This is a genomic window from Microvirga lotononidis (assembly GCF_034627025.1).
Lineage (GTDB): Bacteria > Pseudomonadota > Alphaproteobacteria > Rhizobiales > Beijerinckiaceae > Microvirga > Microvirga lotononidis.
The window spans coordinates 4126517-4225000 of record NZ_CP141048.1 but is presented as its reverse complement, the minus strand read 5'-3'; the positions used below and the strand labels follow the sequence as shown (position 1 = coordinate 4225000).

Annotated in this window: 78 protein-coding genes (2 of these 78 only partly in view); 35 read left to right on the top strand and 43 right to left on the bottom strand. The window is 61.6% G+C overall.

Annotation, left to right across the window (positions count from 1 at the left end; genetic code table 11):
* The 3 genes from U0023_RS19935 to U0023_RS19925 form a co-directional block, all read right to left on the bottom strand.
* A protein-coding gene (locus U0023_RS19935) for a carbohydrate ABC transporter permease (protein WP_009491764.1) crosses the window boundary here: on the bottom strand, positions 1-811 show its 5' portion. The gene continues 68 nt to the left of window position 1, outside the view; the window shows 811 of its 879 coding nt (coding positions 1-811); it begins with the start codon at positions 809-811; its stop codon lies beyond the left edge, outside the window.
* Positions 812-897: 86 nt separating this feature from the next.
* Entirely contained in the window at positions 898-2124 is a 1227-nt protein-coding gene (locus U0023_RS19930; protein ID WP_210161003.1) for an ABC transporter substrate-binding protein, read from the bottom strand.
* Between the two features lie 470 nt (positions 2125-2594).
* A complete protein-coding gene (locus U0023_RS19925; protein ID WP_009491758.1) occupies positions 2595-3782 on the bottom strand; it encodes a metallophosphoesterase in 1188 nt (395 codons plus the stop codon).
* Positions 3783-3880: 98 nt separating this feature from the next.
* On the opposite strand from U0023_RS19925, the gene U0023_RS19920 reads away from it, so the two are divergent.
* The gene (locus U0023_RS19920; protein ID WP_154661048.1) at positions 3881-4147 is read left to right on the top strand and encodes a hypothetical protein; all 267 of its coding nucleotides are present in this window, start codon (positions 3881-3883) and stop codon (positions 4145-4147) included.
* Between the two features lie 261 nt (positions 4148-4408).
* Here the strand turns inward: U0023_RS19920 and U0023_RS19910 are convergent, their stop codons facing one another.
* Positions 4409-5242: an ABC transporter permease gene (locus tag U0023_RS19910; RefSeq protein ID WP_009491756.1), complete on the bottom strand. Its 834-nt coding sequence runs from the start codon at positions 5240-5242 to the stop codon at positions 4409-4411.
* A gap of 188 nt (positions 5243-5430) precedes the next feature.
* Between U0023_RS19910 and U0023_RS19905 the strand changes: the two genes are divergently transcribed.
* The 3 genes from U0023_RS19905 to U0023_RS19895 all read left to right on the top strand — a co-directional run bounded on the left by U0023_RS19905 (position 5431) and on the right by U0023_RS19895 (position 7704).
* Positions 5431-5709, top strand: a complete 279-nt coding sequence (locus tag U0023_RS19905; protein WP_009491755.1) for a hypothetical protein — start codon at positions 5431-5433, stop codon at positions 5707-5709.
* A 577-nt stretch (positions 5710-6286) separates the two neighbouring features.
* Entirely contained in the window at positions 6287-7042 is a 756-nt protein-coding gene (locus U0023_RS19900; RefSeq protein WP_009491754.1) for a calcium-binding protein, read from the top strand.
* 221 nt (positions 7043-7263) lie between these two features.
* On the top strand, positions 7264-7704 hold the full coding sequence (locus tag U0023_RS19895; protein ID WP_009491753.1) for a hypothetical protein: 441 nt from the start codon (positions 7264-7266) through the stop codon (positions 7702-7704).
* Between the two features lie 110 nt (positions 7705-7814).
* Here the strand turns inward: U0023_RS19895 and U0023_RS19890 are convergent, their stop codons facing one another.
* From U0023_RS19890 to U0023_RS19870, 5 genes are all read right to left on the bottom strand, one after another.
* Complete coding sequence (locus tag U0023_RS19890; RefSeq protein WP_052600524.1) at positions 7815-8474, bottom strand: hypothetical protein; 660 nt, start codon at positions 8472-8474, stop codon at positions 7815-7817.
* Positions 8475-8912: 438 nt separating this feature from the next.
* A complete protein-coding gene (locus U0023_RS19885; protein ID WP_009491747.1) occupies positions 8913-9419 on the bottom strand; it encodes a cytochrome b in 507 nt (168 codons plus the stop codon).
* Between the two features lie 141 nt (positions 9420-9560).
* Complete coding sequence (locus U0023_RS19880) at positions 9561-10385, bottom strand: carbohydrate ABC transporter permease (protein WP_009491746.1); 825 nt, start codon at positions 10383-10385, stop codon at positions 9561-9563.
* Complete coding sequence (locus U0023_RS19875) at positions 10382-11320, bottom strand: carbohydrate ABC transporter permease (RefSeq protein WP_009491745.1); 939 nt, start codon at positions 11318-11320, stop codon at positions 10382-10384. Before U0023_RS19875 ends, U0023_RS19880 begins: the two co-directional genes overlap by 4 nt.
* Positions 11321-11360: 40 nt before the next feature.
* On the bottom strand, positions 11361-12695 hold the full coding sequence (locus U0023_RS19870) for an ABC transporter substrate-binding protein (protein ID WP_009491744.1): 1335 nt from the start codon (positions 12693-12695) through the stop codon (positions 11361-11363).
* A 140-nt stretch (positions 12696-12835) separates the two neighbouring features.
* Between U0023_RS19870 and U0023_RS19865 the strand changes: the two genes are divergently transcribed.
* Genes U0023_RS19865 through U0023_RS19855 form a run of 3 tightly spaced genes read left to right on the top strand, consistent with a single transcriptional unit; the run spans position 12836 to position 15333 of the window.
* Positions 12836-13723: a dihydrodipicolinate synthase family protein gene (locus U0023_RS19865; protein ID WP_040638446.1), complete on the top strand. Its 888-nt coding sequence runs from the start codon at positions 12836-12838 to the stop codon at positions 13721-13723.
* Entirely contained in the window at positions 13720-14394 is a 675-nt protein-coding gene (locus U0023_RS19860; RefSeq protein WP_009491742.1) for a GntR family transcriptional regulator, read from the top strand. Before U0023_RS19865 ends, U0023_RS19860 begins: the two co-directional genes overlap by 4 nt.
* A 3-nt stretch (positions 14395-14397) precedes the next feature.
* Entirely contained in the window at positions 14398-15333 is a 936-nt protein-coding gene (locus U0023_RS19855; RefSeq protein ID WP_009491741.1) for a PfkB family carbohydrate kinase, read from the top strand.
* Here the strand turns inward: U0023_RS19855 and U0023_RS19850 are convergent.
* The 5 genes from U0023_RS19850 to U0023_RS19830 form a co-directional block, all read right to left on the bottom strand.
* On the bottom strand, positions 15326-16219 hold the full coding sequence (locus U0023_RS19850) for an NAD(P)-dependent oxidoreductase (protein WP_009491740.1): 894 nt from the start codon (positions 16217-16219) through the stop codon (positions 15326-15328). The genes U0023_RS19855 and U0023_RS19850 overlap by 8 nt on opposite strands.
* Positions 16220-16277: 58 nt before the next feature.
* Positions 16278-17792: a tripartite tricarboxylate transporter permease gene (locus tag U0023_RS19845; protein WP_009491739.1), complete on the bottom strand. Its 1515-nt coding sequence runs from the start codon at positions 17790-17792 to the stop codon at positions 16278-16280.
* A 25-nt stretch (positions 17793-17817) separates the two neighbouring features.
* Positions 17818-18297, bottom strand: coding sequence for a tripartite tricarboxylate transporter TctB family protein (locus U0023_RS19840; protein ID WP_154661047.1), 480 nt, complete (start codon positions 18295-18297; stop codon positions 17818-17820).
* 80 nt (positions 18298-18377) lie between these two features.
* Entirely contained in the window at positions 18378-19373 is a 996-nt protein-coding gene (locus U0023_RS19835) for a Bug family tripartite tricarboxylate transporter substrate binding protein (protein ID WP_009491725.1), read from the bottom strand.
* Between the two features lie 147 nt (positions 19374-19520).
* A complete protein-coding gene (locus U0023_RS19830; RefSeq protein ID WP_052600523.1) occupies positions 19521-20540 on the bottom strand; it encodes a 4-hydroxythreonine-4-phosphate dehydrogenase PdxA in 1020 nt (339 codons plus the stop codon).
* Between the two features lie 217 nt (positions 20541-20757).
* On the opposite strand from U0023_RS19830, the gene U0023_RS19825 reads away from it, so the two are divergent.
* The 6 genes from U0023_RS19825 to U0023_RS19800 all read left to right on the top strand — a co-directional run bounded on the left by U0023_RS19825 (position 20758) and on the right by U0023_RS19800 (position 26871).
* A complete protein-coding gene (locus tag U0023_RS19825; RefSeq protein ID WP_009491723.1) occupies positions 20758-21447 on the top strand; it encodes a GntR family transcriptional regulator in 690 nt (229 codons plus the stop codon).
* A 54-nt stretch (positions 21448-21501) separates the two neighbouring features.
* Complete coding sequence (otnC, locus tag U0023_RS19820) at positions 21502-22221, top strand: 3-oxo-tetronate 4-phosphate decarboxylase (RefSeq protein WP_009491722.1); 720 nt, start codon at positions 21502-21504, stop codon at positions 22219-22221.
* 4 nt (positions 22222-22225) lie between these two features.
* Complete coding sequence (locus U0023_RS19815; protein WP_009491721.1) at positions 22226-23035, top strand: hydroxypyruvate isomerase family protein; 810 nt, start codon at positions 22226-22228, stop codon at positions 23033-23035.
* Positions 23032-24294 carry a 3-oxo-tetronate kinase gene (gene otnK, locus U0023_RS19810; RefSeq protein ID WP_009491719.1) on the top strand — a complete coding sequence of 421 codons (1263 nt, stop codon included), beginning with the start codon at positions 23032-23034 and terminating at the stop codon, positions 24292-24294. Before U0023_RS19815 ends, otnK begins: the two co-directional genes overlap by 4 nt.
* 174 nt (positions 24295-24468) lie before the next feature.
* On the top strand, positions 24469-25863 hold the full coding sequence (locus tag U0023_RS19805) for an NAD(P)H-dependent oxidoreductase (protein WP_009491717.1): 1395 nt from the start codon (positions 24469-24471) through the stop codon (positions 25861-25863).
* Positions 25864-25887: 24 nt separating this feature from the next.
* Positions 25888-26871: a bile acid:sodium symporter family protein gene (locus U0023_RS19800; protein WP_009491715.1), complete on the top strand. Its 984-nt coding sequence runs from the start codon at positions 25888-25890 to the stop codon at positions 26869-26871.
* 82 nt (positions 26872-26953) lie between these two features.
* Here the strand turns inward: U0023_RS19800 and U0023_RS19795 are convergent, their stop codons facing one another.
* Positions 26954-28225 carry a GNAT family N-acetyltransferase gene (locus U0023_RS19795; RefSeq protein ID WP_040638445.1) on the bottom strand — a complete coding sequence of 424 codons (1272 nt, stop codon included), beginning with the start codon at positions 28223-28225 and terminating at the stop codon, positions 26954-26956.
* Positions 28226-28652: 427 nt separating this feature from the next.
* Here U0023_RS19795 and U0023_RS19790 point away from each other — a divergent pair, with 427 nt between their 5' ends.
* Positions 28653-29495 carry a calcium-binding protein gene (locus tag U0023_RS19790; RefSeq protein ID WP_009491711.1) on the top strand — a complete coding sequence of 281 codons (843 nt, stop codon included), beginning with the start codon at positions 28653-28655 and terminating at the stop codon, positions 29493-29495.
* A 250-nt stretch (positions 29496-29745) separates the two neighbouring features.
* On the opposite strand, the gene U0023_RS19785 is transcribed toward U0023_RS19790, so the two are convergent.
* From U0023_RS19785 to U0023_RS19750, 8 genes are all read right to left on the bottom strand, one after another.
* Positions 29746-32436, bottom strand: a complete 2691-nt coding sequence (locus U0023_RS19785; RefSeq protein ID WP_009491709.1) for a PAS domain S-box protein — start codon at positions 32434-32436, stop codon at positions 29746-29748.
* A 113-nt stretch (positions 32437-32549) separates the two neighbouring features.
* Positions 32550-33194 (bottom strand): chemotaxis protein CheX, encoded by a 645-nt coding sequence (locus U0023_RS19780; RefSeq protein ID WP_009491707.1) that lies wholly within the window; start codon positions 33192-33194, stop codon positions 32550-32552.
* The gene (locus U0023_RS19775) at positions 33191-33574 is read right to left on the bottom strand and encodes a response regulator transcription factor (protein ID WP_009491706.1); all 384 of its coding nucleotides are present in this window, start codon (positions 33572-33574) and stop codon (positions 33191-33193) included. The genes U0023_RS19780 and U0023_RS19775 overlap by 4 nt, the downstream gene beginning before the upstream one ends.
* Before the next feature lie 371 nt (positions 33575-33945).
* The gene (locus U0023_RS19770; protein ID WP_009491704.1) at positions 33946-35925 is read right to left on the bottom strand and encodes a chemotaxis protein CheA; all 1980 of its coding nucleotides are present in this window, start codon (positions 35923-35925) and stop codon (positions 33946-33948) included.
* Complete coding sequence (locus U0023_RS19765) at positions 35922-36806, bottom strand: CheR family methyltransferase (protein WP_009491703.1); 885 nt, start codon at positions 36804-36806, stop codon at positions 35922-35924. The genes U0023_RS19770 and U0023_RS19765 overlap by 4 nt, the downstream gene beginning before the upstream one ends.
* On the bottom strand, positions 36803-37906 hold the full coding sequence (gene cheB / locus U0023_RS19760; RefSeq protein WP_009491702.1) for a chemotaxis-specific protein-glutamate methyltransferase CheB: 1104 nt from the start codon (positions 37904-37906) through the stop codon (positions 36803-36805). Before cheB ends, U0023_RS19765 begins: the two co-directional genes overlap by 4 nt.
* Positions 37903-39363, bottom strand: coding sequence for a chemotaxis protein CheW (locus U0023_RS19755; protein ID WP_009491696.1), 1461 nt, complete (start codon positions 39361-39363; stop codon positions 37903-37905). Before U0023_RS19755 ends, cheB begins: the two co-directional genes overlap by 4 nt.
* A gap of 4 nt (positions 39364-39367) precedes the next feature.
* Complete coding sequence (locus U0023_RS19750; protein ID WP_009491694.1) at positions 39368-41308, bottom strand: methyl-accepting chemotaxis protein; 1941 nt, start codon at positions 41306-41308, stop codon at positions 39368-39370.
* 766 nt (positions 41309-42074) lie between these two features.
* Between U0023_RS19750 and U0023_RS19745 the strand changes: the two genes are divergently transcribed.
* From U0023_RS19745 to U0023_RS19730, 4 genes are all read left to right on the top strand, one after another.
* Entirely contained in the window at positions 42075-42689 is a 615-nt protein-coding gene (locus U0023_RS19745; RefSeq protein WP_009491692.1) for a 4'-phosphopantetheinyl transferase family protein, read from the top strand.
* Positions 42690-42700: 11 nt separating this feature from the next.
* Positions 42701-43741: a thioesterase domain-containing protein gene (locus tag U0023_RS19740; RefSeq protein ID WP_009491690.1), complete on the top strand. Its 1041-nt coding sequence runs from the start codon at positions 42701-42703 to the stop codon at positions 43739-43741.
* Between the two features lie 14 nt (positions 43742-43755).
* Positions 43756-46731 carry an amino acid adenylation domain-containing protein gene (locus U0023_RS19735; RefSeq protein ID WP_009491688.1) on the top strand — a complete coding sequence of 992 codons (2976 nt, stop codon included), beginning with the start codon at positions 43756-43758 and terminating at the stop codon, positions 46729-46731.
* Positions 46732-46835: 104 nt separating this feature from the next.
* On the top strand, positions 46836-47987 hold the full coding sequence (locus U0023_RS19730; RefSeq protein ID WP_040638442.1) for an acyl-CoA dehydrogenase family protein: 1152 nt from the start codon (positions 46836-46838) through the stop codon (positions 47985-47987).
* Positions 47988-48488: 501 nt separating this feature from the next.
* On the opposite strand, the gene U0023_RS19725 is transcribed toward U0023_RS19730, so the two are convergent.
* The 3 genes from U0023_RS19725 to asnB form a co-directional block, all read right to left on the bottom strand.
* Positions 48489-49766 (bottom strand): O-antigen ligase family protein, encoded by a 1278-nt coding sequence (locus tag U0023_RS19725; protein ID WP_009491684.1) that lies wholly within the window; start codon positions 49764-49766, stop codon positions 48489-48491.
* 64 nt (positions 49767-49830) lie between these two features.
* Complete coding sequence (locus U0023_RS19720; protein ID WP_009491682.1) at positions 49831-50988, bottom strand: glycosyltransferase; 1158 nt, start codon at positions 50986-50988, stop codon at positions 49831-49833.
* The gene (gene asnB / locus U0023_RS19715) at positions 50978-52942 is read right to left on the bottom strand and encodes an asparagine synthase (glutamine-hydrolyzing) (RefSeq protein ID WP_009491680.1); all 1965 of its coding nucleotides are present in this window, start codon (positions 52940-52942) and stop codon (positions 50978-50980) included. Before asnB ends, U0023_RS19720 begins: the two co-directional genes overlap by 11 nt.
* Positions 52943-53392: 450 nt before the next feature.
* On the opposite strand from asnB, the gene U0023_RS19710 reads away from it, so the two are divergent.
* The 8 genes from U0023_RS19710 to U0023_RS19675 all read left to right on the top strand — a co-directional run bounded on the left by U0023_RS19710 (position 53393) and on the right by U0023_RS19675 (position 62562).
* Positions 53393-54412, top strand: coding sequence for a GNAT family N-acetyltransferase (locus tag U0023_RS19710; RefSeq protein ID WP_009491678.1), 1020 nt, complete (start codon positions 53393-53395; stop codon positions 54410-54412).
* A 475-nt stretch (positions 54413-54887) separates the two neighbouring features.
* A complete protein-coding gene (locus tag U0023_RS19705) occupies positions 54888-55604 on the top strand; it encodes a nucleotidyltransferase family protein (RefSeq protein ID WP_009491676.1) in 717 nt (238 codons plus the stop codon).
* A 48-nt stretch (positions 55605-55652) separates the two neighbouring features.
* Positions 55653-56840 (top strand): DegT/DnrJ/EryC1/StrS family aminotransferase, encoded by a 1188-nt coding sequence (locus U0023_RS19700; protein WP_009491675.1) that lies wholly within the window; start codon positions 55653-55655, stop codon positions 56838-56840.
* Between the two features lie 10 nt (positions 56841-56850).
* Positions 56851-57624, top strand: a complete 774-nt coding sequence (locus tag U0023_RS19695; RefSeq protein WP_009491674.1) for a sugar transferase — start codon at positions 56851-56853, stop codon at positions 57622-57624.
* A complete protein-coding gene (locus U0023_RS19690) occupies positions 57621-58628 on the top strand; it encodes an SDR family NAD(P)-dependent oxidoreductase (protein WP_009491673.1) in 1008 nt (335 codons plus the stop codon). Before U0023_RS19695 ends, U0023_RS19690 begins: the two co-directional genes overlap by 4 nt.
* A 217-nt stretch (positions 58629-58845) precedes the next feature.
* A complete protein-coding gene (locus U0023_RS19685) occupies positions 58846-60270 on the top strand; it encodes a lipopolysaccharide biosynthesis protein (RefSeq protein ID WP_009491672.1) in 1425 nt (474 codons plus the stop codon).
* Positions 60271-60558: 288 nt separating this feature from the next.
* On the top strand, positions 60559-61647 hold the full coding sequence (locus tag U0023_RS19680) for a glycosyltransferase family 2 protein (RefSeq protein WP_009491671.1): 1089 nt from the start codon (positions 60559-60561) through the stop codon (positions 61645-61647).
* Between the two features lie 84 nt (positions 61648-61731).
* Positions 61732-62562 (top strand): polysaccharide deacetylase family protein, encoded by an 831-nt coding sequence (locus tag U0023_RS19675; protein ID WP_052600520.1) that lies wholly within the window; start codon positions 61732-61734, stop codon positions 62560-62562.
* Positions 62563-62573: 11 nt separating this feature from the next.
* On the opposite strand, the gene U0023_RS19670 is transcribed toward U0023_RS19675, so the two are convergent.
* Together U0023_RS19670 and U0023_RS19665 are read right to left on the bottom strand one after the other, a co-directional pair.
* Positions 62574-63008 (bottom strand): VanZ family protein, encoded by a 435-nt coding sequence (locus U0023_RS19670; RefSeq protein ID WP_009491669.1) that lies wholly within the window; start codon positions 63006-63008, stop codon positions 62574-62576.
* A gap of 179 nt (positions 63009-63187) precedes the next feature.
* The gene (locus U0023_RS19665; protein ID WP_009491668.1) at positions 63188-64459 is read right to left on the bottom strand and encodes a polysaccharide biosynthesis/export family protein; all 1272 of its coding nucleotides are present in this window, start codon (positions 64457-64459) and stop codon (positions 63188-63190) included.
* 623 nt (positions 64460-65082) lie between these two features.
* Here U0023_RS19665 and U0023_RS19660 point away from each other — a divergent pair.
* Positions 65083-65877 carry a heparin lyase I family protein gene (locus U0023_RS19660; RefSeq protein WP_009491666.1) on the top strand — a complete coding sequence of 265 codons (795 nt, stop codon included), beginning with the start codon at positions 65083-65085 and terminating at the stop codon, positions 65875-65877.
* A 35-nt stretch (positions 65878-65912) separates the two neighbouring features.
* On the opposite strand, the gene U0023_RS19655 is transcribed toward U0023_RS19660, so the two are convergent.
* Both U0023_RS19655 and U0023_RS19650 read right to left on the bottom strand, forming a co-directional pair.
* Positions 65913-66908, bottom strand: a complete 996-nt coding sequence (locus U0023_RS19655; RefSeq protein WP_040638441.1) for a hypothetical protein — start codon at positions 66906-66908, stop codon at positions 65913-65915.
* 13 nt (positions 66909-66921) lie between these two features.
* On the bottom strand, positions 66922-68358 hold the full coding sequence (locus U0023_RS19650) for an MBOAT family O-acyltransferase (RefSeq protein ID WP_009491662.1): 1437 nt from the start codon (positions 68356-68358) through the stop codon (positions 66922-66924).
* A gap of 1008 nt (positions 68359-69366) precedes the next feature.
* Here U0023_RS19650 and U0023_RS19645 point away from each other — a divergent pair.
* Complete coding sequence (locus U0023_RS19645; RefSeq protein WP_009491661.1) at positions 69367-70626, top strand: glycosyltransferase; 1260 nt, start codon at positions 69367-69369, stop codon at positions 70624-70626.
* Here U0023_RS19645 and U0023_RS19640 read toward each other — a convergent pair.
* Positions 70616-71644, bottom strand: a complete 1029-nt coding sequence (locus U0023_RS19640) for an AraC family transcriptional regulator (protein ID WP_040638440.1) — start codon at positions 71642-71644, stop codon at positions 70616-70618. The genes U0023_RS19645 and U0023_RS19640 overlap by 11 nt on opposite strands.
* Positions 71645-72460: 816 nt before the next feature.
* Here U0023_RS19640 and U0023_RS19635 point away from each other — a divergent pair.
* Positions 72461-73705 (top strand): heparin lyase I family protein, encoded by a 1245-nt coding sequence (locus U0023_RS19635; RefSeq protein ID WP_322883759.1) that lies wholly within the window; start codon positions 72461-72463, stop codon positions 73703-73705.
* Positions 73706-73791: 86 nt separating this feature from the next.
* Here U0023_RS19635 and U0023_RS19630 read toward each other — a convergent pair whose 3' ends face one another.
* On the bottom strand, positions 73792-76161 hold the full coding sequence (locus U0023_RS19630; protein WP_009491654.1) for a GumC family protein: 2370 nt from the start codon (positions 76159-76161) through the stop codon (positions 73792-73794).
* A gap of 660 nt (positions 76162-76821) precedes the next feature.
* Between U0023_RS19630 and rimO the strand changes: the two genes are divergently transcribed.
* Positions 76822-78138, top strand: coding sequence for a 30S ribosomal protein S12 methylthiotransferase RimO (gene rimO / locus U0023_RS19625; protein WP_009491653.1), 1317 nt, complete (start codon positions 76822-76824; stop codon positions 78136-78138).
* Between the two features lie 102 nt (positions 78139-78240).
* Here the strand turns inward: rimO and pncA are convergent, their stop codons facing one another.
* From pncA to U0023_RS19600, 5 genes are all read right to left on the bottom strand, one after another.
* Entirely contained in the window at positions 78241-78891 is a 651-nt protein-coding gene (pncA, locus tag U0023_RS19620; RefSeq protein WP_009491652.1) for a bifunctional nicotinamidase/pyrazinamidase, read from the bottom strand.
* Between the two features lie 94 nt (positions 78892-78985).
* Positions 78986-80068, bottom strand: coding sequence for a BMP family ABC transporter substrate-binding protein (locus U0023_RS19615; RefSeq protein WP_009491651.1), 1083 nt, complete (start codon positions 80066-80068; stop codon positions 78986-78988).
* A gap of 103 nt (positions 80069-80171) precedes the next feature.
* On the bottom strand, positions 80172-81089 hold the full coding sequence (locus tag U0023_RS19610) for an ABC transporter permease (RefSeq protein ID WP_009491650.1): 918 nt from the start codon (positions 81087-81089) through the stop codon (positions 80172-80174).
* On the bottom strand, positions 81086-82162 hold the full coding sequence (locus U0023_RS19605) for an ABC transporter permease (protein WP_009491649.1): 1077 nt from the start codon (positions 82160-82162) through the stop codon (positions 81086-81088). Before U0023_RS19605 ends, U0023_RS19610 begins: the two co-directional genes overlap by 4 nt.
* Complete coding sequence (locus tag U0023_RS19600; protein WP_009491647.1) at positions 82152-83699, bottom strand: ABC transporter ATP-binding protein; 1548 nt, start codon at positions 83697-83699, stop codon at positions 82152-82154. Before U0023_RS19600 ends, U0023_RS19605 begins: the two co-directional genes overlap by 11 nt.
* A gap of 293 nt (positions 83700-83992) precedes the next feature.
* Here U0023_RS19600 and U0023_RS19595 point away from each other — a divergent pair, with 293 nt between their 5' ends.
* Positions 83993-85189, top strand: a complete 1197-nt coding sequence (locus U0023_RS19595) for a UbiH/UbiF family hydroxylase (protein WP_009491646.1) — start codon at positions 83993-83995, stop codon at positions 85187-85189.
* Positions 85190-85359: 170 nt separating this feature from the next.
* On the opposite strand, the gene U0023_RS19590 is transcribed toward U0023_RS19595, so the two are convergent.
* Positions 85360-86331: an AEC family transporter gene (locus tag U0023_RS19590; RefSeq protein ID WP_009491645.1), complete on the bottom strand. Its 972-nt coding sequence runs from the start codon at positions 86329-86331 to the stop codon at positions 85360-85362.
* A 220-nt stretch (positions 86332-86551) separates the two neighbouring features.
* On the opposite strand from U0023_RS19590, the gene hspQ reads away from it, so the two are divergent.
* On the top strand, positions 86552-86881 hold the full coding sequence (gene hspQ, locus U0023_RS19585; protein ID WP_009491644.1) for a heat shock protein HspQ: 330 nt from the start codon (positions 86552-86554) through the stop codon (positions 86879-86881).
* Positions 86882-86953: 72 nt separating this feature from the next.
* On the opposite strand, the gene U0023_RS19580 is transcribed toward hspQ, so the two are convergent.
* Positions 86954-87742 (bottom strand): invasion associated locus B family protein, encoded by a 789-nt coding sequence (locus U0023_RS19580; RefSeq protein WP_009491643.1) that lies wholly within the window; start codon positions 87740-87742, stop codon positions 86954-86956.
* A 218-nt stretch (positions 87743-87960) separates the two neighbouring features.
* Between U0023_RS19580 and U0023_RS19575 the strand changes: the two genes are divergently transcribed.
* Positions 87961-89784, top strand: a complete 1824-nt coding sequence (locus U0023_RS19575) for an ABC transporter substrate-binding protein (protein ID WP_009491642.1) — start codon at positions 87961-87963, stop codon at positions 89782-89784.
* Between the two features lie 120 nt (positions 89785-89904).
* Entirely contained in the window at positions 89905-90249 is a 345-nt protein-coding gene (locus U0023_RS19570) for a response regulator (RefSeq protein ID WP_009491633.1), read from the top strand.
* Between the two features lie 173 nt (positions 90250-90422).
* On the opposite strand, the gene mfd is transcribed toward U0023_RS19570, so the two are convergent.
* Positions 90423-93944, bottom strand: coding sequence for a transcription-repair coupling factor (gene mfd, locus U0023_RS19565; RefSeq protein ID WP_009491632.1), 3522 nt, complete (start codon positions 93942-93944; stop codon positions 90423-90425).
* 267 nt (positions 93945-94211) lie between these two features.
* A complete protein-coding gene (locus U0023_RS19560; protein ID WP_009491631.1) occupies positions 94212-94508 on the bottom strand; it encodes an FAD assembly factor SdhE in 297 nt (98 codons plus the stop codon).
* Positions 94509-94703: 195 nt separating this feature from the next.
* On the opposite strand from U0023_RS19560, the gene recG reads away from it, so the two are divergent.
* Positions 94704-96821: an ATP-dependent DNA helicase RecG gene (gene recG / locus U0023_RS19555; protein WP_009491630.1), complete on the top strand. Its 2118-nt coding sequence runs from the start codon at positions 94704-94706 to the stop codon at positions 96819-96821.
* On the opposite strand, the gene U0023_RS19550 is transcribed toward recG, so the two are convergent.
* Together U0023_RS19550 and glmS are read right to left on the bottom strand one after the other, a co-directional pair.
* Positions 96773-97342, bottom strand: a complete 570-nt coding sequence (locus tag U0023_RS19550) for a GNAT family N-acetyltransferase (protein ID WP_009491629.1) — start codon at positions 97340-97342, stop codon at positions 96773-96775. The two genes, recG and U0023_RS19550, sit on opposite strands and share 49 nt — an antisense overlap.
* On the bottom strand, positions 97339-98484 hold the 3' portion of the coding sequence (gene glmS, locus U0023_RS19545) for a glutamine--fructose-6-phosphate transaminase (isomerizing) (RefSeq protein ID WP_009491628.1). Its footprint extends 681 nt past the window's final position; only the last 1146 of its 1827 coding nucleotides appear in the window; its start codon lies beyond the right edge, outside the window; its stop codon occupies positions 97339-97341. The genes U0023_RS19550 and glmS overlap by 4 nt, the downstream gene beginning before the upstream one ends.

Genomic DNA, 98484 nt, shown 5'->3' with positions numbered 1-98484 from the left:
CCACCAGAATGACAGCAGCCTGGCCCATTCGGAAATATTCGAAGCTGTACTTGTAGCCGATGAGGTTGAGCGTCTCCGACGCGTAGCCCGGGCCACCGCCCGTCATTGCGAAAATGATGTCGAAGGTCTTGAGGGCATCGATCAGACGCAGGATGACGGCCGTGATAATGACCGGCATGACCATTGGGATCGTGATGAGCCGGATGATCTGCCACTCGTTTGCGCCGTCGATGCGTGCGGCCTCTGCCGGCTCGTCAGAAAGGGCGGCAAGGCCGGCGAGCACGATCAGCGTGATCATGGGAGTCCATTGCCACACATCGACGACCACGAGGGAGAATATGACCGTGCTGGCAGCGGAGATCCAGGAGCTGGGCGGCAGCCCGAGCGCCTCCAGAACGTAATTGGCCAATCCGATCGTCGGATCGTAGAAGAGATTGAAAACGATGCCCACCGCGACCGGTGTCGCGACCAGGGGCAGGAGAAGCAGCAGCTTGACCACGCTCCGCCCCACGAAGGCTCGATTCAGCAACAAAGCGGCCGCCACCCCGAGCACGGCCTCAACTGCCACGGCCGAGACGGTGAAAACCATCGTGCGCCACAAGGCCTGCAGGAAGCGGGGCTCGATCAAAACCTGAGCATAGTTGTCGAGACCGACGAACGATGGCGCAGCGCCCGACGTCAGCGTCCAGTTCGTCAGACTGATATAGGTGGTGTAGAGGACCGGAAAGACCATCAGCAACGCGACGAATAGGATCGCCGGCAGAGGATAGATCCATCGGATGTTGCTGTCCGCGTAACTGTTCTGGGTCATGAACTCTCGACGGGTGAAAGCGCCAGGCGCTGGGTATTTCCTATCAATGCCGTGCCGCCCGTGGGCGGCACGGCTTACCGATGAACTTACTGTCCGTACTCGCCCGTATCGCGCAGCAGCTTGTTGACCTTGGCGGCACGGTCCTTGGCCATCTCGTCGATCTGCGGCGAAGCACCCTTCGTGTTGATCGATTCAAGAACGATCTCGCCGATCAGGTCGCGGGCCTCGCCGACTGCGCTCATGAAGGGGCGATCGGTGGGATAGCCGTTCTTTGCCACGAACGCGCGCGTCTCGACCAGGCCGGGATCGACCTTGGCGACGACGGCAGGATCTTCCCAGACGGACGTGCGTGCCATCGTGATGTTGCCGACCATCGCCTTTGCCGCCAGCTCCTTGCTGGTCGCCCAATCGAGGAAGGTCTTGGCCAAGTCTTTCTTCTTCGACTGGCTCGCTACAGCAATTCCCCAGGAGGTCGCGTAGAAGGGAGAATTGGTCTTAGGTCCAGCCGGGAAGTTGGCGATGCCGATCTTGTCGGCCCCGAGCGACGTCTTCGCGGGATCGGTGATCTGACCATAGAAGACGGACGCATCCGTCCACATGGCGATCCGGCCTGCCTGGAACAACGGCAGGATGTTTTCCCACGACATGGACGTCACACCGCGGGGGCCGTAGCTTCCGACGACCTTGCCATAATAGCGAATGCCGTCGACAGCCTCCTTCGAGTCGAAGACAGCAACGCCCTTGTCGAGGTACTGGCCGCCGAAATTATAGACATAGCTCGACAGCTGGGTCACCGCCGCGGCGCCCTTGCCGCGGGATGCGAGGCCCGCCACGCCTCCGGTGTTGAGCTTCTCCGCAGCGGCTGCCAGCTCGTCGAAATTCGTCGGGACCTTGATCCCTGCGGCTTCCAGAAGGTCCTTGCGATAGAACAGGACCTGCCACTCCGTGACCAGCGGAACGATGTTCGGCTTGCCGTCGTAGGTCACGATGCTCACCGTATTCGCCGGGTAGTCGGAGAAGTCATACCCGCTGAGTGGCTCATACCACTTGTTCTTGGCGAAGAGTTTTCCGTCCTGCAGCGGGCGAGTCATGAAAACGTCGACAGACGACGAATTCGTGGCGAACTCGGTGGTCAGCTTGGTCGAGAGCTGGCTTTCCTGCAGGCTCTCGACATTCACCTTAATTCCGCTCTGCTGCTCGAACTGCGGAATTGCCGCCTTGAGGATATCGCCATAGGGATGGTTGGCCAGAAGGACGCGAATTTCCTTCGTCTGGGCCATCGCACCACCGCTCAGACCCAGTCCGAGGGCCATGGCCAAGCTAAATTTCCAAATCGTTCTCATTTTTCCTCCCATTGGAGCGATGCAATAGTCCTTCGCGCACTAACGAAACATTATACCATCCGAATGCGCGACGACGCCGAGCCCTGGCTCCAGTAGCTGCTGGTTTGCGCGCCGTTCATACAGCCGCCTATCTGGAACGGCAAGCTGCCGCACGTGCCGTGCCGCCGTCACGTTTCCGTCAGACGTTCCGCCAACGCAATCCTGTCGAGCCCATCTCTATCCAGAGCCACGGCTCCATCGCCTGCTCTCCCGCAAAGATGCATGGGACATTGATGGAGCTGCGCGCGTGCGGGCAAGTTCAGTAGGAAAATTTATAAGGGCATCTGGCAGCCGACCTTGTCGAGCATCTCGTCGAACCACGTCGGCTCGTGGGCCCCTGCCCTGATGGCGTCCATCCGCAAACGAATTGAAGCCCTCTCACCTTCCCGCATCATAAGAAACTAAGGCGATGAGACGGAAGCAAGCTCTCGCTTCGAGCTCGTCATCGGAAGTACGAGATGACGATTGTGCTGTGCCGCGCGTCGCAGGGTGATCCGCGTCAGCTCGGACGGGCGGCCGAGTCTTAGCGCGAACCCGGGCCAAAGTGCTGTACCGTTGTTCACATAGAGCGTCATGTTTCCGACTTGGTACTGGCCCGAGACGAACCCGTTGTTGGCACGCGCGACCAGTCGGTCAAGTCCAAGGATCATGCCGCCATGGGTATGGCCCGACAATTGCAGAGCAATACCGCGTTCAGCGGCCCGCGCGGCATTTCTCGGTTGGTGGTCGAGCAGGACAATCGGAGCGTCTGCCGGCGCACCCGCAAGGGCGGCAGACAAATCCGGGGCCGGGTTCCGGGTCCTGGAGGCTGACAGGTCGGTGACACCGGCCAATACGAGCTTCCCGCCATCGCGGTTCAGGACCACATGATCGTTCGTGAGCACCTGCATCCCCAGATTGGCATATTGGCGCATCCACTCCTCGTAGCCGAAGAAATACTCGTGATTTCCGGGAACGACCCAGACGCCGTCCTTCGCATGCAGATCGCGCAGGGGTTCCACGTCCCTGTCACGTGCGTCAAACGATCCGTCGATCAGATCGCCTGTCACGACGATCATGTCGACATCGAGCGCGTTGGATTGCATGACCATCGCCTGCGTCCACTCCCTGGGAAACAGGCGACTGATGTGAAGATCCGTGAGCTGGAGAAGCCTGTAGCCTTCGAACTGCGGAGACAGGCCCGGGATGGCGATCTCCACATCCTTGAGCGGCGGGACCCTTATCGCCTGAGACACGCCCAGGGCCGAGATCAGCATGGCGGCGATCCCAGCCGTGTACCGCGCGCCGTCCGGCGTCGCCCAGCCATCAGGTCGAACCATCCTCACGACGAGCGCGGCCACATCGAGCGCGATCTGCATCCCGGCCAGCAGCACGATCGCCCCGAACGCCCAGTTGAACAGGAGGACGATGGCACGCGGGAATTCGGGCGAGAAGACCGAGCCCGACGAAAGGCGGCTCCACAGATGGTATTGCGATGCCATGAGCAGGGCAACGGCGAGAGCGATCTTCACGCCCGGTGCCCAGGGAAGCGGCCACACGAATCTCACGAGGACATAGATGCTCGGCAGTGCGAAAGTCAGGTGGAACATGGACGTCCTTGTCGCGAGGGATTTGAGGCCAGACCATATGGCCATCCTTCGGCGAATATTAGGAGGCGACATGAACCCGGGTCAATTTACCGGAATCGGTGCCCGACCTGACTTCACTGCCATCCCTGCGACCTTCTGAACGCGGCCTGCTATTGTGGACCGTGCAGGCCGGCATTCAACGGGCAAAGCTGCGTCGCAAGTCCTGCGCCCTCGATCCAGCGGTGCAGGAGGAAGCCTGGCAGTTCGACCTCGTGGTTCGCTCGCCGACTTTCGAAACCGAACACCTCTTGGTAGCGGACGGGAGGCGCGACTTGGCAGATCGCGTGACCGAACCGCCCGAGCAATGCGCGATGATGGTGCCCTGAGAGAATACGCTCCACCTGACGGTGCTGCGACAGGATCCGGGAGAGCCGGTCGGCCCCATCGAAAAGAAGGCAGCTTGTTCGGGAAGAACCAGCTCTCCGCGACGGTCCAGAGCAGCATGTTCAGGAGCGGCCCGAAGATCGCGAAGGCGATAAGGCCGAGCACAATTCCTACGCAGAGACGCTGGATCCACCTTGTGCCGGTCCAACTCCGTTCATTCCAGGTCGACAGAATGGAGGATGAGGCGGCGAATGACGAGTTGCTCATGCGACTGCCCTGGATTTGTCTCTGGAAGCCTGACGCAGATACAGCCAGGCCACGCCGCTGGTGAGGATGATCGAGATCACGCCCAGCGCGTTGGCTACACCGTAATCGCCGTAAGCATTGATGCGGAACGCCATGTTGGCCGTAATCGTCGTGGGCGTCTGGGCGTTGATCATCAGGGGCACCGAGAGGACGGACATCATGGTCACGAAGCTCAAGGTCAGACCGACGGTCAGGCTCGCGCGCACTTGAGGCACGATGATCTCGATCAGGATCCGCGGACGCGAGGCGCCCAGGTTCCGGGCCGCCTCGATGGTTCCCCTGTCGAGAGAAGCCATGGCGCCCGACAGAAGCAGCGCAACGAACGGCGTCTGCTTCCAGACGAACGTAACGATGATGCCCCGCCAGTCGAGAAGACTGGCAGCGTTCAGGGGACTGAGAAGATCCAACCGGATGAGCGTGTTGTTGAGCATGCCGTTCTTGGCAAGGAACGTGCGCATCACCTGCCCGGCCACGACGAAGGGGATGAAGAGCGGCCAGCGATAGAGCCATTTGAGGATCGCTACCGTGCGTGGGTTTTCTCCCAGCACGAGATATCCGCCGATGGCGGTCGAGAACAGACCGATCATAAAGGTCGAAAACCCGATGATCATCACCGTGAAGATGATGTCGCTGCGATAGAGCTCGTAAACCTTGACGATATTGGCCCATCCCCAGCCATCCGGCGTCTGAACGGAGCTGACGAGCGAGTAGGCGAGCGGATAGACGAAGAACAGTGCCACTGTCGCCAACGCAGGAGCAACGAGGGCGGGACCAAGGACTCGTGGGTGCATGGAATTTCCTGAAACCAGCCCATGACGAAGCTCACGCCGGACATGCCGCCCTTGATGCCGTTATAGCCGAACTGCCTGGGGTTCTTCTTCACCCAATCCACCAGCTCGTCGTCGGTGGCCGGCACCGTCTTCACGAGGTCGCGATTGTAGGCGACGGCATGACGCCAGATTCCGCCGGGATACGAGGCATGCTTCACGATGCCCGCCAATTCGATCCCGGCACCATCGATTGGTCCGGCGACGATCTCGGCGGCCTCGCTGCGGAAATACGCCTGAACGAGGCCGCTATAGCCGGCAAGATGGGTCGGCAACGGCAGAAGGGTCGGGGATCCGAGCAGACCCGTCTCATTGAGAGACAGCCTCGAGGCGTCACCTTCCGCATGAAGGCGGATCAGGTTGTCGGCGCCCAGGAATGTCGCGACGAACGCGCTTGCCGGATTGTGATAGCCGGCGGCAGCGCGAGTTGAGATGACATGTTTGAATTACCCGACGACCCTCAAGCCTCAGCGTTGACTTGCTTAAAAACTCTCGAACGAGCTTGGCGACAGTTTCATGACAATGGGACGATTAGCCTAGCTATGCCGGTAGTCCTCTTATTGACATAGTTAAGAGAATTGCGTCCGACGGCTCCTTGAGACGCGAAGGCCAGAATCTCTTCCCACCACGCATAATAGCTGTATGTCGAGAATGGAGGCAGCGCTTCGAGTTGATGCTCGCCTTTCCGCTGAGAGCCCGGCTGGGTGAGGCGACAAGGAAGGCAGTACATCCGTGCCAATCCCTGTCCCTCGGGCCAAGCGGCCACGGCGCCCGTCTAACGAGGTTCGGTGACGGCTTCGTGACGATCCGATCCTGCCCTGAAATATGGACGGGTCGGCCAGGCTCTTATGGTGAGGCATCGAGCGGCTGGCTCAAAATGTCAATGAACTGTCCCGTGCGATCAAGCATATCCCGGCGGAGTGAGGAATTCTGTAAGCCACGCAAATCCGAGGTCCGATACCGCCCGGATCGATTGCGGTATCCGAGGAGGCAGATGCGGAGGCATCCATGGCGACCTTTTATGGGAACGATTGGCCGAATCTGATCCGGGGAACCTCAGGCAGCGACGTGATCTACGGCTTCGGCAGCGGTGACGACCTCTACGGCAATGGTGGAAACGACGCTATCTATGGCGGCTGGGGCTACGACATCGTCTTCGGTGGCGATGGCGACGATTACCTGAACGGTGGAGACGGCCCCGACGACCTTTATGGTCAATCGCGGAATGATACACTCGTCGGCGGCTATGGTTTCGATTTCCTCTTCGGCGGAAGCGGAAACGACCGCCTGTCCGGTGGAGCGAATGACGATAACCTGTATGGCGGTTCAGGACAGGATAGCCTCTCGGGAGGTTCCGGCGCCGACCTCCTGGAGGGTGGCACGGGACCCGACATTCTGACCGGCGGCACCGGAGGCGATGCGTTCGTATTCTCGAAGGGCTCATCGGGCATCACGACTGCAAGCGCAGACACGATCACCGACTGGAGTGCAGGCACCGACTGGATCGGAATGCCAATCGCAGGAACGTCGTCGAACTACCGGGAAGCCGGCACGACCGCGACATCCATCGCGGATGCGGCAGCCCAGGCGGAGGCGACGTTCACCAACTCCAGGATCGTGCACGTGTTCCTGTACCACCCCGGGACGGATACGGGATACCTGCTCTCGGACCTCGACAACGATCATCAGTTCGAGACTGGTGTTGTTCTGAAGGGCGCTGGCAGCGCAGCGGATATGAACTACCGCTCCATCATCTATCTCTAGAGCATCGGACGGAAAAGTGGACCCGGTTTTCGCTGACGCGGCCCTCCGGCTCATCCGATGCGCCATGCGAGAGAAGGAGCATCGGATGAATCCCATAAGTAGTGTCCACTTTTGGGTCTGAGGCTCTAACCGTGCAGCGCGTTCCCTGTGGATGCGTGACGCAAGTTGCAAGACGAGACCACGATCGACTGGGGGAGAGGAATAAGGTTCGGGAGGTTGTCATGAGGAAAATTGCGACACTTGCTGCGGCTGCCCTGATCGCGACCGGCAGTGTTCAAGCCGCCCATGCGCAATATTGGCGGGGCCCCGGGTGGGGCTACTATCGTGGTGGTTACAATTATGGATGGGGCGGCGGCGCCGTGGCCGCAGGGCTGATCGGCGGGGCTATCCTCGGAGGATTGATCACGGCGGCAGCAACGCCAGCTTACGGCTGGGGATATGCATACCCGCCCGTCGGCTACGGCTACTATGGACCTTGGCCAGGCTATGCCTATCCCCGCCCCGTCTATTACGCTCCCTACTACTACCCGCGTCCGGTGGTTTACGGACCGCGCGTCTATCCCCGGGCCGTCTATTACGGGCCTCGATACTATGGCGCGTATAGGGGTTATTACGGCCCGCGCTACCTGGGCCCGAGGGTCGCTTACCGCCGGTATTATTGAGGTCCTGTCCCGCGGTCGACGCAGTTTAGAGAGCCTCTTCACGCCGATGGAGAGGGCTCTCGACAGTTGATCTGACCGCGCCGACAGCGCGTCGGCGCGGTCAGCCCATTCTAGTAGCTGCAGACCTGCTCGCGGCGGATGAAAACGTTCCCGTTCACTCCTACGACGCGCCGGCGGATCCAATAGCAATCCTGAGCGGACGCAACCGTCGAGTAGTAGTTCGGGTAATAGCCGTAGTACGGGTAATTATAGCCGTAGTAGCCATAATCATAATAAGGGTAACTCCAAGCCCCGAGCGCTAAGCCCGTAGCCAGAGCAGCCCCGTAATATGGATAGCGACGGTAATAGCCGTAATACGGGTAACGGCCGTAGCCGTAATAGGGATACCGGCCGTAATAGCCTCGATTGTAAGGCCCATAGGCCCCCGCAACACCCCGGTAGTAAGGTGCGCGTGCGCCATAGCCGAAGCCATAACCGGGCCGCCCGAGCGCAGCCATCCCGAAATCGCTCCGACCGGGCCGTGCAACCGCAATCGATCCTGTGGTGAGGCCACCCATCCCTCCACGGAAGCCGCCTCCGCCGGGTGGAATGAACATCCTTCCTCCACCGAAGCCACCGCCGCCGAAACCACCGCCGCCGCGGAATCCACCTCCACCGCCAAATCCTCCACCGCCGAACCCGCCATGGCCGCCACGTTGTGCTACGGCTTCGCCTGGAACGAGAAGAGCGCTGATCGCCAAAGCGCCGATCGCCAAGATAACCCTGTTCATTGCCAACCTCCCTGTCGCGCTTGGGTCACCTCAAGTGCGAGGCCGAAATGTCTCGATCGTTCTACTATGATCCTCTCCCATGGGCCCGCTTGATCCTTTGAGACAAATGCTTGGCACTTTTGATGGACAGGCTCGCGCATTTCGTCACAGGCACAGGCCGACGCGGCTTATCTGACCGGCGTCACGGTCAAGCCGGGACTTCGGCGCCATGCCAGAAGTCTCGGCAGGGGCTAAGGGCGGGAATGGATCGCGGTAACCCGATTTGATCGCTTGGGCCTCGCTGCCGAGATCTTTCGGGAACGGCAGCCGAAGCCACGGCTCCGCCCTCGCCCGCCGCTCTACAGGTCAGCGGGCGCGTCGTTCCCGAGAAAATCGGATCGAATTTCGTCGACGTGGCCTGATGCTCGCCGGCGCGGGCTTCCGGCTCGACCCAATGCGCTAGATTGGGTTCATCCGCTGCATCGTTCCGTCTCGGAGCACGAAGTGGTGCCAAAAGGCGATGATGGAATGAAGGCCGGCAAGAAAGAGGACGATCGTGCCGCCGGTCTGGTGGATTTCCGCAATCGGACCGGCAGGTCCCTGCACGGGCGCTGTGAGCGCCGGCAGGGATAGGCCGAAGAACGAGACCGACACGCCCATGCGCGAGGCGGCATACCAGCCGGTAAGCGGCAGGCCGATCATGAACAGGTACAGCACCGCATGACCGATCTTAGCCGCAAGATTAAGCCACGGTCCCTGAGGATCCTCGATGCGGAGCTTGCTGCCCCACCAGCGGGCGATCAGTCTCGGTACGACGAGCAGGAGCACGGACAGCCCGAGCGAAAAATGCAGCATCGGTGGGTTGAGGCGAACCTGCCGGCCGCCTTCGGAGGTCAGCCAGGCAGCCAGGATCAACAGGGCCATAGCCCAATGGAGAATGATGAGGGTTCTCGAATAGCGCGGCATTCATGCCATCCTTCGATACGACCTCCGGCTTCTGCCGAAGTAGTCCCATATTAGCATCCGGCTTCCGCGCAACGATGAGCTGGATCAAAACTGCCGTCCCTTCGCACGGTGCGATCATTTGGACCCCGGCGGAGAACCCCGTCAGCCGCCTTTCACGGCCCCGGCCGTCAAACCGGCCACGATTTGCCGCTGCGCCACGATTGTCAGGATGAGGACCGGGAGTGTTACGATCAGGGCGGCCGCGGCCAGGGGGCCCCAGCTAAGCTGCTCGAAGGACAGCATGTTGTAGACCGCGACCGGCAGGGTTCGGGTCTCTCGCCCCGCCAGCACGACGCCGAAGACGAAGTTGTTCCACGAGAAAATGACTGCAAGGATGAAGGCAACCGTAATACCGGGCTTTGCGATCGGCAGGGCGACGTAGCGAAAGACATCCCATCGGTTGGCACCGTCGATGACCGCCGCCTCCTCGAGCTCGAGCGGGGTCGTCTCGAAATAGCCGATCATGATCCAGATGACGATCGGCACCGTGATCACGAGGTGGGCGATGATCTGCGGCAGCAGCGTGCCCATAAGGCCAAGCCATTGGAACAGCAGGAAGAGCGGGATCAGGTATGACAGGCCGGGCGTCATTCGGGCGATGAGCACGACGACGGCGGCCTTGGTGGCCTTCATGCGGGCGATGCCGTAGCCGGCGGGCACGCCGATCAGAAGGGCGAGCCCGGTCGCAGCTCCCGTCACGATCAGGCTGTTGAGGAAGAAGAGGCCGAAGCGGTTCGACTCGAAGACGCCGGTATAGTTCTTCCAGGCGAAACGTTCGGGGATCAGGATCGGCGGATAGGCGGCGTTGTCGACCTCGAATTTCAGCGAGAGCGAAATCATCCAGAGGAAGAACAGGATGGCCGGAGAGACCAGCACGAGGCCGACGAAGAACAGACCGATCGTGTCGGCGGCTTTGCGGATGTTCATGCGCCCCCCTGAAGGTCCATCCACTTCGTGCGCTGGCGAAGATGGAGCATGAGAAGGGACAGGGCGATGACGATGGCGAAGAACACGACCGCGATGGCCGATCCGTAGCCGACGTCGTAATAGGCGAAGGCGACGCTGTAGAGGTAGAGATTGATCGTTTCGGACGCAGTACCCGGACCGCCCTGGGTGATGGCGTAGATGATGTCGAAACTCTTCAGCGCATCGATGGTCCGGATGATCACCGCCACCATCAGGAACGGAGCGATCATCGGCAGCGTGATGTAGCGAAAGCGCTGCCAGATGCTCGCGCCGTCGATAGCGGCGCTTTCATAAGGCTCCGTCGGAATGGCCGCGAGACCGCCCAGGACGATGAGCATCACGAGCGGCGTCCATTGCCAGGTTTCGACGAGAACCAGCGACGGGATCACGGTCGAGGGATTGAAGACCCAGGCCTGCGGACCGATGCCGATCAGCGACAGTAGATAATTCAGGACGCCGAGTTGCGGGTGGAACATCATCGTCCAGACCAGGGCGATTGCGACGGGCGTGGCCATCATCGGCATTACGAAGATGCCGCGGAGAATGCCGCGCAACGGCAGGCGGGAGTTGAAGATGAGAGCCGCCAGCGTGCCGAAGATCAGCGGCAGGACGACCGCCAGGACCGTATAGACGAGCGTGTGGCCGACCGAAGTCAGGAACCGCTCGTCGGATGCGAGACGCATGTAGTTCGACAGGCCGGTGAAGCGGCGCGCTCCACCGACCGTCCATTCCTGCAGGCTCATCCAGACCGTGAAGGCCCACGGGAACACGATCACCGATCCCACCACGGCAATGGCGGGAACGACGAAGGGCCAGTACGAACGCGGCGGGCGCGCGCCCGTGGCGGGCGTCGCCTCCGCGGCCGATGCGACTTGGCGCTCAGCGATGGTGGTCATGGACATGCTCCACCATCGCGACCTGCTCCCACGGCCCGCATCAAGCCTTCTCGCTGCGCTCGAGGATGGGCTTGAACTGTTCCGTCGCCTTCTTCATCTCAGTCGCCGGATCGCCTCCTGCCAGAAGATTGGTCAGCCCGATGCCGATGATGTCGCGGAACTCCGTCACCGGCTGGATGACCGGAAGGCCGAGCTTGCTGATCTTGCCCGATCCCACCACAGCGTCGATCCATTGCGGCGGCATCTTCACGCCCTTGCGCGTCTCGGGATCGTCGAGGATCGACTGGCGGAACGGCACGCCGCCGCCCGCCTGCAGCAGGCGCGCGCCCATGAGCTTCGAGACCGCCCATTGGCAGTAGAGATAGGCCGCCTCCTTGTTCTTGCTCGCGGCGGTCACGCCGATGCCGTCACCGAAGGTGGCCGAGGCCTGGGCCTTCGGTCCCTTGGGCATGACGCCGTAGCCAACCTTGCCGACCACCCGCGATTTCTCCGGATCCTCCAGCGGAGGCGCGAAGCCGACGCCGTCGAGCCACATGCCGACCTTGCCCTGCAGGAAGGCGGATTGGCATTCCGACCAGTTGAAGCCCGCGACGCCCTGCGGGGCGGCCTTGGTCAGCAGACGCTGGTAGAGCTTCGCCGCCTCGATGGCCTCCGGCGAATCCGTCATCAGCTTGCCGTTGGCATCGACAGGATCGACGCCATAGCCGAGCAGGAAGCTCGTCCAGACGGGAACGTTGGCGTTCTTCAGGCCGCGTGCGACGAAACCGTAGGTTCCTTCCTTGGCGTCCGCCAGCGCCTCGGCGGCGACCACCATCTCCTCGAAGGTCTGCGGATAGGCGAGCCCCTTCTTGGCGAACAGATCCTTGTTCCAGTAGATCATCCAGTAATCGACCGAGAACGGCAGCGAGAGCATCTGGCCCTGCTGGTTCTTCGCGTAGAGCAGACCAGCTTGGGAGAAGTCGCTTTCGGTCAGGCTCGGATCCGTCAGCTCCGGGTTCTTCATGAAGCCGCTGATGTCGGCCAGCCAGCCGGCCTTCTCGAACTGGCGCTTCTGGACGTGGTAGCTGAGATGCACCACGTCGAAGCTCGGGCTTCCCGAGTTCAGCTCGATGACGGCCTTCTGCCGCTGTTGCTGCTCCGGTGTTTGCTCCGACGAAACCTGGATGCCCGTCAGGTCGGTGAATTCCTTCTCGTATTTCTGCAGCACCTCGCCGCGCGGACTCTTCACGAGGTTCACCCCGATCTTCGTGCCGGCGTATTTCTTCCAGTTCACCTCCGCGAAGGCAGGCCCGACGCCGCCGAGACCATACGCGGCAGCGGCCGCCGTGCTTGCGAGAAATGTACGACGGGTAACCGAACCGACCTTTGCAGCCATGGCGCATTTCCTCCGTGTTTCGATGTAACGGTCTCTTCGGACTCTTTTCAGTGCTTGCAACCGATTAAGCCCCATGTAACATGTTAGTGTCAACACGGCACTTGCTCGGCCTCGCGCCGAAGCTGTTACTGGAGGCTCCCGTGTCGCTCGGCTTCGGCATCAGTCCCGCTCTCGTCACGCCCTTTCTCGATGGACAGGTGGATGTTCACCGTCTCGTCAAGCACGCGAAGGATTGCCTCGCCCGAGGCTGCCGGACGGCGACGTTGTTCGGGACGACGGGCGAGGGCCCGTCGATCGGGGCGAGGGAGCGCGACCGCATTGCGAACGAAGTCGCCGGCCTCGGCATTCCCACGAACAAGCTGGTGGAAGGCGTGCTCGCCTGTTCGCCCGAGGAGGCCGCCTACAGCACGAGCCAGGCTCTGCAACGCGGCGCCCATGCGGTCCTGCTGGCGCCGCCCTTCTACTTCCGCCCTGCCCCGGACGATGCGGTGTTCGCATGGTTTGCGGCGGTGTTCGAGGCGGTCGGCAGCAGCGTGCGCGACATCCTCCTCTATCATATCCCGGGCGTGACCGGCGTGCCCCTGTCGCAAACGGTCATCGCGCGCTTGAAGGAGCGCTTTCCGGGCGCTATCCGGGGCGTGAAGGACAGTGCGGGCGATCCCGAGGCGACATTCGCGCTGATCGAAGCCTTTCCCGATCTCCAGATCCTGGTCGGCGACGAGAGCTATCTCGGCCGGGCTTGCGCGGCGGGAGCGGCGGGCTCGATCTGCGGCGTCGCCAACATCGTGCCGGAGGCCGTGATCGCCCTGGCGGAGAGCGGCCGGGACGATCCTCGCATCGTCGATCTGGTGCAGGAGATCGGCCGATATCCCATCGTCCCGATGGTGAAGGCGCTCACGGCCTATGTGCGTCAGGACCCGGTCTGGGCGATGGCGCGGCCGCCCCTTCCGACCTTGGACGATGCGAGCACCGCGCGGGCCGTCTCGCTGCTCGAACCGTTCGGACCTGTGGTCAAGGTCATCGCATGACCATCGCCCGCCCCGCACCTCGGTCGGAGATCAAGCTGCGCGAGCGGGCCTATGACGTGTTCACGGAGCAACTGCTGCGAAGCGAGATCAAGCCGGGTCAGTTCGTGACTCAGCGGGAGCTGGTCGCCCTGACTGGCCAGCCGCTCGGGGCGATCCGGGAGTTGATCCCGCGACTGGAGGCGGAAGGCCTGATCGTGACCGTGCCGCAGCGCGGATTGCAGATCCTGCCCCTCGACATCACGCTGATCCGCAACGCCTTCCAGTTCCGGCTGATCCTGGAGCGCGAGGCCATCGCGGCCTTCAGCCAGACGGCCAGCGATGCCGCCATCGAGCGGATCGAGGTCGCTCACCAGGCGATCGTCGCCTCTGCGCAAAAAGGGCTGACGGAACAGGTCGTCGCCGAGGCCCAGCAGGTGGACCGGGAGTTCCACGAGAGGATCATCGACGATCTCAACAATGAGATCATCTCGAAAGCCTACCGGGTCAACTGGATCAAGGTCCGCCTCATTCGGCAGAGCGAGACGAGTCTCGACGAGGAGCTCGTGCTCCCGGTGATGCGCGAACATCTCACCATCATCGCGGCCATGAAGCGTCGGGACATACCGGCCGCCGTGGAAGCCGCCGTCGCGCATATCATGAGCGCCCGCACGCGAGCGCTGCGCCTCGAGTAAGCCATGAACGTCAAGCCGGTGATCTGTCTCGGATGCGCTTTCTGGGACACCATCTTCAAGATCGACCATATTCCGGACCACGGTGCCAAGGTGCTGCCCGAGAAGGCCGTCCAGGCAGCTTCAGGCATGGCGACGGCGGCGGCGGCCACAATCGCGCGCCTCGGTGGCGATGTCGAAATCTGGGCCCGCATCGGAGATGATCCCACGGGCGACAGCTTCCTGCACGATCTCTCCAGGGAGGCGATCCGCACGGACCATATCCGCAGAATAGCGGGTGCCCGCACGGCTTTTTCGACCATCCTCGTCGACAGGTCCGGTGAACGGCTCGTGGTGCCCTACACGGATCCGTCGCTCGATGCCGATCCGAGCTGGCTGCCGCTCCATCGCGTGGCGGAAGCTGCCGCGGTTCTCGTCGACATGCGCTGGATTGAGGGCGCAAAGGTCTTGTTCGCGGAGGCACAGCGTCACGGCGTTCCCAGGATCCTCGACGCCGATGTCGCGCCGCCCGACGAACTCCGCCAGATGATCACCCTCGCAGACCATGTGCTGTTTTCCGAGGCTGCCCTGCTCTCCCTCGCCGAGAGCCGCTCACCCAGGGACGCTCTCTTGGACGTGGCGCAGCACCTCGACGCGGAGATCGTCGGAGTGACGCTCGGTGCGGCAGGGGCATTGGTCTGGCAGCGCGGAGCGCCGGAGGGCACTCTCTCCGAATTCCCAACGCTTCCTGTTCACGCGGTCGACACCCTGAATGCCGGCGACGTCTGGCACGGCACCTATGTCTATGGGCTCGTCAACGGGTGGGACTTGCCGACGAGAATCCGCATCGCGAATGTCGCGGCGGCCATGAAATGCGAGCATTTCGGCGGCCGCCTCGGCTCTCCTCGACTTCCGGAGCTGTTCGAACGAAGCCGTACACTCTTGCAGGAAACGCTTACTTGAGACCTTCGCCGTTGCGGCGCTCGAGTTCGACCAGCAGACCGCTATGGTCGAGATCGCCCGCATTCGCGATCAGACCACGGAACAGATCCGCCGTCAGCGCGGTGTAAGGAAGGGCTTGAAGATCGATGCGCTCCGCCGCGTCCAGGGCGTTGTCGAGATCCTTCAGATGGGTAACGGAACGCCCCTTGGTGACGAAGTCGCGCTCGACCATGCGCTGACCGTGGAGTTCGAGGATGCGGCTTTCGGCAAACCCACCGCGCAGAGCCTCACGGACCTTGGCCGGGTCGGCACCGCCGCGCTGCGCCAGAAGAAGCGCCTCGGCCACCGCCCCGATGGTGACGCCGACGATGATCTGGTTGGCGAGCTTCGCGAGCTGCCCTGCCCCGTGCGGCCCTACATGGATGGGCCGTCCCATGACGCTCAGGATGGGTTCGACGCGAGCGAACATCTCGGCCTCGCCGCCGGCCATGATCGCCAGCGTCCCCTGCTCCGCGCCGGTGGTTCCACCTGATACGGGCGCATCGATATGATGGACGCCTCTCTCCGTCAGGTGCCCTGCATGGTCCTGCGCTTCCGCGGGCTTGATCGAGCTCATGTCAACGAGGACGGAGCCCGGCTTCAGCGCCTCCGCCACGCCCTGCGAGAACAGGACATCGGTGACGATCCTGCCGTTCTCCAACATGAGAATGACGACGTCGGCATCGCGCACCGCATCGGCAGCCCTGTCCATCACACGAGCCCCGAGCGGGGCGAGCGCCTCCGCCTTCTCGCGCGAACGGTTCCAAAGCGTCAGCGAATAACCTGCCTCGAGTAGCCGCTTCGCCTGGCGCGATCCCATGAGACCGATGCCGAGAAACGCGATGTTGAGCGAAGTCGTAGCCGCCATTGGATTCTCCAGCAAGATGGCCCGCCCGGATTCCCGAGCGGGCCCTTTGAACATCGGCTCAAGCGACCGCCGAGGAGGTCTTGGCCTTCGTCAAGCGACCGAACAACGTGCTCAGGACCGGGCCGAGGGCCAGCGCGAGGCCGATCAGCATGAGCGTGGTGACGAGGCCATTCGACCAAAAGATCGAGAGCGAGCCGCGCGACATGATCATGGATTGCCGGAAGGCATCTTCCGCCTTGTCGCCGAGCACCATCGCCAGCACGAGTGGAGCGATCGGGTAATCGAGCTTCTTGAACAGGTAGCCCACCACGCCGAAGGCGAGAGCAAGCCACAGGTCGAACGGACGACCCGCCACCGTGTAGGCACCGATGAAGCACACGACCACGATCACCGGACCGATGATGGCGAAGGGAATGCGCAGGATCGAAGCGAAGAGCGGAATGGTCGCGAGCACCATCAGCACGGCCACGATATTGCCGAGATACATGCTGGCGATCAGACCCCAGACGAAGTCGGGCCGCTCGATGAACAACATGGGGCCTGGATTGAGACCCCAGATCATGAGACCGCCCATCATGACGGCCGCGGTCGCGGAGCCGGGCACGCCCAGCGCGAGCATCGGCAGGATGGCGCTGCTTCCGGCGGCGTGATCCGCCGTCTCGGGAGCGACGACGCCTTCCGGCTCGCCCTTGCCGAAGCCCTCCTTGCGCCGGGAAAGGCGCTTGGCAAGACCATAGCTCATGAAGGACGCAGCCGTCGGCCCGCCGGGCGTGACGCCCATCCAGCAGCCGATGGCGGCGCTACGCAGCAGCGTCACCCAATATCGCGGCAGAGTGGCGATCGTCTTGAGCACATCGCGCACCTTGACCCGCGCCCGAATGCCGTCGAAGCGAAGCCCCTCCTCCATGGTGATCATGAGTTCGCCGATGCCGAACAGGCCGATCACCGCGATGAGGAAGCTGATGCCGGACAGGAGTTCGTTGAACCCGTAGGTCAGACGCAGGCCCCCGGAGACCGTATCCATGCCCACTGCCGCGAAGGCGAAGCCGAGGCCCATGGACACGACGGTCTTGAACGGCGACGCGGCGCCCAGTCCGACGAAGCTCGCGAAGGCGAGGAAATAGACGGCGAAGTACTCGGGCGAGCTGAAGCGAAGGGCGAACTGCGCCACCCAGGTCGACAGCACCGTGATGAGGATGACGCCCACGAGCGCGCCGAAACCGGCGGACAGGAATGCGAGCGTCAGGGCCTGCGTCGCCTGTCCTTGCCGCGCCATCGGGTACCCGTCGAACGTCGTCGCGACGGATGACGGCTCGCCCGGGATGTTGAACAGGATCGATGTTGTCGATCCACCGAAAAGCGCTCCCCAGTACATGCTGGTGAGCAGGATGATCGCCGCCACTGGATCCATGGTGAAGGTCAACGGCAGAAGCAGTGAAACGCCGTTCGGCGCTCCGAGTCCCGGCAGGACGCCGACAAGAATGCCCAGCAGGACACCGACCATCATCAAGATGACGTGGTACGTTGTCAGCGCGACACCGAACCCGTGAAGGAGTGATGCGAAATTTTCCACGATCTGTTCCCGTCAGGATTGGAGGCTAGTAGATGCCGAGAGCGGCTTCGAGCGGGCCCTTCAGGAGAGGCACCTGGAAGGCGACTTCGAGAAGGACATAGAAAGTCACGGCCGCAGCGATGCCTGACGCGATGGAAACGAAGAGCCTGTACTTCCCCTGCGACCACATGACGAAGGCAAGATACAGCGCCGTTGCCACGTAAAGCCCGAGGAGGAGCGACACCACCACGAAGGCGAGCATCGGCAAGAAGAACGACGCGACACGCATAGCCTCCTCCTTATGGAGGAAGACCGATTGCAATCCCTTCCGGCCGACGGTCGCCTGGACCAGGGTGCCTATGCTCGCGAGGACGACCAGGAGCCCCATGTAGAAGGGAAAGGTCCCGGATTCCGGGCCCGCGTCGCCCCAGCCAATTCCGAACTCCAACGCGCCGATGACCGCTGCGAGGCCCAGGCCCGCGGTCAAGGTCGCAGTTCCGATCTCAGCCGTATAACGAGAAATCATGACGTTCATCCCGGTCCGATGAATACCGCATAAAATAAGGGCTGACGGGGTTTCCCCCGTCAGCCATGGGATCGCTCCGATTAACGGACGACCCAGCCTTCCTTCTCGAAAACCTTGCGGTTCTTGGCATCGTCGTCTGCGATGAAGGTCTTCAGATCGGCGCCGGCCAGGAAGCGGTCGGTCTGAGAGGTGCGCTCGATGTATTCCTTCCACTCAGGCGTCTCGCTCACCTTCTTGAGCACGTCGGCGTAGTACGCGACGGTCTCGGCGGGAACCCCGCCCGGAAGCCACACGGTGCGCGGCATCTGGAACTTGTCGATCGGAATGCCGGCTTCCTTGCAGGTCGGGATGTCGGACCAGCCCATGGTGGCCGTGACCTTCACGTTGCCCTGAAGGCGCGTCGGGCTGAACACGCAGAGCGGAGTGACAGCACCGGCCTTCCACTGACCGGCATTCTCGTTCGGGTTGTTGGTGTTCGAGTCGATGTGGCCGCCGGCCAGCTGCACGCCGGCCGCGCCACCGCCCTGGAACGGCACATAGATGAACTTGGCGCCGGTCGCATCCTGGATCAGGCTCGTCAGCGTCTGGTCCGTATCCTTGGACTGGCTGCCGCCCATCTTGAAGCTATCGGGCTTCGCCTTCACGGCATCGATATAGCTCTTGGCATCCTTGTAGGGCGAGTCCGACTTGACCCAAAGCAGGAACTCGTCGAGCGCCATGGCGGCGACCGGAGTCAACTCGTCGGGCTTGTAGGCGAGCTTCGCCACGTACGGCAGCAGATAGGCGTTGTTCGTGCCGAAGGTCAGCTTGTGGGTGTCGCCCGCCGCCATCTTCGTATAGATGAATCCTTCAGCGCCGCTGCCGCCGCCCTTGTTGGTGACGATGACGGATTGGTCCATCAGCTTGTGCTTGGCAATGACCGACTGCACGACGCGGGCGAAGTTGTCGGTACCGCCGCCGGGTGCGGACGTGACCACGAACTCGACCGGCTTCGAGGGTTTCCAGTCGGCCTGCGCGACACCGCCGAGCGTCAGCGCGGTGGCGGTGGCGAGCAACCATGAAGTCTTTTTGAGCATCTTTCTTCCTCCCTGTGATGTTTCCGAACGATGGCGTCGGGTCTCGGAACTGTTGCCGAGAGCCGTTTCCCCTCACGTGGAATCGGCCCTCTTCTTTGCTAGCCGCATTTTTTGACGGTGAACCGGATCCGCTTCACCGAAATTGCTCTAGGAATTGACCGCCGACAGTCTCGGCTGCTCGGCGTTGGACCGGCGAGCCTTCACTTCGGCACCCATGCGGATGGCCAGAGAAAGGGCCTCTCGGCTGGCGCCGAGATTGGCGATGCCCTTGCCGGCGATTTCATAGGCCGTGCCGTGAGCCGGCGTGCAGATCGGGAACTCGAAGCCGCCGATGAGCGTGATGCCACGGTCGAAGCCCATCAGCTTCATGGCGATCTGCCCCTGGTCGTGATACATGGTGAGAACGGCATCGAAATCGCCGTTCTTGGCACGCAGGAAGACCGTGTCGGACGGGAACGGACCCTCGACCGCAAAGCCCTGCTCCTGCGCCTGGCGAACCGCAGGCTCGATCACGTCGATTTCCTCGGTGCCGAAATTGCCGCCGTCACCCGCATGCGGGTTGAGGCCGGCGACCGCGATGCGCGGCGGGTTGAAGCCCGCGGCGCGCATGCACTGATCGGCCAAGGTGAGCGACCGCAGAATCGACTTCTCGGAAATGGCCGACGCAACCTGCGACAGCGGGATGTGGGACGTCACGCGGGCATTCCAGGTCCGGCCCAGAACGTTGAACTCGCTTGCCGCGACCGACGTCTTGAGAACGTCGCGTACGAAGCGGATCTCGTCGTCGTAGCCGTCATAGGCCAGACGCATGGCCTTCTTGTTGAAGGGCGTGAAGAACACCGCATCCGCGCGGCCCGACTGAGCGAGCAGAAGAGCGCGACGGAAGTTTTCTGTCGCGAACTGACCGCCTTCGAGCGTAGCGGTGGCGGGCACGACCTGATCGAGGCTCAGGTTCTTGAGGTCAACGAAAACCGGTCTGGCGGAGCGCTCCGGAACAGCCTGCTCGGAGGCAACGACCTCCACGTCGACCGAAACACCCGCAACCTTGGCGCCCTGCTCCAGAATGCGCAGATCGCCGAAGATCACGAGGTCCGCGCCGGAACGGAACTCGTCCGATGCAATCAGCTTCGCAGCCAACTCCGGGCTGATCCCAGCCGGATCGCCCATGGCGAACGCGACAGTCGGCTTTGCTGACGGGGTCGATAACGTTTGAGCGCTCACGGCAACCTCTTCTCGGGATGACCCAGGGACACTAACAGGGCTAAATTTCGTACACAAGTATGCTGCATACAGAATTTTGTTTGCGGCCATTCAGGAAATGATTGTATAGAGTGAGCAATGCCCGTCATGACTTGTGGAAAGACGGCTGAAGATGGAACGAGCCATGACATCCGAAGCAGCCGGCCTGCCGGTCGACGAGTTCGATTCGCGCGGACCGATCCTCCGCCCCACTCTCCACGACGCCATCGTGGCGCGCGTGCGCGACATGATCATCGAGGGCGAACTCGCGGCGGGGACCAGGCTTCACGAGGGGAATCTGGGCAAGCTTCTCGGAGTGTCCCGCACTCCCTTGCGCGAAGCCCTCAAGTTTCTCGTGAGCGAGGGGCTGCTTGAACTCTCCCCCGGGCGCGGCGCCGTGGTCCGCCAGTTCACTGCCAAGGACGTGCACGACAGCCTGATCGTGCTCGGCAATCTCGAAGGTCTGGCCGGGCGTCTGGCCTGCGAGCACGCCACCGACGCCGAGATCGGCGAAGTCCGGCAGCTGCACGACCGCATGATGGACATGTACGAGAAGCGCGACCGCCTGCCCTATTTCAAGCTGAACCAGAGCATCCACTCGGCGATCCTGCGCCTCTCCAAGAACGAGGCCCTCGTGTCCGTCCACAGCGTCCTGCAGGCCCGTCTGAAGCGTATCCGCTACATCGGAAACGAGGGGCCGGAAAAATGGGCCGGCGCCGTCGCCGACCACGAAGAGATGATCGCCGCTCTGGAGGCGCGCGATGCAGATCGCCTGTCGAAGATCCTCAACGCCCATATGGAAAAGACATGGGAGCGCGTCCGTCACGCCATCTGATAGCAGCCGTCATTGAGCTTCCACGTCACCCCCAAAGGATTCCAAAGGCTTCCCATGAGCGATGAGAGCCGCCTGCGCGAGACGATCTGCCAGTTTGGGCGCTCCCTGTTCGAGCGTGGTCTCACCGCAGGCTCGTCCGGAAACATCTCGATCCGCCTGAGCGACGGAGGATGGCTGACGACCCCGACCAACAGTTCCCTCGGCTTCTTGGATCCGGCCCGGTTGAGCAAGCTCGACTCCGAGGGGCGCCTCGTCTCCGGCGACGCCGCGACAAAGGAGTTGCCCCTCCACTCCGCGCTTTATGCGACTCGCAAGGACGCGGGTGCGATCGTTCATCTGCACTCCACTCACTCCGTCGCGGTCTCGATGCTGCCCGACGTCGACCCGGCCAATGCGCTGCCGCCCATGACGGCCTATTACGTCATGAAGATCGGCCGGACGGCCCTCGTTCCGTATTACCGGCCGGGAGATCCCGCCGTGGCCGATGCGATCCGGGGGCTTGCAGGAAAGTACAGCGCGGTTCTTCTGGCCAATCACGGCCCTGTCGTGGCCGGCAAGGATCTGGAGGCTGCCGTCTATGCCACTGAGGAGCTGGAAGAGACCGCGAAACTGCGCCTCCTCCTGCACGGCCTCAATCCGCGCCTGCTGACCCGCGCGCAGGTTCGGGATCTTGTGACGCATTTCAATCTGGATGAGGCGATTGCTGAAGAAGCACCTGGCGGCACGCAGGAATGCTGCTCCTCTCCCCATCACCATTCTCATACCTGCGGATGAATCGATGCCACGTTTCTCGGCCAACCTAGGCTTTCTCTTCACTGAGCTTCCCGAAATCGACCGCGTCGCCGGAGCAGCCGCTGCGGGCTTCAAAGCCGTCGAGATGCATTGGCCTTACGAGGTTCCCGCGGCCGACATGCGCAGCGCCTTGACTCGCAGCCAGGTCACCATGCTCGGACTGAACACACCGGTCGGGAATGCTGCTGCGGGGGATTTCGGGCTGGGAGCCTTGGCGGGCCGAGAAAACGAATTCCAGCAGGCCGTCGATCAGGCCGTTTCCTACGGCCATGCCATCGGCGCGACGGCCGTCCACTGCATGTCCGGAACTGTTTCCTCCGATTCGATGGCGATTGCCGAACGGACTTTCGTAGCGAACCTGACGCTGGCAGCCGACAAGGCTGCCCGAGCGGGCATGACGGTTCTGATCGAGCCGATCAATCATCGGGACAAACCAGGATACTTTCTGCACACGGTCGAGCAGGCTGCCTCGATCATCGACCAAGTCGGACGTCGGAACGTGAAGATCATGTTCGACTGCTATCACACCCAGATCATGCAAGGCGATCTGACCCGACGGCTCAAGGATCATCTCGATCTCGTCGGCCACGTACAGGTCGCCGCCGTCCCGAGCCGGGCCGAGCCGGATGAAGGCGAGATCGACTGCCGCTATATCTGTCAGTTCCTCGACCGCCTGGGATATGACGGGTGGATCGGCGCCGAGTACAAACCGCGTGGGCGCACGGAGGATGGCCTCGGGTGGCTGACAAAATGGACCCAGGATCCTTCCTCGACCGCCCATGGAGCTGTGGCATGAAGCTCGGATGCATCGCCGATGATTTGACCGGGGCAACGGACTTGGCCCTCATGCTGGCCCGCGAGGGGCTTCGGACCATCCAGACGATCGGAGTGCCGCGCCCCGAACTGGATCTGGCAGACGCAGACGCTGTCGTCGTTGCGCTGAAATCCAGGACCAATCCCGCGCAGGAGGCTATTGATCTCTCCTTGATTGCTGCAAAGGCCCTCAAACAGGCCGGCGCGCAGCACCTGTTCTTCAAGTACTGTTCGACCTTCGATTCAACGGACGAAGGAAATATCGGACCGGTCACCGAGGCGCTCCTTCCATTCACCGAAAGTGACTTTACCCTCGCGTGCCCGGCCTTTCCGGCAAACGGCCGAACCGTCTACAAGGGGCACCTCTTCGTCAATGGCGTCCTTCTTCACGAAAGCAGCATGAAGGATCATCCACTTACGCCCATGCGTGATTCCAACCTCGTGCGTGTGCTTCAGCGTCAGACGAATCTCTCGGTCGGCCTCGTGTCCTATGACGATGTCGAGGCCGGACCGGACGCCATTCGCTCGGCCTTTCACCGCGAGAGATCCGCGGGACATCGGATCGCGATCGTGGATGCGCTGAACGACGCGCATCTTCGTGACATCGGCCTCGCTGCAGCAGACTTCCCTCTCATCACGGGCGGATCGGGCGTCGCCATGGGCCTACCAGCAGCCTACAGGCAGGGCGCTCGTTCGGGTCACGCAAGCAGGACCGGGTTCGAAGCGCCGGCCGGACGGAGCGTCATCCTGGCCGGATCCTGCTCCACCGCGACGCGAGGGCAGGTCCGGGCGGCGCTCGATGCCGGAATTCCTGCGCTGCGTCTCGACGCCATGGAGCTGGCTTCGGGTGCGACCGATGCGCAGGCCGCACTCGACTGGCTGAAGGCGCAGCCTGCGAGCGGGCCTGCGCTGATCTATTCCACCGCAACTCCTGAGGAGGTTCTTGCGGTTCAAAGCAAACTCGGGCGCATGAATGCCGGAGAGATCGTCGAGAACACGCTTGCGGAGATCGCAAAAGCGCTACCGGCTCTCGGCTTTACCCGCCTCATCGTCGCTGGCGGCGAGACATCCGGCGCCGTGGTGAACGCCCTCGACGTCGATGCCCTCGCCATCGGACCCGAAATCGATCCCGGCGTCCCCTGGACGCGCTCGCTTGCAGGCAGTGATCTCGCGCTTGCGCTGAAGTCGGGGAACTTCGGAGCCCCGGACTTCTTCCTGAAGGCTTGGAGCATGCTTCGCTAGAGCATTATTTTACGGCGAGGCGGATCTAGTTCGCCGTAAAATAATCGGCTCCGCAAAGAAGGGCGATGATTCCACGTGAGTGGAAACAGCTCTAGAACGTCGGCTTCGAGACGTCAGCGTCAGACTGCACAATAAGCCGGGGGTGCCAGCCTGCCGGATGGGGAGATACGCGCGATGAATTACCATGATTACTATGCGAAGGCGGACCGTCCGGTCGAGACTTGCGTCGTCGGCACAGGTGGCTTCGGCCAGAGTTTTCTTGCACAGGCGCAACGCGTTCCCCTGATGAATGCGCGAATTGCCGTGGATCTCACGGCCGAGAGTGCGGCGGCAGGTTTGAAGGCAGCCGGCGTAGACCCACGCAGTATCCGGATCTGCGACACTGCGCGTGATGCGAAGGCGGCGTGGGATAGTAACGACTTCATCGCAGTTAAGGATCTCGCCCTCGTCTCCGACCTTCCCTTCGACGTGCTCGTGGAAGCGACGGGGCAACCACAGGCCGCGGCTCGCCATGGCTTTATCGCCCTTGAGGCGGAAAAGCACCTCGCGCTCGTCACGAAGGAACTCGACAGCGTCGTGGGCCCCGGGCTCAAGGCGCTTGCCGCCGAACGCAACCGCGTCGTCACGACAGTTGACGGAGATCAGCCGGGCCTCCTCATTGGGCTGGCGACCTGGGCGGAGGTCATGGGGTTTCACATCGTCGCGGCCGGCAAGTCGAGCGAGTACGATTTCGTCTTCGATCCCTCCTCGCGCCGCCTCGTTAGCAATGAACGGTCCGCAGAGAACGTGGATCTGGAAGGCCATTGGGCTCTCGGCCAACGGGACGTGAGCGAGATCCTCACCGCGAGGGGCCGCGCCATCGCTGAATTCCCGCAACGGGCTGTTCCAGATCTCTGCGAATTGATGGTGGTCGCAAACGCCACGGGCCTGCAGCCGGATCGCTTCGATCTTCACGCACCGCTCGCCCGCATCAATGAAGTTCCGACGATCTTCTCGCAGCGCGGCGATGGCGGAATCCTTTCGGGCGACCGGCGCCTTGATGTATTCCATTGCCTGCGCAAGCCCGATGAAATCAGCTTCGCGGGTGGTGTGTTCGTGGTCGTCCGCTGCGACGACGCGAAGAGCTGGGACATGCTGGCCCAGAAGGGCCACATCGTCAGCCGGACGGGTGCAAACGCAATGGTGTTCCTGCCGCGGCACCTACTCGGCCTTGAAGCGGCCACAAGCGTCCTCGATGCCGCGATCCATCAGACATCCGGGTACGGTTACGATTACCGGCCCCGTTATGACCTGATCGCCGTGGCGACCGAGGATCTGCCGGCCGGCACGGTTCTTTCCATGGGGGGACACCACCATACGATCTCCGGTGTCACCGCCGAATTCCGCCCGGCAAGCCCTCTCACGGCGAACGCGCCCGCGCCCTTCTATCTAGCGGCCGATTGCCGCTTGGCGACACCGATCCTCAGAGGGCAGGAAATCCGCGTCGGCGACCTCGAGCTTCAGGCGGATTCGGCGCTGATGGACCTGCGCCGGCAGCAGGATGCACGCTTCTTCAGCTCCCGGTCCTGAAGCTCACGTCGGGGCGCGTCATCCATGGCTTTTCTCTCCCTCCTGCGACCCGACCGTTTCACCGTCGCCCTTGTAACAACTGCCCTCCTTGCGACGTTCCTGCCCGCAACGGGTGCGGCGGCCCCCATCCTCAAGATGGTGATCGCCGGCTCGATCGCACTCCTGTTCTTTCTTCAAGGCGCCCGTCTTTCGCGGAAGGCTATCGTCGAGGGCGTCGTTCACTGGCGCCTCCACCTGATGGTGTTCGCCGCGACATTCATCCTGTTCCCGGTTCTCGGAGTGCTCACGAAGACATTTCTTGAATCGCATTTCGCACCTGGAATAGCCTTAGGAATCCTCTATCTCTGTCTTCTCCCCTCCACGATCCAATCTTCCATCACCTTCACATCATTGGCACACGGGAACGTCGCAGCCGCAATCTGCAGCGCATCGGCCTCCAATGTTCTCGGGGTCTTCCTGACACCCCTCCTCATGGGTCTCTTCATGCAGACTCAGGGACATGTGTCGTTCGGAGAGATCGGGGAAATCGTGCTGCAGATTCTCGTCCCCTTCGCAATCGGACACCTCGCGCGCCCGTGGGTCGGACAATGGGTCGAGAAACGCCGAACGCTGACGGGCATCGTAGATCGCGGCGCGATCCTGCTGGTCGTCTATTACGCCTTCGGGGAAGCTGCCATCAACAATCTCTGGCGGCGATTGGCCCCCCTCGACATGCTCGTCCTGGTCCTCGTGAGCTGCATGCTCCTCGCTGCGGTCCTGGCTCTCACGACGACGGCAAGCCGGCTCTTCGGCTTCTCGCGCCGAGACGAGATCGCGATCGTATTCTGTGGATCCAAGAAGAGCCTCGGAAGCGGCGTCCCGATTGCCAGCATCCTGTTCCCGGCGAGCATGATCGGCGCTGTCATCCTGCCGCTGATGCTGTTCCACCAGATCCAGCTGCTGGTCTGTGCGGTCCTGGCGAGATCCTATGCCGAGCGCGGGAATTCAGCGCGAGATTCTGCCTGTTAAACAGAATTGGACGAACCCAAATCGTCAGAATGACATCGGCCGGAAGCGTGATTCGAAACGCTCGGCCTGCAACGAGTGAGAGTCACGACATACGCTTGTGAATGATGTTTCCCTGCGGGATGAAGTGAGCCTCCGCAGCGCGCCTGGGTTTGCGTCCACCCCGGCGCCTGTATCGCCGATAGAGTTCTCTGACGGATTCTGGCACCCGCGAACGGATATGTGTCCAATAGGCCTTGCGCAACCAGATACCGGGTAGATGGATTAGCATCGGCATCGCAGACCGGCGCACAAGATGCAGGTCGATATATTCCTCCTCGGGCATGTGCCAATAGGAATGAGCCTGCGCCTTGCTCATTGGATTGATCTCGTCCAACTCCGGTCGGGCAAACCCGTCCCGAATGGTAGCCTCAGTCAGGAGTGTGCCGACGCGGCACTCGGCGAAGTCCTCGTTGAAGGTGTACTTCGGCAGCATGAGCGATCTGTTGCACCTCAACGCGATCTGGGCCCCCACGAGGGTGTCGTCGACCCAGATTCGGTGCCACATCAAGCGGCCCTGCGCAGCGAAGTTCTCGACCAAGGCTGCATGAAAGGCGAACGAGTCCGGATTGTTGAGAATCGCGCCTCCACAGCGCCCCTTCCAGCCCGCAGCTTCCAGTGCTGCGAACTGGGACAGGAAATCGGCCCGAGCATGCCGGCCGTCAACGATCTCAAAGCGGACCTTTCCACGCTTTTTGATCTTGCGATGGAATCGTCCCAGGTTGCTCGCCATCTTCTTCAGATTTCCAATGAAGGAATCGAAGCTCCCGCTCACATCAAGTATAGAGAAGCCGTGGCGTGCGCTGGTGCACGCGATGTGCCGTGCCGCTCCGTTCTGCAGAGCGGACCAGACAGGCGAATTTTTCCGCACGGCCTGCAGATCAAGTCCGACGTGACTCGGCTCCTGGCGCACCACCTCCGCCAGTAATGCGGCAAACGCTTCGGTCGCGCAGTCTGACGCTAAAGCGATATCGCCCGAAGGCGTCAGCTTTCCATAGGTGCGTAGCAGAGGTCGGCGATGGCCGAGGATCGGATGGGGCATGATCACGACGGGCATCACGCCGACCAATCGTTGTCCCGCATAGGCAAAACAACACATCCAACGCCAATGCGGCCAAAGACCATGCTGGAATGTGGCCTTTACCCAGGCCGGAAGCATGGTCGCAAGCCCCTGAGGTGCCTCCCAGGCCAAACGATCCCATGCTTCCGTATGCGGTTTCAGATCATCCAGATGACGGACAGTCACCACGCGCACAGCATCCATTGCGGCGCTCGGCAACCTGTAAGCAATCTCGATGTCCATTTGGTCCAGCGTCATGCCTCACGCTAAAGTTGGAGCCGTCTGGAGATGATCAGATCAGCATGCCTGCTGAGGACAGGAAACCTAAGTGAGATAAAGTGAAGCTGCCTAAGCGCGTTAGGGGTAACCAGTCAGAGTGACCTGGCGGCCCTTGAAACCCTAGCATCCGGATCCGGCCATTCCATGTGAGTAGATCAATTTTTCGGTATATATCAATTATAGCCAGCGGATTTGGTTTTACATAACAAATACCATTTTAGAATTAGGCGCATAATACTTCCAGTTTTAGAGATATCATCTTTAAGTGTGATACACGTTTAAGTGTCTTTAATGACGTTGCATTCACCACATATGCTTTTGCGACGTATAACAGCAATTCTCTTCTAGTTGCTCAGAGAAATCACGCGTCAGCAACGGGGCCAAGTCATCGGTTGAGGTCAGCATTATGCAATTTCTGAATTGGGACGGAACTTTCAAGTTCGACGCGTTCACCGACATGGGGACGCTTGGCGAACCTACGTCCGGCACGTCGACCCAGGTATATGGGCGTGCAAGCCTCGCAACCTGGGGCGATGCGAGCGACTCCTTTACCATCTTCGGCACGGCTGATGCAGACCTGATTTATCTCGACACATCGAACACGGACACACCGCGTTTGATCAACGTAACGCAGATCTTCAGCGGCGATGGAAACGATATCGTTGACCTGACCACGCCTCGCTACCAATACGGTGCGGTCGCCATCGACGGTGGAAACGGCGACGATTGGCTTTTGGGAAATGATGGCAATGACAGCATCTCCGGCGGGACCGGAAATGACATGATCAAGGGATACGGCGGCAACGACCGCATCGACGGTGGCAGCGGTAACGATAGGCTGTACGGCGGTCGTGGCAATGACAAGCTATCGGGCTCAACCGGAAATGATTATCTGTCCGGCGGACTTGGCAATGACACATTGAAGGGCGGAACCGGCTCCGACATATTCCTTTTCGAGAATAATCCGGTTAAATCCAACGTGGACACGATCATGGATTTCTCTGTGAAGTACGACAGCATCCACTTGGAGAAAGATGTCTTCACCAAACTTGGCCCTCTGGGGCGACTGAAGGCGAGTGCATTCTGGACGGGTAGCGCAGCGCACGACAAAAACGACCGAATCATTTACAATGATCATACTGGCGACCTGTATTACGACCCTGACGGCACGGGATCGGCTGCGAAGAAGCTGATCGCAAAGCTCTCGAAGCATCTTCCGATCACAGAGAAGGATTTCTTTATCGTCTGAGCTGGGCCGCGGTCAAATACTGTCGGCAGCAATACGCCTTCAACAGCATCAGTGTTCAAGCCGCAGCGCCTGCTGCGGCTTTACACATTTACGTGGCCTTGACGAGGATGCCGTGAACACTCCCCCGTTGCTCAGATATCTGTAGGACTGCGCATCCCCTTACGGCACGAATTTTTTGTCTATCCGCACTGCGTACCTATGTCCGTTACGAGTTTGCAGGCTTTGACGATGAGAAGTGCCTCAATATCGATCAGCCCTTTGCGAGGATTTCGCGGATCCGTGCAGCCAGATCCTCAATGGCGAAGGGTTTCGTGATCATCTCCATGCCAGGCGCCAGGAATCCGGATGCGATGGCGGCCTGCTCGGCATAGCCCGTGATGAAGAGCACCTTCAGGTGAGGTCGCACTAGACGGGCATGATCGGCGAGTTGGCGACCGTTCAGACCAGGAAGACCCACATCACTGACGAGCAGATCGACCCGCTGCTTCGACTCCAGGATCTTGAGGCCCGACGGGCCGTCCATCGCTTCCAAAGCCTGGTATCCGAGATCAGCCAAGACTTCGAGGATGAGGGAGCGGACGACCGGCTCGTCCTCGACGACCAGGACCGTCTCCCCCGCCCCGGCCCGATGAGTTTCGCTCGACGCAGGCGCCGGGACCTCACCGTCCAGTTCCCCCGCGTGGCACGGAAGGTAGATCGTCACCGTCGTGCCTTGCCCAACCTCGCTGTAGATCCGGACATGGCCTTCGGACTGCTTTGCGAAACCGTAAACCATGGACAAGCCGAGGCCCGTTCCTTCGCCGAGCGGCTTTGTCGTGAAGAACGGATCGAAAGCCTGCGCCAGCACATCGGCAGGCATGCCGGTTCCCGTGTCGGAGACGCTGATCGTGACATAACGGCCTGGGACAATACCCTGCTGTGACGCGGCACAGGTGCGATCAAGCTTTGAGATCGACGTCTCGATGGTGAGCACCCCGCCGTCCGGCATGGCATCCCGGGCGTTGATCGCAAGATTGAGAATGGCGCTTTCCAGTTGGTTAGGATCGCAAAGCGTCAGTGGAAGACCCTCGCACGCGGATATCCTGAGCTGGATCGCCTCAGACAATGTCCGTCGAAGAAGTTCCTCCATCGAAAGGATCAGCCGATTGGCTTCGACCGGCTTCGGATCGAGCGGCTGCCGCCGGGCGAAAGCCAGAAGACGATGCGTCAGCGCGGCGGCGCGGTTGGCCGAGACCGTCGCCGCGTTGATATAGCGATCAAGTCGCTCGAGCCGCCCTTGCGCCATGCGCGATTGCAGAAGATCGAGCGAGCCGACGATGCCGGTCAAAAGATTGTTGAAATCGTGGGCGATACCACCCGTCAGCTGCCCGACAGCCTCCATCTTTTGGCTTTGCCGAAGCTGGTCCTCAAGCTGCTTGCGCTGGGTCACGTCGCGGCCGACGCTATAGAAGACGTTCTCTGCGGGAGCGAAGGTCCAGTTGATCCACCGATGGGACCCGTCCTTCGCCGGAACGCGAAGATCGATGTCGGTAATCGCCTTGCCCTGTTTCAAGGTCTCAAGCAGGGTGTTGCCCAATTCCCGATCCTCTTCGTGGATCCAGGCATCGACCCGGGTTCCGACGATCTCGTCCTCCCGATATCCCAGGAGTTCCGTCCAGGCTGGATTCACGGCACTGAGATAGCCGCCGCTGTCGCAAACGCTGAACAGATCGCTCGACAAGCTCCAGAGTCGGTCGCGCTCGCGAGTGCGCTCCTCGACGCGGTTTTCGAGCTTCTCGTTCAGCTCTCGGAGCCTCGCCTCCGATTCCTTGGCTGCCGTGATGTCGTAGATGACGCCGATGAAGCGTAACCCGGCCGTTTCCGCATCGCGCACATACTCGCCCCTGCGGGCGAGCCAGCGAAGCTTCTTGTCATCCGCGCGTCTTATCCGGAACTCGACATAGGAGGCACCACCGCCAGAACTCTGCTCCACGAGGACGCGATCGCCTGGCTCGATGAGGGAATTGACCGTCCGAACCGGGAGAACGTTGCTGGCATGAAGTCCGAGGAGACGACAGAACTCCGCCGAAACGTTCACGGTGGCGTAGCCATCCACATACTCGAACGTCCCGATGCCGCCGGCACTCTGCGCAATTCGAAGACGCTCCTCGACATGCTTCTGTTCGGTGATGTCCGTAACGACGCCCGTAAACTGCACGGGCCTGTCGTCATTGCCATAGTGGCAACGTCCCCGCGCCAGCGCCCAGCGGACCGAACCGTCCGAGGCCAACAGACGATATTCTTTCGAAAAGATCTCCGCCCCGTTGAGAATGCCACCGACGGCAAGGCGAATTCTGCGGCGATCGTCCGGGTGAATCGCCTTGAAAAAGGCCTCGGTCGGCAGCCCTTTTGCCGCCTCGGAGGAATTCAGGTCATGAAGCGCGGCGAAGCGCGCATCCCCGGTCAAGCGTCCGTTCGGAATGTCCCAATCCCACGAGCCTCCTGTTCCGGCAACGGTCAGCGTAAGCCGAAGCCGCTCGTTGGTCTGGTCAAGCTCCTTCTGGCTCGCCTCGAGCGCAGCCTGCACCGTTCGTGACTCGTAGGCCTGGGTGACATCGACCTGGGTCGCCAGGAAAAACCGAGGATCGCTGCCTCCATCGGAGATAGGCGTAATGAAAAGATGGTTCCAGAATTCCGTTCCGTCCTTGCGACGATTGAGCAGTTCAGCCGAGATTGCCCTCCCAGCCGAGATCGCTTCTCGAATTCGCGTGACGGTATTATCGTCCACCCGGGGAGCCTGGAGGAAGCGGCAGTTCCTCCCGATCGCCTCCTCCGGCGAATAACCGGTGACCTTGCAGAAGGCATCGTTGACGTACACGATCGGATTGTCCGGAGCTCGGGGATCCGTCGCGATCATCGGGAGCCCGGATTTCTCGAAAGCCCCGAAAACCCGACCTGCCATGAAGCGCAGCTCTCCGGCGGCGGCTTCGATAGCCTTCCGTGCTTCACCCTGAGATAGGATTGGCGCCGTCATATGCGGTAAGAAACGTAGAGGCGAATCTTGGAGACCATCGTCTAAGCCTCGTCTCCCATGACCCGGTCGATGAAGCACGCGATCAGTTCCTTGAGCGCTGAGAGCGACGGCAAATCCATCAGCATGGCGATATAACCTCGAATATCGCGGTTCCGGACGGAGAAATTGATGTAGAGGAAAAGAACGAGTCCTTCATCGGAAGATTCATGCGCATCCGTGAAGAGCCTCATACCGTCGCCGCGAATGACCTCCGGCAGCGAGATATTGAGGGAGCGCTTCAGCATGTTCGCCATGGTCGCAAGGCAGCCATTCAGTATAATGTTGCCTGTCTCCGCCAGAGCTTCCTGCTCCATCTCGACGATCTGCTCCGGCGGCACGTCGTTCCCGATGATGGCCTTGACGAGATCGAAGCTGGTCGCCTCGGGAAAAATCAACAGCGCCCGCCCGGAGAAGGCACCTTCGAACTGCTGCTGGATAGCAACGAGGCTGTCCGTTTCGCGCTCGCCGATGAGGCGGGCTGCGTTCTGAGGAGCCATGATCTCGATGGAGGGAACCGACAGAAGGACCTCTTCGCCGACCATCTTGCGCAGGCTCGAAGCGGCACGGCTGACCCCGATATTGACGATTTCCGTCAGAGCATCGTGTTCGAGATCGGATAGGAGGACACCACCGCTCATCATGCTCATGCGCCGCCCGACCGAAGGCGCAAAGCGGCTCCCGCGATGAACCCTCTCAAGCTATCCTCCGTCAGAGGCTTGCTCACAAATGTGGCATTCACCTCTCTTGCGCGGGCAATCACTTCATCCTGAATATTGGCGGTGATGACCGCAATAGGCATCGTCGGTTGGAGGGCTCGCAACTCGGCCGCCAGTTCCAGCCCATCTTTGTCCGGCATGTTGAAGTCGATCATCGCGATGTCGATCTTCTTCTCGCGGAAGGTCGCCAGAGCATCGTGCGCATTGCCGGCCTCGATACGCTCCCATTCGGGCTGCAGAGCGCTTAAGGCCTTGCCCGCGACAATGCGCGCCAGCTTGCTGTCGTCGACGATCAGTACGGTTGTAGGCACTCAGATGCTCCGCCAGCGGGATCACAACGGCCAATATTGGCCGGTTCTGCTTGAAACAGAAAAGTAATTTTATCTTTTAGAGTACACGGACGGAATGACAACTGCTCAGGCACCGTTCTACTCCGGGCGATGAGGCTTTGCCGCCGTTAGAATAGGGCTCAGCCAGTCACGAACGAAAGCATCTTTTCCTTCTCCTCGAATCTCCGGATTCAAAGCCATCAAAACCTGAAACACTGCTCCATGAAGATGCTCCGCGGTTGTCAGGTCCACAATGCGGCTTCCGTCCGCTTGGAGCCACGCAAGGAGGGGCTCGGCGTCCTCCGCCCGGCACGGCCCCTCGAGCAGGATGACTGCACCTTCCAAACGCACGCTCATCCGATCAACCCCGGGACATCGAGAATCATGAGGACGCCGCCGTCACCGAGCAGGGTTGTGCCCATAAGTCCGGGCATTCCGGCCAGGAGGCCGGTCATGGGTCGCATCAGGACATCCATGCGCTCGGCAAATCCATCGACCGCGAGTCCGACTTTTTCACCTTCAACCCGCATGACGACGACCTTTGTACCGGTTCCGGGAACAACCTGGGAGGGGATGTCGAGGAGATCGGCGAGCCGCACCAATGGAAGCGTCCGGTCGCGCAGCACAAAGGCCTCGCTTTCCTGGATGGGTAGGATGCGAGAGGCCGGAACGAAGGTCGTCTCCAAGATATCATCCATCGGGATTCCATAGGTCTCGCCCCCGACGCGGATCAGCATGGCCTTTGTCATGACGACGGTGAGCGGCAGGGCAAAACGGATCGTCGTTCCTCGCCCGGGCACGCTGTGAACGCTGATCTGGCCGCCCAGCCTTTTGACCGCAGTGCGCACCGCGTCCATCCCTACCCCGCGACCGGACAAATCCGTAACCTTTTCCGCGGTCGAGAACCCAGGAGCGAAGATCAGATCTGTGACCTCCGCATCGCTCATCCGAGCGAGCTGATCCCCTGAAACGACGCCACGCCCCAGGGCTGTCCGCCGGATCGTCGCGGGATCGATGCCCGATCCATCGTCGCTCACTTCGACAACGACCCAATCCGCTTCGCGGCGGGCGCGGAGATCGATCCTCGCTTTAGCTGGCTTTCCTGTGGCGAGGCGCATTGCATCTGGCTCCGCACCATGGGCAACGGCATTGCGCAGCACATGGACCAGAGGTTCGGACAGGCCCTCCACGACAGATTTGTCCGCCTCGACATCGTGGCCGTCCACGAAGAAATCGACGGTCTTTCCGAGTTGCGCGGCGATCTCGCGAACAGCCCGCGGAAAGCGCCGGAAAACCTTGCGCATCGGCATCATGCGCACATCCATGACTGCCCTATGCATGTCACCGACCAACCGATCGATGGCAGCATGACTTGTCTGAATGCCCTGGACCAGAGCGGCCCGATCCAATCCGTCACCTAGGGAGACAAGATGCGCCAAGACGTTCTTGGCAACGACCATCTCTCCGACGAGATCCGCGAGACGATCGATCCGGGTGGCATCGATCCTTATGACCCGCGCACCCGATCCATCGGATGCAAGCGGATCATGGCCTGTAGGCCCCTCGGCTCCGGCTCTGTCAGGCTCACGGGTCCCATGCGCGCTCAAATCATGAATCGCCACTTGATCAGGCACGAAACGGAAAACGGCCTTCACGGCATCGAACGGAGCGGCGGATATTGCTTCGATCAGGAGGTTGCAGGCGAAAGGATCGATCTCTGCGGGAGGAGGCCATGGGTCCCTGCCGACCACGCGGAGTGCCACAAGGTCCGGAACCGATCGCAGAAGCGCCAGGGGATCGTCGCCGGCAAAGAAACAATCAACCCTCGGGCTGTACCGGACCGCTATGAGCGAAGCGTCACGCGCCTTCGCATCGATGGTCGCTTGTAAGGCATCGACCCACCCGATATCGGCAACGGGAACCATGGGAGCAGGTGCCTCGCTCTCCTGACCAAGCTGTGACCGCAGCCCTCCTGCAAGGCATTGTCCTTCTTCGACGGCCTCCGGCGGAAGCTGCCCGCTTTCTTCGATGAAGCCAACCCAGCGGTCCGTTTGGCCGATACATTGAAGGAGGATGTCGATCGCGTCGCCGTCGAGGCGTGCTTGTCGCCCTTTGAGCGCGCTTAAAAGATCCTCTGCCGCGTGGAGCGCATGCCCCATGGGAGCGAAATCGAACAGCCCCACTGAGCCCTTCAGCGTATGAATGGCTCGAAAGGCGCTATCCAGATGGACGGCACTGGCAGGATCGCGTTCGAGAGCCAGGAGATCGTCGGTGGCCTGCTGAACCAGTTCGCGCGCCTCAACGATGAAGTGCTCAAGGAGGTCGTCCGTCATCGATCCTCCTCCCGCGGTTGATAAACGATCGCATCCTCGAAACGGCAAAGCCTGAAACGGTTCGAGATCCGGCTCATCGACTCCGTATGGCCGAGACAGATGTAGCCGCCCGGATTCAAAGCATCGTAGAGATGATTGGCTGCCAGAAGACGCGATGCATCGTCGAAATAGATCAGGACATTGCGGCAGAAGACGATATCGAACCGGCCCTGGGTCGTGACGGACGCTCGATCGACAAGATTGACCGATGTAAACGTCACGGATTCCCGGATGTCCTGAATGATCCTACGCGAATTGTTATAGGGACTTTCGAAATAACGTTCGATCACATCGGGCGGCAGACGGGACAATGCGCGCTCACGATAATCACCGGCTACAGCCATCTGCAAAGCGCACGTGTCGATATCGGAGCCGACGATCTCGATATGGTAGGCGTCGACCATCAGCCAGTTCTCGAGAAGCCATATGGCGATCGAATACGGCTCCTCGCCGGTCGAGCATGGCACCGACCAGATGCGCACGAGATCGCCGGGTTTCCTATCCCGTACGATGTTCGGCAACAAGGACCGGCCCAAGCATTGGAGCTGGTTCTCCTCACGATAAAAATAGGTCTCATTGACCGTGAAGATGTTGATCAGGCTCTCGATCTCGGTCTCGCTCGCTTGAACATGCGAGAAATAGGTCGGGAAGGTGCGCATCCCCGTCGCGGACATCCGGTCTGCAACGCGCCTTTCTATGTAGTAGCGCTTGCTTTCACCGAAGATCATTCCGGTGCGGCGGTAGAGCAGCTCGCAAAGGTTGCGGATCGCATCCGGGCTGAGATGTTCTCCGGTTTCCCGACCCTCTTCAGCGGATCGAGCAGGCGGCTGACGCTTGCTCATGGGAGCCGCGCCATGGCGATGATCCGATCGGCGATCTGCTCCAGGGGAACGACGACTTCCGCGCCACCTCGCCGGACGAGTTCGCCGGGCATGCCCCAGACCACAGCGCTTTCTTCCGATTCGGCAATCGTGCGTCCGCCTTGCTCTCGAAGCCGGGTCATTGCCTGCGCACCGTCGCTTCCCATGCCGGTCATCAGCACGCCGATCAAGCCGGACGCGGAATAGTGTTGCATGGCACTGTCGACGAGCCTGTCGACGCTCGGGTGCCAACGATGCTCGGGAAGGGACGGGGCGGCCAGCACGACCGGACCATCCGGGCGCATACTGACGATCACGTCTGCGTCGCCCTTGCCGATGTAGATGGTTCCGCATTCGAGAGGCATCGGGCGCGTGACTTCCACGACGCTCAACGCGCACAACTTGTCCAGGCGGCGGGCAAGCGGCCCTGTGAACGATCCCGGCATATGCTGCGCCACTACCACAGGATATGGGAAGTCTGGCGGAAGCCGCGAAAGCAGAGCATCCAGGGCCGGAGGGCCGCCCGTTGAGGTGCCGATGAGAACAAGATTCCGAACGGGGGAATTAGCCTTGCTGCTCCTGCGTATGGCCGACAGCGGTCGAAGAGGCTTTTGCGTGACCGGCATCGGTTTCAAATCCAACCCGCTCCTCAATCGCACCCGATCCGCCAGCCTCAACGTCCCCGGCAGGCGCGCCCGGGATGCAGCGCGGACCTTCTCGACGAGGATTGGAGCAAGCGTCTCGATCTCCAGGGAGACTGCCCTCCCCGGCTTAGTGATGAAATCGACGGCTCCCAAGTCGATAGCCTTGAGCGTAGCGTCTGCTCCTTCCGTCGTGAGAGACGAGACCATCACGACGGGGCAAGGATGCTCCAGCATGATGCGGTCCAGACAGATCAAACCATCCATCTCGGGCATCTGGATATCCAGCGTGATGACATCCGGACTGAATACGGGAATCTGTTCTAAAGCCTCCAGACCGTTGCGTGCGAAAGCGATCTCGAAATCCCGCTCGGCCGCGAAGACATTGCCGAGAAGACGTCGCATCAGGGGTGAGTCGTCGACAATCAGCAACCGGATCACGAAGCAGGCCGATCCGGGTGATCGCCACCCATCGCGGCAAGGAGATCCTTCTCTGCCCGGTCTAAAAGCTCGCGTGGATCGAGCAGCAGGATCATCCGCCTCTCGGCATCGATGTTCGCGATCCGGTCGATGACCTGGCTTCCATCTGTCGCCAGATCGGGTGTTGCCCGAAGCTGGGTTTGAGGGATCTTGAGAACCTCGGAGACATGGTCGACCACGAAGCCGGCTTGCATTCGGTCGATCGTGACCACGATGACACGTTCGCGGCGTTTTTGCCCGTTGCCGGACACCTTGAAGCGGCGCCTCTGATCGATCACCGGAACGACGCGCCCACGCAGGTTCATGACCCCCTCGATGAAGGCGGGAGCTTTGGGCAGGCGAGACAAGGTTTCCGGAACGCGCACGATTTCGTCCACGGACGCGATGGGCAGCCCGTATTCCTCATCGCCCAAGCGGAACACGATGAACTGCTCGTCGTCATTCGAAGCATTATCGATGCTCAACGCTGAACTCTTCTCGATGTGCGGTGCCACGTGCTCGGCCCAGACCTGATCGCGGAACAAGCTCTCGGCTGCGAGAACCGAAACCAACCGCCGGCCACCTTCGAGCCTGCAGATTCCTTGGATTCTCGCCTCTGCCTCGCCTCGCGACAAGAGAGCTGGAACAGGATCGATCTCACCCGTGCGAATGCGGAGAATCTCCTTCATGCCATCCGCAACGAGCCCCACGAGAGCCTCGCCTATCCGAACGACCAGCGCCTTGGATTTGTCAAATCCATTCCCGCCGCTTCGCAAGCGGAGAAGCCCGCCGAGGGAGGCGAGCGGGAGCAGACGCCCTCGCAAAGCCATGACCCCGAGCATGACGCCATCCGCCTGAGGAACAGCCGCAACCCCGGCTGGAATCGTCACGATCTCTTCAACATAGCTGAGAGGTAGCGCGAAGTCCTGACCTGCGACCGAGAAGCAGACGAAAGGAATTTCATCGCCTCTCGCATCCTCTCCGGCCTCCGAATTAGAATTGTCTGAGACACGAGGGAGTTGTGCACGTTTCTCGAAGTGACCGAAATTGCGGGACAGCAGCGCGTCGAGGTCGATCTGACGTTCGGTCGTTCGCTCGCCATCTGCAAGCCTCGATGCATCTGCTCCAGCATCCTGCTCCAGGGATGCCACTCTGTCGATGACAAGGCCGATCGGCGTACTGCGATTCAGGACAACGACCCGGGTCCTCGCACTCGGATTCGTCTCGTCCCCCAGGAGACCGTGAAGGGATACAACCGGCATCACGGCGCCACGCAGGTTGGCGACGCCCAGCAGGCTCGGCGGGCTGAGCGGCACTCGGGTCAAGGCCGGCGGCCGGATCACCTCGGCGACGTCCGCGGCCGGCAGGGCGAAACGATCGCGGCCCACTTCCACTGTGAGGAACAACTCGGAGGCCGCCAGCGGAGCCTTCTCGACCATTTTGTTACGACTCCGCGATCTGGAGTTCGTCGGCCAGAGAGGCAATCTCCTCGATAGCGGCAGCCAAATCCTCAGCACCGCGTGCCTGCTGCCGCGCGGCTGTGGAAGCTTGGGCGGCAGCACTTCCGGCCTGCTCAGCCACCGTCGCGACCTGCTGCGTGCCCGATCGAACCTCCCGGACAGACATCAGGATCGTATCCGCTCCCGACAAAATGGCAGCGCTGCCCTGCTGAATCGCGGCAATCTCAGTTTCCACCGCACCCAACCGTTCGGCCATCAGGCCATTCTTCGCAACCTCGGCCTCGGCGACGGCCGCACTCTGCTCCAGATCCCGTCTCACGAGTGTAACCTGATTGCGGATCTGCCGGATGACTTCCTTGATGCGATCGGCATTATCGGAGGCGTCCCGCGCCAGTGCGCGGATATCACCGGAGACGATCGCGAAACCGCGGCCCGCCTCTCCGGTCCGGGCCGCTTCGATCGAGCCGCTGACAGCCAACATGTTCGTCTGGACCGCGACAAGGGCAATGCCGTCGACGATTTTCTCGATGCGACGGCCGGATTCGTCCAAATCGTCCATGAGGCAGATGACGGCGCGTGTCTCCTTGAGTCCGCGCTCCACGCCTGCGGTCATCTGCAGTGTCACAGAGCGGTTCTCCTGTAGGAGGGAGGCAAGCTCTTCGGTCCGCTGGACCGACAGGCCGGCGATGTCCCGAGAAGTACCCGTGGCCCGCTCGATTTGTTCCATCGCGGCATTGGCCTGCTGAGTCGCAGCGGCTTGCATCTGCGCCCCCCGACTGATCTGATCGACGGCGGTCATGATCTCGCCGGCCGCACCCGACAATTCCTGAATGGCTGCCGATAGCTCTTCCGCTGCGGATCCGACCTGTTCGGCATTGGACGATCCCGCGGTATTCGCCTGGAGCTCGTCGGCCAAAGCCGCGAGTTCATGGGCGGTCTGCTGACTCTGATCCAGCGAGACGCTTTGTTGCTGCACGGCTCGCTGGGCCTCCGCCGCAGCCGCAGCCTGCTCTTCCGCGGCACTGGCCACCTGCTCCGCCCCACGTTGCGCCTCGCGGACGGCCGCCTCGGCCTCGATGGCCGCGGCAAGAATGGACTGGCTCCCCTCCGCGAGGTGAGTCATATCGGAACGGATCTTGTCTAAAGCCGCAACGATGGCACGGCCGGTCCGGGCCTCGCCTGCCCCGGTCTCCGCCGTGTTCCTGATCTTCTCGGCGATGGAGCGGACTTCGGTGACAATTCCCTCTGCAAGGCCCTGGATATCCTGAGCGCTCTTTTCAGACGTGCCGGCGAGGGCCCGCACCTCATCGGCCACGACAGCGAACCCCCGGCCATTGTCCCCGGCGCGAGCAGCCTCGATGGCGGCGTTCAGGGCCAGAAGGTTCGTTTGATCGGAGATGTCGCCGACGGTGTGGGTAATACCGCCGATCGCGACAGCCTGCTTCTCAAGGAGGGCCACCACATCGACCATGGCATTCTGACGCGCGACATTGGTCGCAACGGCCGCAACAGACGCATCAATCTGCGCGCCCGTCTCGATCAGGAGAGTCTGAAGGCTAGCGATCTTGGCGCGAGCCGCCTCCGCATGCTGACGCGCCTCTGAGAACGAGTTGCCCAGGCTCACGATCGCGGTCAGAGATTGCTGCGAGGCACCTGCCGCCTCCTCCGCACCACTGGCGATCTGCTCCATGGCGCGGCGAAGTTCGTCCGCCGCCGAGGAAGCCTCGGTCATCCCGCTGGCCAGCTCCTCCGTGGCCGCGCCGATGCGCTCGGCCGCCTTCTGGTGCCGAGCGCGGACGCGCTCCAATGTCCGACGGTGCGAATTTCCGCCCTTCGTCGGCGCCGCCACTGCGGGATCCGCATCGCCGTTCGCGCGGCGGAGGTTGCCTTTGCCTAAAAGTTCGGATGTCTTGACCAGTGCCATCGAGGGCCTTCGGAGTTTCTTCACAATCTTGGGATTCGACCCACACGCTGGACCTCACAGCCGTCCCGCCAAGCTGGGCCGAAGCGGAGTGGCTACGTTTATAGGCTGCGGTGGAGGTCTAGCAAGCCGCACGGCCACGGAATCACGCGATGAAGACAACCTTGTTTCATGTTCATCGCGCGCAGCCACTCCGAGCGCGCCCAGGGTCTCTCGGGTCGAAGCACGCCTGAGGCGTCCGCCCTGCAAATCGCCAAGTCTCAATCTTTATCGAGCTCTGAATCATTTTCGGGCTTGCAGCTGGTCGCAAGCCGGCAGGACCGGACGGGCCCAAACCGTTCCGCAGCGGACATTAGATGCAGTTGGTCAAAGAACGAGCGGCCGCGAAGTACCGGGATCCGCGAGACAGCGGATGCCACTCGGGACCGGTATATCTCGAGGATTTCCATCACCATTTAGGAAGGCTCAAATTCCTTTTCTCGTGATGGGTCATCGGCCCGTCACGCGAGAATTCCAAGCAAAGCAACGACCTCGCCCAAGCAACCTTATATCTGCATTTATGTCTACTTTGCACCCTTTGGTGTAGGCGGCCCATACACCCAAATATCCAGTGCGCTCTACTTGCTTTGGAAAGCACTTGAATGTTTCATTAAATCACTCCGCATGAATGGAAATCCCGTTCATTGGAACGAGCTGCACTTTCGCAACACGAACCCCAAGCGATCGGATTCCACGTATGACTCTGGCTGCTGCTTTGAGGTCCGAGATCATGATGCCGGTCATGGGGTGCAATGGTTTGGACCTCCTGGCTCTGAGGCTCGATATCGGATCGGACCTCGAGCAGGAGATGAGCGCATGCCTGAGCGAGGATGAGCATCAGCGTGCAAAATGTCTCGCGCAAGTGCGCGACCGCCGCCGGTTCGTCGCAAGGCGGAGCTACCTGCGCCACATCCTCGCTTCGAGACTGGGAATCTCACCGGCCGAGGTCGAGTTGGAATATGGCCCACAAGGCAAACCTCGGCTCTCACACCGCATGCCTATGCAAGAGTTGCACTTCGGCATGACTCGATCCGAGGAACTCGCAATCGTCGCACTTTCGAACACGGGTGAAATCGGCGTCGACATCGAGGCGATACGCCCTGTTGCGGAGGCCGAAGACATCGCAGCTCTTTGCTTTTCGCCTCCCGAGTATGAGTCCTTTCGTTCCCTCGCTCCAGAGGACAGAGTGGAGGGCTTTTTCCGACATTGGACCCGGCTGGAAGCCATCTCGAAGGCGATCGGATGCGGGCTAGCTCAGCCGATCCCATCGGATGACGGAGAATGGGAGACCCATACGTTCGTGCCGGAACCCGGATACATCGGGACCGTGGTCTTTCAGAAGTGATGGGGATTTCTATGAATACGGCTGCGACGAAGATTCCAGACTTCCTGTCTGATCTCGCGGGCAGAGACATCAAGGTCTGGCTGGAGGGAAGCCAGTTGCGTTGCAGTGCGCCCGCCGGTGCGTTGACGGCGGAGTTCCGCGACCAGTTGCGGGAGCGTAAGAGCGAGATCATCGGATTCCTGAACATGGCGGCGGCAGCTGCCCGCCAACAGCCGTCGATCGTGCCGCTGCAACCCCACGGAACACGCACACCCATTTATGCCGTCCCTGGCCATGGTGGAGTCGTCTTCTCTTTCTCGGACCTCGCGAAGCGGCTGGGCGACGATCAGCCGTTCTTCGCTCTCGAACCGCCGGGCCTCGATGGCCGCACTGAGCCCATGGAGCGCGTCGAAGACATCGCCGAGTACTTCGCGCGTCAGATACTCGAATTCCAGCCCGCTGGCCCCTATATCATCGCCGGTTACTGCTCCGGTGCATCGACTGCTTTCGAGTTGGCGAAGCTTCTCGGGCAACGCGGGGCAGAGGTCGAATGCCTCGCCCTCTTCGGGCCCGTTCATCCGAGCACATATCAGGCGGCATCACGGCTGATGTTCTTCCAGGGCAAGCGCCGGATCGGCGCCGTGATCCATCACCTGCGCAAAGCCGCGGCCATGCCCTCCATGGAAGCATTCCTCCAGCATCTCGGCGACCGCGCGCGGTATCTCGGAACCCGCCTCAGAAACCGCAGCAACGGTCTGCGCCCCCTTTTAGCCTACCTCGGCGCCGAGGGCGACAAGGTCAAGCCGGATCCGGTTCTGGCGCGGCGCTCCCGGCTCGAGGCGACGGCCACAACAGCCGTGCGTCGATATACGCCGACGTCTTACCAGGGCCGCATCTGCATCTTTCTTCCGAACAAAGCCTGGGTTCGATCCGGAGCCAGGCCGCTCCGCTGGCTCGATGTCGCGCCTCAGGCCGAATTCTATTATGGCCCGAAGAGCTGTTACGGCCCCCTCATGCTCCAGGAACCAGACGCGCCGTCCATCGCCGAGCTCTACCGCCAATCGGCCAGATGAATTGAGGAAATCCTATGAATCGAATCCTTCCGCCTGCGCTGGATAGCGTCGCGCTTTCTGTTCTGGACGATCGGGATCATCACACGCTGGTCGTCGATTACAATGCCACCGAGGCGCCTTACCCATCGAGCGAAACGGTGATCGATCTCTTCCGTGCTCAAGCAGCGCGTACTCCCGACGCGGAGGCGATCCGGTACGGCACCGATGCGCTGACATATCGCCAATTGGAACAGCGCGCTAACCAGATGGCCGGACACCTCGCCTCGAGCGATGTCGGGCCAGGCCGCTGCGTGGCCGTGTTCATGGAGCACTCCATCGAGGTCGTCGTCGCGATTCTCGGAATCCTGAAGTCCGGCGCGGCCTATGTGCCCCTGGATGCCGCAACGCCAAAAGGACGGATTGCAACGATCCTGAAGGACATCGCGGAGGGAACGGACGGAACGCCCCCCTTCACGATCACGCAGTCGCATCTTCAGTCCGACCTTCCGCACGAGCTTGCCGACGTATTCATTCTCGATGCCGATTTCAGGACGATTTCCCAACAGCCGAGTACGGATCGGCCATCCTCAGCTACTCCGGACGGCACGGCTTATATCATCTTCACGTCCGGATCGACGGGTGTCCCCAAGGGGGTCATGATCAGCCATCGGAGCTTGGTCAACTACATCTGGTGGGCCGCCGGAGTGTACAGCGCGGGAGAAAGTCTGGCTTGGCCCCTCTTCTCGTCGCTGGCATTCGACCTGACCGTGACGACGCTCTTCACGCCCCTCATCTCAGGCGGCCGGATCGTGGTCTACCGCGGCGATCCTGGTGCACAGAGCATGGTCGTACTCAAAGTCGTCGACGACAACGCCGTCGACATCGTGAAGTTGACGCCTGCCCATCTCGCCATGATCCGCGACCGAGATCTGCGGGCGACACGGCTCCGCAAGTTCATCGTCGGAGGAGAAGACTTCAAGACCGAACTGGCCCGTGACATCACGAGGGCGATACCCCACCCGATCGAGATCTACAACGAATATGGCCCAACCGAAGCCACGGTCGGCTGCATGATCCATCGGTTCGATATGGATCGCGATCAGCACCCGTCGGTACCGATCGGCGTTCCTGCGGCAAACGCTGGAATTTACGTCCTCAACGAGGCGCACCAGCCGGTCCCGCCGGGTGTCATCGGGGAGATGTTCATTGCCGGAGACGGCCTTGCCAAGGGCTATTTCAATCGCCTCGAGTTGACCGGAGAACGCTTCCTGATGACCACCGATCCGCGTGATGGCACATCCAAGCTGCGACTGTATCGGACTGGTGACCTTGCCCGGTGGAGTTCCGAGGGGCGTCTGGACTTCCTGGGACGTGCGGATCACCAGGTGAAAGTCGGAGGCGCACGTGTCGAACTAGGCGAGATCGAAGCCCGCCTCATGAAGCATCCGCTTGTCCATGATTGCGCCGTCGTCGCCACCGCAGCGCCGGCAGCAAAAGCCGCCACGCAGGTGCGCTATTGCGAGCGCTGCGGCGTCTCATCGGATATGCCGGGAACGACCTACGACGCAAACGGCGTCTGCAATCTCTGCCAAGCGTTCGACACCTACGTCGAAAAGGCCCAGGCCTATTTCAAGACGCCGGACGATCTCCAGAGTCTGATAGTCGAGATGAAGGCGAACCGTAAGGGGCCCTACGATTGTATCGTTCTTCTGAGCGGCGGCAAGGATAGCAGCTTCATGCTGTGCAAGCTTGTCGCGATGGGCGTGAAACCGCTCACATTCACTCTGGACAACGGGTTCATCTCGGAAGATGCCAAGGCGAACATAAGACGGCTGGTGAGTGGGCTCGGGGTCGATCACCACTGGGGAAGCACGCCCCACATGAACGAGATCTTCGTGGACAGTCTGAAACGGTTCGCGAACGTCTGCAACGGTTGCTTCAAGACGATCTATACCCTCGCTACCAACTTCGCCCGCGAGAATGGAATTGGCTACATCGTCACCGGCCTCTCACGCGGCCAGTTCTTCGAGACACGGCTGACCGAGGAGGTTTTCAAGCGGGACGACTACGATCCGTCCCGTCTTGACGCGCTCGTGACCGAGGCCCGTAAGGAGTATCATCGCCGGGAGGATGCGGTTTCACGCTACCTGGACGTCGATGTATTCCGCAATGACTCCATCTTCGAGGAAGTCAAGTTCATCGACTTCTATCGCTATTGGAGCGTTCCGCTCGAGGATATGCTGGAGTTTCTGAAGACTCAGGCCGGATGGAGCAGGCCCTCCGATACCGGGCGTTCCACGAATTGCCTGATCAACGACGTCGGCATCTACATTCACAAGAAGCAGCGCGGGTATCACAACTACGCCCTGCCCTACAGCTGGGACGTGCGCCTAGGCCAGAAAACGCGCGACGAAGCCATCGACGAACTGAATGACGAACTCGATGTGCCTCGCATCAAGGAGATCATGGCCCAGATCGGATATGTCGAGCCGATCGCAGCGGAAGACGGGATCGCCCGCCTCGTCGCCTACTATGTCTCTCCCCAGAATGTGAGCGTCGCGGACTTACGCGCCCATCTTGCTGAAGAACTGCCGGACGCGATGATTCCGACGCATTTCGTCCGATTGGAGCGGTTGCCGCTGACAACCAACGGGAAGGTGGATCGCGCTGCCCTTCCCGAACCGACGGGCGACAACATTCAGCCGGCCGAGGAGTTCATTGCGCCGTCATCGGAAACCGAGAAGACCTTGGCCGCCCTGTGGTGCGATCTCCTCAAGGTCGACTCGATCGGGCGCAACGACAACTTCTTCAGCCTTGGAGGGCATTCCCTCCTCGTCATGCGGGCGGTGTCTCGCCTCCGGGAAACCTTCGGAGTCGATGTGCAACTCCGCAACCTATTCGAGCGGCCGACCGTGGCGGGATTGGCCGAGGTGATCGACGGGATGCTCTGGATGGCAGAGGCCCGCGCGCCATCGACAAGCGAAGGTCCTCGCGAGGAAATCGAAATTTAGGCGAGGGCGGGAGCCGGACCGCCATTGTGAGCCATCCTCATGATGGCGGCATTACCACGAGACAGACAACAGATCGGATGAGGCGTATGGACGGAACGGGGGGAATGACAAGGGGGGCCGGACTTCCGTGGGCGGGAGGAGAGTATGAACTCCTGCGCAATCAGGTACGCCGCTTCGTCGAGAAGGAGATCAAACCTCATGCGGACAGCTGGGAAGAGGACGGGTTCATTCCCCGTAGCGTCCTGCGTCGAATGGGTGAACTCGGCTTCTTAGGGATTCAGTACCCGACCGAATATGGCGGCGCCGGGATGGATGCAGTTGCATCCACGGTGTTCGCAGAGGAGCTAGGGCGCTCCACTTATGGCGGCGTCGCCATCGCCACGTTGGTGCACACCGACATGGCGTCCGTTCACGTCTTCAATGAAGGGACCAAGGCCCAGCGCGCCCGCTGGATGCCAGGTATCATCAGCGGTGAGGTCATCACGGCCGTCGCCATCACGGAGGCGGATGCGGGTTCGGACGTCAAAGCCATCCGCACGCGCGCCCGACGAGATGGGCAGGACTACGTCCTCAACGGAGAGAAGCTGTACATCACGAATGGCGTCTATGCAGACCTGTACTGTGTTGCCGCCAAAACGGATCCTGCGGCCGGAAGCCATGGCATCTCGATGTTTCTCGTCGAGAAAGGCACGCCGGGCCTGAAGATCGCCCGTGCCCTCGACAAGCATGGCTGGCGCTGTTCCGACACGGCTGAACTCGTCTTCGAAGACTGTCGTATCCCTGCGGAGAACATGCTCGGGGTCGAGGGGCAGGGCTTCTACTCGATCATGGGCAACTTTCAGAACGAGCGCCTTGTCCTTGCCGCCATGGCAATCGGAGCAGCTCAGGCGGCAATCGACATGACGCTCGCCTGGGTGCGGACCCGTCGCGCCTTCGGAGGCGTCCTATGGGACATGCAGGCGATCCGTGAACGCCTGGCCATGCTCGCCACCAAAGTCGAGGCCGGCCGCCAATTCCTCTACGCCACCGCCTGGCGAATGGCTGCGGGAGAAGATTGCATCCGCGAAGTCTCGATGGTGAAAGCCTTCTGCGGCGAACTCGCCAATGAAGTCATGTATACGTGCGTTCAGTTCCACGGGGCGATGGGTTTCATGCGTGAGAGCCCGATCGAGCGCATGGCACGGGATGCGCGTGTTCTGTCCATCGGTGGCGGCGCGACTGAAGTGATGCTGGACGTCGTCGCATCGATCTCCTGATAAACCGCCCGCTGATCGACTGGGCTCAGGCGAGTGCGGTTTCGATGGCGGCCTCCCTTATGCGCTGAGGTACTCCCTGGACAATCCAAGCCAATGCCGTCGATGGACCGGTCGGTCTCAGACCACCTTTTGCCAACCTCATCGGCCATCAAGATTTCTCAGAAATCGGGGTCAAATCTGGGAGGTCCAAGCCCTCGGCGTTCCCCTTTTTAAGCGTAAAAGCGGAAGTTCTGTCACGTGCCGCCGAGATGCATTCGGGACGAGATCTATACAGAACGGCTTCCTTACTTGGACGCCCCGCTCGAAGAGATAGATGCCTTATAAGAGCTCTAATGCCGCATCTATTAGTGATACCACCGGCTACTGCCAGTGCTTCTATTCGGCTCGCTCAGAGACGTAGAATCCAGATCGTCCAGGCAACCGGATCCTGATCCGAGAAGAATACCTTCGATCTTGCGACGGGAAAGCACGAATCCCCGCATGAGGGCCGAGCCAATCACCCTATGCAGTTTTCTCCCGAGCCGCGAACGTGGCCACAGCAAGGGTGATCGCGACGATAGCGTCGGTAAACCGCAGCAAGAGCACGTCATGAGCAGCCGACATTTGAATGACGAGTGTCAACATGAACCCGAACACGATACCAAGATACTTTGATTTCCTTGCGGCGATGACGGGCCAAACGAGGAAGCTTAGGAATGCGAGAAAAGGAATTAAGCCGCTCTCCCCCAGGATGGTCAGGAACGTGTTGTGAATGCCCAGCCATCGATTCGTTTCGAGACCATTTACGATTTTTCTGAGCCCGCCCTCCATGGCATGGAACTCACCCAGTCCCGCTCCCCATGGAAAGACCTGCTTTATCTTCTGTAGCCCGAAGTCCACGAGAACGGTGCGGCCTGTGGTCGTTCGCGCGCTGACCTCCCCGCCTACCAGGTTGAAGACATCCGCCAATCTCTCCCGTTGATCCCATGACAGGTGAAAAAGATCGTGTTCATAGATGAACCAGAGCCCGATGATGCCGGTAGCCACCGCCACCGAGAACAAAAGCATGGTTCCCAGCGATCGCCTCGTCAGCACGAAGGCTGCAGCCAGCACCAAACCGCCAAGCATAGCAGCTTTCGAGAATGTCATGACCAGAGCGATGACGGCGATCACAACCTGAAGCGCTCTCCAGGCAAATATCCTTGCGGGAAGCGCCACCACCAATACCAGGCAGTACAAGGCAGCCGTCGCTGCCTGGTTCGGATTCTCGAAAAGTCCGGATGCACGCTCCATCTCCTCGACTGGCCCGGAGGAGATCGCGTCAGCAGGGTTTATCGCCTGATACTGCTGAAGGGTGCTCGAGAAGATCGTTCCGACACATGCGATCAGCATAAGATACTTGAAGAAGATCAGCACCAATCGCAAATGATCCTCGTCCAGTGATACGATCCAGAAATACAGCGCAGACACCAGCAGGAACGTTACAAAATATAACCTGATATAATATAGATCTATCGAAATGGTCTCGAAGCGAGGGATAGAGCCCATAATCAGGTATGATAGTATTGCTGCGACAAACAGCATGTAGATAAAGGAAATATGCCGCAATCTGGTGTACTGAACGAGGAGAATCAGGGTCAGCGCGAGCGCAAGCGGCGACAGCATTTCAGCCTCGCCGATAAACATTGCAGCGACGGCGTTCAGGTTCAGCCCTGTAAACAGGAGCAGGCCCAAGCCGATCGGATTAAGAAAACGACTTGATGTGAATTGTGAATCAAGCGTTCCAATGCTGGCTACCACGTCATGACTCCAAAGTGGCTGCCCTGTGTGCCGGCAGCATTGTCCCCATTAAAGCAAGACACTGTCATCTTGGGACAGGTTCAATCGCAGCTGACGGCCTGGACGGACCTCCGATCCTCCGAGGGCCAGAAATCGATCCGGCCAGAGCTCTTTCATATTCTCCGACGATGTGCTGAACATCGAAACTACTGACTGCGTCGGGACGAACTCTGGAGCCCCCTCCCCTTGCAAGCTCGTCGATCTCGCGGGCCAGAACAGATGCACCGTAATCGGCCGCAACACGGCACTCCGGAATGCCCGTCAAAGCCGCTCTCAGGCCGGCCACGGGTGTCGCCACCACCGGGGTGCCACACGACAGTGCTTCGAGAACAACATTGGGGAAACCTTCGAATCGGGACGATAGAAGAAAACCGTCGGCCTGCGCATAGAACGGATACGGGTTGGGGGTATAACCGAGCAACCTCACCCGATCCTCCAGGTTCAGTTCCCTGATCAGACGCTCCAGTGTCTGGCGCCGCTTCCCATCTCCGAGAATTGTCAGAGTGACGTCCTTATTGCTGCAAAGACCCACGGCCTCGATGGCAGCATCGAAGCCTTTCTGGTCCTCCAGGCGCCCGGCGGCCACGAGGTTGAATCGGTCAGGGTCGAAACCTGTGTTCGCCGCCTGTCGAGATCGCTTGCGAATGAGATCGACGTCCAGCGGGTTATGGATCACCACCGAGTTCCCGCCTCTCCATCCGAGAGACTCCCGATAGTCTTCTTCCATCGCGTGCGACTGAAACACGACAAGGTCCGCACGGCACACGGACCGCCTATGGAGGAGCTTCCAGACAAACGGTCGGCTGCGCGTCTTGAGATCAGCACTGAAAAGAATGGCTGGACGAGCAACGAACGCTGTCTTCCTAGGCCAGAGCAGTCGGCTGGAACCGAGCGCGACGTTCAGATAGTCGATGGTGGAGAAGACGATGTCGGGCTTCAGCTTCCATATAAGCTTCGCGGCCCTTGTCAGGGCAAAACGTAGGCGCCCGGCATCCAGATCATAGACCTTTATGTCCGGCGGAAGCTCGTTCTCGAGAACAGCTCCTTTCTGGTTGACGACGGCCAGCGACACTTCGAACCTCTCACGCGAGAGGTTTCTCAGCAATGTCAGAACGACCCGCTCGGCGCCTCCCGCAGCCAGGCTGGGCAGGAAAAAGAGCACATGAATTCTCTTATCGGCCATAGCACGCCTGCCACGAACGCAACATCAGGACACGCCACAGATGGTCTGCATAATTCCAAGTGCCGGACTGATGATCGCCCCACATTCTTTTGATGGTCTTCTCGTTCAGAAAATCGTCCCGCACGTCACTTGAGAACAGCAAGTCCGCCGCCCAGGATTTCAGAGGGCCCCTCAGCCAGGTACCGATAGGCACGCCGAAGCCCATCTTCGGCCGATCGATAATCGAATTTGGCACGAACGAATTCAGAATCTGGCGCAACGGCCACTTCGTCTGTCCTTGCCTCACCTTGTATGAAGATGGCAGGCTGAAAGCGAACTCGACCACCCGATGATCCAGCAGGGGTAGCCGGGTCTCTAGGCTCACTGCCATGGCAGCCCTGTCGACCTTCGTGAGGATGTCCGTCGGTAGATATGTCACCGCATCCATTGCGGATACGAGCGTAAGCCTGTCTCGCGCGTCCGAGACCGGGAAGGTGGAGGCTCCAATATGATAGTTTGACGCCTGATTGAGCAGCGAACTCCAGTAATCGGGCCTGAACGAGAAAGCCATATACCGGTGAGCCGGGCTGTCGAGGGCAAACATCTCGGCCAGCGCCCCAAGACGATTGGCGGCCGCTTTGGAGGAACGGCCGACCGGCAACGCCCTCAACCGCATGATGGCGGATGGCGAGTTGAATGCGAACAGCAATGCGCCGAAAAGCGGCTTACCCGGGATGCGTTCGATCGCGGCGGCCGTATGCTGCCGCTTATATCCGCAGAAGAGCTCGTCCCCGCCGTCCCCGCTTAGGGCGACGGTCACGTTCTCCCGCGTCATCCGGGAGAGAACGGCCGTGGGAACCTGAGAACTGTCGCCGAACGGCTCGTCCCAGATCTCGGCCAAATGCGGCACGACTGCGAGCGCCTCGGACGGCGTGACCGTCAGCTCATGATGATCCGTCCCGAGACACTCCGCCACGGCCCTTGCATGGTGAGCTTCGTTGAATCCAGCCTCCTCGAATCCGATCGTGTATGACTGGACCTTCCGGCTCGATACCGATTGCATAAGCGCAACGATCGTACTCGAGTCGATTCCACCCGACAGGAATGCACCGACCGGAACATCCGCGATCATCTGCATGCGGACGGCTTCGGTGAGGATGCGCCGTAGCTCGTCTGCCGCGTCCTCGGCCGTCCCACGGAATGGTTCGCCGCTCAGTGCCGTCTGGAGAGACCAGTAGTACTCCGTCTTCACCTCGCCCAGCGGCTGCGATCCAGTCATCTCGAGCGTAAGCAGCTGCCCAGGTTCGAGCTTGAAGATCCCGTCATAGATCGAGTGCGGCGCCGGAATTGCCCTTTGATAGAAATATTGCCAAAGGGCGGTCGAGTTGATCGTCGGATTGAAGCCGGGAATGGTCTGGAACGCTTTGAGCTCAGACGCGAAAACGAACATCCCGTTGGTATGTCCGTAGTAGAGAGGCTTCTCTCCCATCCGGTCCCGCGCGAGTGTCAGAACCCGTTCCTGGCGGTCCCAGAGGCCGAAAGCGAACATTCCGACACAGCGCTCGAGTGCCTGCCGGACCCCCCATCTCTCGATGGCCGCCAGCAGGGTCTCCGTATCGGATCCTCCTCTCCACGCTCTGGAACCTGCCGAGCGATCGTCACCCCGGTGCGGGAAATAGCCGCCCTCTCCCACTTCTTCCAGAGATTTCCTAATATCCTTGTGATTGTAGATTTCGCCGTTGAAGACGAGGACATAACGTCCGCTCTGGGAAATCATAGGCTGATGGCCCGCCGGCGACAGATCGATGACGCTCAGGCGACGATGGCCCAACGCGACACCGGCCGAGCTATCTATCCACTCGCCATGGTCGTCCGGCCCCCTCGTGACCAAAGACGACGTCATTCGCTCAAGAAGCTTACCGGGTTCCATTCGGCCATGGCGAGGCAAGAAGAGAAACCCAACGATGCCACACATGATGTTCCCTTAAAGTGGTCCCGCAACGATCCGGCTCTTGCGTATTTCGCCGCCTGCGTCAGGTGACGATCTCACATTCCAGCCGCCAAGAAGCGAAGATACCATCATCACACCGTCGTTCCGGCTGAGCATTCTAGCTAGCAGAGTTCCTGAGGGGGTACCTCCGACGAACCGCAATATCTGATCGGATCGCCCCGGCAGATCGCGGCCGACTTTGCACCCCTCAAGCGGCGTAGAACAGTCGATGTTGAGAGCTTCGCACATTCGCCTGCATCAGCGACCGCATCCTCTGCTCGTCCGAACGCTCTGGCCGAACGGCGCATTCGATGTAGGTCAAGGAATTTGGTGTAGTCGCCTCCCAAGGCAACTGGACCAGGTGCCGAAGTCCACGGATGATGGCCGGTGTGCGCCATAGATTATATGGTGCTTTCTCATTTCCGGCAGCATCAGATGAAGTTTACAAGACTCCCGTATGATCTGGTTGATTGGCAGCGCCTCGACGCCTTTGAGGATCGAACCTTCTCCCAGAGGAAGGCGTGGCTGGACTTCATCTGTGAAACCCAGAGCGGTGAACCTGTCGTCGCGCAGCTAACGGACGGAAACGAAACACTCGGCTTTTTCTCGGGCGTTCGCATCAAGCGAATGGGCTTCAGCATCATGGGAAGCCCATTCCCGGGCTGGACCACGCCTTACATGGGGTTCAATCTAGCCCCGGGGGTCTCTCGAACCTCAGCCGTTTCGGCGTTGATCCCCTTCGTCTTCCGCGATCTGAAATGCCATCATCTGGAGATCGCCGATCCCTTCCTGGATCGTGAGGACATGGTCGAGCTCGGTTTCCACGTTCGGACGGGGCAGACGTTCCGTTCCGACCTGACCCTTCCGGAGGACGAGTTGTTCAACCGGATGGACAGCGCCTGCAGACGCTGCATTCGAAAGGCGGCCAAAAGCGGCGTTACGGTCGAAGAAGCCGATGCCGAAGGATTCCCTGCCGAATACTACCAGCAGCTTCTCGACGTCTTCGCCAAGCAGGACCTCAAGCCGACATACCGACAGGAGAGAGTCGAGGCTCTCATCAAGCACTACCACGGCACGGGCAATCTCCTGCTTCTTCGAGCCCGCAACGCCGATGGGCAGTCGATCGCAACCGGCATCTATCCGGGGTTCAATAAAATCTCCTTCTTTTGGGGAAATGCGAGTTTCCGGGAGCATCAACATGTGCGTCCCAACGAGACACTCCACTGGCATGCGATGCAGCACTGGAAGAAGCGCGGAATAGAATCGCATTACTGGGGGAATGGCGGCGAATACAAAAGGAAATACGGGGGCGACCAAGTCCCGTTCATGGAGTTTCGCCTGTCGCGCGGAGCGGCCACGGCGGTCGCCCGCGATACAGCCAAGGCTTTGTACTTTTACGGCCGCAACGTGAGAAAGCATGTTCTCGCACTGACACGGTCACTTCTGGCCACCTAGCTTGTCGCCGGTCTGTCATCGTATCCGGTGAAGTCGGGGTAGCCCCCGGTCCATCGGAAAGCGTGCGTCTCCTTCGCGTTAGAGGCGGCCTCGACGGCTAAGTAGAGCGGAGCCGAGTGGCGCAATCGGGCGGGGTTTAGCTCATCCTATTTTCCTTGGTTTTATCCCAAGTGCTCCCCAAGGATCTTAAGTTTTACCGTAAAGAATACATTCGTAGCACCACCGCCATCTCTAGAGTTAACTCATAATATGGCTCCACATCTGCTATGCTCACCACAGCTGCAATGCTATCTTTCAATGGCCTTATAGAGCATTTCGCAGTGAGACCGCAGTGAAGTTGGCTTCCGAAACCCCAAGGTTCAGACAGGACATGATCGTCGTCCTGAACAGCGACATTCACACGAGCGCGTGAAGCGGCTCATTCCGCCGAAATCATTATGTCAGACATGTCAGATTTGAGGAAAGGGAGGCACGGATGAAGGCCGTCATTCAGTCGGGGGGAAGAGGAACGCGCCTGAGGCCATACACATCGGTTCTACCGAAGCCATTGATGCCAATCGGAGCCAAGCCCGTCATCGAACTACTTCTGAAGTGGCTGCGGCGTAACGGCATCGAAGACATCTACATCACGACCGGATACCTGGGCCACCTGATCCGTAGCTTCTGCGGCGACGGCAAGCAATGGGGCATGAACATCACCTACACTCAGGAGACAGAGCCGCTCGGCACCATAGGCCCCCTGACGCTTCTTCGAGACAAGCTGGACTGCACGTTTCTCGTTCTGAATGGCGACGTTCTGACGGATCTCAGCCTCAACGCTTTTAGCTCCTTCCACCGCAGCCACGGTCATCCTCTTACGATTGCCACGACGACGAGAACCACGAAGATGGATTTCGGTGTGGTTGACGATGTCGACGGGGTCGTGACGCGGTTTCGCGAGAAGCCCACGCTTTCGAATTGCGTCAGCATGGGAGCATACTGCATGGAGCCGGAGGTGTTGCGTTACATTCCCTCCGGCATGCCCTTCGGTTTCGACGACCTCGTGTTCTGCATGATGGAGAGAAGCGTTCCTGTCCACATCTACAAGCATCAGGGGCTCTGGCTGGATATCGGCCGGGTCGAGGATTTTCACAAGGCACAGGAAATCGACTGGGACGATCAGGTCCCATCGCTGGCGGCGGCCGCCGTTTGAAACGCAAGCATACCATCAGCATAACGAGTTCGTTCATCGGAGATCATCATGCTCGCAGCGGCACCCGCCACGAAGGTCGATATCAACGAAGCACCTCTGACACCTGTCACCGACTTCTCCTTTATCCCAGTGGCAGATCCTGTGCTCGGGTCGGACGAGAAAGAAGCCCTGTGTGAGGTGATCGACAGCGGCTGGATAACAATGGGGGAGCGGGTCCAACGCTTCGAGGAAGATCTTGCGAAGATACACGCCGTGGATGAGACGATCGCCGTCAATTCCTGTACCGCTGGTCTGCACCTCATCCTCCATGCGCTCGGAATCGGTCCGGGCGATGAAGTCTTGGTTCCCTCTCTAACCTTTGTGGCTACGATCAATTGCGTTCTGTATGTCGGCGCCAAGCCGGTTCTCGTGGACATCGAGTCTCTCGATAACCCCTTGATGTCCTTGGAAGAGGCGGAGAGTAAGTGCACGGAGAGGACGAGGGCGATCATCCTCGTTCACTACGCGGGCTACCTGGCGGACCTCCCCGCCTGGAAGGAGTTCGCGGATCGGCGAGGTTTACTGCTCATCGAGGATGCCGCTCATGCGACCGGTCTCAAGGAAGTCGGAACCTACAGCGTTGCGGCGGCGCTAAGCTTCTATGGCAACAAGAACATGACGACCGCGGAAGGTGGCGCGATCATCGCATCCGATCCGGACCTTCGCGATCGGATGCGGAAGATGCGCGGCCATGGCCTGACGAGCGGCACGTTCCAGCGCCATAACGGATCGGGGCCCGGCTACGACATGATCATGCTGGGTTTCAACTTCCGAATGGACGAGCTGAGGGCCGCGATTGGGATCGTGCAGCTGAAGAACCTCGAAGCCTGGAACCTCAAAAGAAGGCAATTGACGAACCTATACCGGGCTCTTCTGGAAGAATATGTCCCCGAAGTCGTGGTTCCTTTCGATGAAAACACGACGTCGTCCTACCATATCATGCCTGTGATCCTACCGGGCGACGTCGATAGATCCCGCGTGATCAAGTCGCTGCGTGACGCGGGCATTCAGACGACGATTCATTATCCTCCCGCTCATCTGTTCTCGTACTATCGTGAGCGACTTCCCTCGGTAAAGCTTCCGAAGACAGAGGAATACAGCGAGCGCGAACTGACGCTTCCACTTTTCCCCCGTCTGAATGACGCCCATGTAGAACGGGTCACGCAGGCCCTTGCGAAGTCGGTTCATTGTGAGTGAGGTCAGATCAATGCTGAAATCGCAAGCCCAGGGCCGTTTATCGACTGTCCTTCGGTTGGGCTCGGAGGCGACGCGGCGTTTATTCGACATTGTCTTTTCCGCCCTTTGTCTTATCCTCCTAGCTCCCGCTCTGCTGTTGATCGTCGCGGCGATCTGGCTGGAGAGCGGGCGCCCGATCTTCTTCAAGCAGGTGCGCCTCGGTAAGCACGGTCGCCCCTTCCACATGTACAAGTTCCGCAAATTTCACAAGGATAGCGGAACGAGTGGCCCTCCGCTCACCTTGCAGAAGGACCCGAGGCTGACCTCCGTCGGAAACTTCCTGGCATCCTCGAAGTTCGACGAGCTGCCGCAGCTCTGGAACACCCTCCGGGGCGACATGTCGGTCATCGGCCCTCGTCCGGAATCCATGGCGTTCGCAGATTGCTTCACAGGCACTTTCACGGAAGTGCTGGATCACAAACCCGGCATTCTCGGGCCAAGCCAGGTCACCTTCCGAAATGAGAACGCCCTTTATCCGCGAGATTCCGATCCAACCGAGTTCTACCGTCGGGAGATCTTTCCAGCCAAGGCGCTCATTGACCTGCAATACTATTCTCAGCGGAGCTTCCTTCAGGACATCATGTGGCTCGTTTATGGCGTGCTCGCCGTCCTTCGTATCGGTCCCAGACTGCCGAGAGCGAAACTGGCAAACGTCCATGGTGAGAGTCCGCACGTGATGATCCCGCCACCGAAGTCTCCTCTGACGATCCATAATGCGGCCAAGACACGGGGTACTGAAGCGTGAGATACGAAGGCACCAGGGTTCTCATCACCGGCGCAGACGGCTTCATCGGCTCTCACCTGGCGGAAGCTCTTATCGCCCAGTCGGCCAAAGTGACGGCTTTGAGCCTGTACAATTCCTATGACAGCTACGGATGGCTCGACGACCTCCCGGACGATGCCCGGTCCCGCGCGAAGCTGATCCGTGGCGATCTGCGCGACTCCGCGTTCATACGCCGGATCGTGCGCGATCAGGACGTCGTCTTCCACCTCGGCGCTCTGATCGCGATCCCTCAATCGTACAGCACGCCTCATGCGTACGTGGAAACCAACATCGTCGGGACCCTCAACGTCCTCGAGGCGGCGCGAGAGTTCGGGGTCAGGCGTGTGGTCCATACGTCCACCAGCGAGGTTTACGGGACGGCCATCACGATGCCGATCAGCGAGTCCCATCCCCTACAGGGACAATCGCCCTATTCGGCCTCGAAGATCGGTGCCGACATGATGTCGGAAGCCTTCGCTCGGTCGTTCGATCTGCCCGTAGCCATCCTCCGACCATTCAATACCTTCGGCCCTCGTCAGAGCGAGCGTGCCATCATCCCGACCATCATACGGCAAGCCCTTGACCGAAACTGTCACGAGATCCGCGTTGGCGATACATCTCCGGTTCGTGATCTGACGTTCGTTCAGGATACGGTCGCCGCGTTCCTCACCCTCGGATCCGCACCCAATATCGAATTCGGCAAAGCGTACAATGCGGGAAGCGGTTCCGCCGTCACGGTTGCAGACCTGATCAACCTGATCCTGGAAGCGACGAACTGCGGCAAACCTGTCGTTCAGGATCCCCAGCGCCTCCGGCCGGTGAATTCCGAGGTGCGTGCCCTCCTGGCTGATAGCAGCCGGCTCCATCGGGAGGCTGGATGGCAGCCGCGGGTGCGTCTGTCCGATGGTCTAGAACGAACGATTAACTGGTGGCGGGACCGTATTGATCGCGGCCTCGTCCGGCGAGACGCAGGCTTCAGCACCTAGAGCTGTTCCTGGCCAAGAGCGCCATGCGATCGTTTCGTGCGGTCCAATGCCCACGAACGGACCGCCAGGCATTGTAGTTTCCGAACCGTACGGTTGGACATCTCGCTGAGATGAAAGCGGCAGCCGCAGGATGCTCGCGCAAGCGGCAAGGATCCTGCGGCTGCCAGCGCCCGAAACGACCGGACAGTATCGGAGAATGGGGGATCGAGCAGTTCAGATGTGGCGCGGAAACTCTCACAGCGCGGATCTCGCGCCTCCCATCCACTCTACGATGGAGGACGGTTCCCTTTCCAACGGCACTAATGCGGGGGCTTTTCGCCGTGTCGTCGACCGGGCGACCGGGCAGTTTCACACGCTGAGAAAGCACCCCTTCATCCGCAGCGCAAGTGTGGCCGTCGGAGGGGCTGCAACGGCTCAGTTCCTCACGATCGCCTTCTCTCCTCTGATTACGCGTCTCTACGGTCCTGAGGCCTTTGGCGCGGTCGGCGTCTTCACCGCGACGGTTATGATTATCGGCTCCTTTGCGGATCTCATGTACGGGACCGCGATCGTTCTGCCTCCATCCGGCACGGAGGCCCGATCGCTCCTCAAGCTTTCCGCTCTCATTTCGATCGTCATATCTGCAATCTCGCTTCTGGTTTTCGGGGTCTTCCGGCATGAGATCGCGGCTGCCATAGGATTCAGTGCTTCGCCGGACCTGCTGTTCTTCGCTCCAGTCCTGATCTTGCTCTCAGGCTTGTGCCAGCCGCTTCATCACTGGCTTTACCGACAGGGCAAGTTCAACGAAATCTCACGCATCAACATCATCGAGGCGCTGGCGAACAACGTCTCGAAGGTGTCGATCGGGTTCGTGTCGGCCACGGCCCCGGTGCTCCTGGTGCTCGGCATTCTATCAAAGCTTCTGCAAACGATCCTGCTATGGTTCCGAGCGCGTCCCTCCATCATGCGGCGGGAGGAGGCTTCGGCTCACCCATCGGATTCTCCGCCTACGGCGAACTCCCTGCGGGCCGTGGCCTACCGCTACCGTGATTTTCCCCTCTTCCGCGCGCCCCAGAAATGGTTCCGCGACCTGTCCTATACGATCCCGTCGCTGATGCTTGCCTCCCTCGTCGGCCCATCGGCCGCCGGCTTCTACCTCCTGTCGACCCGCGTCATTCAACTTCCCAATACCGTCATCGCGGAAGCGGCGGGGCCCGTATTCCTTGCCCGCATTGCCAAGGCCAGCCACGAATCGGACGCTCTGCGACCGATCCTGCTCAGGGGGACCGTCGCTCTCGCCGCGATCGGGCTGTTGCCGTTCGGGTTTGTCGCAGTGACCGGGCCGTGGCTGTTTGGATTGGTCTTCGGAGCCGAATGGGTGATCGCCGGCGAGTATGCGCGCTGGCTGGCGCTGTCTTCCTACTTTGCGTTCATAGCGGTGCCGACGCTGAGCGCAGTTCCACTGATGAACCTGCAAGGTCACCTCCTCGTGTACGAGGTCGGCACCACGGCTCTTCGGGCCGGCGCTCTGGCCTTCGGCGCGCTGTATCTCCAAAGCGATCTCGCCGCGATCGCTCTGTTTGCACTTGCGGGATCAGGCGCGACCCTCGCGCAGATCCTCGTGTGCCTCGTCCTGTCCAACAGCCGCGTCCGTGCCGGGTGATGCGGCTCCTGATCTGTTCATCGGACGGAGTCTATTCCTGATGTGGCATCGAAACTCCGCAGAGCATGAATTGTCTAGTCATACTTGGGAGCACCCCTTGAGGGCAAAAGACACCACAGCTTGATGGAGGATACAATTGGATAGCGCATTGCTCGATTCTACTTGATGCCCTGGTGCCACGCATGTCGTTCCCTTTGATCTGCCACCCTGACAAAGCGGTTCCGAGTGACGTCTGAATCCGATGCCCTTTGCCGACGGTGACGTTTGCGTCAGAAAAGAGAATAGTCGATGAACTACGTAGATGGACCTCTGATCGACAGCTACCACGACGAGAGGCAATCCTCCTCATCCGATTACCCCTTCGTCAGCGTTATCATGCCAATCCGGAATGAATCGCGTTTCATCGAGGCGAGCCTCGGCGCAGTGCTTGCGCAGGATTACCCCGGCGATCGGATGGAAGTCCTGATCGCGGACGGCATGTCGACGGATGACACCCGCGACATCATTGCCCGTATCGCGGGTTCGCATCCGGACGTTTCTGTCATGATTGTCGACAATCCGGGGCGCATCGCGTCGACCGGCCTCAATGCCGGGCTGGCGCAGGCGCGCGGCGACGTCATCGTTCGTGTCGACGGCCATACCTTTCTGGAACCGGACCATGTTCGGCAATGTATCGAGGCCCTTCAACGTTCGGGGGCCGACCACGTGGGCGGCCGAATGGAGACCGTGAGCGAAGGACCGTTCGGCGAGGCGGTGTCCTGGGCGACCGGGACGGGTTTCGGCGTTGGGCACGGCCGTTTTCACTACTCGGATCACGAAGAGTGGAGCGATACCGTTTCGATGGGTGCCTGGCCCCGGCAGGTCTTCGAGCGGATCGGACTTTTCGACGAAGAGCAGGTGCGCAACCAGGACGACGAGTTCAACTATCGCCTTCTCGAGCACGGCGGCAAGATTCTGCTCTGCCCGAGCATAAAGTCGAAGTACTACAACCGCAGCACGCCCCGCTCGCTCTGGAGGCAGTACTACCAATACGGCTACTGGAAGATCAGGGTCATGCAGAAGCACCCTCTCCAGATGCGTCCCCGCCAGTTCGCACCTCCTCTCCTCGCGGCAGCTCTGCTCGCCACGTTTGTCCTGTCTCCCTTCTTCGCTTGGGCGGCATGGGGCTTGGCGCTTGTCCTGGGAAGCTATCTTGTCGCGAACCTCATAGCATCGACGCTAACCGCCCGGCAGGCCGGCTGGCGCCTCATGCCCCGTCTCTCTTTAGCGTACGGAATCCTCCATCTGTCCTATGGATTCGGCTTTCTGGTCGGCTTGATCCGCTTCTGGAACCGGTGGCATGATCGGGGAGAATGGGCTGCCCTAAAACCGGCTTAGCGGATTGGCAGGGAGGGAATAAAGCAGCCCTTTCTTCAAAGTAACTGGAGGTATAGCAAAGGGCCATTCAGAATGTATCCGGGAATGCTGATGGAACGGGAGGTAACAGCCGCCATGCCGCGCGTGCTGACATATCACGACGTTGTCGAAGAACACCCCGACGCCAGCGGCTTTCCGGGCGGTGGCCCGGCGTTGTACAAGCTACCTGCGCGTGTATTTGCACGCCATCTCGACGCCATCGCGGCCACGGCAGCTTCGCCGATCCTGTTACCACAACTCAGAAGCTCGCATGTGGATGATGCAACGCCCCTATTGATTACGTTCGACGACGGTGGCGTTAGCGCGGCGAACATCATTGCGGATGCGCTCGAGCGAAAAGGCTGGCGCGGACATTTCTTCGTCACGACCGATTATATCGGGCGCAAAGGTTTCATGACGTCGGCGCAGATTCGCGACCTCACCTCAAGAGGACACATCATCGGCACACACTCCTGCAGCCACCCGCGACGGATGTCGGCATGTTCCCCGCAGATATTGCGCGACGAGTGGCACCGAAGCCGGATGGTCTTGTCGGAGATCCTGGACAAGCCGGTCACGGCCGGTTCGGTCCCAGGTGGCTACTACTCGGAGAACATTGCAATCGCGGCCGCCGCATCGGGCTTGACGGACCTCTTCACCTCGGAACCTACGACTCGCATGACGATGGTGAATGGACTGCGCGTCTATGGCCGCTTCTCGATCTACCGACGGACGCCGCTGACCAAAGTCACCGCAATTGCGTCGGGCCGCCGGCTTGCGATCGTGCGTGAGGCGGTTGCATGGGAGTTGAAGAAGGCGATAAAGCTTGCCGGCGGAGAGACTTACCTGAAGCTTCGTAAGCTCATCCTAGATCGTCAGCATCGCTATTTACTGTGAAGACCTTTCGCTCACTTCTGCCAATGCGAATGGTCGCTCCGTTCTTCCAGCAGACGCTTCGTTAGGTCGTGTCGCTCCCCGGGAAAGCTCGGTCCTGAAACCAGAACCGAAGCCGAGATCAGGACCGACAGCGCTCCTGCCGCGCCGACTCCCATCATACTTGCCGTTGCATCGATGGCGCTCGCAAATCGTCCTGGCGAGATCAGTTGGCCCAACTCGAGGCAACAGGCGTAAACCATGAGGGATATGGCGGCGAAGACTCGTCTCCGCGGATATCCGAACATGAAGAACAACGTAGCGCCGAAGTACGCGGCGAAATGCTCGAGCCGGGTCGGAGCACCGGTCCGGATTTCAAGATCCCCGGGGATCAGTGACAAGTACGCGAGCAGCACGACGCAGAACCATGCACAGATACGCAGGTTCCGTTGACGGAAGACGCTCAGCACAGGACACTCCTTTGGATTTTGAAGATGGCGATCGCGATGCCGTTCTCCGACGAAACTGCGGTCGAAGCTGCTCGATATGCGCTTCCGGCAGGCAAGCCGGAGGCGGCATCGGACCGGCGGCTCAACCAGCCGTCAGTCCGCGGGACCATGGCAAATACCCGTGACATCGACAGCTCGCATCATTCGGTTGCCTTGAAGATTTCACGCGGAAGCATGACCTCGACGACGTCGCCTGGCATGAGCTCCGTATCGTAGACCGCGTCGGAGCCGGACCAGGTGTTCCCATCCTTCCTGAAAATCTTGAAGCTGGGATTGTCGGTCGTGTTCTCCTGGCCTCGGGACTTCAACGCTCCGACATGCATGAGTTTGTCGCCGGCAGCCTGGATCCTCGTACGAATGTCGGCCAGCCGGTTCTCCGCTTCCTCGCGCTCCCGGACCAGCCTCAGCCGTCGCTGATCGTCGACACGCTGCAGCTGCCGCTTCTGTTCTTCCTCGCCTCGCCTGGCGATGGTGAGGTTCGCTTCCGTCTGGAGCAGCCGTTCGGAGACGAAGCTGAGCGCCCGCTGCTCCTCGGAGAGCCGCCCGATGGAGGTCAGACCCTTCTCCAGATTCTGCCTCAATCGGGCAACATCGGCGGCCTGCTGCTGGTAGCTTTGCATCAGCTCCTCCCGCAACCGCTCGAGGGTGCCGATCTGCGACTGCGTCTGCTCGACCGATTTCTGAAGGGACGCAACTTCCTTCTTGTAATCCTCCAGGGCGATGTCCAGCTGTTCCATCTGCGCGCGCTGCACCTTCGTCAGGGGCTGACCTCCAGAACCGGCGCCGTCGGCGCTCTTGCTGGGCGCCCCGCTCAACTCCCCGGATAGGCGCGCGACGACGGCCTGCTGCCGAAGGTACTCGGCATGAAGCAGGCGGCCTTCCGCCTGCAGATCCACTTCCTGCATGGCAGGGTCTACGCCGGCTCGGGCGCGCATGACGTCCAATCCTCCGGCGAGCGCGATCGCTTGGCGGATCGTCATTTTGGCCCGGTATGGGAGTTCGCCGGGCCGCGAGACGTCTCCGTTCACGTAGATGGGCCGGTTCTCGGCGATCGTGACGGTGATTTCCTCCGGGTAGATATAGACGGCCCGCTCGCTCCCGTCCTGGGCTCTGTTGCGGACTGTCTTATTGGTCAGGTCGTTCCTCAATTTGCTCTGGAGGTCGTTCAGGGTGAGCCCGGCCACGTTGACCAGTCCAATCAGTGGAAGCGAGACCTGTCCCTCCATGTTGACGGTCGCTCGCTGACGAAGCTCCGGCAGCCCGACGACGGACAGCTCGATGACGTCGCCTGGCGCCACGAGATAGGACGCCCAAGCCCCGGTCGCATTGAGCCCCATGAGCACCGGCACCGCTGCAAGCAGTCGGGTCAACGACACGAGGCCAGCGCGAACGGAGTCATGAAAGAACGGCATAAGGTTTGCTCCGAGAAATCTGTGTCCACCAACTGGGCTCACGCGCCCAGCACCCCACCGACGATGACCGGTACGGCTCCACGACGCCCATCGTACCGCCGCGAAAAGTCCCAGCGATGGGTATCCCCATGGCTGTTCTGAGCCTTGGCAGATTAACGAGTGCTTCGACACGCTCGGTACCGTTCCCACCACGGGAGAATAGAATTTATAGAAGATTGGAGGCCCGGCCCATACTATCCTGGGGCGGTAATACCAAGTTGGTGAGTAGCGCGGATCGGATCCTCTCCTGCCCCTCTTGCCGCAGAAGGCCCTTTGGAAGCAGAAGATGTCGGGCCGCACGACCCCGCAAATGGAGCCCTCTCCTGTTCTTTCGTGTCGATCCGTACAAGGGACAAGGGGCTCGATATGGCTTAGGATCGCTCAAGCGGTCATTCTTCGGTGCAATTTTGACTCACGATCGCTTCCGCTACCACTATTCAGGCGCTCAGATGGCTAGGAAAGTAAGCTCTGAGCCGGACAGGGATGCGCGATCGAGGCGAGGCGGATTTCATCGCGCAGCCAGGTGCATTGAGGAACGGGTTTGAACGATGATGCGTACAGGTCGAACACGGATTGGGCTAATCTTGACCGTCACGGTCATCTCGATTAGCGCCCTTGCGCTGCTCCTCATCCGGTATCAATCCCGTGCACTCGCCTCGATCGCCACGACCCACCTCTCGTTTTCATTGCTGCAATGGTCAGCCTCCGTCCTGGAGCAGGAGGTTATTCAGTATCAAGGGATGATTTACCGGATCGCCGCCTCCAGCCCGCACAACTTCCAAATGCTCGACGATGACATCCTTCGGTTCGAGGTTCGCCGGGGAGACCGGTACCGGTCGGCCTCCTGGACGGACGAGGAAGGAATTGAACGTTCTGAGATGGGCGAGACGTCGAACCACAAGCTGACGGGCGAGGGCAGCCACTTCCACGCGACGTACAAGATGATGATCGAGCCGGGCGCCAAGAACACCGCCCAGTGGCTCGTCACCGGCCAGCTCTTCACCGGAGGCACGCCGCCCTTCGAGATCAAGTTCATGGGCAACGACAAGATGGCCGTGGTGATCAAGTACGGCACCTCGAGCTCGCCGGTCGAGAAGACCATCTACCTCGACACCGCCGACATCCAGCGCGGCAAGTGGTACGACATGGAGGTCGACGTCCAGCTCGACGCCGCCGGCAGCAACGGCCATGCCTATGTCTGGCGCGACGGCGCCAAGATCGCCAACTACACAGGCAAGATCGGCTACACCAACGCCACCGAGTCGCACTGGGAGATGGGTGCCTACCGCAAGTCCCCGACCGGCGGCGAGAGCTTCGCCGTCAACTACAAGGACATCGACCTGACCTACGGTTCCGCCGGACACAGCGACGGGAACTAGGGCTTATCGACATTCAGAAGATCCGGAGCGATGCGTCATTTCACGAGACGAAGATCATCGTGCCATGATGCAGGATCGGACTGCAGGTGACTGACGGAATCTCTCTCGGCGTCTTGGATGCGCGCGCCCCAAAGAGCATTATGCGCGTAGTCGTTATTGACCAGCGTCATGCCGAGAGCTTTGGAGAAACGCTCGGCCGCCGCGGGGGCGAGATGGTATCCGTCGAGAAAATCGTCGGGACCGGTGCGCTCGATGCCTTGCAGATCGACGAGCTCTGCGCCGCCCCGGCTGATGGTATTGTGGAGGTCCTCAGGCAGCGGATATCGCTCGGGAAGAGGTGTGGCGACGAACACGACTTTGATGCCATCACTTGCGACGATATCGAGGAATCTGGCGAGCTTATTGTAAGTGGGAGGCTTCGCGCGCGCTTCGCCCTGCTTGCTGCTGCGGAAGTAATTGTTGATGACCGGAGCAAGCTCCTGATAACCCGGAATCATCGTGAGGATGCGTTTCTGAATACGCTCTCTGTTGGCCCAGAGCCGTGACGTAGCGCCGAGCATGTATCTGGCCCGATCGCTGAGAGAGAGGACGTCGTGCGAGAGGGCTTCCGAGGCGAAAGCCAGCCCGGCAAACTCGCCGCCGAGACGCTCGATACTATGAACCGGACCGTCCTCTAGATGTTTGTCGGCAAAGCAGATGACGAGCAGTTGAGGCTGAGCTCTGCTCGGTTGAACGAAACGACGATACACGTAGTGCCAATCGGTCAGGATCGTGTCGTCCGGATAAACGAGACCGATCCGGGCGTCCGAACGATTTGTGTTCGCCCATGCTCCCTGCACGACATCCGGAAAGACCCCTCGATGCGTCAACGAATTCCCGAGAAAGAGGATGCGAGGGGCATTCCCTTGTTTAACGAAGCTGAGGATCGCCGGTATCTCTCTCAGGTGCTGCATGTCGTGGGACAGCCAGTCCTCAGTGAAGTAAAGACCGGCCTCACCAAGAAGCAGGACGGCCAGCACGCTGGCGATCACTTTCCATTCGGATCTAGAATTGGAAGTAGATGAATTCATGGCTTTCCGGTGCTTGGAAGAAGACGAGCATGAGAACTGCGTACGCGTATACGCCGGCACGGGCGATCCAGGGGCTTTGTGCAAGGCTGAGAAGATTGTTCGCACGAGAGCTCGCCCAATACTCGAAAAGGAACAGAGGAAGGGCATAGAATGCGATCAAACCCAGCATGGCGACGGCCGTCGGAGTGACACGCCAGTCAGTAGCCATAAGGTAGAGGAAGTCACCCACCTGGTGCATGCTTGTGGCACGGAACAAAAGCCAGCCGAAGCAGACAAGATGAAACATCAGGATAATTCGCCAGCTGCGATCCATGAAAGAGAGCGGCTTTGCTGTCTCCCAGCCCATGAACCTGTAGATCGACAGAAGCGCCCCATGATAGAGGCCCCAGAACACGAAGGTCCAGTTGGCGCCATGCCAGATGCCGCCGAGGATCATCGTGATCATGAGGTTGCGGAGAACCATGGACCCTCCGCCACGGTTGCCGCCCAGTGCGATGTAAAGGTAGTCGCGCAACCACGTGGATAGGCTAATGTGCCAGCGGCGCCAGAAATCGCTGGGGGAAATCGCCAGATAGGGAACCTTGAAGTTGTCCATCAGGTCGATGCCCATCCATCTTGCGACACCCTGAGCTATCGAGCTGTAGCCTGAGAAGTCAGCATAGATCTGCCACGCAAAGGCATAGACACCGACAAGACATTCGAGGCCCGTGAGCTCGGATGTATCGCGACTGAAGACGGTATTGACCAGAACGGCCATGTTGTCGCCGATCACGACCTTTTTGAAAAGACCTAGAAGGATGTAGTAAAGTCCGACTGCGAAGTCGTCCGACCGACGGATCCGCGGCGTTTCAATCTGTTTCAGAAGTCCTCGTCCAAGGGCATCTTGCCCTTTCGCGCCAGAGCGCATGATCGGCCCGGCGACGAGATGCGGGAAGAATGAGACATAGAGAGCAAAGTTCCAAAAACTCGTAGCGGGTTTTGTCACCCCACGAGCGATATCGAAAATATAGCTCATGCTCTGAAAGGTGTAGAACGATATCCCCACAGGAAGAAGCACTTGGACGACCGGCAACGATGCGTGGATACCGATCGAGTTGAGCGCCGTAACGACCTCATTGGAGAAGAAGTTGTAGTATTTGAAGACGCCAAGCAAAAGCAGGTTGACGGCCACCGACAACCAGACAAGTCGCTGCTTGGTCGCTTGCGTTGAAGTCGATGCTATCAGGAGCCCCAAATAGAAATCCATCACAGTAGAAAACATAATAAGAGGCAAAAACCGCCAGTCCCACCATCCATAGAAGAGGTAGCTGGCTGCCAGCAAAAAGAATGTCTGAAGGCGAAATGGAAGAAGCCAGTAAATCGGTAGGACAATGGCAAAAAACAACCAGAATGTCCAACTGTTGAATAACATGTTTCTCTCGTTCAAGAGTGTCGGATCAGCTGATCTGAATATGTCGCTTTTGACCTATATGCGCGGGAGACATTGCTCTTGATTTTGGAAGATAACAATTGGCTCATTCGGGTAAGACGCACGTACCCAGAGCCGAGCCAATCTGATCAAGATCTCGAGGAACATGGATGCTTTCGAAAGGCTCATTGTTCCGGCTATGGTTCTGTCGCTTATTGTCTTTCAAGGCAACAGGCAAATTTACGCCGCTTGAATACAAACGAAGAGATAGCCTGCCGGGAGTATCTATGACAGCCGGCCCAGTCGAAATGGGTATTTCTCTCGAAAGGTCTTCAGACCTGTTCCTGTAATGGCTTCCTCCGGAGACAAACGTCTATCGGACGAGCATTCATGCAACTCTTCGTCTGCGGTCATCCGACGCGCGCCCTGGCATGATCGGGCGCATCCTGAGCGCGCGGAACAGTTGCCGACGGAATTGGTGCCGTAACGGCAGGGCGGTGATCCAAGCTGCTGTATAAAGCTGTTTCGACAGAGTGAAGCCGCTTCGCCGTACATCGAAGCCACGGAGACGACGGGTTGCGATGACCTCGCCTTGCGCGGAGCCGGCAGGCCGTAGCACGCCTGGACAATTGTCCAGCCGTTACCGTCCGGCTGCTGGGCTTGAAGCGCTCTGCTCACATCTCCAGCCGCAGCGAGCCAGCGCCCACTTCGTCTCGACCCCAATGCCACGCCGTACTGCATCTTACGGGTGATGACCCGGCAAGAATTCACCGGGCCTAAGCCATCCATATTACTCCGGATGTTCCACTCGGGAAGGGTCGATCCTGCCAACAGGGAACTTCAACCACCGCGCTGGACCTGTCATAATGAACGGAATGCAAGTTGCCTCGTTAATATTGGTCTCAGAAGAACAATAAGATCGGCCGTATATGCTCTGGAAGACGTATCGACGCCGCAATTGGAAGACCATATGCCAATCGATAATCGCTGCATAAATGGGGTCATGAACACATGAAGCTTCTCTATGTCACAAGGGAGGCGCCTTATGGAGACAACGAAGGCTTCATCCTCCCAGAGATCGACAGCCATATCCAGGCCGGATGGGACGTTTTCGTGTGTCCACTCGACGGCCGGAAGTTGGTGCACCGCATCGAGCAGACCGTCCTCGACCGGACGATGACGAAGCTCCTGATCAGCCCGAGCATCTGTGCGGGTGCCATCGCCCAGTTCGTCAGAACACCCAGGCTCGCACTGGACACTCTTTGGAAGCTTGTGACCCACAGCCGGATCACACTCCTGCCCCGCAACCTTGCCGTTTGGCCGAAGGGCCTGTGGCTGGGACGGCAGGTTCGGCTATTGAACATCCAGCACATTCATGCCCATTGGATCGCCGTTCCAGCCACGATGGGCTTCATCGCGGCCTCCGTCGCCGAGGTGCCCTTCAGCATCACGGCGCACCGGTATGATATCGCGCAAGGGAATCTCATTCCGACCAAGTTCGAGGCAGCGTCCTTCGTCCGGGCGATCGACGAGGGCGGAGCGAGCGAACTGGCGATGCAGGCCCGAAGCGATCAGCGACGTCCGATCATCCTTCGCATGGGAGTGAACATTCCCGATCAGCCTGCCCCCTCCCCGCCGGACGGTGTGTTCCGGGGCGTAGTGGGAGCCCGGCTTGCCGAGAAGAAGGGCTATGGTTACCTCCTGGAGGCCGTCGCCATTGCAAAACAACAGGGTCTTGCGGTCCATATCGACGCCTTCGGAGACGGCCCTCTCGAAGCCGAGCTACGGCGCAAGGCCGACAAGCTCGGGATCAGCGAACTGGTTACGTGGCAAGGGTCGGTCGGGCATGAGACGCTGCTCGAGCGCATTCGCTCGGGGGATTATCATTTCGGCGTCCTTCCGAGCGTCACGGCCCGGGATGGAGACAAGGAGGGCATCCCGGTGTTCCTCATGGAAGCCATGGCGGCCGGTCTCCCGGTCATCTCGACACCGAACGGCGGCATCCGGGAACTCGTCGCTCCCGGCACCGGCATCCTCGTCGAGGAACGCGACAGTGACGCAATCGCGGCAGCCATGGTCCGGCTCGCGCGAAACCCATCCGAGCGCCGCGCCATGGGAACAGCGGCCAGGGATAGGATCATCACGGATTTCTCGATCGAGGCCCGCATGAATCAATTGCGCTCTCTGATCTCCAAATCGGTCACGTCCGGTCCGCCGTATCGGCAGCCGGTACCGGAAACTCAACAGGATTTCCGGAAAGTCATTGTTTGACGTCGATCTTCGTCGGCGCGGCACCTTGCGGGAAAGAGCCTTCGCCCATCTGCTTGCGGGCCGAGGTTGGTGAATTTCCCGTCCAACGCTGAAAGGCATGAGCGAACGAACTCACTTCCGAATAGCCGAGAAGCCACGCGATCTGCGAGATGGAGAGGCTGTTGTTCTGCAGGTAGCGATTCGCCAGGTCGGACCGGAGATCCTCCAGGATGGAACTGAAAGTGAGACCCTCGTCGGAGAGCCGGCGGGACAAGGTCCGGACGCTCATTCCGAGATCACTCGCGATATTGTTGATGCTCATCGTTCCGTGGGGCAGCCGCGGCGTGATCGCGTTCTCGACCCGGTTGCGGATCGACTGGCGCATGCTGCGCCGCCTCAGGATCGTCTCCTCATAATATTCGACCAGAAACTTGTTCAGGTAGCGGTCAGCGGAAAGCAGCCGGAGCTTTCCGTCCTGCGCATCGAACGACAGAGTATCCCTCGGAGCCCCAAACTCCACCGCGCATCCGAAATATCGCTCCATCTCGGAGACGTCGCCATCCCGCTGATGAAGAAATCCCACGGAGAGCGGGATGATCTCCCGTCCGGTGAACAGACGGATCAAGCGCAGGCCCGCGGTCACCCAGAACTCCATCTGATGTCGATCCAGGAGGCGCCGAACGCCGACATATTCGAATTCCATCGTGAAAGCGTTCGGGCCGCGGTGAAGCTGAACGCCTTCGTTGAGGATGGAACAGAACCGGACCGCGCAGTCGAACCCGTCGGCCACCGTCTCGGACGAAGCCATGACATGGAAGATGGGCCCTGCTTCGCGCAGATCCGTATCCTTGGCGAGGTGGAATCCGAGCAGATCGTCCCCCAATGCCTCAGCAGCAAGCCGAAGGAAGTCGATCTGACTGCGAACGGACACGCGGGTGTCGGGCTCGCTCAGGATATCGTCCGGGATCCCGGCTTCTTTGAGCAACGGGATCAGCTCGAACCCCGCTTGAACCAGCCGGTCAGCAGCGAGTCTGGTCAACACTCCTGACGCAGTCGGGACCCGAGGGTTGTCCGGTTGTGGCGCATGGTTGATCGGACCCTTCGGCATTGCTCGGCCCTGTCGCAGTCGTGACCACTTCCAACATCGTTCGATACTGGCAACACAGGTCGTCACACGAAAGGCCTGCTGACGCAGATGGCCGGACGACTATACCTTTGCACCCCCCGCCTCCCGGGGCAGGCGGGCACTCGGCTCCATGCGGAGGCGGAACGACGACCGCCGGCCATGCGGCAGGCTCCGGCGGTTGGCGTCCGGCTCATGAACAATTTTCATCTTCCGCAGCGTTAGGCGCAGAGAGAAGCCTAACGCACCGAAAGTTCGGCCTCGGAGCGCATTTCACGGAAGCGACGCGTGCGCGATGATCTCCGTTTTTGGGACGAGCCCGGACGCGTTCCGGAGCTGCATAGTCTCGCGAGAGCGATCCCGCCACGCGAATCGCCAAGCTGATCCCCCGGCCCTCCCGGGCTCCGTGCCATAGTCTCGACGGCGGCCCTTCACATGTCTTGCAAAGTCACGCCACGCTTTCGTCACAGTCCAGCTTAGGCTGCGAGCGGTGGCACGATTTCGCAAATAACTGTCCTCATATCACAAGACGGGTCGTCCAAGCTCTGTGTATTCGAAATGGGTGCACTTGAAATACATTGAATAGCGCACACCCACCTCGTGTCTTCCCAGGCATTACAGTACACGTTTCAATTACTTGATAAAAATACCGCCTGCATTGCTGAGGTGGAAAAACAATTTTTACATCAAAAAAGCCTCTCTATTCAGAGAGGTAACGTAGGGGTTTTTAATATGTCTTATTCAGCCACAGCGTGGAAGCCCGACATCTATGAGAGCGATTCCTTCTCTCTTGATGGATATAACTGGCGTGTCGCTGGTGACGAAGCGCATAGCTTCAAGTCAGACGGCAGCGTCTACCGTTTCGAAGTGCGCAAAGGCGATCTTTTCAGCGCCTCTTACTGGACCGATGCCGCCGGCGTCGAGCGTTCTGAGATGGGCGAGACGTCGAACCACAAGCTGACGGGCGAGGGCAGCCACTTCCACGCGACGTACAAGATGATGATCGAGCCGGGCGCCAAGAACACCGCCCAGTGGCTCGTCACCGGCCAGCTCTTCACCGGAGGCACGCCGCCCTTCGAGATCAAGTTCATGGGCAACGACAAGATGGCCGTGGTGATCAAGTACGGCACCTCGAGCTCGCCGGTCGAGAAGACCATCTACCTCGACACCGCCGACATCCAGCGCGGCAAGTGGTACGACATGGAGGTCGACGTCCAGCTCGACGCCGCCGGCAGCAACGGCCATGCCTATGTCTGGCGCGACGGCGCCAAGATCGCCAACTACACAGGCAAGATCGGCTACACCAACGCCACCGAGTCGCACTGGGAGATGGGTGCCTACCGCAAGTCCCCGACCGGCGGCGAGAGCTTCGCCGTCAACTACAAGGACATCGACCTGACCTACGGTTCCGCCGGACACAGCGACACGGCTCATGCCAGCCCGTCGCCCGAGCCGACCCCGGCGCCGACCCCCACCCCGACGCCGACGCCTACCCCGACTCCCACGCCCACCCCGACGCCCTCGCCCGCCCCGACCACGATCAATGGAACGAGCGGCGCCGACAAGCTGATCGGCACCTCGGCGGCCGAGACGATCCTTGGCAATGGCGGCAACGACACGCTGAACGGCAAGGGTGGCAACGACATCCTGACCGGCGGTTCGGGACGTGACATCTTCGTGTTCGACACCGCTCCGAAGGGCACCGTCGCCAAGATCACGGACTTCCTTCCGGGTACGGACAAGATCCATGTGGAGAACGCCGTGTTCTCCGGCGGCTACGTCGACTGGGGCACGCTCCCGTCGTCCAAGTTCGCGATCGGAGCCAAGGCGGCCGACTCGTCCGACCGTTTCATCTACAACAAGGCCACGGGCAGCCTGTACTTCGACAAGGACGGCACCGGCCCCGCTGCTCAGATTGAGTTCGCGAAGCTTGCCCCGAACCTGAAGATGACGGCAGCGGACTTCTACATCCTCTGATCGGCACCTTCTGATCGTTTCGAGACAGAGCGGCCCCCGTCATCACGGGGGCCGCTTTATTTGTGTCTGAAAAACCGACCGGGCGCTTACCGAAGGTCGGAAGCTTCCGCGAAGTTCAGGCCCGTCGTCAGATTGGCCGTCCTCGTCCGCTGGAGATCGAGCACCGCATCGCGGACCCGGACGGGCCGAGCCTGCGTTGCGCGCGCGAGCAGCAGCACCCCGTCGACATGCTGGGCGATCATGAGTGCATCCGCAGCGGTCTCGAGCGACGCGGCATCGATGACGATCAGATCGAACCGCTCCTCCAGGTCCTTGATCACTTGGCCCAGGTGAGGCGATTGCAGAGGCTGGTCGGGACTGGCGTTACCGAGATCGCCACTCGGGATGACGAAGCACGAGGACTGCGGATCCCTCTGGAGAAGCGACATTCTCAGGGATGGCGGAGATGAGAGCAGCATCTCGCTGATACCCTCGTCGTTGCTGACACCCGTCTTCGCATGCAGGCTCGGATTGCGAAGATCGCAATCCACGAGGGCAACTTTGAGCCCTGCCCGTGCCGCATCCCGCGCAAGCGACAGGGCGATGGTGGTCCGACCTTCGTGGCGCTGCGTGGACGTCACGAGCAGAGACTTGAACCCTGCCCCTCGGTTGAAGGCGAGCTGCAGCGAGACGCGCAGTCGCCGGATGGCTTCGGAATAATCCGACTGCGGGCGCGCGAAGATCAGGTTCTCGGGTTGCAGACCCTTTGTCTTGGACCGCCTCGAATCCGGAATAACACCCAGGTTCGGGATGCCCGACGAAACCTCCAGCTCATCGACGAACTTGATGTTCTCAGGATAATTGTCGCGCGCATAGCCGACGCTGACCGCGATACCGATTCCGACCAGGAATCCGACGATGATCAGCAGCGACCGCGGCGGGAAGCTCTTGTTCGGCGGAATGCCGGCTTCGGCCACCACGTACACGCTCGGCGTGACCGTGCTGCGCTGCTGAGCCGCCGCCTTCAATCGACCGAGATAGTCCTGATAGAGCTGTCGGGTCGTCGCAGCCTCCTGTTGCAGCCGGAAGAGCTGCACGGAGTTGTCCGTCGAGAGATCGGCCCTTTGCACGACCTGCTTCAACTCCTGCCGCAGGGCGGACACCTGATTATTGCTGGCATCCGCCTGCTTCCGGAGGTCCTCGACGGCCTTGGTGCCGGCGGAGCGTAGCTGAGACTTCGCCAGATCGAGACGCTTCTGCGAACCCGCGAGATCCGTTTCGCCTTCGCTGGGGCGTTGAACCCTCTGTTCAAGGGAACTGCGCTGCTCGTCCAGAAGCACGATCTCGGGATTGTTGAGCAGCTTTCCGAGGGCCGCGAAGTTCCCAGCGGACAGGAGATTTTCGGCCTCGCGAAGCTTGGACGCGTTGGCGCTGGCTTCCCGGCCGGCGGCGGCAACGTCGGCTTGCAGCCGATCGATGGCAGGCCGGGCGGAATCGTCGTTCGACTGAGCTCCCTGCACGAGCGCGAACGCTTTGATCTGGGATTCCGAGCGCCGCAACTCCTCGCCCAACTCCGTGACCCGCCGCGACAAGGCCGCTTCCGTATGACCTGCGGCGGCGAGCTTCGAGCTGATCTGTTCGGTGATGTACGTGTCGGCATAGGCATTCGCCAGCCGGGCCGCATCCTTGGGATTATCGATGGTGATGTCCAGAGCCAGGACGTTCGTCAGTCCGCGCCTGCGGACATTCGTGATCTTCTGAAGAGCCACGGCCGCACGGACCACTGCCGGATCTTCGCTCTCTGCGGCAAGTTCCGCAGGCGTCTTGGGATCCGTTCCTGAGCTTTCTCCGGCCTGCGCGGCGGACGAGCCGCCTGCCGGCAGCAAACCCGTCAGGTAACCCGAAACCCCACCCGATGCGGGCGCCGGAGACGACGCCTTGTCGATGAAGCGCGGGTCCTCGGTCAGGTTGAGCCGTTTCACGACCTGCTGCGCGACCTTCATCGACTGCATGACTTCAACTTCGCCGTCGACGTTGAGCGAATATCCGGTGACGGCCGGTTCAGCCGGACGGCCCTCCGGCGCATCGACAGCCAGAAGCGTGGTCGCCGTAAATTGAGGAGGCAGGAGCATCACGAGCCCGAGCGCCAGAACGGACAAAAGCACGCTCAGCAACGCGACGAGCTTGAACTGGCGACGAACGGCTCCGAGCACCTTGCCCATGATCTCGAGGTTGCCCTTGGGCTTTTGCCCCTCGGAGGCGCGGAGTCTTTCGCGGGGCCGCTTCTGGGCCCCCATGACCAAGTTGTCCGTCTCCGGTCTTTCCGTCCCCGGCTGCCGCGCCTTGAACATGGATTGACGGCTACCGCCGACCATCGAGGGCGTCTGGTACACCTGCCCCCCCGACGAGGCTGTATGGCCTGCAGACGGCGCAGCGGCGCCAAGATCGGGAACGACACTCGTTTCTTGATATTTCATGCCTGTCGACCTGTCCGATCCTAAGCAGATACGAATGAGGAATTGCCCCCGACTGCTCGAAACCTTGGCCGATCTGCGCAGCGACAAGTCACGATCGAGAGCCTACAAGTATTGGTCCAGCAGATTAGCATCGGGAACGGCTCTCCCGTTCAAAGGCAAGCGTGTCTACATTGCCCTATCGCTGCTTCCAAGACTATCATCCGGGCGGCACAACTCGGGGCTACAACGAAGGTCTGGACAACTGTCCCGAGGTAACTCGGAATTGCCTTCGCCATCCTTCACGACATCTGGGCCCCGGCTGCCTGCTCATCATCCTGGAGCAGATTTGCCTCGCCGCCCTCGCCGGCCTGTCGCTTGGTGCGGATTCAAACGGGAGGAGAACCGCTCCGGTGCCCGCGTCAAACCGGATGTTGTAAAGGCCAACCCGGTGTTGTAAAGGCACATCGCGTCTTAAGTCGCGCGGTCCTGACACGCTGGAGCGCCTGCGCGAGACGCTGGATCGATCCAGGCTCATCGTCGGCAGGTCTTACGTGCAATCCTGCCGGACGTGCCAGTGTTCCTGCCCTCGATCGACAGGTTTCCCGTCGCGGATCCGTCACGATGCGCCCCGGGCGGGAGCGTCGCGGATGTCGGTATCGATTAGATAAGTGGATTTTGCGGATGAATGCTCCCGCGCCGAAAGTCTCGTTCGTATCCCTGGGCTGTCCGAAGGCCCTGGTGGATTCCGAGCGCATCATCACCCAGCTTCGCGCCCAAGGTTACCAACTGACCAAGGAGCATGACGGGGCCGACGTGGTGATCGTCAACACCTGCGGCTTCCTCGACAGCGCCAAGGCCGAGTCTCTGGAAGCCATCGGCGAGGCCATGGCCGAGAACGGCAAGGTCATCGTCACGGGGTGCATGGGCGCCGAGCCCGAGCAGATCCGCGACCAGTTCCCGAACGTCCTTGCGATCACCGGCCCCCAGGCCTACGAATCCGTGGTCTCGGCCGTGCATCAGGCCGTACCGCCCGCCCATGACCCCTTCGTGGACCTCGTCCCGCCCCAGGGCGTAAAGCTGACGCCGCGCCACTATGCCTATCTGAAGATTTCGGAGGGCTGCAATAACCGCTGCTCGTTCTGCATCATTCCGAAGCTGCGCGGCGATCTCGTCAGCCGTCCCATCGCCGATGTGCTGCGCGAGGCCGAAAAGCTCGCCAAGGCAGGCGTCAAGGAACTCCTGGTCATTTCCCAGGACACCAGCGCCTACGGCCTCGACATCAAGTACCAGCCGAGCCTGTGGAAGGACCGAGAGATCCGCACGCGGTTCTTCGAGCTCGCCAAGGAGCTCGGCGATCTCGGCATGTGGGTGCGCATGCACTACGTCTATCCTTACCCGCATGTGGACGAGGTCATCCCGCTGATGGCCGAGGGCAAGATCCTTCCCTATCTGGACATCCCGTTCCAGCACGCCTCCCCGCGCGTCCTGAAATCCATGCGCCGTCCCGGCAACCAGGAAAAGACCCTGGAGCGCATCCACAAGTGGCGCGAGATCTGCCCCGATCTCGCCATCCGCTCGACCTTCATCGTCGGCTTCCCCGGCGAGACGGAAGAGGACGTGGATGTCCTGATGCAATGGCTGAAGGAGGCAAAGATCGACCGCGCCGGCTGCTTCCAGTACGAGCCGGTCCAGGGCGCGCCCGCCAACGACATCGACGGCCCGGTCCCGCCCGAAGTGAAGGAAGAGCGCTGGCACCGCTTCATGCAGACCCAGCAGGCGGTCAGCGCCAGGATCCTCAAGAGCAAGGTCGGCAAGACCCTGCCGGTCATCATCGACGAGCAGGGCGCCACGGTCGCGACCGGCCGCACCCAATACGACGCTCCCGAGATCGATGGCGTCGTCTACGTGGCCTCGAAGACGCCGCTGAAGCCGGGTCAGGTCGTGAACGTCAAGATCCAAAGCTCCGACGAGTACGACCTGCACGGGACGGTGGTTTAAGGGCCCACCATGTCATTCCCGGCGCACGCAGTCCGGGAAGGGAATCCATGGCTCGCGCTTGCACGTGGATCCCCTTCGGCTCGCCGGGGATGACAATGAGGTTCAATCCCCGACGATCTGCCCGCTCCTGATCATATGAACGCCCGCCGCTTCCAGGTCCCGCCGGGCACTCGCGAGCGAACCGCCGGTGTCGATCGCCCGGGACGCATCCTCGATCAGATAAGTATCGAATCCGGCCTCTACGGCGTCGAGCGCCGTCCAGGCGACGCAGAAGTCCAGGGCGAGACCGGCACAGAAGACGCGGCGGAAGCCCCGCTCCTTCAGGTAGCCGGCCAGTCCGGTCGAGGTCCGCCGATCCGCCTCCTTGAAGCCCGAATAGCTGTCGATCCCGGCGTTGTAGCCTTTGCGGATGACGAGCTGCGCATGCGGGATATCGAGGTCCCGGGCGAACTCGGCCCCGGGTGTCCCCTGCACGCAATGGTCCGGCCAGAGCACCTGCGGTCCGTAATGCAGCTCGGTCGTCTCGAACAGCTGCTTCTGAGGATGGCTCGACGCGAAGGAGGCGTGTCCCTCCGGGTGCCAGTCCTGCGTCAGCACCACGTGCCGGAAAAGCTTCGCCAGCCGATTGATGGGTGCGATCACCGCGTCGCCCTCCGGCACTGCAAGCGCACCGCCCGGCAGGAAATCGACCTGCACGTCCACGACGATCAGGACGTCGTGCTCACCCGGCTCGATTGTTGCCCGTTCGGTCATTCGTTCCCCCAGTTCCGGTGGTGGATATAGCAGCCGCAAAGAAAAAGGCAGCCGGTCGCCCGGCCGCCCTCCTCAATCTGAAATGTGATTCCGCTTATTGCGGGATCTTGTCCTCGATGCCCTTCACGTAGAAGTTCATGCCGAGCACCTGCTCGTCGGACAGCGCGCCGTTGCCCTTGCACTCGATCTCCTTGCCGTCCTGGCCGATGACCGGGCACTTGAAGGGGTTGAGCTTGTGGGTCTTGATCGCGGCCTCGGTCTCCTCGGCCAACTTCTTCACGTCGTCGGGCATGTTCTTGTAGGGCGTCATCACGACCATGTGGGCATCGATGCCGCCCCAGGTGTCCTCGGATTTCCAGGTGCCGTCGAGAACCGCCTTGGCGCGAGCAACGTAGTAGTCGTCCCAATTGTCGGTGATGGCGGTGAGCTGCGCCTTCGGGGCGAAGCGCTCCATGTCGGAGGCCTGGCCGAAACCGAACTTGCCCCGTGCCTCGGCGGCCTGGATTGGAGCCGGGCTGTCCGTGTGCTGGGCCAGCATGTCGACGCCTTGGTCGAGAAGCGCCTTGGCGGCATCGCCTTCTTTCGCCGGATCAAACCAGGTGTTGGCGAACACGATCTTGATCTTGACGTCCGGGTTCACGGACTTGGCGCCGAGATAGAAGGCGTTGATGCCCGCGATCACTTCCGGGATCGGGAAGGCACCCACATAGCCGATGGTGTTGGACTTGGTCATCTTGCCGGCGATCACGCCGGTGATGTAGCGGCCCTCGTGGAACTTCGCCGCGTAGGTCGAGAGGTTCGGGGCGCGCTTGAAGCCGGTGGCGTGCTCGAACTTGATGTTCGGGTACTTCTTGGCGACCTTCAGGGTCGGCTCCATGAAGCCGAAGGAGGTCGTGAAGATCAGGTCGTGGCCGGTGCGGGCGAGCTGCTCGATGGCGCGCTCGGAATCGGCCTCCGGCACGCTCTCGACGAAGGTAGTCGTCACCTTGCCCGGGAAGGCCTTCTCGATGGCCTGGCGGCCTTGGTCGTGCTGGTGGCTCCAGCCGAAGTCACCTACCGGGCCCACATAGATGAAGCCGACCTTGATCTTGTCCTTCGCCTGCGCGAATGCGCCGGTCGCGGACAGCGCCAGGACCGCTGCCCCCGCAACGGCCCCGAAGACTTTCCCTGAAAACATGCTCGTTCCCTCGAGGTTGAATTCCAAACATTCCGTCGCAGGTCTGAAGGCTTCTGGCAAGAATTCCTCTGCCTACACTTTGGTCAGATTAACACCAGATTGCTCACCGGTCAGGCACGAACGGCACGCCCAGGGAACCCGGCGCTCCGATGGCCCTGCCATGGCGCAGGGAGAGGAGCAGCAGGGCGATGATCGTCGCGAGATACGGCACGGCCGACAGGAGCTGAGGCGGCACGCCGAACTGAGCCGCCTGGGCATGGAGCTGCAACACCGTCGCGGCTCCGAAGATGTATGCCCCGACCAGGAGCCAGCCCGGCCGCCAGGCCGCGAAGACCACCAGCGCCAGCGCGATCCAGCCGCGCCCCGCCGTCATGCCGGGCGACCAGAAACGGGTATAGACCAGGGCGAGATAGGCGCCGGCCAACCCGGCGCAGGCACCGCCGAACAGGATCGCCCAGAAGCGTACCCGCCAGACTGGCAGGCCGAGCGCATTCGCCGAAGTATGGTTCTCGCCGATGGAGCGCAGGGTCAGGCCGGAGCGGGTCCGGGTGAGGTAGATCGCGACCAGGATCGTGAGCGCGATGGAGGCGTAGACGAAGAGATCCTGCTCAAAAAACAGGCGGCCGACCACAGGGATGTCGCTCAGGACCGGAATGTCGATATGCGGGACCGGATCGCGCCGTGCGCCCACGAAGGGAGCGCCGACGAGCCCCGACAATCCGAGACCGAAGATCGTGAGGGCAAGACCCGAGCCGACCTGGTTCGCCGCGAAGCCCAGCACCACGAGGGCGAACAGGGCGGCCATCAGGACACCGGCGAGCATCCCGGCCGCGACGCCGAGCAGGGTCGAGTCGAAGGTCACGGCGGCGGCGAAGCTGCAGGCGGCGCCCATCGCCATCATGCCCTCGACGCCGAGATTGAGCACGCCGGAACGCTCCGCCACCAGTTCGCCGAGGGCGGCGATCAGAAGCGGCGTGGAGGCCGTGACGATGGTGAGCAGAATGGCCTCGAAAGTGGTCATTTGCTCCCTCCCCGTGAGACGAAACGAACGCGGTAGCTCACGAGCGCATCGGCCGCGAGCACGCAGAGCAGCAGGATGCCCTGGAACGCCTGCGTGAGATCGAGCGGCAGCTTCAGCATGATCTGGGCGCTCTCGCCGCCGATGAAGGTCAGGGCGACGACGAGGGCCGCGATCAGAATGCCGATGGGGTTGAGGCGTCCCAGGAACGCCACCGTGATGGCCGTGAAGCCATACCCGGGGGAGATCGACGGCTGCAGCTGCCCGATCTGGCCCGTCACCTCGGAAATGCCCGCCAGCCCGGCCAGCCCGCCCGAGATGGCGAAGACCGCCATCGTGGTCGCGTTGGAGCTGAACCCGGCGAACCGCGCCGCGCGGGGCGCATCGCCGGTGAGCTTCAGCCGGTACCCGAACAGGGTCCGCCCGAGGATTACGGCAGTGAGCAGCACGGCGATCAGCGCGAACACGGCTCCGAAATGGACGCGGCCGCCTTCCAGGATGGGATGCAGCGTCGCCGAAGGGTCGAAGGTCACGGATTGCGGGAAGTTGAAGCCCTTGGGATCGCGCCAGGGTCCACGCACCAGGTAATCGAGGACCAGTTGCGCCACGTAGACGAGCATGAGGCTGGTTAGAATCTCGTTCACGCCGAACCGGGTCTTCAGGAAGGCGGGGATCAACCCGTATAGTGCGCCGCCGATGATGCCGAGCAGGAGCATGAGCGGCAGCACCCAGAACCCGGCCTCCGTGCCGTGGGTCTTGAGAGCGAGCCAGCTGCCGAGCACGGCGCCGATCACGTATTGGCCTTCCGCCCCGATGTTCCAGAGATTGGCCCGGAAACAATAGGACAATCCGATGGCGATCAGCGTCAACGGCGTCGCCTTGACCAGAAGCTCCTGCAGCGACCAGGGGTCGCTCAGGGGCTGGAGAACGTAGACGTCGAAGGCCGCGACGGGCGAGCGGCCCATCAGCCAGATAACGAAGCCCGCGATGAGGAAGGCCGTCACGAAGGCGGCCCCGGGCGCGAGCGCCCGCATGACGGGAGACACGTTGGGGCGGGGCGTCAGCTCAAAGCGCATGAGCGCCCCCCTGGGCTTGTGCGACACCAAGCATTTCCAAGCCGATGGCTTCCTTTGTCCATTCGCCGACGGGCTTCAGCGGGCTCAGCTGCCCCTGGTGGATGACGGCCATCCGGTCGGCCACTTCGAACAACTCGTCGAGATCCTGGCTGACGACCACGACGGCGCTGCCCTCGCGGGCGAGATCGACGAGCGCCTGACGGATGAGCCGCGCCGCTCCCGCATCGACGCCCCAGGTCGGCTGATCGACGATGATGAGCTTCGGCTTGCGGATGATCTCGCGGCCGATGACGAACTTCTGCAGATTGCCCCCGGACAGCTTTCGAGCCTGGGGATCGCCCTCGGGCGTGCGCACGTCGAAGCTCTGGATGATGGAGCGGGCAAGCCGCTTGGCGGCATTCAGCAGGATGAACCCGGAGCGGCTCACTTCCGTTGCCGCATGGGAAATCAGGGTGTTCTCGCTCAGGCGATGGGTCGGAGCCGCCGCGTGGCCCAGGCGCTCCTCCGGCACGAAGGCCGCGCCCAGACGGCGGCGGGCATCGATGCCCATGGTCCCCGAGGCCTGTCCGGCGATGACGATGGCATCCGGCCGGTCGGCTAGGCGCTCACCCGACAAAGCGGCGAACAATTCGCTCTGCCCGTTGCCCGCGACGCCGGCGATCCCCACGACCTCCCCGGCCCGCGCCACGAGGCCGATGTCGCGCAGGGCCTGACCGTGGAGACCGGCAGGCGGGATCGACAGATGCGAGACCCTGAGCATCTCGCCCAGCACATGGTGCGGCGCGTCGGTGCGCACTTCGCCGACTTCGTTTCCGACCATCAATGCGGCGATCTCGCGGGCGCTCCTGGCCCGGGGATCGATGGTGGCGACCACCCGTCCGGCCCGCAGGATCGTGGCGCTGCGGCAGAGGCGACGCACCTCCTCCAGCTTGTGCGAGATGTAGAGGATGGCGCAGCCCTCGGCCGAGAGGCGGTCCAGGGTGGTGAAGAGATGCTCGGCCTCCTGCGGAGTCAGAACCGAGGTCGGCTCGTCCAGGATCAGAAGCCTGGGATTCTGGAGCAGGCAGCGGACGATCTCGATGCGCTGACGCTCGCCGGCCGACAGGGTCCAGACCGCCCGGTCGGAATCGAGCGCCAGCCCGTAGGTCCGGCTGATCTCGCCGAGCTTGCTGCGGACGGTGGACAGGCTCCACTCGTTCGACAACGCTACGGCGATGTTCTCCGCCACGGTCAGCTCGTCGAACAGCGAAAAATGCTGGAACACCATGCCGAGGCCGAGATTGCGTGCCTCGACCGGGGAGCCGATGGTGACCGGGCGGCCCTCCCAGCGGATCTCGCCGGCACTCGGCTCGATCACACCGTAGAGGATCTTGACCAGCGTGGATTTCCCCGCGCCGTTCTCGCCCAGCAGGGCGTGGATCTCGCCCGGCTGGATGGCCAGATTGATCCCGTCATTGGCGAGAACGTCGCCATAGCGCTTGCTGATCCCTTGAAGTTCGACGAGGGGTGGCCCCGATGATGATACGTCTGCCTTCACACAAGCGACTCTGACTTAAGGGTTGCAGCGGGTTAGGAATTTGCACATGGATGACCGCCCGCGCGGCACTTGGCAAGAGCCGAACGGCGCGAGCTTCCGTTATGGAACGATCATAGGGAAGCGGCGCGCGGATCGGCAATGCCGAATCCGTGGTTTATTGTGAGTCCGCGAACCGTCCACAACCTTGAGCATTTTTCGGCGAAGGGGATCCGGTTCGCCGTTTGAAAATGCGGCATAACAAGGAAGAGAGATGTTTCCGCGAAAGTGAAAACGCCTCTGATGCGAGAGAGCCCGTGACCGAGAACACCTATGACATTGCAGTGGTCGGCGCCGGAGCCGTGGGCCTGAGCGCTGCACTGGCCTTCGCTCGTGACGGATACGAGACCGTTCTCATCGGCGGCCTCGACGTACGCCGGGACGGGCGCACCGTCGCCCTGCTCAACGGCTCGGTTCGCTTCCTGGAAGCCCTCGGCGTATGGCCGGCGGTCGCTTCCGTAGCGTCGCCGCTGGAAATCATGCGCATCATCGACGACACGGGCAGCCTGTTTCGCCCGCCTCCGGCGTCGTTCCGGGCCGGAGAGATCGGCCTCGACGCCTTCGGCTGGAACATCGAGAACGTCGCCCTCGTCGAGACCCTGGCCGAGGCCGCCGGGCATGCCGAGCACCTGACCCTCGTTCCGGAATTCGCCACGGGTTTCACGACGGACGAGCAGGGCGCAGCCCTCACCCTGGCCGGCGGCACGACCATCCGCGCCGGCCTCGTGGTCGCGGCCGACGGGCGGAACTCGAAGCTGCGCCAGATTGCCGGGATCGACGCGAAGACCTGGTCCTATCCGCAATCCGCCGTGACGGTCATCCTGGCGCACGACCGGGAGCATCGCGACACGTCCACGGAATTCCACACCCGTCACGGTCCCTTCACCCTGGTGCCCCTGCCCGGCCGCCGTTCGAGCCTCGTCTGGGTCACCAGCAAGGAGGAGGCGGAGCGCCTCTCCAGCTTGGACGATGCGGCCCTAGCCCTCGCCATCGAGCGACAGGCGCAGTCGCATCTCGGCGCCATGCGCATCGACGGCCCGCGGGGGCTCGTGCCCATGAGCGGCCTCTCGGTCAACCGCTACTGGTCGCGCCATCTCGCCCTCGTGGGCGAAGCCGCCCACGTGTTCCCGCCTATCGGCGCCCAGGGCCTCAATCTCGGCTTCCGGGATGTCGCCTCGCTCAGGGACGCGGTTGTCGACGGCCACGACGCGGGCCACTCCGCCGGGTCGGACGAGACCCTGACAGGTTACCAGCGCAGCCGCGATCTCGACGTCCGGCTGCGCACGGCCGCCGTGGACGGCCTCAACAGGACGCTCCTCACGGGCATGATCCCGACCGATTTCCTGCGCGGCGCCGGGCTCCTGGCCCTGAGCAACATCGGTCCCTTGCGCCGGATCGTCATGCGCGAGGGCGTCCTCCCACGCGTGGGGGTGCCCCGGCTGATGCAGGGATAGGGCCGGGTTGAAGCGGACCGGCCTATCGATTGTCATTCCCGGCCGGAACGTGGTGGAGGGGAAGCGAATCCATGGCGGCTCACCTGATCGTGGATCCCCTTCCCTCGCTTCGCTCGCCGGGGATGACACTGACCCGTCAGGTCGGGAGGCGACGACGTGGTGGAGCCCGCTCACGGAAACAGGTCGTAAGGCAGAGCCCCCGTCTTCGTGGTGAGGTAGAGCACGCCGGTCAGGGTGACCATCGACACCAGGGTTCCGACGAGGACGCAGGCCGAGGCGCGCTCCACGCCCACGTTGTACTGGGTCGAGATCACGAAGATGTTCAGGGCGGGCGGGAGCGCCGCCATGATCATGGCGGCGTATGTCCAGGCCGGGCCGAAATCGCCCACGGCGGAGAGCACCACCCAGACCAGGAGCGGGTGGAGGATCAGCTTGATGAAGACCAGGGCCGGAACCTCGCCCGGCATCTGCCGCAGGGGACGCAGGGCCACCGTCACGCCGAGGATGAACAGGGCACACGGCGCCGCCGCTCCGGACAGCCACGAGACGATCTGCTCGGCGGGGCCGGGCAGCTGGACGTGCAGGTAGCTTGCGGCGATGCCGACCGCGGTTGCGACGTTGAAGGGATGGGTTACCACGCGCCAGACGATCCGCCGGATCGTCGCCGGCAGGCTGAGCTTGTCGAGGCCCGCCATGGACATCAGCAGCGGGACCACGGAGAACAGGAAAAGGTTGTCGAAGACGAAGATCAGGACCACCGGAGCGCTCGCCGGGGCGCCGATGGCCGCGAGGATCAGCGGCGGCCCCATATAGCCGATATTGGAATAGGACCCGGCCACGCCCTGCATGACCGATTGCGGCAGGTCCTTCGTATAGCGCCAGCCTGTCGCGAACGAGAGCAGGAACGCGCAGGCGGTCGAGACGGTCGTGGCCGCGATGAACGGCCAGTTGGCCAGCTCGTCCAGGGGCTTGTCGGCGATCAGCCGGTAGAACAGGCAGGGCAGCGCAACGTAGATGAGGAAGAACTGCATCCAGGCGAGGCCCGCCTCGGGCTGCTTCACGACCCTGCCGCAGAAGAAGCCGAGCCCGATGAGGCCGAAGAACGGGGCAAGAAGATTGAACAGCCCGATCAGGTCGGACATCGGCGGCTCCGAATGGACAGCGGGAGGAAGGAACGGCAGGCGGGCGCTAAGGCCCCTTCTGACAAGGTTCCCATCCTGCCACAATCCTACCTTTCGCGAGGGCGCCAGTCCCGAAACGCAAGGCTCCGGCCGGGGACGTCTCCGCTCTCTCGATTGTGACAGGCGGCCGATTTGGAGAATCCGTCCAAGATCTCTATATGAAGATCAAGGAGTTAAGACCATGAAAGCGAGTTCAGCAAAATTCGCGATCGGCCAAGTGGTTCGGCATCGGGTCTTCGATTTCAGGGGGCTCATCTTCGACGTCGACCCGGAATTCGACAACACCGAGGAATGGTGGCTGTCGATCCCCGAAGACGTCCGGCCCCGCAAGGACCAGCCGTTCTACCATCTCTTCGCCGAGAACGCGGAAACCGAGTACATCGCCTACGTTTCCGAGCAGAACCTCCTGCCCGACCTTTCCGATGAGCCTCTGCGCAATCCGATGATTGCCGAGATGTTCACCCTGGACAAGAACGGCAGCTACAAGGCTAAGCCGATTCTGGCGCACTGAAATACCTTATCGAGGCAAAAGAGAACGCCGGGCTTTTGGCCCGGCGTTTTCTTTGTTCTGAGTTCTTGAGCCTTACGGCTTGGGAGCAGCCGGAGCGGCCGGAGCAGCGGCTCCGGGAGCGGCCGCGCCGCCCTGACCCTGGCTCTGGAGCATGCGCTGGCGCATCTCCTCGCTCTTCTTCTGCAGCTCTTCCTGGAGCTTCTTCTGCTGCTCCTCGAGCACCTTCGGGTCGATCGGCGGGCCATCGAAGGCCTTGCCGAAGCCAGCCGCCGGAACCGCGAAGGTCAGCTCGCGTCCCATCTGGTTCTGGACGCTGACGTTCAGGTTGGTGCCCTTCTTGATGGCAGCGATGAAGTCGTCCTTCACCTGAGCCTCGGCGAAGCAGCCGTTGGGCAGGCACATGACGTAGCGGCCAGCGATCGCCTGGCCCTGGTCGACGGCGAAACGCAGGCCGGGCTGCAGGAGCAGGCCGAGCGGCATTACGAAGCGGACGACCTTCTGCGGCTGCTGGCCCTTCACGTCATAGACGGCGAGAGCGAGAACCGGCTGGCCCTGGTCCGACACGAAGTCGCGGGTCGTGTAGCAGATCTCGGTGTTGGTGTTCTGGTCCTTGCCGCAGACCTTGGTCCATTCCGGCTGGGACGGCTCGGCCTTCACCTGCACGACCGTCGGGCCGGCATTCTGCTGCTGGGCGCCGCCCTGGGCGGGCTGCTGGGCCGGAGCGGCCGGACGGGTCGCCGGAGCGGCGGGCTTCGGCGCCGGGGCAGTCTGAGCCAGAACGGGTGCGCTCACCAGAAGAGCCAAGGCGGTTGCCAGGCCACGGGTCCCCCCCAGGCTCGCGAAGCGTGTCGCGAAAGACATGTTTGTGATCCTCTTCAGTCGAAAGGTCGGCTTTCGAATAGGCCGTTTATCCGGCGTGTTCTTAACCTGCAATGACGGGGTCCAAATCCTTGCCGAATGTGGCGAAGACAAGACGTGTGGGGCTCCTTTAACCTTTCATGTGATACGTTTCCAGTCACCTCGGGCAAATTTCTGTACAACATTGCTCAGGTTGATCGCCGTCTTGCACCGGGAGCGTCATGGGCCTCAGCCTTATACGGAATCTGCTGATCGCCGCCGCTTTTCTCGTTCCTGCCTCGGACCCTGCAGCCGGGTTCGCGCAGGAGGTCGTGCGGCATGGCATCGCGATGCACGGGGAGCCTGGCCTGGCGCCGGATTTCGAGCACCTGCCCTATGCCAACCCGAAGGCACCAAGGGGCGGCCGAATCACGCTGGCCCTCCAGGGCACCTTCGACAGCCTCAATCCGTTGATCGTTCTCGGCGTCGCGCCGGACGTGGTGCCGCGCTATGTGCTCCAGAGCCTGATGATGCGCTCGACCGACGAGCCGTTCACGATCTACGGCCTCGTCGCCCGCACGGTCGAGATGCCGGACGACCGGAGCTCCGTCACCTTCAACCTCGATCCAAGGGCCCGCTTCTCCGACGGCCATCCCCTGACGGCGGAGGATGTGCGCTTCTCGTTCGAGGCGTTGAAGAAATACGGCAAGCCGTTCCACCGCTCCAGCTTCAGCCAGGTGAAGGCTGTCGAGATCCTGGACCCGCACCGCATCCGGTTCGACCTGTCCGGCTCCAACGACCGGGAGCTGCCGCTGCTCATCGGCATGACGATGCCGATCTTCCCGGCCCATGCGACGAACCTGGAGACCTTCGACCGGACCTCGCTGACGCCTCCCATCGGGTCCGGCCCCTATGCCTTGACGGAAGTGAGGCCCGGGGAGCGCGTCGTGCTGACCCGCCGCAAGGATTACTGGGGCGAGGATCTGCCCGTCACCCGGGGTCTCTACAACTTCGACGAGATCCGGTACGATTTCTACCGCGACGCCAACACCCTATTCGAGGCCTTCAAGGCGGGTCTCTACGATTTCCGGATCGAGGGCGATCCGGGTCAATGGGCCACGGGCTACGACATACCCGCCATCCGGGACGGCCGTATCGTCCGCGAGACCCTGACGACCCGGCTCCCCAAGGGCATGAACGGATTCGTTTTCAATACCCGCAAGCCCCTCTTCGCCGATGTCCGGGTCCGCGAGGCCCTGGGCTACCTGTTCGACTTCGACTGGGTGAACCGCAACCTCTATTTCGGCCAGCTCACCCGGTCCGACAGCTATTTCGCCGGTTCCGACCTCGCCGCCACGGGCCGGCCCGCCGACGAGCGGGAACGCGCCCTGCTGGCGGGTTTTCCCGGTGCCGTGCGCGAGGATGTCCTCGAAGGCCGATGGGTGCCGCCCGCCGGCGACGGCTCGGGCCGCGACCGGGAGATGGCGCGGCGGGCCCTCGCGCTTCTGGCCGATGCCGGATGGGTGCTCGAGAACGATGTCCTGCGGAGGAAGGACACGGGTGAGCCCTTCGCCTTCGAGATGCTGGTGAATTCGCGCTCGCAGGAGCGGCTCGCCCTCAACTTCTCGCAATCGCTGAGCCGGATCGGCGTCCAGGCCCGGGTGCGCCTCGTCGACGACGTACAGTACTGGCGCCGCCTCGCACGGTTCGACTTCGACATGGTCCAATGGCTCTGGCCCGGAACGCCCTCCCCGGGCAACGAGCAGCGCAATCGCTGGGGCTCGGCGGCGGCGCAGAGGGGCGGATCCCAGAATCACGCAGGTGTCGCGTCCCCGGCGGTCGACCGCCTGATCGACAGCCTGCTGGAAGCCAAGACCCGGGAGGATTTCGTCTCATCCGTGCGGGCGCTCGACCGCACCCTTCTGTCGGGATTCTATGTCGTTCCGCTGTTTTACGTGAAAGATCAGTGGCTTGCCTACAAGAGCGGCCTGCGGCGCCCCGACAGGACGCCGCTCATGGGAACGAATATCGATACCTGGTGGTGGCAGCCGGATGCGTCCCGATGAACGGGACATGCGGCCTATCGTTGAGCTTCCATTCATGTAGATGATGAAACAAATGCTCTGCTTCGACGTTGGGTGAACACCTCCTGTCTCATCCGTCGCGTCCAACTGCAGGGTATCGTCATGAACGCAATGCCGAAGGTTCTCGTCGTCGATGACGGCGACCGTGATCCCGACAGTGCTCTGTCGATGGAACTGGCCGGCATGGGATATGCGAGCGTCACGACCCCCTTCGAGGCCGCCGACGATGTTCTGGCCCTGATCCCGAGCCCGGCCGCCGTGGTGCTGCAGATGCCCCGTCGGGCCGGCTGGGCAGAGCGCCGGCGCTTCCTGGAACTCGCCAACCGCCTGCGCAAGAACCTGGCCGAGAGCGGCACTCCCGTGATCCTCACGGGCGGCGTGAGCGGCGCCGTCACGATGCTCCAGAACCAGCTCAGCATGCACGCTGTCGCGGCGCAGGATATTTGAGTTTCCGTCTCATAGCATTCTACTCTCTTGTCGTGGCCGGCCTTGTGCCGGCCATCCCGATTGGAAAAGCGCTACGCTCCACGGCAGCGGGATCACCGGCACGAGGCCGGTGATGACGTGAGAGGGTGTCATTCTGGGACGCCGCAGGCGAGCTCGGAACAACGCGATGCCCCCTACGCCGCCTTCTTCTCCGCGATGCGCACGAGGCTGCGCAGGATCGTGGTCGCCGCCTTGATGCGCTCATCCGGGGTCTCGGTGTCGCGGACGAACACGATCTTCATGTCGGGACGCACCTTCGCGAAGGATGCCTGCTCGGTGACATAGGAGATGAGCCCGGTCGGGTTGGCAAAGGAATTGTCGCGGAAGGAAATGATGATGCCCTTCGGGCCGCCGTCCACCTTCTCCACATTGGCACGGCGGCAGAGCACCTTGATCGCCATGATCTTGAGAAGCTGATCGACCTCGGACGGCACCGGCCCGAACCTGTCCACAAGCTCCGCCCGGAAGGCGTCGATCTCCTGGTCGGTCTCGAAAGTCGAGAGCCGGCGGTAGAGCCCGAGCCGCAATTGCAGGTCGGCGATGTAGCTCTCCGGAATCATGACCGGTGCGCCAACCGCGATGGTGGGCGACCATTGATCCTCCGCCGGTTCCTCGATGCCGGCCTTCAGTTGCGCCACCGCCTCCTCCAGCATCTGCTGGTAGAGCTCGTAGCCGACTTCCTTGATGTGGCCGGACTGCTCCTCGCCGAGCAGGTTGCCCGCGCCTCGGATGTCGAGGTCGTGGGAAGCGAGCTGGAAGCCCGCGCCCAGGGTATCGAGGGTCTGGAGCACCTTCAGGCGCCGCTCGGCCTGGACCGTCAGGGTCTTGTTCGCCGGCACGGAAAACAGCGCATAGGCGCGGGTCTTGGAGCGCCCGACGCGGCCGCGCAGCTGATAGAGCTGCGACAGGCCGAACATGTCGGCCCGATGGACGATGAGCGTGTTGGCGGTCGGAATGTCGAGACCCGATTCCACGATGGTGGTGGAGAGCAGGATGTCGTACTTGCCCTCGTAGAAGGCCGTCATGACGTCCTCGAGCTGGCCCGCCGCCATCTGGCCGTGCGCCACCGCCACCTTCGCCTCCGGCACCTCCTTGTCCAGGAAGGCCTTCACGTCTCCGAGATCGTCCAGGCGCGGCACCACGTAGAAGGCCTGCCCGCCGCGGTAACGCTCGCGCAGCAGCGCCTCGCGGATCAGGAGCGGATCGAACGGCGTGATGAAGGTGCGCACCGCGAGGCGGTCCACGGGCGGCGTCGTGATCAGCGACAGCTCGCGCACGCCGGTCAGCGCCAGCTGCAGGGTGCGCGGGATCGGGGTGGCCGAGAGGGTCAGCACGTGCACCTCGGCGCGCAGCTCCTTCAGGCGCTCCTTGTGCGAAACGCCGAAATGCTGCTCCTCGTCGACGATGATGAGGCCGAGATCCTTGAACTTGATGGTCTTGCCCAGCACCGTATGGGTGCCGATGACGATGTCGACCGACCCGTCGGTCAGACCCTCCTTCGTCTTCTTCATCTCGGCGGCCGGCACGAAGCGCGAGGCCTGTGCCACGTTGAGCGGAAGGCCGCGGAAGCGGTCGCAGAAGGTGCGGTAATGCTGGCGGGCGAGCAGCGTCGTCGGCACCACCACGGCCACCTGCTTGCCGCTCATCGCGGCCACGAAGGCGGCGCGCAGCGCGACCTCCGTCTTGCCGAAGCCCACGTCGCCGCAGACGAGGCGATCCATCGGGCGGCCAGACGCCATATCGTCCAGCACCGCCTCGATGGCGTTGAGCTGGTCCTCGGTCTCGTCGTAGGGGAAGCGGGCCGCGAATTCGTCGTAGAGTCCTTCTGGCGGCGTCAGGCGCGGGGCCTCCTTCAGGATGCGCGCGGCGGCGATCTTCATGAGTGCGCCCGCCATCTCGCGGATGCGCTGCTTCATGCGCGCCTTGCGGGCCTGCCAGGCCCCGCCGCCGAGCTTGTCGAGTTGAACTTCCGTCTCCTCCGACCCGTAGCGGGTCAGAAGCTCGATGTTCTCCACCGGCAGGAACAGGCGGTCGCCGCCGGCATAATGCAGTTCGAGGCAATCATGCGGGGCTCCCGCCGCCTCGATGGTCTTCAGGCCCTCGAAGCGCCCGATGCCGTGATCCACGTGGACCACGAGGTCGCCCGGCGTGAGCGCCGCCACTTCGGTCAGGAAGTCCTGCGGCCGCTTCGACTTGCGTTTCTGGCGCACGAGTCGGTCGCCGAGGATGTCCTGCTCGCTGATGACCGCGAGGTCCGACGTCTCGAAGCCCGATTCGAGCGGCCAGATGCCAACCGGGATCTCGTTGCGCGGATAGGCCATCGCGTCGGAGAACCGGGAAATGGGCTTCGTCTGCCGCAGGTCGTGGTCCTGAAGCACGTGGCAGAGGCGCTCGCGGGAGCCCTCGGTCCACGCGCCGAGCATGACCCGCTTCTTGGCCGACTGCAGCTCGCGGATGTGCCGCACCACGGCCTCGAACACGTTCGCGTTCTCGTCCGCGCGCTCGGCGATGAAGTTGCGGCCCTGCCGGGCCTCGCAATCGATCACGAGGCGACCGGACGATTCGGGCATGGCGAAGGGCGTCAGCCGGGCGAGCGGCAGCTTGGCGGTGCGCTCGGACCATTCCTCCGGCTTGAAGTACAGCGCGTCCGGCGGCAGCGGGCGATAGGGCGCGACGCCGGGCTGGTTCTGCCCCATGGTTTCGCGGCGGGCGTCGTAATAATCCTTCACCTGGGCCAGGCGCTCGGCGGCGGCATCGTCGGCCAGGGTGTCGAACACCACCGGGATGCCCGGCAGGTAGTCGAACAGGGTGTCGAGGTGGTCGTGGAACAGGGGCATCCAATGCTCGAGGCCCGGATAGCGCCGTCCTTCGCTGATCGCCTCGTAGAGCCGGTCGTCCCGGGTCGGCGCGCCGAAGGCCGCCACATAGGATTGCCGGAATCGCTTGATGCTCTCGGTGGTGAGCTGAACCTCGCTCATGGGCACGAGATCGAGGGCCCGCAGGGTGCCGACCGTGCGCTGGGTCTCCGGGTCGAAGGCGCGGATCGATTCCAGGGCGTCGCCGAAGAAGTCCAGGCGCACCGGATTGGGAAGCCCGGCCGGGAAGAGATCGATGATGCCGCCCCGGACCGCGTATTCACCCGTGTCGCGCACGGTGCCGGTGCGCAGGAAGCCATTCGACTCGAGCCAGTTGATGAGCTGCGTCGTGTCGACCACGTTGCCGGGCGCTGCCGAGAAGGTCTCGGCCGCAATGCGTGCCTTCGGAGGCACGCGCTGCACCAGGGCATTCACCGTGGTCGAGAGGATGCGCGGCTTGTCCTCGGAGGTTTTCGAGCGGGCAAGGCGGGCGAGGGTCGTCATCCGCTGCGCCGTGATCGCCGCATTGGGCGACACCCGGTCATAGGGCTGGCAGTCCCAGGCCGGGAAGGTCAGGATCTCGACCTCCGGGGCGATGAAGGCGAGGCTGTTGGCGAAGTTCTGCTGCCTCTGCCCGTCCCGGGCCACATGGACCAGGACCGCCGGCCCCTCCACCTGCCCCGACAGGCCGCGCGCGAGATCGGCGACGGCAAGCGCGTCGAAGCCGTCCGGCACGCTGGACAGCGTCAGGCTTTGCCCCTTCTTCAGGGCGTCGAGAGCACGGGTCAGGGCTGGCTTCATGATGAGGTATCGGTTCAGAGATCAAGAAGAACGCGGGCCGATCGGCGCGGTTCGTCGAATTGAAGGAGCGACGAGGTTTAGTCCCATGCCGGGCTTCCTGTCATCCCTTCCGGGTCGCCATCGGAATTGTGCCGGTGATCCTGATAGAAAGGCTCCCACGGTGTCATTCCCAGCCGGAGCGCAGCGGTGGGAAAGGGAATCCACGGTCAAGCGCAGCGCCATGGATCCCCTTCCCGCAATTCGTGCGCCGGGGAGGACAAGGCGGTATCAGCTGTGAATCGGCGAGGTGTGGGTGTGGAATGCCTTCAGCCGCTTGAACAGGGGCGTGTCGAAATTGGAGGGCGTCTCGATCTCGCCCGTGATCCAGCCGAGGAGATCGCGGTCGGTCACCTCGATCAGGCGCTCGAACTCGTCGAGATCCTCCTCGGAAAGCTCCCCGATCTCCGCATCGGCGAAACGGCCCATGATCAGGTCCATCTCCCGCATGCCCCGATGCCAGGAGCGATACAGGATCTGCCTGCGGCGGGTGTCGAGGCCGGCGCTGCTGCGTGTGGTTCCGCTCATGGATTTGCTCCGATCGGTGAAAGACGAGGTCGCCTTCGGGCGACCCAGCGCATCGTGCGGCCTTCCGGATCCGCACTCGACGATGCGCCGCGTAAAGGATCGAGCTCTCGATAGCTCCCAAAAGTGCATTCCACTTTTGGGTTCGATGCTCTAGCCGCTATATAACCATCTCCCTTCCCGTTGCCACCCATTTGAATGTCCCTGCGTCCCTCCATTCTCGATCCGCTCTTCGCCCCCGCCAACACCCTGCCCGGCGTGGGCCCGAAGATCGCTCCCTTGCTGGACCGTCTCCTCGGAGAGCCGGGCAAGCCGACGCGCGTCGCGGACCTGCTGTTCCACGTGCCGACCAGCGGCATCTCCCGCGAGATGAAGGGATCGGTCGCCGACGCGCCCGTGGGCGAGCCGGTGACCCTCTCCGTGACCGTCGTGGGGCACCGGCCGCCGCCGCCCGGCCGCCGTGCTCCATACCGGATCCTTGTGGAGGACGAGACCGGCGACGTGACGCTGGTCTTCTTCAACGGCCAGAAGGCGCGGCTCGAGAAGATCCTTCCGGTGGGCGAGCGGCGCTACGTCTCGGGAAAGATCGAGCTGTGGGACGGACGGCGCCAGATGGTCCACCCGGACCGGATTCTAGACGAGAAGGGCATCGCCGACCTTCCCGTCGTCGAGGCGGTCTACGGCCTGACCGAGGGTCTTTCGTCCCGGATGGTCGGCAAGTACATCGGGACTGCCCTGGACCGGGTTCCCCACCTGCCGGAATGGCAGGATCCCGCATGGCTCGACCGGAATGCCCTGCCGGATTTCCGTCAGGCGCTCTTCGCTTTGCACAAGCCGGACAACGCCTCCCAGCTCTCCGAGGAGGCCCTCGCAAAGTCCGCCCCGCGCCGGCGCCTCGCCTATGACGAGCTGCTGGCCTCGCAGCTGGCGCTCGCCCTCGTCAGGAGCCGCATGCGACGCCTGCCGGGCCGGGTGAATGCCGGGGACGGGCATCTGGTCGAGCGGCTGAAGGCCGCCCTGCCCTTCGGGCTGACCGGCTCCCAGGCCCAGGCCATCGTGGACATCCGCCACGACCTGACCTCCGACAAGAAGATGCTGCGCCTGCTCCAGGGCGACGTTGGTTCGGGCAAGACCGTGGTCGGGCTGCTCACCATGGCGAGCGCCATCGAGGCCGGGCGTCAGGCGGCCATGATGGCTCCGACCGAGATCCTCGCCCGTCAGCATTACGAGCGCCTCGCGCCCATGGCCGAACAGGCTGGCCTGACCATCGCGCTGCTCACCGGGCGGGAGAAAGGCGTCGCGCGCCGGACGATTCTCGCGGGCCTCGCCGACGGCAGCGTCCAGATCGCGGTCGGCACGCACGCCCTGTTTCAGGAGGGCGTCGCGTTCCAGGATCTCGGTGTCGCCGTGGTGGACGAGCAGCATCGCTTCGGCGTGCACCAGCGCCTCGCGCTCGGCTCCAAGGGCGAGGCGGTCGACATCCTCGTCATGACCGCCACCCCGATCCCCCGCACCCTGGCGCTCACCTATTTCGGCGACATGGACGTGTCGGTCCTGTCCGAGAAGCCGGCCGGCCGCAAGCCCATCGCCACGAAGCTCATCTCCATCGACCGGCTCGACGAGGTCGTCGGCGGCATCGGCCGCGCCATCGCCAACGGCGATCAGGTCTATTGGGTCTGCCCGCTCGTGGGCGAATCCGAATCCATCGATCTCGCGGCCGCCGAGGAGCGCTTCGAGATGCTCAAGAGCTTCTTCGGCGATCAGGTCGGCCTCGTCCACGGCAAGATGGCCGGCAAGGACAAGGACGCCGCCATGGAGCGCTTCTCCAGCGGCGAGACCAAGGTCCTCGTCTCCACCACGGTGATCGAGGTCGGCGTCGACGTGCCGAACGCGACCATCATGGTGATCGAGCACGCTGAGCGCTTCGGCCTCGCCCAGCTCCATCAGCTGCGCGGCCGCATCGGCCGAGGTTCGAAATCCTCCACCTGCCTCCTGGTCTACAAGGGCCCGCTGGGTCAGGTCGCCCAAGCGCGGCTCGAGATGATGCGCCAGACCGAGGACGGCTTCCGCATTGCCGAGGAGGATCTGCGCCTGCGCGGCGAAGGCGAGGTCCTGGGCACGCGCCAGTCCGGCACCCCCGGCTTCAAGCTCGCCCGTCTGGAGACGGACGGCGACCTCCTCGGCGCCGCCCGGGACGACGCTCGCCTGATTGTCGACCGTGACCCCGATCTCGTCAGCGAACGGGGACAGGCCCTGCGGGTGCTGCTCTACCTGTTCGAACGGGACTCGGCGATCCGGCTGCTGCGGGCGGGCTGATCGAGGCGCAGCGCCATGATGCAGCGTCGGGCCGGATCGTGCCCGGCCTCCGCCTCCTCGCGCAGCTTCCCGCGGTGTCCGGGTCGGGCCTCATCCGTATCGATCTCGACGAAGCCCAGCCGGGCATAGAACGGCCCGTTCCACGACAGGTCGCGGTAGGTCGTCAGCGTAACGGCAGCGAATCCCATCCGTCTGCCATGGCTTATGGCAGCTTCCACCAGACGGTTACCAATCCCCAGGCGCTGGTGCGACGCGGCAACCGACACCTCCGCGATGTAGAACGAACCATCCAGCGCATGGCCGGCGAGGAAGCCGACCGGCTCGTCGCGCTCGTCTGCCGCTACCCAGAGCGTTTCCTTACGGCACAAGGCGGCGAGGACGTCGGGATCCATCGTCTCCCCGTCGGCAAGCCACGCGAGGCCGACGTCCCGAAACACGGACGCGGCGGAGCGCTCGACGGGACCGAGGCGAGCCAGATCGTCCGGCCGCGCCAGGCGGATGGCAAAGTCTGAAGGGCTCACTCCACCGTCACGGATTTCGCGAGGTTGCGCGGCTGATCCACGTCCTTCCCCATGAAAACGGCCGTGTGATAGGCAAGCAGCTGGATCGGGACCGCGTTCACGATTGGCGCCACGATGGGGTGCACGGACGGCATGACGATGGTCGCCATGGTATCGAGACCGGCTTCCAGCGCCCCACGCTCATCCGTGATGAGGATGATGCGGCCGCCGCGCGCAGCCACTTCCTGCATGTTGGACACCGTCTTCTCGAAGATGTTGTCGTGCGGGGCGATCACGATCACGGGCATCGTCTCGTCGATGAGCGCGATGGGACCGTGCTTGAGTTCGCCGGCCGCGTAGCCTTCCGCGTGGATATAGGAGATTTCCTTGAGCTTCAGCGCCCCTTCCATGGCGAGCGGATAGGACGTGCCACGCCCGAGATAGAGCACATCCTTCGCCTTGGAGAGATCACGGGCTAGGATCTCGATCTGGTGCTCCCGCTTCATCGCCTCGGTCATCTGCCCGGGGACGGCCATGAGGGCGTCCACCAGCTCCTTCTCATCCTCGACGCTGAGGGTCCCCCGCGCCCGGCCGGCCGCGATGGCGAGGGACAGGAGCACGGTGAGCTGACAGGTGAAGGCCTTGGTCGAGGCGACGCCCACCTCGACGCCCGCGAGCGTCTGCGCAATGACATTGCTTTCCCGCGCCATGGTGGAGGTGGGCACGTTGACCACGGAGAGCGTATGCTGCTTCTCTGCAGTGGCGTAGCGAAGCGAAGCCAGCGTGTCCGCCGTTTCGCCCGACTGGGACACGAAGATCGACAGGCCGCCGGGCTCCAAGGGCGCTTCCCGGTAACGGAATTCGGACGCGACATCGATCTCGACCGGGATCCGAGCCAGGCGTTCGAACCAGTATTTAGAGATCAGCCCGGCGAGATAGGCCGTTCCGCAGGCGGAGATCGAGATCCGTTTCAGATCCTTGAAGTCGAAAGGCAATTCGACAGGAAGCTCAACGCGTTCCGCTGCGAAGTTGACGTAGTGAGCGAGGGTCCGGCCCACGACTTCGGCCTGCTCGTGAATCTCCTTGGCCATGAAGTGGCGGTAATTGCCCTTGTCAGCCAGGAAGGATCCAGCCGGGATCTTGTGACGGAGCCGGTGGACCGG

Coding starts and splice junctions, on each gene's coding strand:
- U0023_RS19930 (WP_210161003.1), bottom strand. CDS start 2,124: ATGGCCCTCGGACTGGGTCTGAGCGGTGGTGCGATGGCCCAGACGAAG.
- U0023_RS19925 (WP_009491758.1), bottom strand. CDS start 3,782: ATGTTCCACCTGACTTTCGCACTGCCGAGCATCTATGTCCTCGTGAGA.
- U0023_RS19910 (WP_009491756.1), bottom strand. CDS start 5,242: ATGCACCCACGAGTCCTTGGTCCCGCCCTCGTTGCTCCTGCGTTGGCG.
- U0023_RS19905 (WP_009491755.1), top strand. CDS start 5,431: ATGCTTCACGATGCCCGCCAATTCGATCCCGGCACCATCGATTGGTCC.
- U0023_RS19900 (WP_009491754.1), top strand. CDS start 6,287: ATGGCGACCTTTTATGGGAACGATTGGCCGAATCTGATCCGGGGAACC.
- U0023_RS19895 (WP_009491753.1), top strand. CDS start 7,264: ATGAGGAAAATTGCGACACTTGCTGCGGCTGCCCTGATCGCGACCGGC.
- U0023_RS19890 (WP_052600524.1), bottom strand. CDS start 8,474: ATGAACAGGGTTATCTTGGCGATCGGCGCTTTGGCGATCAGCGCTCTT.
- U0023_RS19885 (WP_009491747.1), bottom strand. CDS start 9,419: ATGCCGCGCTATTCGAGAACCCTCATCATTCTCCATTGGGCTATGGCC.
- U0023_RS19880 (WP_009491746.1), bottom strand. CDS start 10,385: ATGAACATCCGCAAAGCCGCCGACACGATCGGTCTGTTCTTCGTCGGC.
- U0023_RS19875 (WP_009491745.1), bottom strand. CDS start 11,320: ATGACCACCATCGCTGAGCGCCAAGTCGCATCGGCCGCGGAGGCGACG.
- U0023_RS19870 (WP_009491744.1), bottom strand. CDS start 12,695: ATGGCTGCAAAGGTCGGTTCGGTTACCCGTCGTACATTTCTCGCAAGC.
- U0023_RS19860 (WP_009491742.1), top strand. CDS start 13,720: ATGACCATCGCCCGCCCCGCACCTCGGTCGGAGATCAAGCTGCGCGAG.
- U0023_RS19855 (WP_009491741.1), top strand. CDS start 14,398: ATGAACGTCAAGCCGGTGATCTGTCTCGGATGCGCTTTCTGGGACACC.
- U0023_RS19850 (WP_009491740.1), bottom strand. CDS start 16,219: ATGGCGGCTACGACTTCGCTCAACATCGCGTTTCTCGGCATCGGTCTC.
- U0023_RS19840 (WP_154661047.1), bottom strand. CDS start 18,297: ATGATTTCTCGTTATACGGCTGAGATCGGAACTGCGACCTTGACCGCG.
- U0023_RS19835 (WP_009491725.1), bottom strand. CDS start 19,373: ATGCTCAAAAAGACTTCATGGTTGCTCGCCACCGCCACCGCGCTGACG.
- U0023_RS19830 (WP_052600523.1), bottom strand. CDS start 20,540: ATGGGCGATCCGGCTGGGATCAGCCCGGAGTTGGCTGCGAAGCTGATT.
- U0023_RS19825 (WP_009491723.1), top strand. CDS start 20,758: ATGACATCCGAAGCAGCCGGCCTGCCGGTCGACGAGTTCGATTCGCGC.
- otnC (WP_009491722.1), top strand. CDS start 21,502: ATGAGCGATGAGAGCCGCCTGCGCGAGACGATCTGCCAGTTTGGGCGC.
- U0023_RS19815 (WP_009491721.1), top strand. CDS start 22,226: ATGCCACGTTTCTCGGCCAACCTAGGCTTTCTCTTCACTGAGCTTCCC.
- otnK (WP_009491719.1), top strand. CDS start 23,032: ATGAAGCTCGGATGCATCGCCGATGATTTGACCGGGGCAACGGACTTG.
- U0023_RS19805 (WP_009491717.1), top strand. CDS start 24,469: ATGAATTACCATGATTACTATGCGAAGGCGGACCGTCCGGTCGAGACT.
- U0023_RS19800 (WP_009491715.1), top strand. CDS start 25,888: ATGGCTTTTCTCTCCCTCCTGCGACCCGACCGTTTCACCGTCGCCCTT.
- U0023_RS19795 (WP_040638445.1), bottom strand. CDS start 28,225: ATGACGCTGGACCAAATGGACATCGAGATTGCTTACAGGTTGCCGAGC.
- U0023_RS19790 (WP_009491711.1), top strand. CDS start 28,653: ATGCAATTTCTGAATTGGGACGGAACTTTCAAGTTCGACGCGTTCACC.
- U0023_RS19785 (WP_009491709.1), bottom strand. CDS start 32,436: ATGGCAGGTCGGGTTTTCGGGGCTTTCGAGAAATCCGGGCTCCCGATG.
- U0023_RS19780 (WP_009491707.1), bottom strand. CDS start 33,194: ATGAGCATGATGAGCGGTGGTGTCCTCCTATCCGATCTCGAACACGAT.
- U0023_RS19770 (WP_009491704.1), bottom strand. CDS start 35,925: ATGACGGACGACCTCCTTGAGCACTTCATCGTTGAGGCGCGCGAACTG.
- U0023_RS19765 (WP_009491703.1), bottom strand. CDS start 36,806: ATGAGCAAGCGTCAGCCGCCTGCTCGATCCGCTGAAGAGGGTCGGGAA.
- U0023_RS19755 (WP_009491696.1), bottom strand. CDS start 39,363: ATGGTCGAGAAGGCTCCGCTGGCGGCCTCCGAGTTGTTCCTCACAGTG.
- U0023_RS19750 (WP_009491694.1), bottom strand. CDS start 41,308: ATGGCACTGGTCAAGACATCCGAACTTTTAGGCAAAGGCAACCTCCGC.
- U0023_RS19745 (WP_009491692.1), top strand. CDS start 42,075: ATGATGCCGGTCATGGGGTGCAATGGTTTGGACCTCCTGGCTCTGAGG.
- U0023_RS19740 (WP_009491690.1), top strand. CDS start 42,701: ATGAATACGGCTGCGACGAAGATTCCAGACTTCCTGTCTGATCTCGCG.
- U0023_RS19735 (WP_009491688.1), top strand. CDS start 43,756: ATGAATCGAATCCTTCCGCCTGCGCTGGATAGCGTCGCGCTTTCTGTT.
- U0023_RS19730 (WP_040638442.1), top strand. CDS start 46,836: ATGACAAGGGGGGCCGGACTTCCGTGGGCGGGAGGAGAGTATGAACTC.
- U0023_RS19720 (WP_009491682.1), bottom strand. CDS start 50,988: ATGGCCGATAAGAGAATTCATGTGCTCTTTTTCCTGCCCAGCCTGGCT.
- asnB (WP_009491680.1), bottom strand. CDS start 52,942: ATGTGTGGCATCGTTGGGTTTCTCTTCTTGCCTCGCCATGGCCGAATG.
- U0023_RS19710 (WP_009491678.1), top strand. CDS start 53,393: ATGAAGTTTACAAGACTCCCGTATGATCTGGTTGATTGGCAGCGCCTC.
- U0023_RS19705 (WP_009491676.1), top strand. CDS start 54,888: ATGAAGGCCGTCATTCAGTCGGGGGGAAGAGGAACGCGCCTGAGGCCA.
- U0023_RS19700 (WP_009491675.1), top strand. CDS start 55,653: ATGCTCGCAGCGGCACCCGCCACGAAGGTCGATATCAACGAAGCACCT.
- U0023_RS19695 (WP_009491674.1), top strand. CDS start 56,851: ATGCTGAAATCGCAAGCCCAGGGCCGTTTATCGACTGTCCTTCGGTTG.
- U0023_RS19685 (WP_009491672.1), top strand. CDS start 58,846: ATGTGGCGCGGAAACTCTCACAGCGCGGATCTCGCGCCTCCCATCCAC.
- U0023_RS19680 (WP_009491671.1), top strand. CDS start 60,559: ATGAACTACGTAGATGGACCTCTGATCGACAGCTACCACGACGAGAGG.
- U0023_RS19675 (WP_052600520.1), top strand. CDS start 61,732: ATGCTGATGGAACGGGAGGTAACAGCCGCCATGCCGCGCGTGCTGACA.
- U0023_RS19665 (WP_009491668.1), bottom strand. CDS start 64,459: ATGCCGTTCTTTCATGACTCCGTTCGCGCTGGCCTCGTGTCGTTGACC.
- U0023_RS19650 (WP_009491662.1), bottom strand. CDS start 68,358: ATGTTATTCAACAGTTGGACATTCTGGTTGTTTTTTGCCATTGTCCTA.
- U0023_RS19645 (WP_009491661.1), top strand. CDS start 69,367: ATGAAGCTTCTCTATGTCACAAGGGAGGCGCCTTATGGAGACAACGAA.
- U0023_RS19635 (WP_322883759.1), top strand. CDS start 72,461: ATGTCTTATTCAGCCACAGCGTGGAAGCCCGACATCTATGAGAGCGAT.
- U0023_RS19630 (WP_009491654.1), bottom strand. CDS start 76,161: ATGAAATATCAAGAAACGAGTGTCGTTCCCGATCTTGGCGCCGCTGCG.
- rimO (WP_009491653.1), top strand. CDS start 76,822: ATGAATGCTCCCGCGCCGAAAGTCTCGTTCGTATCCCTGGGCTGTCCG.
- pncA (WP_009491652.1), bottom strand. CDS start 78,891: ATGACCGAACGGGCAACAATCGAGCCGGGTGAGCACGACGTCCTGATC.
- U0023_RS19615 (WP_009491651.1), bottom strand. CDS start 80,068: ATGTTTTCAGGGAAAGTCTTCGGGGCCGTTGCGGGGGCAGCGGTCCTG.
- U0023_RS19610 (WP_009491650.1), bottom strand. CDS start 81,089: ATGACCACTTTCGAGGCCATTCTGCTCACCATCGTCACGGCCTCCACG.
- U0023_RS19605 (WP_009491649.1), bottom strand. CDS start 82,162: ATGCGCTTTGAGCTGACGCCCCGCCCCAACGTGTCTCCCGTCATGCGG.
- U0023_RS19590 (WP_009491645.1), bottom strand. CDS start 86,331: ATGTCCGACCTGATCGGGCTGTTCAATCTTCTTGCCCCGTTCTTCGGC.
- hspQ (WP_009491644.1), top strand. CDS start 86,552: ATGAAAGCGAGTTCAGCAAAATTCGCGATCGGCCAAGTGGTTCGGCAT.
- U0023_RS19580 (WP_009491643.1), bottom strand. CDS start 87,742: ATGTCTTTCGCGACACGCTTCGCGAGCCTGGGGGGGACCCGTGGCCTG.
- U0023_RS19575 (WP_009491642.1), top strand. CDS start 87,961: ATGGGCCTCAGCCTTATACGGAATCTGCTGATCGCCGCCGCTTTTCTC.
- U0023_RS19570 (WP_009491633.1), top strand. CDS start 89,905: ATGAACGCAATGCCGAAGGTTCTCGTCGTCGATGACGGCGACCGTGAT.
- mfd (WP_009491632.1), bottom strand. CDS start 93,944: ATGAAGCCAGCCCTGACCCGTGCTCTCGACGCCCTGAAGAAGGGGCAA.
- U0023_RS19560 (WP_009491631.1), bottom strand. CDS start 94,508: ATGAGCGGAACCACACGCAGCAGCGCCGGCCTCGACACCCGCCGCAGG.
- recG (WP_009491630.1), top strand. CDS start 94,704: ATGTCCCTGCGTCCCTCCATTCTCGATCCGCTCTTCGCCCCCGCCAAC.